Annotated in this window: 78 protein-coding genes and 5 tRNA genes; 60 read left to right on the forward strand and 23 right to left on the reverse strand. The window is 55.9% G+C overall.

From position 1 onward, the window contains the following. The first annotated feature begins 100 nt into the window (after positions 1 to 100). Positions 101 to 176 (forward strand) — tRNA-Trp (locus RTU33_RS16265). Positions 177 to 271: 95 nt separating this feature from the next. Here the strand turns inward: RTU33_RS16265 and hdfR are convergent. Further along, positions 272 to 1,093 carry an HTH-type transcriptional regulator HdfR gene (gene hdfR / locus RTU33_RS16270; protein WP_312628739.1) on the reverse strand — a complete coding sequence of 274 codons (822 nt, stop codon included), beginning with the start codon at positions 1,091 to 1,093 and terminating at the stop codon, positions 272 to 274. Between the two features lie 118 nt (positions 1,094 to 1,211). Here hdfR and RTU33_RS16275 point away from each other — a divergent pair, with 118 nt between their 5' ends. Beyond that, a complete protein-coding gene (locus RTU33_RS16275) occupies positions 1,212 to 1,550 on the forward strand; it encodes a DUF413 domain-containing protein (RefSeq protein WP_097164579.1) in 339 nt (112 codons plus the stop codon). 23 nt (positions 1,551 to 1,573) lie between these two features. Here the strand turns inward: RTU33_RS16275 and RTU33_RS16280 are convergent, their stop codons facing one another. Further along, positions 1,574 to 3,094: a YifB family Mg chelatase-like AAA ATPase gene (locus RTU33_RS16280; RefSeq protein WP_312628742.1), complete on the reverse strand. Its 1,521-nt coding sequence runs from the start codon at positions 3,092 to 3,094 to the stop codon at positions 1,574 to 1,576. A gap of 326 nt (positions 3,095 to 3,420) precedes the next feature. On the opposite strand from RTU33_RS16280, the gene ilvL reads away from it, so the two are divergent. The 6 genes from ilvL to ilvA all read left to right on the forward strand — a co-directional run bounded on the left by ilvL (position 3,421) and on the right by ilvA (position 9,969). Then, a complete protein-coding gene (gene ilvL / locus RTU33_RS16285; RefSeq protein ID WP_001311244.1) occupies positions 3,421 to 3,519 on the forward strand; it encodes an ilv operon leader peptide in 99 nt (32 codons plus the stop codon). Positions 3,520 to 3,657: 138 nt separating this feature from the next. Continuing rightward, positions 3,658 to 5,304 carry an acetolactate synthase 2 catalytic subunit gene (gene ilvG, locus RTU33_RS16290; RefSeq protein WP_312628744.1) on the forward strand — a complete coding sequence of 549 codons (1,647 nt, stop codon included), beginning with the start codon at positions 3,658 to 3,660 and terminating at the stop codon, positions 5,302 to 5,304. Then, complete coding sequence (gene ilvM, locus RTU33_RS16295) at positions 5,301 to 5,564, forward strand: acetolactate synthase 2 small subunit (protein WP_097164576.1); 264 nt, start codon at positions 5,301 to 5,303, stop codon at positions 5,562 to 5,564. The genes ilvG and ilvM overlap by 4 nt, the downstream gene beginning before the upstream one ends. A 17-nt stretch (positions 5,565 to 5,581) precedes the next feature. Next, the gene (locus tag RTU33_RS16300; protein WP_312628745.1) at positions 5,582 to 6,511 is read left to right on the forward strand and encodes a branched-chain amino acid transaminase; all 930 of its coding nucleotides are present in this window, start codon (positions 5,582 to 5,584) and stop codon (positions 6,509 to 6,511) included. 60 nt (positions 6,512 to 6,571) lie between these two features. Then, positions 6,572 to 8,422 (forward strand): dihydroxy-acid dehydratase, encoded by a 1,851-nt coding sequence (gene ilvD, locus RTU33_RS16305; protein WP_312628746.1) that lies wholly within the window; start codon positions 6,572 to 6,574, stop codon positions 8,420 to 8,422. A 2-nt stretch (positions 8,423 to 8,424) separates the two neighbouring features. Next, positions 8,425 to 9,969 (forward strand): threonine ammonia-lyase, biosynthetic, encoded by a 1,545-nt coding sequence (ilvA, locus tag RTU33_RS16310; RefSeq protein WP_312628747.1) that lies wholly within the window; start codon positions 8,425 to 8,427, stop codon positions 9,967 to 9,969. On the opposite strand, the gene ilvY is transcribed toward ilvA, so the two are convergent. Then, entirely contained in the window at positions 9,966 to 10,856 is an 891-nt protein-coding gene (ilvY, locus tag RTU33_RS16315) for an HTH-type transcriptional activator IlvY (RefSeq protein WP_312628748.1), read from the reverse strand. The two genes, ilvA and ilvY, sit on opposite strands and share 4 nt — an antisense overlap. A 151-nt stretch (positions 10,857 to 11,007) precedes the next feature. Here ilvY and ilvC point away from each other — a divergent pair, with 151 nt between their 5' ends. Further along, positions 11,008 to 12,483, forward strand: a complete 1,476-nt coding sequence (gene ilvC, locus RTU33_RS16320; RefSeq protein WP_312628749.1) for a ketol-acid reductoisomerase — start codon at positions 11,008 to 11,010, stop codon at positions 12,481 to 12,483. An 85-nt stretch (positions 12,484 to 12,568) separates the two neighbouring features. Here ilvC and ppiC read toward each other — a convergent pair whose 3' ends face one another. After that, a complete protein-coding gene (gene ppiC / locus RTU33_RS16325) occupies positions 12,569 to 12,850 on the reverse strand; it encodes a peptidylprolyl isomerase PpiC (RefSeq protein WP_013099282.1) in 282 nt (93 codons plus the stop codon). 83 nt (positions 12,851 to 12,933) lie between these two features. On the opposite strand from ppiC, the gene rep reads away from it, so the two are divergent. Further along, positions 12,934 to 14,958, forward strand: a complete 2,025-nt coding sequence (rep, locus tag RTU33_RS16330; protein WP_312628750.1) for a DNA helicase Rep — start codon at positions 12,934 to 12,936, stop codon at positions 14,956 to 14,958. A gap of 36 nt (positions 14,959 to 14,994) precedes the next feature. On the opposite strand, the gene gppA is transcribed toward rep, so the two are convergent. Further along, the gene (gene gppA, locus RTU33_RS16335; RefSeq protein ID WP_312628840.1) at positions 14,995 to 16,482 is read right to left on the reverse strand and encodes a guanosine-5'-triphosphate,3'-diphosphate diphosphatase; all 1,488 of its coding nucleotides are present in this window, start codon (positions 16,480 to 16,482) and stop codon (positions 14,995 to 14,997) included. A 7-nt stretch (positions 16,483 to 16,489) separates the two neighbouring features. After that, complete coding sequence (gene rhlB, locus RTU33_RS16340) at positions 16,490 to 17,761, reverse strand: ATP-dependent RNA helicase RhlB (protein WP_312628752.1); 1,272 nt, start codon at positions 17,759 to 17,761, stop codon at positions 16,490 to 16,492. 152 nt (positions 17,762 to 17,913) lie between these two features. On the opposite strand from rhlB, the gene trxA reads away from it, so the two are divergent. The 19 genes from trxA (at position 17,914) to RTU33_RS16435 (ending at position 34,975) form a co-directional block, all read left to right on the forward strand. After that, entirely contained in the window at positions 17,914 to 18,243 is a 330-nt protein-coding gene (gene trxA / locus RTU33_RS16345) for a thioredoxin TrxA (RefSeq protein ID WP_097164566.1), read from the forward strand. A 337-nt stretch (positions 18,244 to 18,580) separates the two neighbouring features. After that, positions 18,581 to 19,840 (forward strand): transcription termination factor Rho, encoded by a 1,260-nt coding sequence (rho, locus tag RTU33_RS16350; protein WP_097164565.1) that lies wholly within the window; start codon positions 18,581 to 18,583, stop codon positions 19,838 to 19,840. A gap of 224 nt (positions 19,841 to 20,064) precedes the next feature. After that, the gene (wecA, locus tag RTU33_RS16355; protein WP_312628753.1) at positions 20,065 to 21,156 is read left to right on the forward strand and encodes a UDP-N-acetylglucosamine--undecaprenyl-phosphate N-acetylglucosaminephosphotransferase; all 1,092 of its coding nucleotides are present in this window, start codon (positions 20,065 to 20,067) and stop codon (positions 21,154 to 21,156) included. A gap of 20 nt (positions 21,157 to 21,176) precedes the next feature. Then, entirely contained in the window at positions 21,177 to 22,223 is a 1,047-nt protein-coding gene (gene wzzE, locus RTU33_RS16360; RefSeq protein WP_312628755.1) for an ECA polysaccharide chain length modulation protein, read from the forward strand. 58 nt (positions 22,224 to 22,281) lie between these two features. Beyond that, on the forward strand, positions 22,282 to 23,412 hold the full coding sequence (wecB, locus tag RTU33_RS16365; RefSeq protein ID WP_312628756.1) for a non-hydrolyzing UDP-N-acetylglucosamine 2-epimerase: 1,131 nt from the start codon (positions 22,282 to 22,284) through the stop codon (positions 23,410 to 23,412). After that, positions 23,409 to 24,671 carry a UDP-N-acetyl-D-mannosamine dehydrogenase gene (wecC, locus tag RTU33_RS16370; protein ID WP_312628758.1) on the forward strand — a complete coding sequence of 421 codons (1,263 nt, stop codon included), beginning with the start codon at positions 23,409 to 23,411 and terminating at the stop codon, positions 24,669 to 24,671. The genes wecB and wecC overlap by 4 nt, the downstream gene beginning before the upstream one ends. Next, positions 24,668 to 25,735, forward strand: coding sequence for a dTDP-glucose 4,6-dehydratase (rffG, locus tag RTU33_RS16375; RefSeq protein WP_312628760.1), 1,068 nt, complete (start codon positions 24,668 to 24,670; stop codon positions 25,733 to 25,735). The genes wecC and rffG overlap by 4 nt, the downstream gene beginning before the upstream one ends. 19 nt (positions 25,736 to 25,754) lie before the next feature. After that, positions 25,755 to 26,636 carry a glucose-1-phosphate thymidylyltransferase RfbA gene (gene rfbA / locus RTU33_RS16380; RefSeq protein WP_312628761.1) on the forward strand — a complete coding sequence of 294 codons (882 nt, stop codon included), beginning with the start codon at positions 25,755 to 25,757 and terminating at the stop codon, positions 26,634 to 26,636. Beyond that, positions 26,614 to 27,288: a dTDP-4-amino-4,6-dideoxy-D-galactose acyltransferase gene (gene rffC / locus RTU33_RS16385; protein ID WP_312628762.1), complete on the forward strand. Its 675-nt coding sequence runs from the start codon at positions 26,614 to 26,616 to the stop codon at positions 27,286 to 27,288. The genes rfbA and rffC overlap by 23 nt, the downstream gene beginning before the upstream one ends. A 4-nt stretch (positions 27,289 to 27,292) precedes the next feature. Beyond that, positions 27,293 to 28,423 (forward strand): dTDP-4-amino-4,6-dideoxygalactose transaminase, encoded by a 1,131-nt coding sequence (rffA, locus tag RTU33_RS16390; protein WP_312628763.1) that lies wholly within the window; start codon positions 27,293 to 27,295, stop codon positions 28,421 to 28,423. A 1-nt stretch (position 28,424) separates the two neighbouring features. Continuing rightward, positions 28,425 to 29,675: a lipid III flippase WzxE gene (wzxE, locus tag RTU33_RS16395; protein WP_312628764.1), complete on the forward strand. Its 1,251-nt coding sequence runs from the start codon at positions 28,425 to 28,427 to the stop codon at positions 29,673 to 29,675. Continuing rightward, the gene (locus RTU33_RS16400) at positions 29,672 to 30,751 is read left to right on the forward strand and encodes a TDP-N-acetylfucosamine:lipid II N-acetylfucosaminyltransferase (protein ID WP_312628766.1); all 1,080 of its coding nucleotides are present in this window, start codon (positions 29,672 to 29,674) and stop codon (positions 30,749 to 30,751) included. Before wzxE ends, RTU33_RS16400 begins: the two co-directional genes overlap by 4 nt. Then, the gene (gene wzyE, locus RTU33_RS16405; protein WP_312628768.1) at positions 30,748 to 32,094 is read left to right on the forward strand and encodes an ECA oligosaccharide polymerase; all 1,347 of its coding nucleotides are present in this window, start codon (positions 30,748 to 30,750) and stop codon (positions 32,092 to 32,094) included. The genes RTU33_RS16400 and wzyE overlap by 4 nt, the downstream gene beginning before the upstream one ends. 11 nt (positions 32,095 to 32,105) lie before the next feature. Next, on the forward strand, positions 32,106 to 32,846 hold the full coding sequence (gene wecG, locus RTU33_RS16410) for a lipopolysaccharide N-acetylmannosaminouronosyltransferase (RefSeq protein WP_312628769.1): 741 nt from the start codon (positions 32,106 to 32,108) through the stop codon (positions 32,844 to 32,846). 203 nt (positions 32,847 to 33,049) lie between these two features. Further along, positions 33,050 to 34,435 carry a bifunctional threonine/serine APC transporter ThrP gene (gene thrP / locus RTU33_RS16415; RefSeq protein WP_312628771.1) on the forward strand — a complete coding sequence of 462 codons (1,386 nt, stop codon included), beginning with the start codon at positions 33,050 to 33,052 and terminating at the stop codon, positions 34,433 to 34,435. A gap of 102 nt (positions 34,436 to 34,537) precedes the next feature. Further along, a tRNA-Arg gene (locus RTU33_RS16420) sits at positions 34,538 to 34,614 on the forward strand. A 56-nt stretch (positions 34,615 to 34,670) separates the two neighbouring features. Continuing rightward, a tRNA-His gene (locus tag RTU33_RS16425) sits at positions 34,671 to 34,746 on the forward strand. 22 nt (positions 34,747 to 34,768) lie between these two features. Beyond that, positions 34,769 to 34,854, forward strand: a tRNA-Leu gene (locus RTU33_RS16430). 44 nt (positions 34,855 to 34,898) lie between these two features. Next, positions 34,899 to 34,975 (forward strand) — tRNA-Pro (locus tag RTU33_RS16435). 469 nt (positions 34,976 to 35,444) lie between these two features. On the opposite strand, the gene RTU33_RS16440 is transcribed toward RTU33_RS16435, so the two are convergent. From RTU33_RS16440 to hemC, 5 genes are all read right to left on the reverse strand, one after another. Next, on the reverse strand, positions 35,445 to 36,650 hold the full coding sequence (locus RTU33_RS16440) for an MFS transporter (RefSeq protein WP_312628773.1): 1,206 nt from the start codon (positions 36,648 to 36,650) through the stop codon (positions 35,445 to 35,447). Between the two features lie 175 nt (positions 36,651 to 36,825). Continuing rightward, positions 36,826 to 38,022 (reverse strand): protoheme IX biogenesis protein HemY, encoded by a 1,197-nt coding sequence (gene hemY / locus RTU33_RS16445; RefSeq protein ID WP_312628774.1) that lies wholly within the window; start codon positions 38,020 to 38,022, stop codon positions 36,826 to 36,828. A gap of 2 nt (positions 38,023 to 38,024) precedes the next feature. Continuing rightward, entirely contained in the window at positions 38,025 to 39,215 is a 1,191-nt protein-coding gene (hemX, locus tag RTU33_RS16450; protein ID WP_312628775.1) for a uroporphyrinogen-III C-methyltransferase, read from the reverse strand. Between the two features lie 21 nt (positions 39,216 to 39,236). Next, positions 39,237 to 39,977, reverse strand: coding sequence for a uroporphyrinogen-III synthase (gene hemD / locus RTU33_RS16455; protein ID WP_312628776.1), 741 nt, complete (start codon positions 39,975 to 39,977; stop codon positions 39,237 to 39,239). Then, on the reverse strand, positions 39,974 to 40,915 hold the full coding sequence (hemC, locus tag RTU33_RS16460; RefSeq protein ID WP_312628778.1) for a hydroxymethylbilane synthase: 942 nt from the start codon (positions 40,913 to 40,915) through the stop codon (positions 39,974 to 39,976). Before hemC ends, hemD begins: the two co-directional genes overlap by 4 nt. Before the next feature lie 336 nt (positions 40,916 to 41,251). On the opposite strand from hemC, the gene cyaA reads away from it, so the two are divergent. Next, positions 41,252 to 43,798: a class I adenylate cyclase gene (cyaA, locus tag RTU33_RS16465; protein WP_312628779.1), complete on the forward strand. Its 2,547-nt coding sequence runs from the start codon at positions 41,252 to 41,254 to the stop codon at positions 43,796 to 43,798. Positions 43,799 to 43,884: 86 nt separating this feature from the next. Here the strand turns inward: cyaA and cyaY are convergent, their stop codons facing one another. Then, a complete protein-coding gene (gene cyaY / locus RTU33_RS16470) occupies positions 43,885 to 44,205 on the reverse strand; it encodes an iron donor protein CyaY (protein ID WP_312628780.1) in 321 nt (106 codons plus the stop codon). Positions 44,206 to 44,343: 138 nt separating this feature from the next. Here cyaY and lptM point away from each other — a divergent pair, with 138 nt between their 5' ends. The 8 genes from lptM to corA all read left to right on the forward strand — a co-directional run bounded on the left by lptM (position 44,344) and on the right by corA (position 51,320). Continuing rightward, positions 44,344 to 44,547: an LPS translocon maturation chaperone LptM gene (gene lptM / locus RTU33_RS16475; protein WP_312628782.1), complete on the forward strand. Its 204-nt coding sequence runs from the start codon at positions 44,344 to 44,346 to the stop codon at positions 44,545 to 44,547. 36 nt (positions 44,548 to 44,583) lie between these two features. After that, positions 44,584 to 45,408, forward strand: a complete 825-nt coding sequence (dapF, locus tag RTU33_RS16480) for a diaminopimelate epimerase (protein WP_312628842.1) — start codon at positions 44,584 to 44,586, stop codon at positions 45,406 to 45,408. Next, the gene (locus RTU33_RS16485) at positions 45,405 to 46,112 is read left to right on the forward strand and encodes a DUF484 domain-containing protein (protein ID WP_312628783.1); all 708 of its coding nucleotides are present in this window, start codon (positions 45,405 to 45,407) and stop codon (positions 46,110 to 46,112) included. The genes dapF and RTU33_RS16485 overlap by 4 nt, the downstream gene beginning before the upstream one ends. Continuing rightward, a complete protein-coding gene (gene xerC / locus RTU33_RS16490) occupies positions 46,109 to 47,011 on the forward strand; it encodes a tyrosine recombinase XerC (RefSeq protein ID WP_312628784.1) in 903 nt (300 codons plus the stop codon). Before RTU33_RS16485 ends, xerC begins: the two co-directional genes overlap by 4 nt. Then, a complete protein-coding gene (gene yigB, locus RTU33_RS16495) occupies positions 47,011 to 47,727 on the forward strand; it encodes a 5-amino-6-(5-phospho-D-ribitylamino)uracil phosphatase YigB (protein WP_312628786.1) in 717 nt (238 codons plus the stop codon). The genes xerC and yigB overlap by 1 nt, the downstream gene beginning before the upstream one ends. Positions 47,728 to 47,864: 137 nt before the next feature. After that, positions 47,865 to 50,015 carry a DNA helicase II gene (uvrD, locus tag RTU33_RS16500; protein WP_312628788.1) on the forward strand — a complete coding sequence of 717 codons (2,151 nt, stop codon included), beginning with the start codon at positions 47,865 to 47,867 and terminating at the stop codon, positions 50,013 to 50,015. A 148-nt stretch (positions 50,016 to 50,163) separates the two neighbouring features. Next, the gene (gene ysgD, locus RTU33_RS21885) at positions 50,164 to 50,220 is read left to right on the forward strand and encodes a YsgD/CorL family protein (protein WP_366509402.1); all 57 of its coding nucleotides are present in this window, start codon (positions 50,164 to 50,166) and stop codon (positions 50,218 to 50,220) included. A 149-nt stretch (positions 50,221 to 50,369) separates the two neighbouring features. Further along, positions 50,370 to 51,320 carry a magnesium/cobalt transporter CorA gene (corA, locus tag RTU33_RS16505; RefSeq protein ID WP_312628790.1) on the forward strand — a complete coding sequence of 317 codons (951 nt, stop codon included), beginning with the start codon at positions 50,370 to 50,372 and terminating at the stop codon, positions 51,318 to 51,320. On the opposite strand, the gene RTU33_RS16510 is transcribed toward corA, so the two are convergent. The 4 genes from RTU33_RS16510 to yigI form a co-directional block, all read right to left on the reverse strand. After that, complete coding sequence (locus RTU33_RS16510; protein ID WP_312628792.1) at positions 51,298 to 52,032, reverse strand: PhnD/SsuA/transferrin family substrate-binding protein; 735 nt, start codon at positions 52,030 to 52,032, stop codon at positions 51,298 to 51,300. The genes corA and RTU33_RS16510 overlap by 23 nt on opposite strands. Continuing rightward, the gene (locus RTU33_RS16515) at positions 52,022 to 53,008 is read right to left on the reverse strand and encodes a fatty acid desaturase (RefSeq protein ID WP_312628794.1); all 987 of its coding nucleotides are present in this window, start codon (positions 53,006 to 53,008) and stop codon (positions 52,022 to 52,024) included. Before RTU33_RS16515 ends, RTU33_RS16510 begins: the two co-directional genes overlap by 11 nt. 110 nt (positions 53,009 to 53,118) lie before the next feature. Continuing rightward, on the reverse strand, positions 53,119 to 54,012 hold the full coding sequence (gene rarD, locus RTU33_RS16520) for an EamA family transporter RarD (RefSeq protein ID WP_312628795.1): 894 nt from the start codon (positions 54,010 to 54,012) through the stop codon (positions 53,119 to 53,121). A 50-nt stretch (positions 54,013 to 54,062) separates the two neighbouring features. Beyond that, complete coding sequence (gene yigI, locus RTU33_RS16525) at positions 54,063 to 54,530, reverse strand: acyl-CoA thioesterase YigI (protein ID WP_312628796.1); 468 nt, start codon at positions 54,528 to 54,530, stop codon at positions 54,063 to 54,065. Positions 54,531 to 54,685: 155 nt separating this feature from the next. Between yigI and pldA the strand changes: the two genes are divergently transcribed. The 3 genes from pldA (at position 54,686) to rhtC (ending at position 58,134) form a co-directional block, all read left to right on the forward strand. After that, positions 54,686 to 55,555, forward strand: coding sequence for a phospholipase A (pldA, locus tag RTU33_RS16530; protein ID WP_312628843.1), 870 nt, complete (start codon positions 54,686 to 54,688; stop codon positions 55,553 to 55,555). A gap of 65 nt (positions 55,556 to 55,620) precedes the next feature. Beyond that, positions 55,621 to 57,450, forward strand: coding sequence for an ATP-dependent DNA helicase RecQ (gene recQ, locus RTU33_RS16535; protein WP_312628844.1), 1,830 nt, complete (start codon positions 55,621 to 55,623; stop codon positions 57,448 to 57,450). Positions 57,451 to 57,513: 63 nt separating this feature from the next. Continuing rightward, on the forward strand, positions 57,514 to 58,134 hold the full coding sequence (gene rhtC / locus RTU33_RS16540; RefSeq protein ID WP_312628797.1) for a threonine export protein RhtC: 621 nt from the start codon (positions 57,514 to 57,516) through the stop codon (positions 58,132 to 58,134). On the opposite strand, the gene rhtB is transcribed toward rhtC, so the two are convergent. Then, complete coding sequence (rhtB, locus tag RTU33_RS16545) at positions 58,135 to 58,755, reverse strand: homoserine/homoserine lactone efflux protein (protein ID WP_312628799.1); 621 nt, start codon at positions 58,753 to 58,755, stop codon at positions 58,135 to 58,137. Positions 58,756 to 58,865: 110 nt separating this feature from the next. Here rhtB and pldB point away from each other — a divergent pair, with 110 nt between their 5' ends. Further along, positions 58,866 to 59,858, forward strand: a complete 993-nt coding sequence (pldB, locus tag RTU33_RS16550; protein WP_312628801.1) for a lysophospholipase L2 — start codon at positions 58,866 to 58,868, stop codon at positions 59,856 to 59,858. Positions 59,859 to 59,888: 30 nt separating this feature from the next. Next, entirely contained in the window at positions 59,889 to 60,695 is an 807-nt protein-coding gene (gene yigL / locus RTU33_RS16555; protein WP_312628803.1) for a sugar/pyridoxal phosphate phosphatase YigL, read from the forward strand. Here yigL and RTU33_RS16560 read toward each other — a convergent pair. Continuing rightward, a complete protein-coding gene (locus RTU33_RS16560; RefSeq protein ID WP_312628805.1) occupies positions 60,682 to 61,491 on the reverse strand; it encodes an EAL domain-containing protein in 810 nt (269 codons plus the stop codon). The two genes, yigL and RTU33_RS16560, sit on opposite strands and share 14 nt — an antisense overlap. Before the next feature lie 183 nt (positions 61,492 to 61,674). Here RTU33_RS16560 and RTU33_RS16565 point away from each other — a divergent pair, with 183 nt between their 5' ends. Beyond that, positions 61,675 to 62,574 (forward strand): carboxylate/amino acid/amine transporter, encoded by a 900-nt coding sequence (locus RTU33_RS16565; RefSeq protein WP_312628807.1) that lies wholly within the window; start codon positions 61,675 to 61,677, stop codon positions 62,572 to 62,574. Here RTU33_RS16565 and metR read toward each other — a convergent pair. After that, positions 62,462 to 63,415: an HTH-type transcriptional regulator MetR gene (metR, locus tag RTU33_RS16570; RefSeq protein ID WP_312628809.1), complete on the reverse strand. Its 954-nt coding sequence runs from the start codon at positions 63,413 to 63,415 to the stop codon at positions 62,462 to 62,464. The genes RTU33_RS16565 and metR overlap by 113 nt on opposite strands. 117 nt (positions 63,416 to 63,532) lie before the next feature. On the opposite strand from metR, the gene metE reads away from it, so the two are divergent. Beyond that, positions 63,533 to 65,794, forward strand: a complete 2,262-nt coding sequence (gene metE / locus RTU33_RS16575) for a 5-methyltetrahydropteroyltriglutamate--homocysteine S-methyltransferase (RefSeq protein WP_312628810.1) — start codon at positions 63,533 to 63,535, stop codon at positions 65,792 to 65,794. 100 nt (positions 65,795 to 65,894) lie between these two features. On the opposite strand, the gene RTU33_RS16580 is transcribed toward metE, so the two are convergent. Next, positions 65,895 to 66,701 carry a dienelactone hydrolase family protein gene (locus RTU33_RS16580; protein WP_312628812.1) on the reverse strand — a complete coding sequence of 269 codons (807 nt, stop codon included), beginning with the start codon at positions 66,699 to 66,701 and terminating at the stop codon, positions 65,895 to 65,897. A 254-nt stretch (positions 66,702 to 66,955) separates the two neighbouring features. Here RTU33_RS16580 and udp point away from each other — a divergent pair, with 254 nt between their 5' ends. From udp to tatD, 9 genes are all read left to right on the forward strand, one after another. Next, the gene (gene udp, locus RTU33_RS16585) at positions 66,956 to 67,717 is read left to right on the forward strand and encodes a uridine phosphorylase (RefSeq protein ID WP_312628813.1); all 762 of its coding nucleotides are present in this window, start codon (positions 66,956 to 66,958) and stop codon (positions 67,715 to 67,717) included. Between the two features lie 138 nt (positions 67,718 to 67,855). Next, positions 67,856 to 69,307, forward strand: a complete 1,452-nt coding sequence (gene rmuC, locus RTU33_RS16590; protein WP_312628814.1) for a DNA recombination protein RmuC — start codon at positions 67,856 to 67,858, stop codon at positions 69,305 to 69,307. 67 nt (positions 69,308 to 69,374) lie between these two features. Beyond that, a complete protein-coding gene (gene ubiE / locus RTU33_RS16595) occupies positions 69,375 to 70,130 on the forward strand; it encodes a bifunctional demethylmenaquinone methyltransferase/2-methoxy-6-polyprenyl-1,4-benzoquinol methylase UbiE (RefSeq protein ID WP_312628816.1) in 756 nt (251 codons plus the stop codon). 12 nt (positions 70,131 to 70,142) lie between these two features. Continuing rightward, the gene (locus RTU33_RS16600) at positions 70,143 to 70,748 is read left to right on the forward strand and encodes an SCP2 domain-containing protein (RefSeq protein WP_312628817.1); all 606 of its coding nucleotides are present in this window, start codon (positions 70,143 to 70,145) and stop codon (positions 70,746 to 70,748) included. Continuing rightward, positions 70,745 to 72,385 carry a ubiquinone biosynthesis regulatory protein kinase UbiB gene (gene ubiB, locus RTU33_RS16605; RefSeq protein WP_312628818.1) on the forward strand — a complete coding sequence of 547 codons (1,641 nt, stop codon included), beginning with the start codon at positions 70,745 to 70,747 and terminating at the stop codon, positions 72,383 to 72,385. The genes RTU33_RS16600 and ubiB overlap by 4 nt, the downstream gene beginning before the upstream one ends. A gap of 75 nt (positions 72,386 to 72,460) precedes the next feature. Further along, the gene (tatA, locus tag RTU33_RS16610; RefSeq protein WP_312628819.1) at positions 72,461 to 72,724 is read left to right on the forward strand and encodes a Sec-independent protein translocase subunit TatA; all 264 of its coding nucleotides are present in this window, start codon (positions 72,461 to 72,463) and stop codon (positions 72,722 to 72,724) included. Positions 72,725 to 72,727: 3 nt separating this feature from the next. Then, the gene (gene tatB / locus RTU33_RS16615) at positions 72,728 to 73,264 is read left to right on the forward strand and encodes a Sec-independent protein translocase protein TatB (RefSeq protein ID WP_312628820.1); all 537 of its coding nucleotides are present in this window, start codon (positions 72,728 to 72,730) and stop codon (positions 73,262 to 73,264) included. A 2-nt stretch (positions 73,265 to 73,266) separates the two neighbouring features. Beyond that, the gene (tatC, locus tag RTU33_RS16620; protein WP_312628821.1) at positions 73,267 to 74,043 is read left to right on the forward strand and encodes a Sec-independent protein translocase subunit TatC; all 777 of its coding nucleotides are present in this window, start codon (positions 73,267 to 73,269) and stop codon (positions 74,041 to 74,043) included. Positions 74,044 to 74,082: 39 nt separating this feature from the next. Further along, positions 74,083 to 74,865 carry a 3'-5' ssDNA/RNA exonuclease TatD gene (gene tatD, locus RTU33_RS16625; protein ID WP_312628822.1) on the forward strand — a complete coding sequence of 261 codons (783 nt, stop codon included), beginning with the start codon at positions 74,083 to 74,085 and terminating at the stop codon, positions 74,863 to 74,865. A gap of 2 nt (positions 74,866 to 74,867) precedes the next feature. Here tatD and rfaH read toward each other — a convergent pair whose 3' ends face one another. Further along, a complete protein-coding gene (gene rfaH / locus RTU33_RS16630; RefSeq protein ID WP_312628824.1) occupies positions 74,868 to 75,356 on the reverse strand; it encodes a transcription/translation regulatory transformer protein RfaH in 489 nt (162 codons plus the stop codon). Positions 75,357 to 75,529: 173 nt separating this feature from the next. Between rfaH and ubiD the strand changes: the two genes are divergently transcribed. Beyond that, positions 75,530 to 77,014, forward strand: coding sequence for a 4-hydroxy-3-polyprenylbenzoate decarboxylase (ubiD, locus tag RTU33_RS16635; RefSeq protein ID WP_312628825.1), 1,485 nt, complete (start codon positions 75,530 to 75,532; stop codon positions 77,012 to 77,014). Positions 77,015 to 77,054: 40 nt separating this feature from the next. Beyond that, positions 77,055 to 77,756, forward strand: coding sequence for an NAD(P)H-flavin reductase (gene fre / locus RTU33_RS16640; protein ID WP_312628827.1), 702 nt, complete (start codon positions 77,055 to 77,057; stop codon positions 77,754 to 77,756). A 119-nt stretch (positions 77,757 to 77,875) separates the two neighbouring features. Here fre and fadA read toward each other — a convergent pair whose 3' ends face one another. Both fadA and fadB read right to left on the reverse strand, forming a co-directional pair. After that, on the reverse strand, positions 77,876 to 79,039 hold the full coding sequence (gene fadA / locus RTU33_RS16645) for an acetyl-CoA C-acyltransferase FadA (protein ID WP_312628829.1): 1,164 nt from the start codon (positions 79,037 to 79,039) through the stop codon (positions 77,876 to 77,878). A gap of 9 nt (positions 79,040 to 79,048) precedes the next feature. Then, complete coding sequence (gene fadB / locus RTU33_RS16650; RefSeq protein WP_312628831.1) at positions 79,049 to 81,238, reverse strand: fatty acid oxidation complex subunit alpha FadB; 2,190 nt, start codon at positions 81,236 to 81,238, stop codon at positions 79,049 to 79,051. A 188-nt stretch (positions 81,239 to 81,426) separates the two neighbouring features. Here fadB and pepQ point away from each other — a divergent pair, with 188 nt between their 5' ends. Genes pepQ through hemG form a run of 4 tightly spaced genes read left to right on the forward strand, consistent with a single transcriptional unit; the run spans position 81,427 to position 85,427 of the window. Further along, on the forward strand, positions 81,427 to 82,758 hold the full coding sequence (pepQ, locus tag RTU33_RS16655; protein WP_312628833.1) for a Xaa-Pro dipeptidase: 1,332 nt from the start codon (positions 81,427 to 81,429) through the stop codon (positions 82,756 to 82,758). Continuing rightward, positions 82,758 to 83,372, forward strand: a complete 615-nt coding sequence (locus RTU33_RS16660) for an IMPACT family protein (protein WP_312628835.1) — start codon at positions 82,758 to 82,760, stop codon at positions 83,370 to 83,372. The genes pepQ and RTU33_RS16660 overlap by 1 nt, the downstream gene beginning before the upstream one ends. Positions 83,373 to 83,412: 40 nt before the next feature. After that, entirely contained in the window at positions 83,413 to 84,864 is a 1,452-nt protein-coding gene (gene trkH / locus RTU33_RS16665; protein ID WP_312628837.1) for a Trk system potassium transporter TrkH, read from the forward strand. 11 nt (positions 84,865 to 84,875) lie between these two features. Next, complete coding sequence (gene hemG / locus RTU33_RS16670; protein WP_312628839.1) at positions 84,876 to 85,427, forward strand: menaquinone-dependent protoporphyrinogen IX dehydrogenase; 552 nt, start codon at positions 84,876 to 84,878, stop codon at positions 85,425 to 85,427. The last annotated feature ends 76 nt before the right edge of the window (positions 85,428 to 85,503 follow it).

Genomic DNA, 85,503 nt, shown 5'->3' on the forward strand with positions numbered 1-85,503 from the left:
GCCTGTCACGCAGGGGGTCGCGGGTTCGAGTCCCGTCCGTTCCGCCACTTATTAAAATATTAAGCCTGCTTTATTGCGGGCTTAATAGTAAGAAAAATTTAGGGGCGTAGCTCAGTTGGTAGAGCACCGGTCTCCAAAACCGGGTGTCGCGAGTTCGAGTCTCTCCGCCCCTGCCATCTATAATCCTTTGTTTCGGCAAAGGATTTTTTTTTGCTTTGAATTCAGCAAATCTCTCTTTCTGCTTCCGATCAAATATGAAAGTGCCAGAATATCATTCCAGCACAGCAACCTTCAGGATCTCACGAATCTGTGACTGCTTATCACTGTTTTGCAGCCAAATTGCATACAGTGGTCGTGAAAGCGTCGCGCTATCAGAAACCGTGTGTAATCCCCCCTTCATTTTTGCCCAGTTCATTGGTAACCAGGCGCAACCTTCGAGTGGCATAAGCTGTTGGCGTGCAAGTTCCGCGGAACTGGTTGTCAGCAGTGGAACATCATCATGAGCGAGCAGGCCTGCTTCATGCTGTTGAAAATCAGGACCCCATTCCAGACGAAGATAATTCAGATTGGCTTTTACCTGCGAAGGCGTTGCGCAATAGAGCGCCAACGTGAAATGCCCCAACAGCTGGCTGCTGAACTCATCCATTTTGGGGGCTTCAGTGGTGATCAAAAGATCCAGCTGGCGTTCATGGAGCTGTTTGACCAGTGATTGCCGCTGAGCAATACGCGCCTCAAACTGCAGCGTATTATGGACCGGGTAAAGCTGCCCCAGCCACTCATTGAGCATACATTCCCAGAGAGAAGCGCTGGCACCGATGGAGAATTCATTGTGTCGGGAGGTGTTTGCCACTTCCTTTCTGGCGGATTGCCACGTGCTCATTAACGTTTCGGCATAGGGGAGAAGCTTTTCTCCAGCTGCCGTCAGGCGAATGTTATTGCGGTGACGGGTAAAAAGGTTCACGCCCAGTTGGTTCTCAAGCTGACGAATACGAAAGCTGACGGCTGATTGCGTCAGGTACAACGCTTCGGCCGCACGCCCGAAGTGACGCGTTCGGCTCACTTCCAGGAAAGTTTTGAGCAATTCCGTATCCACACTCTTCTCCACAAAAATATTTGTCGTGTTGATTTAAATGTTTTGTTTGACGCTCTGTCAAGCGTAACTAATACTCCGCGCCATAAATAGCTCAGCCAAAGAATCAGGAGCGTGTAGGATGGCGGAAAGCTTTACGACGACTAATCGTTTTTTCGACAATAAAAATTATCCGCGTGGGTTCTCCCGTCATGGTGACTTCACCATCAAAGAGGCTCAGCTGCTGGAACGCCACGGTTATGCGTTTAATGAGCTGGAGTTGGGGAACCGTGAGCCAGTAACCGAAGATGAAAAGCAGTTTGTTGCCGTTTGCCGTGGTGAACGCGAGCCCGCGACAGAGATTGAACGCGTATGGATCAAATACATGGCGCGTATCAAACGGCCAAAACGCTTTCATACGCTGTCAGGCGGTAAACCGCAGGCAGAAGGTGCAGAGGACTACACCGAAAGCGACGATTGATAAAAGGGGCCCAGGCCCCTTTTTTATGCCATCATTTTTTGCAAATGGATAAGTAACCTTTCAACTGCGCGGTATCCCAGCGCTTCCTGCAAATGCGACCGTGTTATCTGTTCTGTTCCGGCGAGATCGGCAATGGTTCGAGACACTTTGATAAGCCTCTGCCAGGTGCGAATGGATAACCCAAGATGGGTTAGAGCCTGCTCCAGCCACACCGCATCTTCTGGTATGAGCGCACACTGAATTTTAATTTCATGATTTTCCAGCCACGCATTGAGTTTACCTTGGCGGACTAACTGCATTTGCTGTGCAGCAACGACTCTGCTTTTTATCGTCTGGCTACTTTCTCCTTTTTCAGGAGGTTGGCTCAACAGGCCAGGCGGCGGCAGCGGAACTTCCAGTGACAAATCAAACCTGTCCAGAAAGGGTCCGGACAGGCGTGCCAGATAGCGTAAAACCTGCTCCGGAGAGCTGCGATTGTGGTTTCCCTGATAATGGCCGGTCGGGCTTGGATTCATGGCCGCGATGAGTTGAAAGCGTGCCGGATAGGAAATCTTTGCTCGCGTGCGTGAGATATGAATTTGCCCCGATTCAATAGGTTCACGCAGGGCATCCAGAACCCGACGTTCAAACTCGGGAAGCTCATCAAGAAATAAGATCCCATTATGGGCCAGTGAAATTTCGCCCGGGGCGGGTATTGCACCCCCACCGACCATGGCCGTTAGCGAGGCGCTATGGTGAGGCGCTCGGAATGGGCGTTTACGCCATTGTTTATGCACTTGCCCTGTCCCAACCAGACTCAAAATAGCAGCGCTCTCCAGCGCCTCCTGATTACTCAGAGAGGGAAGAATGCCGGGTAGCCGGCTGGCAAGCATTGTTTTTCCTGTTCCGGGTGGCCCTATCAGAAGCAAGTTATGCCCGCCTGCCGCGGTGATCTCCAGAGCCCGTTTACCCTGCTGCTGCCCGATGACGTCGCTCAGATCGGCTTCCGCTACTGTATCCACTTCTGGCATAGGCTCAGGGTGTGGTAGTTCAACCCGTCCCTCCAGAAAGGCACAAACTTCCTGTAAGTGATTGGTGATAAAACAGTCTGCTCCACCAATCAATCCGACCTCAGGGGCATTTTCTGCTGGCAAAACGATCTGTCTCCCGCACCTTAGTGCTTCCATTGCCCCAGAAATGGCACCGGTAACGCCGCGTATCGCTCCGGTAAGTGCGAGTTCGCCGACCAGCTCAAACTGACCAAGCCTGGTCGTGTTGAGCTGCTCAGAGGCCGCCAGAAGCGCAATGGCAATGGGTAAATCGTAACGTCCACCTTCCTTGGGTAAATCGGCAGGGGCCAGGTTGATGGTGATTTTCTTGGCCGGAAATTCATAACCGCTATTAATAATTGCGCTTCTGACCCGATCGCGAGCCTCTTTCACGGCTGTTTCCGGCAGACCAACCATGGTTAACCCCGGTAATCCGCTACTGATATGCACTTCAACGGTGATGAGTGGCGCGTTTACGCCGAGGGCTGCGCGGGTGTAAATAATCGACAATGACATAATGCCTCCGTGTATATGCAGTATGTCCGTCTGATGAATGTCAGCAATTAATTAGGTGGGATTTTACGAGCATAATTCATGCTTTTTTCATTGTTTTCATGCTTGTTGCAGACAATTGGGAGCCTGATCGATAAATGTTGTATGAGCCTCTGCTGTATTGATCCTGTGAAGAATTTTCATCATTGGAGTTTCTTATAAAAAACAATACTTTTTGTCATTTTCGTTAATCCGATCGGCAATCTCATTATAAAAAAACATTGCTATCTCATCAGCCCCTGTGATAACTCTTTAGGTATTCCTTCGACACGAAGCCAAAAGTAAAGAAAATGACAGCCCTTCTACGAGTGATTAGCCTGGTCGTGATTAGCGTGGTGGTGATTATTATCCCACCGTGCGGGGCTGCACTTGGACGAGGAAAGGCTTAGTAATCAAGCCTTAACGAACTAAGACCCCCGCACCGAAAGGTCCGGGGGTTTTTTTATGGCCGTATAAAACTAAGAGGAGCAGAAGATGACAGTCAGCATAAAATTCTGTTTCTCACGAACAGCAACGGGGAAGTAACTATGAATGGGGCTCAGTGGGTGGTACATGCGTTGCGGGCGCAGGGAGTCGAAACTGTTTTCGGCTATCCTGGTGGTGCAATTATGCCGATATACGATGCATTGTATGACGGCGGCGTGGAACATCTGCTGTGTCGACACGAACAGGGCGCTGCGATGGCAGCCATTGGCTTTGCTCGTGCCACAGGTAAAACCGGCGTATGTATGGCTACATCCGGCCCCGGGGCAACCAACCTGATCACCGGTCTTGCTGATGCGTTGCTGGATTCCGTACCCGTTGTGGCGATCACCGGCCAGGTTGCCTCGCCGTTTATTGGCACGGATGCGTTCCAGGAAGTGGACGTCCTCGGTTTATCACTTGCCTGCACCAAGCACAGCTTCCTGGTGCAATCGTTGGAAGAGTTGCCGCGCGTGATGGCTGAAGCTTTCGAGGTGGCAAACTCAGGCCGTCCTGGCCCTGTTCTGGTTGATATCCCGAAAGATATCCAGGTGGCCAGTGCAAATCTTGAACCGCATTTTTCTACTGTTGAAGACAAAAACGATTTTCCGCATGAAGAGGTCGCCCTGGCGCGCGAGATGATCGCCCAGGCCCGCCAGCCAATGCTCTATGTCGGCGGTGGGGTTGGCATGGCGCAGGCAGTACCAGCGTTGCGTGAGTTTATTTCTGTTACGCAGATGCCTGTTACCTGCACGCTGAAAGGGTTGGGAGCCGTTAAGGCTGACTACCCGTATTACCTGGCGATGCTGGGTATGCACGGCACCAAAGCGGCGAACCTCGCCGTACAGCAGTGTGATTTGCTGATCGCCGTTGGGGCACGCTTTGATGACAGAGTTACCGGCAAGCTGAATACGTTCGCGCCGAATGCCAAAGTTATCCATATGGATATCGATCCTGCGGAGCTGAACAAGCTTCGCCAGGCACATGTTGGTTTGCAGGGTGATTTGAACGCACTGCTGCCCGCCTTACAGCAGTCACTGAACATCGACGCATGGCGCAAGCAGACTGCTGAGCTTAAAACTGAACATGCCTGGCGCTACGATCATCCCGGTGAGGCTATCTACGCGCCGCTGCTGCTCAAACAGCTTTCCGATCGCAAGCCTGCCGACAGCGTAGTGACCACCGACGTGGGCCAGCATCAGATGTGGTCGGCGCAGCACATGACTTACACCCGCCCGGAAAACTTTATCACCTCCAGCGGGCTTGGCACGATGGGCTTTGGCCTGCCTGCTGCGGTAGGGGCGCAGGTAGCACGCCCGGAAGATACGGTGATCTGTATCTCCGGTGACGGCTCTTTCATGATGAACGTGCAGGAGCTCGGCACCGTCAAACGCAAACAGCTGCCGCTGAAAATCGTTTTGCTCGATAACCAACGTTTAGGCATGGTGCGCCAGTGGCAGCAACTGTTCTTCCAGGAGCGTTACAGTGAGACGACGCTCAACGATAACCCCGATTTCCTCACGCTTGCCAGTGCCTTCGGCATTCCTGGCCAGCATATTACCCGTAAGGATCAGGTTGAAGCGGCTCTCGACGTGATGCTGAACAGCAAAGGGCCTTACCTGCTTCATGTCTCAATCGACGAACTCGAAAACGTCTGGCCGCTGGTTCCGCCGGGTGCCAGTAATGCAGAAATGCTGGAGAAATTATCATGATGCACCATCAGGTAGCCGTCCAGGCTCGCTTCAACCCCGAAACCTTAGAACGCGTTTTGCGCGTTGTCCGTCACCGTGGCTTTCAGATTTGTGCCATGAATATGGAAACCGCCACCGACGCGCAGAACATAAATATCGAATTGACCGTTGCCAGTCTTCGCCCAGTCGAATTACTGTTTAGTCAGTTAAGCAAACTGGTGGACGTCGCTCGCGTCGAGATCCAGCAACGAACAACATCATCACAACAAATCCGCGCCTGAGCGCAAAAGGAAGAACAATGACGACGAAAAAAGCTGATTACATCTGGTTCAACGGTGAGATGACTCCATGGGGCGAGGCGAAAGTCCACGTGATGTCCCATGCCCTGCACTACGGAACGTCCGTGTTCGAAGGCATCCGTTGCTACGACTCTCACAAAGGCCCGGTGGTGTTCCGTCATCGTGAACACATGCAGCGTCTGCATGATTCAGCCAAGATTTATCGTTTCCCGGTTTCCCAGAGCGTGGATGAGCTGATGGAAGCCTGTCGTGAAGTGATCCGTAAAAACAACCTGACCAGCGCCTATATTCGTCCACTGGTGTTCGTGGGTGATGTGGGCATGGGCGTTAATCCGCCAGCTGGTTACAGCACCGATGTGATCATTGCTGCTTTCCCTTGGGGAGCTTATCTCGGCGCAGAAGCGCTGGATCAGGGGATCGACGCAATGGTTTCATCCTGGAATCGCGTAGCGCCAAACACCATTCCAACCGCGGCGAAAGCGGGCGGGAACTACCTTTCTTCCCTGCTGGTTGGCAGCGAAGCGCGCCGTCATGGTTATCAGGAAGGGATCGCGCTGGACGTAAACGGCTATATCTCTGAAGGCGCAGGCGAAAACCTGTTTGAAGTGAAAGACGGGATTCTGTTTACGCCACCATTCACCTCTTCAGCGCTGCCGGGCATCACCCGTGATGCCATCATCAAGCTGGCGAAAGACCTGAATATCGAAGTCCGCGAGCAGGTGCTTTCCCGCGAATCGCTGTACCTGGCGGATGAGGTGTTCATGTCCGGTACCGCGGCAGAAATCACGCCGGTACGCAGCGTCGACGGTATCCAGGTGGGCGAAGGCCGCTGCGGCCCGGTCACTAAACGCATCCAGCAAGCCTTTTTTGGCCTCTTCACCGGCGAAACAGAAGATAAATACGGCTGGCTGGATCAGGTTAATCCATAAGTATAAATTTGGGACGGCACGCACCGTCCCGCTAAATTGTCAGACGGGAGTAAACAGAGCATGCCTAAGTACCGTTCCGCCACTACCACCCATGGCCGTAATATGGCGGGTGCCCGCGCGCTGTGGCGCGCCACCGGAATGACCGATGCCGATTTTGGCAAGCCGATCATTGCCGTCGTGAACTCGTTTACCCAGTTCGTGCCGGGCCACGTCCATCTGCGCGACCTCGGTAAACTGGTTGCTGAGCAAATCGAAGCGTCCGGCGGCGTAGCGAAAGAGTTCAATACTATCGCCGTGGATGACGGGATCGCCATGGGCCACGGCGGCATGCTGTATTCCCTGCCGTCACGTGAGCTGATCGCCGACTCCGTGGAGTACATGGTGAATGCCCACTGCGCCGATGCGATGGTCTGTATCTCCAACTGCGACAAAATCACCCCCGGGATGCTGATGGCTTCTCTGCGCCTCAACATTCCGGTGATCTTCGTTTCCGGCGGTCCGATGGAGGCCGGAAAAACCAAGCTGTCCGATCGGATCATCAAGCTGGATCTGGTCGATGCAATGATTCAGGGCGCAGATCCGAAGGTTTCTGACGAACAGAGCGAACAGATTGAACGTTCCGCCTGCCCGACCTGCGGCTCCTGTTCCGGGATGTTTACCGCTAACTCGATGAACTGCCTGACCGAAGCGCTGGGCCTCTCTCAGCCGGGCAACGGTTCGCTGCTGGCAACTCACGCTGACCGTAAAGAACTTTTCCTCAACGCCGGCAAGCGTATCGTCGAGCTGACTAAACGTTATTACGAGCAGGACGACACCAATGCGCTCCCGCGCAGCATTGCCAGCAAAGCGGCATTCGAAAACGCCATGACGCTGGATATCGCCATGGGCGGTTCCACCAATACCGTACTGCACCTGCTGGCAGCCGCGCAGGAGGCCGAAATCGACTTCACCATGAGTGATATCGACAAGCTTTCCCGCAAAGTCCCGCAGCTGTGCAAAGTGGCGCCAAGCACCCAGAAATACCACATGGAAGACGTTCACCGTGCGGGCGGCGTGCTCGGTATTCTCGGCGAGCTGGACCGTGCCGGACTGATGAACCGTGACGTGAAAAATATACTCGGACTTTCACTGCCGCAGACGCTCGATCAATACGATGTCATGCTGACCAAAGACGACGCGGTGAAAACGATGTTCCGTGCAGGTCCGGCGGGTATCCGCACCACACAGGCCTTCTCTCAGAACTGCCGTTGGGACACGCTGGATGACGATCGCGCTGAGGGCTGTATCCGTTCACTGGAAAATGCCTACAGCAAAGACGGTGGCCTGGCTGTGCTGTATGGCAACTTTGCGGAAAACGGCTGCATCGTGAAAACGGCAGGCGTGGACGACAGTATTCTGAAATTTACCGGCCCGGCCAAAGTCTACGAAAGCCAGGACGACGCAGTTGACGCGATCCTCGGTGGGAAAGTGGTGGCGGGCGATGTGGTCGTTATCCGCTACGAAGGGCCGAAAGGCGGACCGGGAATGCAGGAAATGCTCTACCCGACCACATTCCTCAAATCCATGGGCCTCGGCAAGGCCTGTGCGCTGGTCACAGACGGGCGCTTCTCCGGTGGCACATCCGGTTTGTCCATCGGCCACGTTTCTCCGGAAGCGGCCAGCGGTGGCAATATTGCCATTATCGAAGATGGTGACCTGATCGAAATTGACATCCCGAACCGTGGCATCCAACTGAAGCTGAGCGATCAGGAAATTGCCGCACGCCGTGAAGCGCAGGAAGCCCGTGGTGATCAGGCCTGGACACCGCGCAGCCGTGAGCGTCAGGTGTCGTTCGCCCTGCGTGCTTATGCAAGCCTGGCGACCAGTGCGGACAAAGGCGCAGTGCGCGATAAATCCAAACTTGGGGGCTAATCATGGCCGAATCCCAACCGCTATCCGCCGCCCCTGAGGGGGCGGAATATCTCAGAGCGGTGCTCCGCGCGCCGGTCTACGAAGCTGTGCAGGTTACGCCGCTTCAGAAAATGGAAAAAATCTCCTCGCGCCTCGACAATGTGGTGCTGGTGAAGCGCGAAGACCGTCAGCCGGTGCATAGCTTCAAGCTACGCGGGGCATACGCAATGATGGCTGGCCTGACCGAAGAGCAGAAATCACGTGGAGTGATTACCGCATCGGCAGGTAACCACGCGCAGGGCGTGGCGTTTTCCTCCGCTCGCCTCGGCCTCAAAGCGCTAATCGTCATGCCGGTGGCGACAGCCGATATCAAAGTTGATGCCGTGCGCGGCTTCGGCGGCGAAGTGTTACTGCACGGCGCTAACTTCGATGAGGCGAAAGCCAAAGCTATCGAACTGTCGCAGCAGCAGGGCTTTACCTGGGTGCCCCCGTTCGATCATCCGATGGTGATCGCCGGGCAGGGCACGCTGGCGCTCGAGCTGTTACAGCAGGATGCGCATCTCGATCGCGTTTTCGTGCCGGTGGGCGGCGGCGGTCTGGCGGCGGGCGTGGCGGTGCTAATCAAACAGCTGATGCCGCAGATCAAAGTCATTGCGGTGGAAGCTGAAGATTCAGCGTGCCTAAAGGCGGCGCTGGACGCCGGGCATCCGGTCGATTTGCCGCGCGTTGGGCTTTTTGCCGAAGGTGTGGCGGTTAAGCGCATCGGGGATGAAACCTTCCGTCTGTGCCAGGAATACCTGGACGACATCGTCACCGTAGACAGCGATGCTATCTGCGCGGCGATGAAAGATTTGTTCGAAGACGTGCGTGCAGTGGCGGAACCGTCCGGCGCGTTGGCGCTTGCGGGAATGAAAAAGTACATCGCGCAGCACAACATCCGCGGCGAGCGTCTGGCGCACGTGCTTTCTGGCGCCAACGTCAACTTCCACGGCTTACGGTATGTCTCCGAGCGCTGCGAACTGGGCGAACAACGTGAAGCCCTGCTGGCAGTGACCATTCCTGAAGAAAAGGGCAGCTTCCTCAAGTTTTGCCAGCTGCTTGGCGGGCGTTCAGTGACGGAGTTTAACTACCGCTTCGCCGATGCCAAAGACGCCTGTATTTTCGTGGGTGTGCGGCTAAGCCGCGGGCTTGAAGAGCGGAAAGAGATCCTTAACCTGCTTCGCGATGGCGGATACAGCGTGGTGGATTTGTCAGACGATGAAATGGCGAAGCTGCACGTTCGCTACATGGTTGGTGGGCGTCCGTCGAAGCCGTTGCAGGAGCGTCTCTACAGCTTCGAGTTCCCGGAGTCGCCGGGGGCGTTGCTGAAGTTTCTCTACACGCTCGGTACGCACTGGAACATTTCGCTGTTCCACTACCGCAGCCACGGCACCGACTATGGCCGCGTGCTGGCGGCGTTTGAGTTAGGTGAACACGAGCCGGATTTTGAAACCCGCCTCAACGAGCTGGGTTACGACTGCCACGACGAAACCAACAACCCGGCGTTCAGGTTCTTCCTCGCGGGTTAGTGATTCGGTAGAATCGACCAGAACGCATCAATCAGCGGCTCATGCAGCCGCTTTTTTTGTCCGCAAACGCCAAGCTCGAACGGCGTTTTCTCATCGCTGCGCTCCAGAATCATCACACGGTTACGCACCGGCTCCGGGCTGTTCTCCAGTACGATCTCAGGAATTAACGCTACGCCGCACCCCAGCGCCACCATTGATACCATCGCTTCATGCCCGCCCACCGTGGCGTAAATCGACGGATTGCTGATTTTGTGGCGGCGGAACCACAGCTCAATACGGCGACGCACCGGCCCCTGATCGGCCATGATAAATGGAACGGTTGACCAGTCCGGTGCATCAACGGATACCTGATTACGTACCGGGCAGGGCAACGCCGGGGCGATCAGCACGACGGCCAGATTCTCCAGCATCGAAAATGCCACCGCGCCCGGCAGCGTTTCCGGCTTACCGGCTATCGCCAGATCGGCTTCGCCGGTGACGACTTTGTCCATAGCGTCGGCGGCATCGCCCGTCGTCAGTTTAATTTCCACCGAGGGATGCTCGGCGCGGAAACGATCGAGAATCGGCGGCAGATGGCTGTAGGCCGCAGTCACCGAACAGAAAATGTGGAGTTCTCCCGAGAGCGACGGGCCTTGCTGATCGAGCGTGTGGCGCAGCTGCTGATACTGCAGCAGCGTCTGCTGGGCAAATACCCGTAGCTCCTCGCCCGCTTCGGTCAGGGTTACTGTACGGTTGTCGCGCACAAACAGCGGCTGGCCGAGATCCTCTTCGAGACGCTGGATCTGGCGCGAAAGCGTGGAGGGGCTGACGTGCATCGCCCGCGCGCTGCGGCCAAAATGGCGGCTTTCGGCCAGATGCAGGAAAGTTTTCAGATCGCGTAAATCCATAAGCGGGCCACCCTTTTTTACGTTGCAGTTATTGCAATGTGACGTTGTGAATATATCAATTTCCGCAATAAATTTCCTGTTGTAATGTGGGTTCATTCTCGCTGAAAGGCGACCCGAACAATAAGACAGTACAACATCACGAGGAATCATCATGGCTAACTACTTCAACACACTGAATCTGCGCCAGCAGCTGGCTCAGCTGGGCAAATGTCGCTTCATGGCGCGCGACGAATTCGCCGATGGCGCGAGCTACCTTCAGGGCAAAAAAGTGGTTATCGTCGGCTGTGGTGCGCAGGGTCTGAACCAGGGCCTGAACATGCGTGATTCCGGTCTGGATATTTCCTACGCGCTGCGTAAAGAAGCGATTGCTGAGAAGCGTGCTTCCTGGCGTAAAGCGACTGAGAACGGTTTTAAAGTCGGCACTTACGAAGAGCTGATCCCCCAGGCGGATCTGGTTGTTAACCTGACGCCGGACAAGCAGCACTCTGACGTAGTGCGTTCCGTTCAGCCGCTGATGAAGGACGGTGCGGCGCTGGGCTACTCCCACGGCTTCAACATCGTGGAAGTGGGCGAGCAGATCCGTAAAGACATCACCGTCGTGATGGTGGCACCGAAGTGCCCGGGTACGGAAGTGCGCGAAGAGTACAAGCGTGGTTTCGGCGTGCCGACCCTGATTGCGGTTCACCCGGAAAACGATCCGAAAGGCGAAGGCATGGCAATCGCTAAAGCCTGGGCTGCGGCCACCGGTGGCCACCGTGCGGGCGTGCTGGAATCTTCCTTCGTTGCGGAAGTGAAATCCGATCTGATGGGCGAGCAGACTATTCTGTGCGGTATGCTGCAGGCCGGTTCTCTGCTGTGCTTCGATAAACTGGTGCAGGATGGTACAGACCCGGCCTACGCAGAAAAACTGATTCAGTTCGGCTGGGAAACCATCACCGAAGCGCTGAAGCAGGGCGGCATTACGCTGATGATGGATCGTCTCTCCAATCCGGCGAAAGTGCGTGCGTATGCGCTGTCCGAGCAGCTTAAAGAGATCATGGCGCCGCTGTTCCAGAAGCACATGGATGACATCATCTCTGGTGAGTTCTCCTCCGGCATGATGGCGGACTGGGCGAACGACGACAAGAAACTGCTGGGCTGGCGTGAAGAGACCGGGCAAACCGCGTTTGAAAATGCCGCGCAGTTTGACGGTAAAATCGGCGAGCAGGAATACTTCGATAAAGGCGTACTGATGATCGCGATGGTGAAAGCGGGCGTTGAGCTGGCGTTCGAAACCATGGTCGATTCCGGCATCATTGAAGAGTCGGCTTACTACGAATCCCTGCATGAGCTGCCGCTGATTGCGAACACCATCGCCCGTAAGCGCCTGTACGAAATGAACGTGGTTATCTCTGATACAGCAGAATACGGTAACTACCTGTTCTCTTACGCCTGTGTGCCGCTGTTGAAGGAGTTCATGACCACGCTGCAAACCGGCGATCTGGGCAAAGCGATTGCTGAAGGCGCGGTAGACAACGCCCAGCTGCGCGACGTGAACGAAGCGATTCGCAGCCATGAGATCGAGAAAGTGGGTAAAAAACTGCGCGGCTATATGACTGATATGAAGCGTATTGCTGTAGCGGGTTAACCCTATTGGTCGGGTGGCGCTTCGCTTACCCGACCTACAAAAACGTAAATGTAGGCCGGGTAAGGCGGAGCCGTCACCCGGCTTTTTATTTCCGATAAAGAACTTTAATGACGTGATAACCGAACTGGGTGTGCAGCGGGCCGGTAGGTTCCAGCACCGGGCAGGAGAAGACGACTTTATCGAACGCCGGCACCATCTGGCCCTGGCGGAATTCGCCTAAGTCGCCGCCTCTTTTGCCTGACGGGCAGATAGAGTGTTTCTTCGCCAGCTTGCCGAAGTCGGCGCCGTTTTTAAGCTGCTCCAGAAGATCGAGTGCCAGTTTCTCTTCCTTTACAAGGATATGCAGTGCTGCTGCTGTTTTTGCCATGATCGTGCCTTGAGTGGTGTGGTTCAGGCTCGCTATACTAGCATGCTCTATTTCTGCCCTCCCGTTTTTCATTGAGTGACCCTATGCGTTTAAATCCCGGACAACAACAAGCCGTCGAATTCGTCACCGGACCCTGCCTGGTGCTGGCGGGAGCGGGATCCGGCAAAACTCGCGTGATCACCAACAAAATTGCGCATCTGATCCACCAGTGTGGCTATCAGGCGAAGCACATCGCGGCGGTGACGTTCACCAATAAAGCGGCACGCGAGATGAAAGAGCGTGTTGCGCAGACGATGGGCCGTAAGGAAGCGCGCGGTCTGATGATCTCGACGTTCCATACTCTGGGGCTGGAGATCATCAAGCGTGAGTTTGCGGCGCTGGGGATGAAATCGAACTTTTCGCTGTTTGATGACACCGACCAGGTCGCGTTGCTCAAAGAGTTAACGGAAGGGTTAATCGAAGACGATAAGGTTCTGCTACAGCAGCTGATCTCGACGATCTCAAACTGGAAAAACGATCTGATGACGCCTGCGCAAGCGGCAGCGCAGGCGAAAGGCGAACGCGATCGTATTTTTGCCCATTGCTACGGGCTTTACGATGCGCACATGAAAGCCTGCAACGTCCTTGATTTTGACGATCTGATCCTGCTGCCGACGCTGCTGTTGCAGCGCAATGAAGAGGTGCGCGAACGCTGGCAGAACAAGATTCGCTATCTGCTGGTGGATGAATACCAGGATACCAACACCAGCCAGTATGAGCTGGTGAAGCTGCTGGTGGGCAGCCGGGCACGTTTTACCGTGGTGGGCGACGACGATCAGTCCATCTACTCCTGGCGTGGCGCGCGGCCGCAAAACCTGGTGCTGCTGAGCCAGGATTTCCCGAAACTTCAGGTGATTAAGCTCGAGCAAAACTACCGTTCTTCAGGCCGAATTTTGAAAGCCGCCAACATTCTGATCGCCAACAACCCGCACGTATTTGAGAAAAAACTCTTCTCCGAACTGGGGTATGGCACAGAGCTGAAAGTGCTTAGCGCCAACCATGAAGAGCATGAAGCTGAGCGGGTGGCCGGGGAGCTTATCGCCCATCACTTTATCAACAAAACGGAATATAAGGATTATGCGATCCTGTATCGGGGTAACCACCAGTCGCGCGTATTTGAAAAGCTGCTGATGCAAAACCGCATTCCGTACCGGATTTCTGGTGGCACCTCGTTCTTCTCACGGCCTGAAATCAAAGATCTGCTGGCTTATCTGCGCGTGCTGACCAATCCGGATGACGACAGTGCATTCCTGCGTATCGTTAACACACCGAAGCGCGAGATTGGTCCGGCAACGCTGCAAAAGCTCGGTGAATGGGCGACCACGCGCAGCAAAAGTATGTTTGCCGCAAGCTTTGATATGGGGCTGACGCAAACTCTGACCGGGCGCGGATATGAATCCCTGACTCGTTTTACCCACTGGCTGGGCGAGGTGCAGCGCCTGGCAGAGCGTGAACCCATTGCTGCCGTGCGCGATCTGATTCATGGTATCGACTACGAATCCTGGCTATTTGAAACCTCGCCAAGCCCGAAAGCGGCTGAAATGCGCATGAAAAACGTCAACACGCTGTTTGGCTGGATGACGGAGATGCTCGAAGGTTCCGATCTTGAAGAGCCGATGACCCTGACGCAGGTGGTCACACGTTTCACCCTGCGTGACATGATGGAGCGTGGTGAAAGTGATGAAGATCTCGATCAGGTTCAGTTGATGACCCTGCATGCCTCCAAAGGGCTGGAGTTCCCGTACGTTTATCTGGTTGGCATGGAAGAGGGACTGCTGCCGCACCAGAGCAGCATCGACGAAGACAATGTCGATGAGGAACGCCGCCTGGCTTATGTGGGCATCACCCGGGCGCAGAAAGAGCTAACGTTTACGCTGTGCAAAGAGCGTCGCCAGTACGGTGAGCTGGTGCGCCCGGAGCCGAGTCGTTTCCTGCTGGAATTACCGCAGGATGATATCGTCTGGGAGCAGGAGCGAAAGGTCGTATCGGCAGAAGAGCGGATGCACAAAGGACAAGCGAACGTGGCGAATATCAAAGAGATGCTGGCAAAAGCTAAGGCGAAACAGTAGGCCCGGTAAGCGTAGCGTTACCAGGCTATTCCGATCTTATTCGACCGTCAAAGGCCAGTGCACGTAACTCTGCCACTGGCTTTCCTGCAACACCAGTTCTGCTCCGAGTGGGTGTGCCGCCAGCCAGCCTGTTGGTAGCATCAGCGTTAACGTTTCCCCTTCGGCCTTCAGCGTAATTTCAGGTAACAGGTCATCCCGACGGCGGCCTGCAAACAGGATCGCCAGACGTAGCAGGCGGCAAAGTCTGTCTGCAACGCGCGGTGGGACGGCATTCTGCTGATGAAGCGAAGGAAGATCTACCGGGTTGGTCTGATTGAGCACCAGCGTCGCCAGCAGTTTTTTTTGCGCAGGCGTAAAGCCCGGCAAATCAAGGTTTCGGACCAGATAGGCGGCGTGCTGCGGTGCTTGTTTAAAATCGACGCTCAGGCCAATTTCATGCAGATAGCAGGCACTTAGCAGCAAATCACGGCTTAGTGGCTCAATTTCCCAGCTGTTTCCGACCTGATCGACGAAGTGCGACGCTAATTGCGCTACGCGCTGAGCCTGTTCGGTGTCGACCATAAAGCGGCGCTGAATGTTGCGCAGCGTCCGGTTGCGGATATCCTGATCGACGGCCAGATGCAGCATGCCATAGACCAGTCCTTCGCGCAGCGCGCCGCCCGCGAGCGTCATGCAGGTGATACCGAGCTCATTGAAGATGGCCAGTAAAATGGCGAGCCCGCTCGGGAATACCAGCGCACGTTCGAGCGTCAGCCCTTCAATTTCCAGCTCTTCAAGACGGCCACACTGGATAGCGCGCTGTTTAAGCTGCTCGAGCTTGGCAAGCGTAATGCGCTCATCCATGCCCTGCGCCATCATGATTTCCTGCAGCGCCTGTACGGTGCCTGACGCGCCAACGCATACTTTCCAGCCGTGGTGTTTTAGCTCATCGGCTACAGGACGAAGAACTTCACGCGCGGCCTGTTCGGCGGCATCAAAATGCGCTTGTTCGAGATTGCGATCGGTAAAAAACCGTTCGAGCCAGGTGACGCAGCCCATTGATAAACTGAACAGAGAAGTGGTTTGTGCGCCTTTGCCGGTCACCAGTTCGGTACTGGCTCCGCCGATATCCACCACCAGACGGCGATCGTCCCCGCCCGTGGTGTGCGCCACGCCCTGGTAAATCAGACGCGCCTCTTCTTCACCAGTAATAACCTGAACCGCGCAGCCGAGGATCTCCTGCGCTCTGGCAATAAACTCATCGGCGTTGACGGCGAGACGAAGCGTGGCTGTGGCCACTACGCGAATTTGTGCGTGGGGAATATCCTGCAGGCGCTCCGCAAACAAGCGCAGGCATTGCCAGCCCCGTTCCATGGCCTCCGACGACAGCGTGTTATCGCTGTTTAGCCCGGCGGCCAGCCTGACTTTGCGCTTAATGCGCGTCAGGGTTTGAATGCTCCCCGCCACTTCGCGCACAACCAGCATATGAAAACTATTGGAACCGAGATCGATAGCTGCATAAAGCGAAGAGGCGGCACTGAGCATAGGGCGTTTAACCTGAACGTCGACGGTTACGTGGAGCGCCGCCGCCTGAACGGCGTGGACCATTGCCTGGGCGTGAACGCGTCAGACGCAGGGCTCTAGGCAGATCGGTCATTAGCGCGTCCGGGTTGTACTTGCTCTGCGGAATCGAGTGACCGATGTAGGTTTCGATAGCGGGCAGATTCAGCGCGTACTCTTCGCAGGCAAGGCTGATGGAGTGGCCGCTGGCACCTGCACGACCCGTACGGCCGATGCGGTGAACATAGTCTTCGCAGTCGTCTGGCAGATCATAGTTGAAGACGTGCGTGACGGCTGGAATGTGCAGACCACGGGCAGCGACGTCTGTGGCGACCAGAATGTCGAGATCGCCGCGGGTGAACTCTTCCAGAATACGCAGGCGCTTTTTCTGCGCTACGTCGCCGGTCAGCAGGCCTACGCGATGACCGTCGGCAGCCAGGTGGCCCCAGATGTCTTCGCAGCGGTGCTTGGTGTTGGCGAAGATGATGGCGCGATCCGGCCACTCTTCTTCTACCAGCGTTTGCAGCAGACGCATTTTCTCTTCGTTAGACGGATAGAAAAGTTCTTCTTTGATGCGGTGGCCGGTTTTCTGTTCCGGTTCGACTTCCACATACTCGGCGTTGTTCATTTGCTCGAACGCCAGTTCGCGTACGCGGTAAGAAAGGGTCGCGGAGAACAGCATGTTCAGACGCTGTGTGGCTGGCGGCATGCGACGGAACAGCCAGCGGATGTCTTTGATAAAGCCCAGATCGTACATGCGATCCGCTTCATCAAGCACCACGACCTGGATAGCGCCCAGATTGATATGATTCTGCTTCGCGTAGTCAATCAGACGGCCGGTGGTGCCGATCAGAATATCGACGCCGCTTTCCAGCACCTTCAGCTGTTTGTCATAGCCGTCGCCGCCGTATGCGAGACCAAGCTTGAGACCGGTGGCGTTAGCCAGCGGCTCTGCATCTGCATGAATCTGCACAGCCAGCTCGCGCGTAGGCGCCATGATCAGCGCGCGTGGCTGGTTGACCTGGCGGTTCTCTGCGGCCGGGTGAGAGAGAAGATAATGGAACGTTGACGTCAGGAACGCCATCGTTTTGCCGGTTCCGGTTTGCGCCTGACCTGCAACGTCACGACCTGCAAGCGTCAGCGGAAGCGCCAGAGCCTGAATAGGTGTGCAGTTATGAAACCCTTTTTTTTCAAGGGCTTCGACGACTTTAGGGTGCAGGGCGAAGTCGGAAAACTTCTGTTCTGTTAAATGTGTTTTGCTCATAGTGTGGTAGAATATCAGCTTACTATTGCATTAAGAAAGCGTATCCGGTGAAATAACGTCAACCTTTTAGTTGGCTAAAGCAACATCAACATGACGTTGATTGTTGATTAATGCTACACCAACACACCAGGCTTTTTCCTGTGGAGTTATATATGAGCGATAAAATTATTCACCTGACTGACGATAGTTTTGACACGGACGTACTCAAAGCTGACGGGGTTACCCTCGTTGATTTCTGGGCAGAGTGGTGCGGTCCGTGCAAAATGATTGCTCCGATTCTGGATGAAATCGCTGAAGAGTTCGAAGGGAAGCTGACCGTTGCGAAACTGAACATCGATCAGAACCCGGGCACTGCACCGAAGTACGGCATCCGCGGTATCCCGACGCTGCTGCTGTTCAAAAACGGCGAAGTGGCCGCGACCAAAGTTGGCGCGCTGTCTAAAGGCCAGCTGAAAGAGTTCCTCGAAGCAAACCTCGCCTAATTCCGTACTGGGCTAATATGGCGTCCGCTGTTCCGAAAATGTCGGGACTGCTGGACGCCCGCCCTGAGTCGTGCTAAGTTAACGTTGACTTCGTTTTAAACATACCTTATGTAGTTTGAATCTGATTTAGCCAAACACTTCCCGTAGCACCTCGTAATACATACGCGTGAAGTTGATAGATTCCAGGCTCATCACTTTTTCCGTCTCGTCGTTTCAGTTCTGCGCTCTTTCCTTTGACCAGGCAGCGAACAGACATAAGTTGATGGCCGTAAACAGGCATGGATGATCCTGCCATACCATTCACAACAACCGTTCGAGATTTACCCCTCACACCACTATGAATCTTACCGAATTAAAGAATACGCCGGTTTCTGAGCTGATCACTCTCGGCGAAAATATGGGGCTGGAAAACCAGGCCCGCATGCGCAAACAGGACATCATCTTTTCTATCCTGAAGCAGCACGCAAAGAGTGGCGAAGATATCTTTGGCGACGGTGTGCTGGAGATTCTGCAGGATGGATTTGGTTTCCTCCGCTCCGCAGACAGCTCCTACCTCGCCGGTCCCGACGACATCTACGTATCCCCCAGCCAAATCCGCCGTTTCAACCTCCGCACAGGTGACACCATTTCCGGTAAGATTCGTCCTCCAAAAGAGGGTGAACGTTACTTCGCACTGTTGAAAGTTAACGAAGTTAACTACGACAAGCCGGAAAACTCGCGTAACAAAATTCTGTTCGAGAACTTAACGCCGCTGCACGCGAATTCTCGTCTGCGCATGGAGCGTGGTAACGGTTCTACCGAAGACTTAACCGCACGCGTTCTGGATTTGGCATCGCCAATCGGCCGCGGTCAGCGTGGTCTGATTGTGGCACCGCCGAAAGCCGGTAAAACCATGCTGCTGCAGAACATCGCGCAGAGCATTGCGTATAACCATCCTGACTGTGTACTGATGGTGCTGCTGATTGACGAACGTCCGGAAGAAGTAACCGAAATGCAGCGCCTTGTGAAAGGCGAAGTGGTTGCCTCGACCTTCGACGAACCGGCGTCTCGCCATGTGCAGGTTGCTGAGATGGTTATCGAGAAGGCTAAGCGCCTTGTTGAGCACAAGAAAGACGTTATCATTCTGCTCGACTCCATTACCCGTCTGGCACGTGCTTACAACACCGTGGTACCTGCTTCCGGTAAAGTACTGACCGGTGGTGTGGATGCTAACGCCCTGCATCGTCCTAAGCGCTTCTTCGGTGCGGCACGTAACGTGGAAGAGGGTGGCAGCCTGACTATCATCGCGACTGCGCTGATCGATACCGGCTCCAAAATGGATGAAGTAATCTACGAAGAGTTTAAAGGCACCGGTAACATGGAGCTGCATCTCTCCCGTAAGATCGCTGAAAAACGCGTCTTCCCGGCTATCGATTACAACCGTTCTGGTACCCGTAAAGAAGAGCTGCTCACCACTCAGGAAGAGCTGCAGAAAATGTGGATCCTGCGCAAAATCATCCATCCAATGGGCGAAATTGACGCGATGGAGTTCCTCATCAATAAGCTGGCGATGACCAAAACCAACGACGACTTCTTCGACATGATGAAACGTTCGTAAAGTCACGCCCTGCACAAAACGCCACGCGACTGCGTGGCGTTTTTGTTTTTAACGCATACTTTCTGAAATCACCCAAAACCACCAGGAAAGGGTGTTTTTGTTGAGCACCTCTGCTATTCGGTCAAAAAAGCAACTAATTCCTTTAAACTCAGTCGTATTCCCCTTCAGGAGAGCGGCTATCGTGAGTATACTTTCGCTAATAATTTTTCCAGAGAGCACCAATTGTGAATTTACTGACCGCCAGTACTGATCTGATCAGTATTTTTTTGTTCACAACCCTGTTTCTGTTCTTTGCCCGCAAAGTGGCGAAGAAAGTGGGACTGGTGGATAAGCCCAATTTTCGTAAACGTCATCAAGGATTGATCCCTCTCGTCGGTGGCATCTCAGTTTACGCAGGGATTTGCTTCACGTTCGCGATCGTTAATGCCTACATTCCACATGCCGCGCTGTACCTGGCCTGTGCTGGCGTCCTTGTTTTTGTGGGAGCGCTGGATGACCGGTTTGATATCAGCGTGAAATTCAGGGCCACCGTGCAGGCGCTTATTGGCGTGGTGATGATGTATTCCGGCGGCCTGTATCTGAGAAGCCTGGGCTACATTTTCGGCTCCTGGGAACTGGTGTTAGGCCCGTTTGGTTATTTCCTGACCCTGTTTGCGGTATGGGCAGCTATCAACGCGTTTAACATGGTCGATGGTATTGATGGCTTACTCGGCGGTTTGTCCTGCGTCTCCTTCGCTGCAATGGGACTGATCCTGTGGTTTGACGGGCAAACGAGCCTGGCCGTGTGGTGCTTTGCGATGATTGCTGCGATTGTGCCTTACATCATGCTCAATTTGGGCATTCTGGGGCGGCGCTATAAGGTCTTTATGGGGGATGCCGGGAGTACGTTGATTGGTTTCACCGTTATCTGGATCCTGCTGGAAACCACACAAGGTAAAACGCACCCGATTAGTCCGGTCACCGCGCTGTGGATTATCGCCATTCCGCTGATGGATATGGTGGCGATCATGTATCGTCGCCTGCGTAAAGGCATGAGCCCATTCTCTCCCGATCGGCAGCACATACACCACCTCATCATGCGCGCGGGTTTTACTTCACGTCAGGCCTTTGTTCTCATTACGCTTTCAGCCGCTATTCTGGCCGGTATTGGTGTGCTGGGAGAGTACACGCACGTCGTGCCTGAGTGGGGAATGCTGCTGCTGTTCCTGGTCGCTTTCTTCCTCTATGGCTATTGTATTAAACGCGCGTGGAAAGTTGCTCGCTTCATTAAACGTGTGAAAAGAAGAATGCGCCGCAAGAGCGCCCGTCCAATTTAACTCAACAATCTGGAAGAGAGATGATACAACCACTACCGGGAGCAAACTCAGTGAGCGCTGAAAATGAACTGGATATTCGCGGTCTGTTTTGTACGTTATGGGCGGGAAAACGCTGGATTGTCGGGATAGCGGTCCTGTTTGCTCTGATTGTGCTTGTCTACACCTTCTTTGCCCGGCAGGAGTGGAGCGCGACGGCGATCACCGATAAGCCGACGGTCAATATGCTGGGAGGGTATTACTCTCAGCAGCAATTTTTGCGCAACCTGGATATCAAGGCCAATCTGGCCAGCGCCGATCAGCCTTCGGTGATGGATGAGTCCTATAAAGAGTTCATCATGCAGCTGGCATCCTGGGATACCCGCCGTGATTTCTGGCTGCAGACTGACTACTTCAAACAGCGTAAATCCGGCAACGCGCGCGCGGATGCCGCGTTACTCGACGATCTGATTAACGATATTCAGTTTACGCCGGGCGATGCGCTAAAAAACCTGAATGACAGCATCAAGCTGGTGGCGGAAACCGCCCCGGATGCCAACAACCTGCTGCGCCAGTATGTTGCCTTCGCAAGCCAGCGTGCCGCAAGCCATCTTAATGATGAACTGAAAGGCGCATGGGCCGCCCGTACGATTCAGATGAAAGCGCAGGTGAAGCGTCAGGAAGAGGTCGCGAAGACCATTTACGATCGCAAAATTCACAGCGTTGAGCAGGCCCTGAAAGTGGCACAGCAGAACAATATTTCCCGCAGCGAAACGGACGTCCCGGCCGAGCAGCTTCCTGACTCCGAACTGTTCCTGCTTGGGCGCCCAATGCTGCAGGCGAGACTGGAAAACCTGCAGTCCGTTGGCCCGGATTTCGACCTGGATTACGATCAGAACCGCGCCATGCTGACCACGCTCAATGTGGGTCCAAGTATGGACACTCGTTTTCAGACCTACAGGTATTTGCGAACGCCTGAAGAACCGGTAAAACGCGATAGCCCTCGCCGTGTATTTCTGATGGTGATGTGGGGTATCGTGGGGGCGCTGATTGGCGCAGGCGTTGCGTTAGCACGCCGCCGTCAGCAGTAGCCGCACTTTATTTGATGGAGGCTACAATGCCCCCGCGGTCAAGCCATAGAGAATCGATGTGAAAGTATTAACTGTATTTGGCACACGGCCAGAAGCCATCAAAATGGCGCCTCTGGTTCATGCACTGGCAAAGGATCCTCATTTTGAGGCGAAAGTTTGCGTCACGGCACAGCATCGGGAAATGCTGGATCAAGTGTTAAAACTGTTTTCCATCGTTCCGGATTACGATCTCAATGTCATGAGCCCGGGGCAGGGGCTGACGGAAATTACCTGCCGTATTTTGCAGGGGTTAAAACCCGTTCTGGAATCTTTCAAACCGGATGTGGTGCTCGTGCATGGCGACACGACCACAACGATGGCGGCAAGCCTTGCCGCCTTCTACCAGCGCATTCCGGTTGGGCATGTGGAAGCCGGTTTGAGAACTGGCGATCTTTACTCGCCGTGGCCGGAAGAGGCCAACCGCACCATGACGGGGCATCTGGCGATGTACCATTTTGCCCCAACGGAGAATTCACGCCAGAACCTGCTGCGGGAAAATATCCCGGGCGCCGGCATCGTCGTGACCGGGAACACCGTGATTGATACGCTTTTCTGGGTACGCGATCGCGTACTGGCTGATGCCTCTTTGCGCTCAGAACTGGCCAGCCGTTATCCTTTCCTGGATGACGATAAAAAACTTATCCTCGTCACCGGCCATCGCCGTGAAAGCTTCGGGCAGGGCTTTGAGAAAATCTGCCAGGCGTTGGCAGAGATTGCCACCGAGAATCCGGATGTGCAGGTGGTTTACCCGGTGCATCTTAACCCTAACGTCAGCGAGCCGGTCAACCGTATCCTCGGCAATGTGGATAACGTCTACCTCATTGAACCGCAGGATTATCTGCCGTTCGTCTGGCTGATGAATCGTGCCTGGCTGATTCTGACCGACTCCGGCGGTATCCAGGAAGAGGCACCTTCCCTTGGCAAACCCGTTCTCGTGATGCGTGACACCACTGAACGTCCGGAAGCCGTTGATGCCGGAACGGTGCATCTTGTCGGCACCGATCGCCAGCACATCGTCAATGAAGTCACGCGCTTGCTGCGAAGCGAGCAGGATTATCAGGCTATGAGCCGTGCCCACAACCCGTATGGTGACGGTCAGGCCTGTGAAAGAATTTTATCAGCCCTCAAAAACAATCAGGTAACGCTATGAGTTTTTCGACCATCTCTGTGATTGGCCTTGGCTACATCGGACTGCCAACGGCAGCAGCATTTGCCTCCCGTCAGAAACAGGTGGTGGGGGTGGACATTAACCAGCATGCGGTAGATACCATCAACCGCGGCGAGATCCACATTGTTGAGCCCGATCTCGATAAAGTGGTCAAAACAGCGGTTGTGGGCGGCTATCTGAAAGCCAGCACTATGCCGGTTAAAGCGGACGCGTATCTGATTGCTGTTCCAACGCCGTTTAAAGGCGAGCACGAACCGGATATGGCGTTCGTTGAGGCGGCGGCCAAATCCATCGCGCCGGTATTAGCGAAGGGGGCCCTGGTTATCCTTGAATCCACCTCGCCGGTGGGCGCGACGGAACAGGTTGCGCAGTGGCTGGCGGAAATGCGCCCGGATCTGACCTTCCCGCAGCAGGCGGGCGAGCAGGCGGATGTGAACGTTGCCTACTGCCCGGAGCGCGTATTGCCAGGGCAGGTGATGGTCGAGCTCATTAAAAACGATCGTGTGATCGGCGGCATGACGCCGGTATGCTCGGCACGCGCCAGTGAACTCTACACTATTTTCCTCGAAGGTGAATGCGTGGTAACTAACGCCCGCACCGCCGAGCTGTGCAAGCTTACTGAAAACAGCTTCCGCGATGTTAACATCGCCTTTGCCAACGAACTGTCGCTTATTTGCGCCGATCAGGGCATCAACGTCTGGGAGCTGATCCGCCTGGCGAACCGCCACCCTCGCGTTAATATTCTTCAGCCAGGCCCCGGCGTGGGCGGGCACTGTATCGCGGTAGACCCCTGGTTTATCGTCGCGCAAAACCCTGAGCAGGCGAGACTGATTCGCACCGCCCGCGAAGTGAACGATCACAAACCCCACTGGGTCATAAATCAGGTGAAAGCCAAAGTGGCTGACTGCCTGGCTGCCAACGGTAAGCGCGCCAGCGACATCACCATCGCGTGTTTCGGCCTGGCCTTCAAGCCCAACATTGACGATCTGCGCGAAAGCCCGGCGATGGAAATTGCCGCGCTGATTGCCGACTGGCACAGTGGCGAAACGCTGGTCGTTGAACCTAACGTGCACCAGCTGCCGAAAAAGCTGGCAGGTAAAGCCACGCTGGCCACGCTCGACGACGCTCTGGCTCAGGCCGATGTGCTGGTGATGCTCGTCGATCATAAGCAGTTCAAAGCCGTCAGCAGTGAAAGCATTTCACAGCCGTTCGTCGTCGATACCAAAGGAGTCTGGCGTTGAAAAAGATTCTGGTGACCGGCGGAGCGGGATTTATTGGCTCAGCCGTTGTGCGACATATCATCAACGAAACGTCGGATAGCGTGGTCGTCGTTGATAAGCTGACCTACGCCGGAAATCTCGCCTCGCTGGCTTCTGTGGCAAAGAGCGACCGTTTTGCCTTTGAACACGTTGATATTTGCGACAGGGCTGCCCTGGACGCGGTTTTTGCGCAATATCAGCCAGATTGCGTCATGCATCTTGCGGCAGAAAGCCATGTCGATCGCTCTATCGATGGGCCTGCGGCGTTTATCGAAACCAATATCGTCGGCACTTATACGCTGCTGGAAGCGGTGCGAAGCTGGTGGCAGCCTCTGGCTGCGGCGAAAAAAGAGGCGTTCCGTTTCCACCATATCTCCACCGATGAAGTGTATGGCGACCTGCATGGCAGCGATGATTTCTTTACTGAAACCACGCCTTATGCGCCAAGCAGCCCATATTCTGCCTCGAAAGCCGGCAGCGATCATTTGGTGCGGGCCTGGCTGCGAACCTATGGTCTGCCGACGCTGGTCACCAACTGTTCCAATAATTACGGCCCCTGTCATTTCCCTGAAAAGCTTATCCCGCTGACGATCCTCAATGCGCTGGCGGGCAAGCCATTGCCGGTTTATGGCAATGGGCTTCAGGTCCGCGATTGGCTCTATGTTGAAGATCACGCCAGAGCTTTATATCGCGTAGCAACGACAGGCGTTGTGGGCGAGACTTACAACATCGGCGGACATAACGAGCGCAAGAATATTGATGTGGTACGCACCGTTTGTGCGCTGCTCGAAGAGCTGGTACCGAACAAGCCGGAAGGCGTGAAGCGCTACGAGGATCTGATTACCTTTGTCACAGACAGACCGGGGCACGATGTTCGCTATGCGATTGACGCCAGCAAAATTGAGCGTGAATTAGGCTGGACGCCGGAAGAGACATTCGAAACCGGCATGCGTAAAACGGTGCAATGGTATCTCGCGAATGAGCTCTGGTGGCAGCAGGTGCTTGATGGCAGCTATCAGGGCGAGCGTCTGGGGCTGAAAAGCTAACGCACCCGGGAGAGAACATATGAAAGGCATTATTCTGGCTGGGGGTTCTGGCACCCGACTGCATCCGATTACCCGCGGCGTGTCAAAACAGCTGTTGCCGATTTATGACAAACCCATGATCTACTACCCGCTGTCGGTGTTAATGCTGGCGGGGATACGCGACATTCTCATCATCACCACGCCGGAAGATAAAAGCTATTTCCAGCGCCTGCTGGGAGATGGCTCGGAGTTTGGGATTGCGCTGACCTATGCTGAACAGCCAAGCCCGGACGGCCTCGCGCAGGCGTTTATCATCGGCGAAACCTTCCTTGCCGGTGAACCTTCGTGCCTGGTGCTGGGCGACAATATTTTCTTCGGTCAGGGCTTCAGCCCGAAATTACGCAGCGTGGCGGCGCGCACCGAAGGGGCAACCGTGTTTGGCTACCAGGTCATGGATCCAGAAAGGTTTGGCGTCGTTGAATTTGACGATAATTTTCGGGCGATCTCGCTGGAAGAAAAACCAAAGGAGCCGAAGTCTAACTGGGCAGTCACTGGCCTTTATTTCTACGACCATAACGTGGTGGAGTATGCGAAGCGCGTGAAGCCTTCCGAGCGTGGCGAGCTCGAAATTACCTCAATTAATCAGATGTATCTCGACGACGGAAAGCTGACCGTAGAGCTTCTTGGCCGTGGTTTCGCCTGGCTTGATACCGGCACCCATGACAGCCTCATTGAGGCCAGCACCTTCGTGCAAACGGTTGAAAAGCGTCAGGGATTCAAAATTGCCTGCCTGGAAGAGATCGCCTGGCGCAACGGCTGGCTGGATGATGATGGCGTAAAACGCGCGGCCGGTCAGTTGGCGAAAACCGGCTACGGCCAGTACCTTCTGGAGCTGCTCCGTGCCCGTCCGCGCCAGTATTAATCCCCTGAAATGGGAAACAGAATTTTTCGGCATCAATAGCGCTTTGCTGCAAATGGATGACGATGCGCCAGAACTGCACGCTGATGCTCTGACGAGCTGGTCACGGGTGCAAGCGAAAATTCCTGCCCAGCGAACTGACTGGCTGGATGCGCTGCAGCAGCTCGGTTTTCAGCTGGTGGAAGGCGAAGTCGATTTTAAGCTCAACGTAACAGACAGCGTTAATCCACAGGCAGAAACGGCGACCGAACGTGATATTCCTCGCCTGCGTGAACTCTCTGCTCAGGCGTTTGCTCAAAGCCGCTTTCGCGCGCCGTGGTATGACGCAGATGCCAGCGGTCGTTTCTATGCACAATGGATTGAAAATGCCGTTCGCGGCACGTTTGACCATCAGTGTCTGGTTTTTCGTGACGATAGCGCCAATATTCGTGCATTTGTCTCTTTACGTCAGCTCAACGACAGTGAAGCCCGCATCGGGCTGCTTGCCGGGCGCGGCGCAGGCGAGCAATTGATGCTGGCGGCCATGCGCTGGGCATTTGAGCGGCAGCTAACCGCGCTGCGGGTGGGCACCCAGATGGGCAACACCGCGGCGCTTAACCGTTATATTCACAGTGGTGCTTCACTGGAAAGCACCGCTTACTGGCTCTACAGGTGACACGATGATTCCTTTTAACGCTCCGCCGGTTGTCGGTACTGAGCTTGAATACATGCAATCTGCCATGGGCAGCGGCAAGCTCTGCGGCGACGGTGGCTTTACCCGCCGCTGCCAGCAGTGGATGGAGCAGCGTTTCGGCAGCGCCAAAGTTCTGCTCACGCCATCCTGTACCGCTTCGCTGGAAATGGCGGCGCTGCTGTTGGATATCCAGCCCGGCGACGAAGTGATCATGCCGAGCTACACCTTTGTCTCCACCGCCAACGCCTTCGTGCTGCGCGGGGCAAAAATCGTTTTTGTCGACGTACGTCGCGACACCATGAACATCGATGAAACGCTGATTGAAGCGGCGATCACCGACAAAACCCGGGCCATCGTGCCGGTACATTACGCGGGTGTGGCCTGTGAAATGGACACCATTATGGCGATCGCGAAAAAGCATAATCTGTTTGTGGTGGAAGATGCAGCGCAGGGCGTGATGTCGACCTACAAGGGGCGTGCGCTGGGCACCATCGGTCATATCGGCTGCTTCAGCTTTCATGAAACCAAAAACTACACCGCGGGTGGCGAAGGTGGCGCGACGCTGATTAACGATCGCAAGCTGGTGGAACGCGCCGAAGTGATTCGTGAGAAAGGCACCAACCGCAGCCAGTTCTTCCGCGGGCAGGTCGATAAATACACCTGGCGTGATATCGGCTCAAGCTACCTGATGGCTGATTTGCAGGCCGCTTATCTCTGGGCTCAACTCGAAGCGGCTGACCGCATCAACCAGCAGCGCCTCAGCCTGTGGCAAACCTATTACGATGCGCTGAAGCCGCTGGCGGATGCCGGGCGCATTGAGCTGCCAACGATCCCGGCGGACTGCGTCCACAATGCCCACATGTTTTACATCAAACTGCGTGACGAAGCCGATCGCGGCAAGCTCATCGCCTGGCTGAAAGAAGCCGAGATCATGGCGGTGTTCCACTACATTCCGCTGCACTCTTCACCCGCTGGTGAAGCGTTTGGCGTATTCCATGGCGAAGACCGCTTCACCACGCATGAAAGTGAGCGTTTGCTCCGCCTACCGCTGTTCTACAATCTGGCGGCGGTGAATCAGCGTACGGTCATCAACTCCCTGTTAAGCTATTTCGCCTGAGATGTCTCTGGCAAAAGCTTCACTCTGGACTGCGGCCAGCACGCTGGTCAAAATCGGTGCCGGGCTGCTGGTCGTTAAGCTGCTGGCCGTAGCGTATGGTCCATCCGGCGTCGGGCAGGCGGGCAACTTTCGCCAGCTTGTAACGGTATTGGGCGTGCTTGCTGGCGGAGGAATTTTCAACGGCGTCACCAGGTTTGTGGCGCAGTACCACGACGATCCTGAGCATCTGCGCAACGTTGTGGGCACCTCGTCGGCGATGGTGCTGGGTTTCTCTACGCTGCTGGCGGTTATCTTCGTTCTGGCAGCAGCGCCTATCAGCCAGGGATTGTTTGGTCATACCCATTATCAGGGGCTGGTGCAACTGGTCGCGCTGGTACAGATGGGCATCGCCTGGGCAAACCTGCTGCTGGCGCTGCTGAAAGGTTTTCGTGATGCCTCCGGAAACGCACTCTCATTAATTGCCGGGAGCCTGACTGGCGTCGGGGCCTGGTTCCTGAGCTGGCATCTCGGTGGCTATGAAGGGGCATTACTCGGCCTGGCGCTGGTGCCTGCGCTGGTCGTGCTTCCGGCGGGTATTATGCTGGCAAAGCGAAAAGCCATCCCCTTTGCGTACCTGAAACCGCGCTGGGATGCGTTTTACGCCGGGCAACTGGGTAAATTTACCCTGATGGCGCTGATCACCTCGGTAACGCTGCCCGTTGCCTACGTGATGATGCGAAACCTGCTGGCCGCGCACTACAGCTGGGATGACGTGGGGATCTGGCAGGGCGTCAGCAGCATTTCCGATGCCTATCTGCAGTTTATTACCGCCTCGTTCAGCGTCTATCTTCTGCCAACGTTGTCGCGTCTGACGGCAAAAACGGATATCACCCGTGAGATCGGTAAGGCGCTGAAGTTTGTGCTGCCGGCCGTGGCGGCAGCGAGCCTGACGGTCTGGCTACTGCGGGATTTCGCCATCTGGCTGCTGTTTTCCGCTAAATTCACCGCGATGCGCGATTTGTTTGCATGGCAGCTGGTGGGCGACGTGCTGAAAGTAGGCGCTTACGTCTACGGCTATCTGGTGATCGCCAAAGCCTCACTGAGGTTCTATATTCTGACGGAAATCTGCCAGTTCACGCTGCTGACGGCGTTTTCGCACTGGCTGATCCCGATGCATGGTGCGCTGGGCGCGGCACAGGCCTATATGGCAACCTATATCGTTTATTTTGCGCTGTGCAGCAGCGTATTTTTAATCTGGCGTAAACGGGCATGACTGCACTGATACACGTACTGGGATCGGATATCCCGCACCACAACCAGACCGTGTTGCGGTTTTTTAGCGAAGAGCTGGCCGCAGGCAGCGAGCATGCACGCGAGTTTATGGTCGTGGGCGATGAGAGTGGGCTGCGTGCCGCAGGTCCGAACCTGTCTCTGCATTTTTACAGAGACAAAAAATCCCTCGCGACCGCCGTTGTGGCGAAAGCTAAAGCGGATCGCGGGCAGCGTTTCTTCTTTCACGGCCAGTTTAATACCGGCCTGTGGCTGGCGCTGCTGAGTGGCGGGATCAAGCCTGCACAGTTTAACTGGCATATCTGGGGGGCCGATCTGTATGAAGTCTCCCGCGGCCTGAAATTCCGCTTGTTTTACCCGCTTCGTCGCCTGGCTCAGGGGCATGTTGGCTGCGTGTTTGCCACCCGTGGGGATTTAAACACCTTCGGGAAAGCGCATCCTCATGTGCAGCAGGAGCTGCTTTATTTCCCGACCAGAATGGATCCTGCGCTGAATGAGTTGGGGCCAGAAAAGCGTGATACCGACACCCTGACCATCCTGGTGGGGAATTCCGGGGATCGCAGCAATGACCACATTGCGGCGCTGAAAGCGATTCACCAGCAGTTTGGCGATACGGTAAATGTCGTGCTGCCGATGGGCTATCCGGCTAACAATGATGACTATATTCGTGAAGTGCGTACATCGGGCGAAGCGCTGTTTAGCGGCGAGCATCTGAAAATCCTCAGCGAGAAGCTGGAGTTTGATGACTATCTTGCCCTGCTGCGCCGCTGCGATCTGGGCTATTTCCTGTTCCCACGCCAGCAGGGCATCGGCACGCTCTGCCTGCTGATTCAGGCGGGAATTCCGTGCGTGCTCAACCGGGAAAATCCTTTCTGGCAGGACATGACGGAACAGCACATTCCGGTGCTGTTTACCACCGATAAGCTGGACGTCGCCGTCGTGCGCGAAGCGCAGCGGCAGCTGCTGAATGTGGATAAAACACAGATTGCGTTTTTCCGTCCGGCCTATCTTCAACCGTGGCACCGCGCGCTGCAAATTGCAGCAGGAGAGGCGCAATGAGCCTGATGCAGTTTACCGGCCTGCTTGTGGTGTGGCTGTTTTCATCGCTGTTTATCGCGACGCTGACGTACTTCGAGTTTCGCCGCGTGCGCTTCAACTTTAACGTCTTCTTCTCATTGCTGTTTTTACTGACCTTTTTCTTCGGTTTTCCGCTATCGATGACGCTGGTCTTTCGCTTTGACGTCGGCATTGCGCCACCGGAAATCCTGCTGCAGGCACAGCTTTCCGCGGTGTGTTTCTATGCGATCTATTACGTAGCGTATAAAACGCGACTGCGTGCCGCACGCGTTGAGGCTGAGCGACGTCCGCTTTTTACTATGAACCGGGTAGAAACCCATCTTATGTGGGGCCTGCTGGCGCTGATTGCGCTGGTAAGCGTTGGTATCTTCTTTGCGCACAACGGGTTCCTGCTGTTCAGGCTGCACTCCTACAGCCAGATTTTCTCAAGCGAAGTGTCCGGCGTGGCCCTCAAGCGCTTCTTCTACTTCTTCATTCCGGCGATGCTGGTGGTCTATTTCCTGCGTCAGGACAGCAAAGCGTGGCTGTTCTTCCTCGTCAGCACCGTGGCGTTTGGCCTGCTGACTTACGTGATCGTTGGTGGGACGCGTGCCAATATCATCATCGCGTTCGCTATCTTTCTTTTCATTGGCATTATTCGCGGCTGGATCTCCCTGTGGATGCTGGCGGCGGCCGGCGTGCTGGGAATTGTCGGCATGTTCTGGCTGGCGCTGAAACGCTATGGCCTGAACGTCAGCGGCGATGAGGCTTTTTATACGTTCCTCTATCTGACACGCGATACTTTCTCGCCGTGGGAAAACCTCGCGCTGCTGCTGCAGAACTACGACAAAATTGATTTTCAGGGCCTGGCGCCAATCGTGCGGGATTTCTACGTATTTATCCCGACCTGGCTGTGGCCGACTCGCCCGGGAGTGGTGCTCAACACCGCCAACTACTTTACCTGGGAAGTGCTGAACAACCATTCGGGGCTGGCGATTTCACCGACGCTTATCGGCTCGCTGCTGGTGATGGGCGGCGCAGGGTTTATTCCGCTTGGCGCAGTGGTCGTGGGGCTGATTATTAAGTGGTTTGACTGGCTGTATCAGCTTGGCAACCGTGAAACGAACCGCTACAAGGCGGCGATTCTGCACAGTTTCTGTTTTGGCGCTATCTTCAACATGATTGTGCTGGCCCGCGAGGGGCTCGATTCGTTTGTCTCACGCGTGGTCTTTTTCCTGGTGATTTTCGGGCTGTGCCTGCTGGTTGCCAAGTTGCTTTACTGGCTGCTGGACAGCGCCGGGCTTATCCATAAGCGCGCAAGGCCGCTGCCACAACCTCTGGTTTGATAAGGGAACACATGATGGATCCAATTGCTGCACCGCTTTATACCGTCCGCGGCCTGCAGCTCATCGGATGGCGCGATATGCAGCACGCGCTGGATTATCTCTATGCTGATGGCACAATGCGGCAAGGCACGCTAGTGGCGATCAACGCGGAGAAAGTCCTGACGGCGGAGGATAACGCCGAAGTGCGCACGCTGATCGACGCCGCCGAGTTTAAATATGCCGATGGCATCAGCGTGGTGCGATCCATTCGTAAAAAATACCCTGAAGCCAACGTTTCGCGCGTGGCCGGGGCGGATCTCTGGGAAGCGCTCATGGCGCGTGCCGGTGCGGAAGGAACGCCAGTGTTTCTGATTGGCGGAAAACCCGAAGTGTTGGCGCAAACCGAAGCAAAGCTGCGCCAGCAGTGGAACGTCAATATCGTGGGCAGCCAAAACGGCTACTTCAAACCCGCAGATCGGCAGGCTCTGTTTGCGCGAATCCAGGCCAGCGGTGCAAAAATCGTGACCGTAGCGATGGGATCGCCGAAGCAGGAAATCTTTATGCGCGACTGCCGGATGGTACATCCGGATGCTTTGTATATGGGCGTTGGCGGCACTTATGACGTCTTCACCGGACATGTGAAGCGCGCGCCAAAAGTATGGCAGCGGCTTGGTCTGGAATGGCTTTATCGTCTGCTGTCACAGCCTGGTCGTCTCACCCGACAGCTACGCCTTCTGCGCTACCTTCGCTGGCACTATACCGGCCAGCTCTGATCCTTCCCCTCAAAAATGTATTGCGCATTAATTGTGCAATACATTCGTATATTTAATACTTTGTTTGCCATTTCACCCATTTTATTCAACCATTCCCGCCCCTGGAGTCTGCGCGAGCGTGCGTTCCGGAGGTTAAATGGCAGGTAAAACTGCTGATAACAATAACCGGCATTGACCGGAGAATGGCAAACACATGAGGATCTATGGCTGAGAAGCAACCGACGCTACAGCGAGGGCTGGAAGCGCGACACATCGAATTAATCGCCCTCGGGGGTACCATCGGCGTAGGCCTGTTTATGGGCTCGGCGAGCACGCTGAAATGGGCCGGTCCGTCGGTATTACTGGCCTATATTATTGCCGGACTGTTTGTGTTCTTCATTATGCGCTCGATGGGCGAAATGCTGTTCCTCGAACCGGTCACCGGGTCATTTGCCGTTTACGCGCATAAATACATGAGCCCGTTCTTTGGCTATCTCACGGCCTGGTCATACTGGTTTATGTGGCTGGCGGTGGGGATTTCCGAGATTACCGCCATCGGCGTGTATACGCAGTTCTGGTTCCCCGGGTTGGCGCAATGGATACCTGCGCTGATTGCGGTCGCGCTGGTCGGGCTTGCGAACCTCGCCGCCGTGCGTCTGTATGGTGAGCTGGAGTTCTGGTTTGCGATGATCAAAGTCACCACCATTATCGTTATGATCGTGGTGGGCGTTGGGGTGATCTTCTTTGGCCTTGGCAACGGCGGGCATGCGATTGGTTTTGGCAACCTGACAGAACACGGCGGCTTTTTTGCCGGCGGCTGGAAAGGCTTCCTGACCGCGCTTTGTATTGTTGTCGCGTCTTATCAGGGCGTTGAGCTTATCGGCATCACCGCCGGAGAAGCGAAAAACCCGCAGGTCACGCTGCGCAGTGCGGTAGGTAAGGTGCTGTGGCGCATCCTGATTTTCTACGTCGGCGCAATTTTCGTTATCGTCACCATTTTCCCGTGGAATGAGATTGGCAGCAACGGCAGCCCGTTTGTGCTCACCTTTGCCAAAATCGGCATCACGGCGGCGGCAGGTATCATTAACTTTGTGGTGCTGACGGCGGCGCTCTCCGGTTGTAACAGCGGCATGTACAGCTGTGGTCGTATGCTGTATGCCCTGGCGAAAAACCGTCAGCTGCCAGCCGCAATGGCAAAAGTCTCGCGTAACGGTGTACCGGTGATGGGCGTGGCGGTGTCAATTGCCATTCTGCTGCTGGGATCGTGTCTGAACTATATTATTCCCAATCCGCAGCGGGTGTTTGTTTATGTCTACAGCGCCAGCGTGCTGCCGGGCATGGTGCCGTGGTTCGTGATCCTGATTAGCCAGCTGCGTTTTCGTGCAACGCATAAACAGGCTCTGGTGAATCATCCGTTCCGCTCGGTGCTGTTCCCCTGGGCGAATTACCTGACGATGGCGTTTCTGGTCTGCGTGCTGATCGGCATGGGCTTCAACGACGATACGCGCATGTCGCTGTTTGTCGGGATTATCTTCCTTGCACTGGTGACGGTGCTGTATCAGGTTTTACGCCTCGGCCAGGCTGGGGAAGCCCGTAAATTGCAGGATTAAGCGGCAAAACGTGCAAAGCATAACCAAACGGAAAATTTCTTTAAAAAGAGACTGGACAGCTTTGCACGAAGTCCGTATTATCCGACCCCGCAACGGCGCTAAGCGCCCGTAGCTCAGCTGGATAGAGCGCTGCCCTCCGGAGGCAGAGGTCTCAGGTTCGAATCCTGTCGGGCGCACCATTTACCCGGTGCTGGAGCTGCGGTGGTTTCTGACCGCGTAGAAAAGATTTGCAGTGGTGGCTATAGCTCAGTTGGTAGAGCCCTGGATTGTGATTCCAGTTGTCGTGGGTTCGAATCCCATTAGCCACCCCATTATTTAAGAGTTTGTGGCAATGCGAAGGTGGCGGAATTGGTAGACGCGCTAGCTTCAGGTGTTAGTGTCCTTAGGATGTGGGGGTTCGAGTCCCCCCCCTCGCACCACGACTTTTAATGAATTGAACTAAAAATTCAAAAAAGCAGTATTTCGGCGAGTAGCGCAGCTTGGTAGCGCAACTGGTTTGGGACCAGTGGGTCGGAGGTTCGAATCCTCTCTCGCCGACCAATTTTGAACCCCGCTTCGGCGGGGTTTTTTCTATTCTGAATTCAGCGATTCATTGCAGAAGAATAATTTTCCCCGCCCATCATTCTGTTCAGAAAAATATGTCTCCGGACGACGACATTTAATTCCCTGATTTTGAATTGAATCGTATTTTCTGTATTCTGGCGTCGCCATTCTGCGACATCTCCAATTGTCCTAAATAGCTTAACCCCCTGATATTCAGAGGTGCAAGAGTGGCACGACCTGTGCAATAATATGCGTGTAGATGCTCATTCCATCTCTTATGTTCGCGTTTACGCCTCATAAACCCAGGAATGACGCAGAGCCGTTTACGGTGCTTATCGTCCACCGACAGATGTCGCTTCGGCCTCATCAGACACCATGGACATAACGTTGAGTGAAGCACCTATTGTTGTCAATCAGACCTGTTTTAACGCCTGCCCTGATTTCAGAGCAGGCGTTTTTTTATGGGTTAATTTCGGTAGCGGAATAATATGCCGCTAACCAGAATTAGCGAGCAGAATGACACACACCAGAGCGTGTAAATCGCACCAATTTTTCCTGTTAGCAGAACGGTGACAGACGTTGCGCAAGTGGCGCTAATAGTCTGCCACCGCCAGGCTTTCGCACTGGCTCCCGAAACCTCCTGTTCATCAAATTGATACAGCACGTCGAATGTTCCCAGGGCAAAAACCACATTCGATGCCAGATGAGCGATAAAGATCGCCGCCAGCGCCGCGCCGGTGTAAGCGGACAGCGCAGGCATCAGCATGTAAGCCAGTAAAAACAGCGCCAGACACCCCAGCAGCAGGTAATTGCGCCGGGTGTACTCCGGCATCTTCCGACTGTTAAGCATCATTGGTCCGCAAAGCTGTCCGAGGCTACGGCTGAAAAGCAGCGGCAGTGCGAGCCCGGTGGTCTCTTCAGGCCGCATTTGCTGGGCCAGGGCGGGCAACAGCGCCATCGCAGGCGCGCCGACAGCCGCAAGTGAAGGTAACAGCAGCAGGCTCCGCTTTTGTATTGAGTTTAACCTGGCCCAGCGCAACGATGGCATGGTGGTGGGCTGCTGTACATCAGGCCTGATGACAATTCGCTGTGAGGCTAACCCCAGCAGCCACGCAGCAATGACAAAGCTCAGGGCATCGACCAGCAGCAATACCTGCGGGCTGACGCGGCCAAACAGTAATACGCCCATGCCAGTACCCAACAAAACCTGGGAAGCGAAAATCATATTTTCCATCGCCGTCGCCGCCGGAAGTTCTGCCTCACTTAACCCCCGCTTAAAGGTCACGGCGAGGGCAGGCCACGCCATTCCTCCTAACAGCGATTCCACGGACTGAACCGCCAGCAACAAAGGAATGTTGTGCAGATGGAGCCCCAGCCACGGCAGAATGAGCGCCAGCAAACCCAACAGCTCATAAATAAGGAGCAGGTGCAGCGGTGAAATAGTCCGGCAAAGCCTTTCGCCAGACAGGCTGCCAAGAAAGCCAGGTAGAGTGGCAAAAAGCCAGGCGAGGGTCAGCGTTGTGGGGGAGGCCTGCCAGCGTAGCAACTGGCCAAACACCACGACCTGAGTCAGGCCATTTCCCAGTGACGATAAAACAAAAGCATAAGCCAACAGGCGAAGCCAGGAATGGTTCCGCAATGCGCGCAGCAGCGCAAACAGCAGAGAATTCATGTGAGACGATCTCCAGCAAAACGTTATCCACGCGACAAAGCGCGAGAGTGAAAAACGGTCGGTGCTGAGAAATCGTTACATTGGGAAGCTCATTGAGAGAAAGCTGAGCGGAAACTCTGGCATGAGATCCGGAAAAAAGAAAGGGGCCAGAATGGCCCCTTGTCACAAAACTGATTCAGGAAGGTGGGTTGTTCTGTAGCGTCAGCAACAGTCCGTCGCGGCGCATGGTCGCGGCTTCTTCCGGCTGATGCAGGCGGTCGAGCGCATCGGCAAGCCAGGCGTAGTCAAATGCATCCGGGCGCTGTTTTAAGGCCGCGCGGAAGGCGATGGTCGCCTCCTGCCATTCGCCATGCTTCATCAGCGACTGGCCAAGCGTGCTCCACAGCAGCGGTCGATCGCCGACGCTTTTGATCTGCTGGCGCAGCACTTTTTCCAGCTGTTCCGGATTGTTGGTTTTCAGGCGCGGCACCGGCAGCAGCAGGCGATCGTCGTACTGGCGCTTCAGGCCGTCGATGATGATCTGTTGTGCGGTGTCATGATCGTCACACTCGATAAGGTGATCGGCCATGGCAACCTGCAACGCAACGTGCTGACGGGTTTTGCGGCTCTGGTTTTTCCACCATTCGCGCAGACCGTCGCTGCCCTGATCGGCGCGGGCCTGATCCATCAGGCCAATCCAGGCCTGCTGTTCCAGGGCATCACGATGCGCTTCATCGCCGACGTTGGCTTTTGCCATGGACGGAATAATGTCGAGCAACGAACTCCAGGCGCCGGTACGGATATAAGCCTGTTCGGCCAGGCGCAGCACTTCCGGATGGCGAGGAGAGAGCTCCAGAAGCCTGTCCACGCCGTGACGTGCCGCGTGATCCTCGTTGCGGGCCAGCTGGATGCGAACGCGGGTGATTTCGACCGGAATCAGATCGTTACCGGCGCTTTCCGCCGCACGCTCCAGATGCTGATTGGCACGCATTTCATCCCCGCGCTGCTGGGCGGCTTCTGCCGCAAGCAGGTAGTTCACCACCGGTTGTTCCGCGTGATCGGCATTTTTCGCCATCAGCTTCTCAACCTGCTGGTAGTCACCTTCTGCCAGCTTCAGCAGCGCCTGCTCGGTCTGTTTGCGGGCGCGACGACGCTTGCGGCCGACAAACCAGCCACGGGTGTGTGCCCCGGTGCGGAAAATACGGCGCAGCAGCCATTCGATGGCGAACAGCACCACCATGGTCAGGATCATAACGATCACCAGACCGGTGACGCTGGTTTCGATGTTGTAGTTGTCGGTCTGGATCAGGACATAGCCCTGATGTCCGGCGATGATTGGGCCAACCACGATCCCGGCGATCAACAGCGCAAAGAGTAAGAGTACTTTTAACATGCTTATTCTCCCTGCGGTGCGGCGGCGGCAGGCGCGGCTTCAGCCTGAGGCGTTGTGCCTGGTGCGACCGAAGGCTGAGCCAGCAAATTACGCACGCGAGTCTGCATCAGCTTTTCCAGAATCGCCTGACTTTGCAGCGTTTCCGGCACGTCCATATTGATGCTCTGCTGACTTAGCGCATCCAGCTCATCGAGGAAGGCTTTAGTGGTGGCGTCATCGGTATCGTAGTACGCGCGAACCCAGGTGGAGACGTTATCCAGCGCCTGTTTGTAGGTCTGCTCCTGATGACGTGGTACCGCCTGCGCGGCGACCAGCAGGCGTGAGCGAATGTTTTCGCGCAGATAAACGTCCTGATTCGGGGCTAACAGCGGAACCGCCGTTTCGTCACGACGACGAATGGTGATAAAGCTGTCCATAAAGTTCTGCCAGCTTTTTTGCAGGTTGACGCGCCACTCGCCGAGCGAGCTGGAAAGCTCACCGCTGTCAGAATCCATTGGGGAATCGTCGTCGGTGTTGTCCGCCAGACGCAGGTTATCAATCTGATTCGACAGCTGATTGACCTTTAAAATGATGCCATCGTAATCGACCTGCGCCACGCCGGAGAGGCTGGCGATGTCTTCGGTGATCGCGCGGCGGGCGTTAATCAGGCTCGGGTCGTTCATGTCCGCAAGGCTTGCGTCGGCGCTTTTCAGCAACGCAGCGGCGGTGGTGACGTCCTGATCGCTCCACAGCTTACGACCTGCCAGCTTAACGAGGAAATCAGCCTGTGCCAGCTGCCAGGTTTTAGCGTCGCTGCCGGAAATAGTGGCAACTTTCTGCTGTAGCTCATCAAGCTGTTTTGCCGTCGCGTCCTGCTGCTGTTTTGCGGCCGTCAGCTGGTCTGCCTGCTGCTTGATCACGTCTTCCAGCTCGGCTTTCTGGGACTCCTGCGCTTTCTGCAGGGCGGTGACCTGAGTCACCAGCGTGTCGTTGGTGGACGTCTGGCTGGTGTTTTGCTTTTTGACCAGGTTATACAGACCCGTGCCTGCAGTCAGGGCAATGGCGATAGCCACCACGCTTAGCACCAGCGGGGCTTTACTGCTGCCGTTTTTCTTTCCGGCGGTCTTCTTTTCAGCATTTTCTGGCTGTGGCGTCGTTTCCACGGCCTCCCTGGTCTCTTCAACCACGGCGGCGTTCTCTTTCTGTTCCGTCATTATGGCTTCCAATGTTGAGAGTTATTGTAAAGCACGCAGCAGCGCGTCGTTGTCGGCGCTATCGGCCACCCTGATATTCCGCCAGCCCAACTCCTGGGCCTGTTGTGCCAGACGCTCGCTCACCACAAGCACCTCGCAGAGTAACAACCAGCGCTCCCGATACCATTGGGGAATCAGCGACCAGAGCTGTTGCAGCATTTCCCCGCTGGTGACCACCAGTCGGTTTACACCGCGTGATTGCCAGCGCATGGCTTCTTCTGCCCCGTCATAGTGACGTGGGTTGCGTTGGTAACATTCACAAAACGTTACGGAGGCGCCTCGTTTTTGCAGCGTCTCGCCAAGCAGTTCTCGCCCGCCGTTGCCGCGCATAATCAGCGCTTTCTTGTCGGCAACGTTTTGTAATTCCGGTAATTGTAGCAAGACTTCGCTGATTTCCCGATCGCGCGGATAGCGAACGTCGATGCCACTGACTTTATGCAGCGCGAGGGCGGTGGTTCGCCCAATAGCAAAATAACCCGGCGCAGGCGGCCAGCCTTTCCCCTGTTGTTGCAGATGTGCATGGGCGAATTCGACCGCATGCTGCGAAAGGGCAAACAGCAAATCGCCATCGCCTAAAGCCGCAAGATGCCCGGAAAGCTTTGCCAGCTCGCGGCCGGGGGTAAATTCTATTAACGGGAAACTCCAGGCCTCTCGCCCCAGCGCGCGCAGGCGGCTGACCAGTTCTTCCCCCTGGGGAGACGGGCGAGTGACCAGAATGCTCATTCAGGGGCTTCTCCGTTATACACGTCGGCGAGGATCTCGCGGGCGCCGTTGTTCAGCAGCTCTTCCGCGAGCGAAATGCCAAGGGCTTCTGCCCGATCGGCAGGGCCGCGGCGCTCACCGCGAACCATCCGCGAGCCATCGGGCGCACCGACCAGCGCACGCAGCCAGATTTCACCGTGGCTTAATTCAGCATAGCTGCCAATCGGTACCTGACAGCCTCCTTCCAGGCGAGTATTCATCGCGCGTTCGGCACTAACGCGCACCGCGGTTTCCGCATGGTTCAGTGGGACAAGCAGTGTACGGGTGTTTTCGTCATCGAGACGGCATTCAATACCCACCGCGCCCTGACCGACGGCTGGAAGAGAGTGTTCCGGCGACAATGCCTGGCGAATTCTGTCTTCCAGGCCCAGTCGTTTCAGTCCGGCCACTGCCAGAATAATCGCATCATAATCGCCATTATCGAGCTTGCTTAACCGCGTGCCGACGTTGCCTCGCAATGAGCGGATAACCAGATCCGGACGTTGGGCGGCCAACTGACACTGTCGGCGTAAACTTGACGTGCCAACCACGCTGCCTGCCGGCAAGGCGTCGACAGAATCAAAGCGGTTTGAGACAAACGCATCGCGTGGATCTTCGCGTTCGCAGATCGTGGTCAGGCCCAGTCCCTGCGGGAATTCGACCGGGACATCCTTCATGGAGTGGACGGCAATATCGGCGCGGTTTTCAAGCAACGCAAGTTCCAGTTCTTTGACAAACAGCCCTTTACCGCCCACCTTCGCGAGGGGCGTATCAAGGATCACGTCACCGCGCGTCACCATCGGCACCAGTTCAACCGTGAGCCCTGGATGGCACGCCATCAGCCTGTCTTTCACATAATGTGCCTGCCAAAGTGCAAGAGGACTTTGGCGTGTGGCAATTCTTAAAACTTTGTCTAACATGCTTGTTACCGTCGTTATCGTCCGCCAGCCATCCTAACATTGTTGCTATAAGGATGTTAGTTTTCGAGTTTTTCTGAAAAAGCGAAATGAGGGCGTCGCTTGACGTGTCAAAGAATTTACAGCTGTTAATCAGTGCTAAACTGATGAGTAGCGCAACTTTCTTTACGGTCAAACGGCAAGGTGTTAAATTGATCACGTTTTAAACCGTTTGTTAGCCCGCACCAACACCATCATGGCGACAGACGGTAGCGGTTCTTGTTGAAATTCTAAAAGCCTTCGTATTCCAGGCCATGCACCGCCTTCGCAATACTCAGGTTTAACATCAGGCGATACGTCTTGTACCTCTATATTGAGACACTGAAACAGAGACTGGATGCCATCAATCAACTGCGCGTGGATCGCGCGCTTGCTGCCATGGGGCCGGCTTTCCAGCAGGTCTATAGTCTTCTGCCGACATTGCTTCATTACCATCATCCGCTGATGCCGGGTTACCTCGACGGTAACGTACCCAAAGGCATTTGCCTCTACACGCCTGATGAAACCCAACGCCACTACCTTGATGAGCTGGAGCTGCACCGCGGCATGCCGCGTCAGGACACCGCCAAAGGCGAGCTGCCGATTACCGGCGTTTACTCCATGGGCAGTACTTCTTCGGTCGGCCAGAGCTGTTCTTCCGATCTCGATATCTGGGTCTGTCATCAGGCCTGGCTGGATAACGAAGAGCGTCAGCTGCTACAGCGCAAATGCAGTCTGCTGGAGAGCTGGGCCGCCTCGCTCGGCGTAGAAGTCAGTTTCTTCCTGATAGACGAAAACCGCTTCCGCCATAACGAAAGCGGCAGCCTCGGCGGTGAAGACTGCGGTTCAACGCAGCACATTTTACTCCTCGATGAATTTTACCGTACCGCCGTGCGCCTCGCGGGCAAACGTATTCTGTGGAATATGGTGCCGTGCGAAGAAGAGGAGCATTACGACGAGTACGTGATGAAGCTTTACGCCCAGGGCGTACTGACGCCGAATGAATGGCTCGACCTTGGCGGATTGAGCACGCTCTCCGCGGAAGAGTACTTCGGCGCGAGCCTGTGGCAGCTGTATAAGAGCATCGACTCACCGTACAAAGCGGTGCTGAAAACTCTGCTGCTCGAAGCCTATTCCTGGGAGTACCCGAACAGCCGCCTGCTGGCGAAAGACATCAAGCAGCGTCTGCACGACGGCGAGATCGTCTCATTCGGTCTTGACCCGTACTGCATGATGCTGGAACGCGTCACGACTTATCTGCAGGCGATTGATGACACCACGCGTCTGGATCTGGTGCGCCGCTGTTTCTACCTGAAAGTGTGCGAAAAATTGAGCCGCGAGCGCGCCTGCGTGGGCTGGCGTCGTGAAGTTATCGGTCAACTGGTGAAAGAGTGGGGCTGGAGCGAAGAGCGATTGTCGATGCTCGACAACCGCGCCAACTGGAAGATTGACGAAGTGCGCGATGCGCACAACGAACTGCTCGACGCGATGATGCAGAGCTATCGCAATCTGATCCGCTTCGCGCGTCGCAACAACCTTAGCGTCTCCGCCAGCCCGCAGGATATCGGCGTGCTGACCCGTAAGCTGTACGCTGCATTCGAAGCGCTGCCGGGCAAAGTCACGCTGGTGAACCCGCAGATTTCTCCGGATCTCTCCGAGCCGAACCTGACCTTTATCCATGTGCCGCCGGGCCGTGCCAACCGCACAGGCTGGTACCTTTACAACCGTGCACCAAACATGGAATCGATCGTCAGCCATCAGCCGCTCGAATATAACCGTTATCTTAATAAGCTGGTGGCGTGGGCCTGGTTCAACGGCCTGCTGACTTCCCGCACCCGCCTGTTTATTAAGGGCAACGGCGTGGCCGACCTGGCTAAGCTTCAGGAAATGGTGGCCGACGTGTCGCATCACTTCCCGCTGCGATTGCCGGCACCGACGCCAAAAGCGCTCTACAGCCCGTGCGAAATCCGCCATCTGGCGATCATCGTTAATCTTGAATATGACCCGACGGCGGCGTTCCGCAATCAGGTCGTGCATTTTGATTTCCGTAAGCTTGACGTCTTCAGCTTCGGTGAAGAGCAAAACTGCCTCGTGGGCAGCGTCGATCTGCTGTACCGCAACTCGTGGAATGAGGTACGTACGCTGCACTTCAACGGCGAGCAGGCCATGATTGAGGCGCTGAAAACGATACTCGGCAAAATGCATCAGGATGCCGCACCGCCGGACAGCGTTGACGTATTCTGCTATAGCCAGCACCTGCGTGGGCTGATTCGTACCCGCGTGCAGCAGCTGGTTTCAGAATGTATTGAGCTGCGTCTTTCCAGCACGCGTCAGGAAACCGGGCGCTTCAAAGCGCTGCGCGTGGCAGGACAAACCTGGGGACTGTTCTTCGAGCGTCTCAACGTTTCAGTGCAGAAGCTGGAAAATGCCATCGAGTTTTACGGCGCGATTTCCCATAACAAACTGCACGGCTTGTCGGTACAGGTGGAAACCAATCAAGTGCAGCTGCCGCCGGTGGTGGATGGTTTTGCCAGCGAAGGGATCATTCAGTTCTTCTTTGAAGACACCAGCGATGACAACGGCTTTAACATCTATATTCTGGATGAGAGCAACCGGGCGGAGATTTACCATCACTGCGAAGGCAGTAAAGAAGAGCTGGTGCGCGATGTGAGTCGTTTCTACTCCTCGTCGCACGACCGCTTTACCTACGGCTCAAGCTTTATCAACTTCAACCTGCCGCAGTTCTATCAGATTGTGAAAGTGGACAACCGCGCTCAGGTCATTCCGTTCCGTACGCAGGCCATTGCTGCCGTTGCGCCAGCCAACCAGGATGCCGCGGCCCCGCTATTGCAGCAGTATTTCTCTTAAAAATTATGCCCGGTGGCGCTGCGCTTACCGGGTCTGGCATCATGGCCGTAGGCCGGGCTAACAACGTGCCGCCCGGCAATTCCGATTTAATTGAAACTCACGTCTTCACCGGCCTGCGCCGTTGCCGCCTGCTCCAGCAAATCCCAGAATGTCTCCCCGCTGCGATCGCAAATCCATTCGTCATCTTTCAGATCAAAGTGATAGCCACCTTGCCGGGTGGCAAGCCACACCTGATGCAGCGGTTCCTGACGGTTAATAATGATTTTGCTGCCGTTTTCAAAGCTTAGCGTCAGCACGCCGCCGTTGATCTCACAATCGATATCGCTGTCGCCGTCCCAGCTATCGAGGCTTTCTTCGATGGTCATCCACAGCTGGTCTGCAAGGCGATGAAATTCACTGTCGTTCATTGTTCTTTTCCGTTATCAGGTGATGGCGGCAGTATAACGCGAAACAATTCCCGTTGCAGTCCGGTGCTAAACGCTTGCTTTTACGTCTTCTCCTGCGATGATAGAAAGCAGAAAGCATCAACCACAGGCACTCTAAGCATGAACAACCTCTTTCGACCGCTGATCCTTTTGGCTGCGTTAACGACCCTTTCAGGGTGTGGCCTGAAGGGGCCGCTCTATTTCCCGCCGGCCGATAAAACGGCCGCGCCGCCGACGCAACCGGTCAATCCTGGTACCCAGAGCACCGAACCGACCCGTAACGATCGGGGTGATAACGGTGGCCCGACTCAGGTGAACTACTGATCCCTGAGCCCTATTTCTGCGTGGGTGGAATCAATGATGCAGTTCTCTAAAATGCACGGCCTGGGCAACGATTTCATGGTCGTCGATGCGGTAACGCAGAATGTATTCTTTTCTCCGGATCTGATCCGCCGTCTGGCCGATCGGCATCTGGGCGTGGGTTTTGATCAACTGCTGGTGGTTGAGCCGCCGTACGATCCCGACCTCGATTTTCATTACCGCATCTTCAATGCCGACGGCAGCGAAGTGTCCCAGTGCGGCAACGGTGCACGCTGCTTCGCACGCTTTGTGCGTATCAAAGGCCTGACCAATAAACGTGATATTCGCGTCAGTACCGCCAACGGGCGCATGGTATTAAGCGTAACGGATGACGACCTGGTGCGGGTGAATATGGGCGAGCCCAACTTTGAGCCTTCACAGGTGCCGTTCCGCGCCAACAAAGCGGAAAAGACCTATATTATGCGTGCTGCCGAGCAGACAGTATTGTGCGGCGTAGTCTCTATGGGCAACCCGCACTGCGTCATTCAGGTCGATAATGTCGATACCGCTGCGGTAGAAACATTAGGACCGGTTCTGGAAAGCCATGAGCGTTTTCCGGAGCGTGCCAATATCGGGTTTATGCAGGTGGTGAACCGCAATCACATCCGCTTGCGCGTTTATGAACGAGGCGCAGGGGAAACCCAGGCTTGCGGCAGCGGCGCATGTGCGGCGGTGGCGGTCGGGATTCTGCAAGACTTGCTGGCCGAAGAGGTACGCGTGGAATTGCCAGGCGGGCGTCTTGATATCGCCTGGAAAGGACCGGGTCAACCGTTGTATATGACTGGTCCGGCGGCACACGTCTACGACGGATTTATACATTTATGAAACAGCCAGGGGAAGAGCAACTGACGGAGCTGAACGCGCTGGATGACCGCGCGGTCGTCGACTATCTGCTGCAACATCCTGAATTTTTCATTCGTAACGCCCCGGTAGTGGAGCACATGCGTGTTCCACACCCGGTGCGCGGCACGGTATCACTGGTTGAATGGCACATGGCGCGCGCGCGAAATCACATTAACGCGCTGGAAGAAAACATGACGCTGTTGGTGGAGCAGGCGACGGCCAACGAAAGCCTGTTCTACCGTCTGCTGGAGCTGCAAACGCGTCTGGCGGCGGCCGAAAGCCTCGATGATATGCTCAACCGTTTTCACCGCTGGGCACGTGAGCTTGGCCTTGCGGGCGCCACCGTGCGGTTGTTCGCCGATCGCTGGCGCATTGGCGCTCCGTCAAAATTTACTCAGCTGGCGCTATCCCGCCAGGCGTTCGAACCGATTCGCATCCAGCGCCTCGGGCATGAGCGGCATTTCCTTGGCTCGCTGAACGGCCCGGAACTGCTGGTGATGATGCCGGAAGCGAAGGCGATTGGCTCCGTTGCCATGTCGATGCTCGGCAGCGACGGCGATCTTGGCGTGGTGCTGTTCAGCAGCCGCGACGCGCACCACTATCAGGCGGGCCAGGGCACGCATCTCTTGCAGGAAATCTCTCTGCTACTGCCCGGTTTGCTGGAACGCTGGGTCGAGCGCGTATGACGCCCGCAGCGCTGACGGAACCGACCACGCGCTTCCTGCGCTATCTCGGCGTCGAACGCCAGCTCAGCCCGATCACCTTACTCAACTATCAGCGCCAGCTTGATGCCATCATTGCACTGGCCGAAGAGATGCGGGTTACGAGCTGGCAGCAATGCGACGTGGCTATCGTTCGCAGTTTCGCTGTACGCAGCCGCCGTAAAGGCCTGAGCCCGGCCAGCCTCTCATTGCGTCTTTCTGCCCTGCGTAGCTTCTTTGACTGGCTGGTCAGCCAGGGCGAACTCCCGGCAAACCCGGCCAAAGCCGTTTCTGCACCGAAGGCCGCGCGCCATCTGCCGAAAAATATCGACGTCGACGACGTGAACCGTCTGCTGGATATTGATCTCAACGACCCACTGGCGGTACGCGACCGCGCGATGCTGGAAGTGATGTACGGCGCGGGCCTGCGTTTATCGGAGCTGGTTGGGCTGGATCTGAAGCATCTCGATCTGGAGTCCGGTGAAGTGTGGGTGATGGGCAAGGGCAGCAAAGAGCGCCGCCTGCCAATTGGCCGCAATGCGGTGCACTGGATCGAGCACTGGCTGGATTTACGCGGGCTGTTTGGCGCGGAAGAAGAGGCGCTGTTTTTGTCTAAGCTCGGCAAGCGCATCTCGGCGCGGAACGTGCAGAAGCGCTTCGCGGAGTGGGGCATCAAGCAAGGGCTGAACAGCCACGTGAATCCGCACAAATTGCGCCACTCCTTTGCCACGCACATGCTGGAATCCAGCGGCGATCTGCGCGGCGTGCAGGAGCTGCTCGGTCACGCTAATCTGTCGACCACCCAAATCTATACCCATCTTGATTTTCAACACCTTGCCTCGGTGTACGACAAAGCGCATCCACGCGCAAAACGGGGGAAATAATGCGTTTTTACCGTCCATTGGGCCAGATAGCTGCCCTGACGTTCGATCTTGACGACACGCTCTACGATAACCGCCAGGTGATTCGCCGCACGGAGAAAGAGTCGCTGGCATTCGTGCGTAGCTACCATCCCGCCCTTAGCGAGATTGAGAACAGCGATTTTCAGCAACTGCGCAATGCGCTGCGCCAGGCGGAGCCAGAAATTTACCACGACGTGACCGAATGGCGTCGCCGGGCGGTGGAGCAGGCGATGCTCAACGCCGGGCTTTCGGCCAGCGAAGCTGACGTGGGCGCCAACGCGGCGATGGCGAACTTCGCCAAATGGCGCAGCGCCATTGACGTGCCGCAGGAAACCCACGACGCGCTGGCGAAGCTCGCGGAAAAATGGCCGCTTGTAGCGATCACCAACGGCAACGCGCAGCCTGAACTGTTTGGCCTGAACGACTATTTTAAGTTTGTTCTGCGCGCGGGCCCGGATGGACGCTCAAAGCCGTTCAGCGATATGTACCATCTGGCGGCAGAGCGGCTGGATGTGCCGCTGTCGCAGATCTTACACGTCGGTGATGACCTGACAACGGACGTCGCCGGTGCTGTTCGCTGCGGGATGCAGGCCTGCTGGATCAATTTGCTCGACGGCGATCTGATGCAAATCCGCGACAGCCGCCTTCTGCCGCACATCGAAATTTCACGGTTGGCATCCCTCACCACGCTGATATAATCACCAGCAGTTCTGTATAAAATTCCAGGGTTTTGGCGGAGGCGCACAAGCTTATCCGCCCTACAATCGCGTAGGCCCGGTAAGCGAAGCGCCACCGGGCGTTCCGCTGTTTACCCTATTTCAACCCGGCGGTGCCAATGGACGTTTCTTACCTGCTCGACAGCCTTAATGACAAACAGCGCGAAGCCGTGGCGGCTAAACGCACTAACCTGCTGGTGCTGGCAGGGGCGGGCAGTGGTAAGACGCGCGTGCTGGTTCACCGTATCGCCTGGCTACAGAGCGTGGAGAACTGCTCGCCGTATTCGATCATGGCGGTGACGTTTACCAACAAAGCAGCGGCGGAAATGCGTCACCGTATCGCGCAGCTGATGGGCTCGTCACAGGGCGGCATGTGGGTGGGCACCTTCCACGGGCTGGCGCACCGCCTGCTGCGTGCGCACCATCTGGATGCCAGCCTGCCGCAGGATTTCCAGATCCTCGACAGCGAAGATCAGCTGCGTTTGCTGAAGCGCCTGATGAAGGCGATGAACCTTGATGAGAAGCAGTGGCCCGCACGGCAGGCAATGTGGTACATCAACGGCCAGAAAGATGAAGGCCTGCGTCCGCATCATATTCAGAGCTTCGGCAATCCGGTCGAACAGACCTGGCAGAGTATTTATAAGGCTTACCAGGAGGCGTGCGATCGCGCAGGGCTGGTAGATTTCGCCGAGCTGTTGCTGCGCGCGCACGAGCTGTGGCTCAATAAGCCGCATATCCTTCAGCACTACCGCGAACGCTTCACCAATATTCTCGTCGACGAATTCCAGGATACCAACAACATTCAGTACGCCTGGATCCGCATGCTGGCGGGCGACACCGGCAAGGTGATGATCGTCGGCGATGACGATCAGTCCATTTACGGCTGGCGCGGCGCGCAGGTGGAAAACATCCAGCGCTTCCTCAATGATTTCCCCGGTGCGGAAACTATTCGTCTTGAGCAGAACTACCGCTCAACCAGCAACATCCTTAGCGCTGCTAACGCCCTGATTGAAAACAACAACGGGCGACTGGGCAAAAAGCTGTGGACTGACGGCGTTGACGGTGAGCCCATTTCACTCTACTGCGCTTTCAACGAACTCGACGAAGCCCGCTTCGTGGTCAACCGCATCAAAACCTGGCAGGACAACGGCGGCGCGCTGGAACAGTGCGCCATTCTCTACCGCAGCAACGCCCAGTCGCGCGTGCTGGAAGAGGCACTGCTGCAGGTCAGCATGCCGTATCGCATCTACGGCGGTATGCGCTTCTTCGAACGTCAGGAAATCAAGGATGCGCTCGCCTACCTGCGCCTGATTGCCAACCGCAACGACGACGCCGCGTTTGAGCGCGTGGTCAACACGCCAACGCGCGGTATTGGCGATCGTACGCTCGACGTGGTGCGCCAGACTTCGCGCGATCGCCAGCTGACGCTGTGGCAGGCCTGCCGTGAGCTGCTGAAAGACAAGGCGCTTGCCGGGCGTGCAGCCAGCGCGTTACAGCGCTTTATGGAGCTTATCGAAGCGCTTTCCCAGGAAACGGCGGATATGCCGCTGCACGTGCAGACTGACCGCGTAATCAAAGATTCCGGCCTGTTCATGATGTACGAGCAGGAGAAGGGTGAAAAAGGCCAGACCCGTATTGAAAACTTAGAGGAACTGGTGACGGCGACGCGCCAGTTCAGCTACAACGATGAAGAAGAAGACCTGATGCCTCTGCAGGCGTTCCTGTCCCACGCGGCGCTGGAAGCGGGCGAAGGGCAGGCGGACACCTGGCAGGACGCGGTTCAGCTGATGACGCTGCACTCGGCGAAAGGGCTGGAGTTCCCGCAGGTGTTTATCGTTGGCATGGAAGAAGGCATGTTCCCGAGCCAGATGTCGCTGGATGAGGGCGGGCGCCTGGAAGAAGAGCGCCGTCTGGCCTACGTCGGCGTGACGCGCGCGATGCAGAAGCTGACGCTGACCTACGCAGAAACCCGCCGCCTTTACGGCAAAGAAGTGTATCACCGTCCGTCACGCTTTATCGGCGAGCTGCCGGAAGCCTGCGTCGAGGAAGTCCGCCTTCGCGCTACGGTGAGCCATCAGCGAATGGGCACACCGATGGCGGAAAACGACACCGGCTACAAGCTGGGCCAGCGCGTACGGCACCCGAAATTTGGCGAAGGCACTATCGTCAATCTGGAAGGCAGCGGTGAGCACAGCCGTTTGCAGGTGGCGTTTCAGGGGCAGGGGATCAAATGGCTGGTTGCCGCCTACGCCCGTCTCGAAAACGCGTAACTTTCAGAAATTCATCATAAATTTTCAACGTTCTGCTAATCTTACTGGCCAGAGGGGAGGAAAAACTCTCTGGCGTTTCGTTGCGTGTTGACGCTTCATTTAGGCTGGCGTAACATGCGCCCACGATTACGCTAAGAGGACTGATACCTTGGACACACCCAGTAGATGCTGGCTCAACTTCCTGCAATCCAGGAACAACTCCTAAGGCTATCACCCAACGCTGATGGCCTTAGAGGTTGTCAGCGACACGCGTTTTTCCCGTCGCACTGAGTCAGGCTTAATGGTCTGAAACCCCCATTGTTTCTGTGTGCCCAACGTACCGTCCGATCATTTTTTGCATTGGGAGTCCCGGTCATGCTGAGCGCATTTCAACTGGAAAACAATCGCTTAACGCGTCTTGAGTCCGATGACATCAAGCACCTCGCCACCTCGGTGTGGGTCGATTTGGTGGAGCCGGACGATGAAGAACGTAACCGCGTACAGACAGAGCTCGGTCAGAACCTGGCAACACGCCCTGAACTGGAAGACATCGAAGCGTCCGCTCGTTTCTTTGAAGACGAAGACGGTTTGCATATTCACTCCTTCTTCTTCTTTGAAGATGCGGACGATCACGCGGGGAACTCTACCGTGGCGTTCACCATTCGCGAAGGCCGTCTGTTCACCCTGCGCGAGCGCGAACTGCCCGCGTTTCGCCTGTATCGCATGCGTTCCCGCAACCAGGAGATGGTGGACGGCAACGCGTTTGAGCTGCTGCTCGATTTGTTCGAAACCAAAATCGAACAGCTGGCGGATGAAATCGAAAACATCTACAGCGATCTGGAAAAGCTGAGTCGGGTGATCATGGAAGGCCATCAGGGCGATGAGTACGATGAAGCGCTCTCCACCCTGGCGGAGCTGGAAGATATCGGCTGGAAGGTGCGTTTATGTCTGATGGATACCCAGCGAGCGCTGAACTTCCTGGTGCGCAAAGCGCGTTTACCGGCCGTTCAGCTGGAGCAGGCGCGTGAAATCCTGCGAGATATCGAATCTCTGCTGCCGCACAACGAATCCCTGTTCCAGAAGGTGAACTTCCTGATGCAGGCGGCGATGGGCTTTATCAACATTGAGCAGAACCGCATCATCAAGATCTTCTCGGTGGTCTCGGTGGTGTTCCTGCCGCCGACGCTTGTGGCTTCAAGCTACGGGATGAACTTTGAGTTTATGCCCGAGCTGCACTTCAGCTTCGGCTACCCGGCGGCGATTGTGGTGATGATCCTCGCGGGCCTCGCCCCGTACCTCTACTTCAAGCGTAAGAACTGGCTTTAAGTATTATATCGTAATCACGGCGGCTTGCAGCGCTGAAGCCGCCGATAAGCAACGGTTCCGCGATCGCCTTCTCTCCTGCCAGCTTGCCTAAAACTTCTCGCAGCGCTGCCAGCGTTTCTGCCGAGGTGTGCTTTGAGGTTATCAGCGGCAGGCCCGGCGTTAACGCCGTTTCACCGATCGCCTTCAGGCCAGTAAGCGCCTGCGGTATGTAATGTTCAAAAAGCGCCAGGCTGACGCAGTCGATAGCGGCAAGATCCGCAGTGCCGTTTTGCAGCAAAGCCAGCGAGTGGCGATGGCTGCCGCTCCAGACAATTGAGCGAAAATGCGCGTCGTCGTGACCGGTGCTGTTGCGCAGCGCATGATAGCCCGACTGTGAATCAGGTGAGTTTGCAGCAGCAATTCGCCCGCGAAAATCGGCCAGAGATTGCCCGGCATCTTCCCGCCTCGCCATCAGCGTGCTGCGGTAGTTTCCCGCTTCACAGCCCGGAGCCGTGTAGTGAAACTGCCCAACGACCTGAACGTCCGGCAGCAGCGTGACCAGCGGATAGCCGCAGGTCTGACTCAGCAGTAAATCGTCATCACGCCAGTGTGAAAGCAGATCGGCCGGACGCTGAAAGCGTGCGCCGGGAAAATAGCGCTGAACGGCTTTCGCCAGCGCATCGGTGGCGGCAGGCTGAATGTCGTACATCGGAAAGGCAATATTAGCGCTCATGCTGTTCTCCCCCGCCGCTTGCCGGATGAACGGTGACGTCCACTGGCCGGAACCGATAATTGCGCCACCATTCGCGATAGCCTTTTACCACGAAACCCTGATTGCGCGTGGCGTAGCGTGCTTTATCGCGCAGCCACACTTTACGCAGGCCGTACCACGGCACGCCGGGCAAATCGTGATGTACCGAATGATAGTTCAGATTGAGAAACAGCAGACGCCAGAGCAGCGAGGTTTCGGTGATGGCCGATCGGGCCAGCGGATCTTCCGCTGCACGGTGTTCCAGAAACGAGCGCACTTTGGTCACAGCCAGCGCCGGGTAGCTGACCGCCAGCAGATACCAGAGAACGGAAAACTCCTTTTGTGCCAGCCAGGCGCACATCAGCCCCAGCAGTGAGAAATGCACCAGCCACATCGCTATCGCGCGTCGCTCCCCTTGCCGGAAGGAGGTTGCCATGCCCGCCAGCACGCCAAAAATATCCAGCAGCGGGGCCAACAGCAGGCGGCCCGGAAAAGTGTTCCGCAGGTGAATAACACGCTGCTGCCACTCGCTGAACCGCTGCCAGCGTTCGGCAGAAAAGTAATAAGTTTCAGGATCTTCGCCCGGAACGGTTAACAGCTGATTGCGATGGTGGGCAAGATGAGAATCGCGATAGAGGCCAAAGGGATACCACACTGCCAGCGGCAAAAGGCCAAACAGCTGATTGACGCGCGGCCAGCGCGTTGGGTGCCCGTGAATCAGCTCGTGCTGGAAAGACATATACCAGGTGGTGAAGAAGATAAGCAGCGTGGTCGAGGCAAAAAGCCCCAGCGTGGCGTGATACGTAACCGTCGTAAACCAGCCGCCGTAAATCACGCCCATCAGCAGCCAGGTAGGCAGTTCGCTGCGCCACAGCCAGCCTCTGGCGAGGAGTCGCACGGTCTGCCGCTGTTCGTCATCAAGCCAGGCGGCGCGTTTATCAGTATTGGGGAGCTGCATCCGGCTTTCATATCGTTAAGAGCACATGCCCTGAAGATGTGAGAAGCCGGTTGAAATCACAAAGAATTTTACCGGAAGAGCTTTGCCGGAAACCGGCAAAGCCTGAGATGTCAGCCTTTTGGCGTGCGGCGCAGGGTATAAATTGCATCCATCACAAATACGGCCAGAGCGACCCAGATGAAGGCGAAAGTGATCATTTTATCCGCGCCCGGGGTTTCTCCGTAGAACACGATCGCCAGCAGGAACATCAGCGTTGGGCCGATGTACTGGAAGAAGCCCAGCGTGGAAAGCCGCAGGCGAGTTGCCGCACCGGTAAAGCACAGCAGCGGGATGGTGGTGACCACGCCTGCCGCCATCAGCAGCAGATTCAGCGACCACGGGTTTTGCCCCATATGGCTGGTGGCGCTGTCGGCAATGCCGAACAGGTAAATCGCTGCCACCGGCAGCAGCCACAGCGTTTCGACCAGCATCCCGGTCTGCGCATCGACGGCGATTTTTTTACGCGCCAGGCCGTAGAATGCGAAGCTGAAGGCCAGGCCCAGCGCGATGACCGGCAGTGAGCCGAACGTCCAGAGTTGCACCAGCACGCCGCAGGCTGCCAGGATCACTGCCAGCCACTGCATACGGCGGAAGCGCTCGCCGAGGAAAATCATCCCCAGCACGACGTTGACCAGCGGGTTAATAAAGTAGCCCAGGCTCGCTTCCAGCATATGCTGATTGTTTACCGCCCAGATAAACAGCAGCCAGTTGCCGCCAATCAGCACCGCGGAAACGGCCAGCATCAGGATTTTTTTGGGCGTCTGGCAGAGGCGTTTGATCCCGCTCCACTGACGGCTGATGGAGATCAGCGCAATCATAAAGAAAAATGACCAGATGATACGGTGGGTCAGGATCTCATCGGCAGGCACGTAGTGGATCACCTTGAAGTACGCTGGTGCCACGCCCCAAATAAAATAAGCGGCCAGGGCGAGAAGCACGCCCTGCCGCGTCTGTTTAGCATCCATGGGAAAATCCGTTACAAAAAAGTAAACCGATGTTACCCGATTTTCTGCCCTCAACCCACCATATAAGTGGCGGTTGCGCTGGCAATATAGAGCTGCTCTTCGTTATGTAACTCGACTCGCGCTACCGCAACTTTGTTACCCGCGCGTAGCAGGCTGGCGGTGGCCGTAAAGCGGTTTCCCCGACCGGGGCGAAGGTAGTCGACGCGTAGATCGATGGTGCCCATCCGCGACAGGCGCTGGCGCAGTTCATCTTCATTGATCGTCTCGTGGCGGGTGAGCGTGCTGCCCACGCAGACCAGGCCTGCGGCTACGTCCAGCGCGGAGGCGATCACGCCACCGTGCAGAATACTCTGGGCCCAGTTGCCAACCATCATCGGCTGATTGTTAAAGCTGAGCTGGGCGAAGGCTTTTTCGTAGCGCTCCAGTTCGAGCCCCAGCGCGCGGTTGAAGGGCATATGGTACACAAAAATATCGCCGACCAGTTTTAGCGCTTCTTCGGCGGTCAATTCTTTCGACATAGCAACCTGTCCATTGGTTAATGAAATGTTGATTTTATGCCTATGAAATGTTGATTGCTACTTTCAGAAACGATTACCGCTCAAGATGCCGATAAGTATGTAGAATGACGCCCAGCATAAATCTTAATAAAAAAATTTCTCAGGAGAACATCGTGATGCGAACCAGGCTGGGTTGGTTACTGGCGGTGGCAGGGCTGCCGCTTAGCGTTTACGCGAAGGAAGCAACAATCAAGGACGTGCATGATACGCCCGCCGTGCGCGGCAGCATCATCGCCAACCTGTTACAGGAGCACGACAACCCGTTCACGCTCTATCCATATGACACCAACTACCTGCTCTATACCTGGAGCAGCGACATCAACAAAGAAGCGATCCAGACCTATAACTGGGCGGACAACGCGCGTAAGGATGAGGTGAAATATCAGCTCAGCCTGGCGTTCCCCATCTGGCGTGGGATCTTTGGTGATAACTCCGTCTTTGGTGCGTCCTACACGCAAAAATCCTGGTGGCAGCTTTCCAACACCGGGGAATCTTCCCCCTTCCGCGAAACCAACTACGAGCCGCAGGTGTTCGTCGGGTTTGCGACCGACTACCGTCTTGGCGACTGGACGTTACGCGATGTGGAGGTCGGCTATAACCACGACTCCAACGGACGCTCAGACCCGACTTCACGCAGCTGGAACCGCATGTACACTCGCCTGATGGCGCAAAATGGCAACATGATGGTCGAAGTGAAGCCGTGGTTTGTGATTGGCGACACCGACGACAACCCGGATATCACCAAATACATGGGCTACTACCAGCTGAAAATTGGCTACCAGCTGGGCGATGCGGTGCTGAGCGCCAAAGGGCAGTATAACTGGAATACCGGCTACGGCGGCGCTGAGCTTGGCATCAGCTATCCGGTGACCAAACATATGCGTCTTTATACTCAGGTCTACAGCGGCTACGGCGAATCTCTGATTGATTACAACTTCAACCAGACCCGCGTTGGCGTCGGCGTAATGCTTAACGATCTGTTTTAATCGTTGCACTCTGACTCTCAGGCGCTGAAAATAGCGCCTGTTTTTATTTCAGGGTAGGGGTGAGCGTGACGCAGGCGGAAGTGATCAATCAGGTAACGCTGGCAAAGCAGGTTTTGCAGGAAACCTTCGGCTACCAGCAGTTCCGCCCGGGTCAGGAAACCATCATCGAGACGGTGCTCGAAGGACGCGATTGTCTGGTGGTGATGCCGACCGGCGGCGGGAAATCCCTGTGCTATCAGATCCCCGCGCTGGTGCTTGATGGCCTCACGGTGGTCGTCTCACCGCTGATTTCTCTGATGAAAGACCAGGTCGACCAGCTGCTTGCGAACGGCGTGGCGGCGGCCTGTCTTAACTCGACTCAGACTCGCGAACAGCAGCAGGAGGTGATGGCGGGCTGTCGCACCGGCAAAATCCGCCTGCTGTATATCGCCCCTGAGCGCCTGATGCTCGATAACTTCCTCGACAACCTCAGCCACTGGAACCCGGTGATGCTGGCGGTCGATGAGGCGCACTGTATCTCCCAGTGGGGCCACGATTTCCGCCCTGAATATGCCGCCCTTGGCCAGCTGCGCCAGCGCTTCCCGACGCTGCCGTTTATGGCGCTCACCGCTACCGCCGACGACACCACCCGCAGTGACATCGTCCGTCTGCTCGGCCTCAACGATCCGCTGATTCAGATAAGCAGCTTTGACCGCCCGAACATCCGCTACATGCTGATGGAGAAATTTAAGCCTCTCGACCAGCTGATGCGTTACGTTCAGGAGCAGCGCGGCAAGTCCGGCATTATTTACTGCAACAGCCGCGCGAAGGTGGAAGACACCGCTGCGCGTTTGCAAAGCCGTGGAATCAGCGCGGGCGCGTACCACGCCGGGCTGGAGAGCAACCTTCGCGCGGACGTGCAGGAGCGCTTCCAGCGCGACGATCTGCAAATCGTGGTCGCAACCGTGGCCTTCGGCATGGGCATCAACAAACCAAACGTGCGCTTCGTGGTGCACTTCGACATTCCGCGCAACATCGAATCCTACTACCAGGAAACGGGTCGCGCCGGGCGTGATGGCCTGCCCGCTGAAGCGATGCTGTTTTACGATCCGGCCGATATGGCGTGGCTGCGCCGCTGTCTCGAAGAAAAGCCTGCCGGCCAGTTGCAGGACATTGAGCGACATAAGCTCAATGCGATGGGCGCGTTTGCTGAAGCGCAAACCTGCCGCCGTCTGGTGCTGCTGAACTACTTCGGTGAAGGGCGTCATGAGCCTTGCGGCAACTGCGATATCTGCCTTGACCCGCCGAAGCAGTATGACGGCGTGAACGACGCGCAAATAGCACTTTCAACGATTGGCCGCGTCAACCAGCGTTTTGGGATGGGCTACGTGGTGGAAGTGTTGCGCGGGGCGAATAACCAGCGTATCCGTGAAATGGGCCACGACAAACTCAAGGTCTACGGAATGGGGCGCGATAAAACTCACGAACACTGGGTGAGCGTGATCCGCCAACTGATTCACCTTGGCTTTGCGACGCAGAACATTGCGATGCATTCGGCGCTGCAGCTCACCGAAGCCGCGCGTCCTGTTTTACGCGCTGAAACACCTTTACAGCTGGCCGTGCCGCGCGTGCTGGCGCTCAAGCCTCGCGTGGCGCAGAAATCCTACGGCGGCAACTATGACCGTAAGCTGTTTGCCAAACTGCGCAAGCTGCGAAAAGTCATCGCCGACGAAGAAAACATTCCGCCTTACGTGGTGTTTAACGACGCCACGCTCATCGAGATGGCCGAACAGATGCCGACCAGCCCGGGCGAAATGCTCAGCGTCAACGGCGTAGGCGTGCGTAAACTGGAGCGCTTCGGGCAGGAGTTTCTCGCGCTGATTCGCTCGCATGTCGACGGGGATGATGAAGAGTAGTCAAGCGAACAAAAAGGTGTCAGGATAATCACTCACTGAATCATTCTCCCGCGAGTTATTCCTATGCTGATGCTTTTTCTCACCGTGGCGATGGTGCATCTGATTGCGCTGATGAGCCCGGGCCCGGACTTTTTCTTTGTGTCGCAAACCGCCGTCAGCCGCTCCCGTAAAGAGGCGATGATGGGCGTGCTTGGCATTACCGCAGGCGTCATGGTCTGGGCAGGCGTGGCGCTGCTTGGTTTACACCTTATCCTCGAAAAAATGGCCTGGCTGCATAACATCATTATGGTTGGCGGTGGCCTGTACCTGTGCTGGATGGGCTATCAGATGCTGCGCGGTGCGCTGAAGAAAAGCGAAGCGCCTGCGGAAGCCCCGGAAGTGGAGCTGGCGCAGGGCGGCAAGAGTTTCCTGAAAGGGCTGCTGACCAACCTCGCCAACCCAAAAGCGATTATCTATTTCGGCTCGGTATTTTCCCTGTTCGTCGGAGACGACATCGGCGGCGCGGAGCGCTGGGGTATTTTCCTGCTGATTATCGTGGAAACCTTTGCGTGGTTTACCGTGGTGGCGAGCCTGTTTGCAATGCCAGCCATGCGCCGCGGCTATCAGCGCATGGCTAAATGGATTGACGGCGTGGCCGGTACCCTGTTTGCCGGGTTCGGTATCCATCTTATTATCTCTCGCTAATCAGGCATGGCGCGCCGAAGCTAACAGCGCGCCAACCAGCATAAACAACGAACCGAACACTTTATTCAGGGCCTTCATCTGACGAGGCCCTTTGATCCAGCCTGCAATCCTCGTCGCCAGCGTCGCGTAGCCAATCATTACGATGATATCAACCACGATAGTCGTCACGCCAAGCACCGCATACTGCATCACCTGGGGCTGATGCGGCACGATAAACTGTGGGAAAAGGGCGGCCAGAAACACGATGCTTTTCGGGTTGGTCAGATTCACAAACACTGCACGTTTAAACAGATGCCCGCGCGTCTGAGTCTTCGCGACGGCATTGAGATCGATTGCGCCTGCCGCGCGCCACTGCTGAATGCCGAGCCAAATCAGATACGCCGCACCGGCCCATTTCAGCACCTCAAACGCCATCACGGAGCGGGAGAACAGCGTACCCAGCCCGACGCCGACCAGCACGATGTGAATACCGAGCCCGGTTTGCAGCCCGGCAATGGATGCCGCCGCGCCGCGATAGCCGTGGTTGATAGCGGTGGTCATGGTATTAATGGCCCCGGAACCGGGGGAAAGGCTTAAGATTATGGACGTCAGCAAATAAGCGAACCACCACTCAAAGGTCATGCGAAACTCCCGAATAGTCTGTTTTTATGCCACAATACGCTATTGTGCAGGCGCTGTAAGTGAAGCCAATTAAAATACGATCTTCCGCGGTAAGCAGGGGTGGATAGCCGATGTTTCGGCAGAAAATGGACTGGAAAACAAGAGAAAACGCGTATGCCGCGTTCACTATGGGGCCTCTGAATACCTTCTGGCGCCAGCGTGAAGAGGCACAATTTACAGGCGTGGATAGTGTTCCGGTACGCTATGTCCGCTTTCGTGCTGAAAACCACGACCGGGTGATTGTGGTTTGTCCCGGGCGGATCGAAAGCTACGTAAAGTACGCGGAGCTGGCATACGATCTGTTCCACAGCGGCTTTGATGTGCTCATTATCGATCACCGTGGTCAGGGGCTCTCAGGCCGTATGCTCGACGACAGCCACCGCGGGCACGTCGTGAATTTCAGTGATTACGTTGATGACCTCACCGCCTTCTGGCAGCAGGAAGTCGAGCCCGGCCCGTGGCGTAAACGCTATATTCTGGGCCACTCGATGGGCGGGGCTATTGCCACACTCTTCTCACAGCGCAATCCTCACCAGTGCGATGCGCTCGCGCTTTGTGCGCCAATGTTCGGTATCATCATGCGCCTGCCGGACTGGATGGTGCGGCACATTCTTGATTTTGCTGAGGGCCATCAGCGGATAAGAGAAAGCTACGCCATGGGCACGGGTCGCTGGCATGCGCTGCCGTTCGGCCTGAATGTCCTGACCCACAGCCGGGAACGCTATCGGCGCAACCTGGGTTTTTATGCGGATAACCCGTATATCCGCGTCGGCGGGCCCACGTATCACTGGGTGCGTGAAGGGGTGCTTGCCGGGGAACAGATCCTGGCCGGGGCTGCGGATGATGACACGCCCACGCTGCTGATTCAGGCGGAAGAAGAACGGGTTGTGGATAACCGCATGCACAATCGCTATTGCGAGCTTCGCGCCGCCGCAGGTCACCCTTGCGAAGACGACAGCCCGCTTGTCATACAAGGTGCTTATCATGAGATCCTTTTTGAAAAGGACGATATGCGCTCAGTCGCGCTGCAGACCATCGTCGAGTTTTTTGATCGACATAATTAATGTTGCTCTTACCCAGAGGTTAAATTTTCTATGTACCAGGTTGTTGCGTCTGATTTAGATGGCACGCTGCTTAATCCCGACCATCGTTTGTCCCCCTACACCAAAGAAACGCTGAAGCTGCTGACCGCCAAAGGCGTGAACTTCGTGTTCGCCACTGGCCGCCACCATATTGACGTTGGGCAGATCCGCGACGGCCTTGGCATCAAGGCGTTTATGATCACCTCCAACGGTGCCCGCGTGCACGACACCGATGGCAATCTGGTGTTTGCCCATAACCTCGATTCCGATATCGCTACCGATCTCTTCGGCGTGGTGCATAACAGTCCGGATATCGTGACCAACGTTTATCGCAACGACGAATGGTTTATGAACCGCCATCGTCCGGAAGAGATGCGTTTCTTCAAGGAAGCGGTGTTCAACTACGAGCTGTACGAGCCAGGCCTGCTGGAAGCCGAGGGCGTCAGCAAAGTTTTCTTCACTTCGCCAGACCATGAGGTGCTTCTGCCGCTTGAGCAGGCCATCAATGCACGCTGGGGCGACAGGGTGAACGTGAGCTTCTCAACGTTGACCTGCCTGGAGGTGATGGCGGGCGGCGTGTCAAAAGGGCACGCGCTGGAAGCCGTGGCGAAGATGATGGGTTACGGTTTGCAGGACTGTATCGCCTTTGGCGACGGTATGAATGATGCCGAGATGCTCTCAATGGCGGGCAAGGGCTGCATCATGGAAAACGCGCATCAGCGCCTGAAAGATTCCCACCCGGAGCTGGAAGTGATTGGCAGCAATGCCGATGACGCCGTGCCGCATTACCTGCGTCGTCTCTATCTCAATCAGCCGTAACGCAGCGCATTTCACACCAGCGCATAAAAGCCCTGCTCGTCAGGGCTTTGCTGTATAACCAGCCCTGGGCGTATTTCACGCCGTGGGTTTTCAGCCATGCAGCCTGGGCCTGCGTTTCCACCCCTTCCGCCAGCGGTTCCATCGACAGCGAACGCGCAAGATCAATCACCTGCGGCAGCAAATTTTTGCCCGGGAGAGGGTCTACAAGCGTCTTATCAATCTTCAGCACGTCAAAGGTTATCGTCTGGAGATAATTCAGATTGGCGTAGCCGCTGCCAAAATCATCCAGATAGACAGCATGCCCGGCCTGGCGATAGCGTTCCACCATGGGCGCAATAACCTGTGGGTTAATCGTGCTGCTTTCGGTGATCTCCAGCGCAATTTGCTGCGGACGCACGCCGTAACCGTGGCACAGCGGCGTCAGGTGCGAGAGCAGTTCGGGAGATTGCAGATCTTCAGGTTCGACGTTAATCGAAACAGCGTGCTGCGGATGCTGGCGCAGCCAGGCACCAAGATCGCTGAACACCTGCCCGATAACCCATTGCGTCAGGGGGCTCAGCAGCTGCGTTTCACGAGCGAAGGGAATGAAGCTGTCCGGAGACAGCAGCCTGCCGTCAGGCTGGGGCCAGCGGATGAGCGCCTCTGCACCGATGACGTGTCCGGTTTGCAGCACGACGATCGGCTGATACCACATCTCCAGTTGGCGAGTATGAATTGCTTTTTTCAGCCGGGCACGCGAGGCATTTAGCTGAGTCAGAAGGGGGGAAATACAACTGGCTTCGGATACAGAGTCCATCCTGAATCACTCCTGATGGGGGAAGAGAAACAGTATTCCCCTGATTTCTCTGATGAACTATCAGTAATAGCCTAATTCATCCCGGGAAAAGGCCAGGAATAAACGTGATTGCGTGTAATTTGTTCAGTTGTCAACCGGGGACTCCGCTACAATGAGCGCTCACTCACCTCAGAGAGTTTCATCGTGGCATTATTGATTATCACCACCGTGCTGTGGGCATTCTCCTTCAGCCTGATTGGCGAATACCTGGCGGGCAGCGTCGACAGCGTTTTCTCCGTGCTGGCCCGCGTGGCCCTGGCGGCGCTGGTGTTTTTACCGTTCCTGCGCGCCCGTGGTCAGTCGCTGCGGGTGCTGGTGCTGTACATGCTCGTGGGCGCGATGCAGCTTGGCATCATGTATCTGCTGGCGTTCCGCGCCTATCTCTACCTGACCGTTTCTGAATTCCTGCTGTTTACCGTGCTGACGCCGCTCTATATCACGCTGATTTATGACTTAATCAGCAAGCGTCGACTGCGCTGGGGCTACCTGCTGAGTGCGGGTCTCGCGGTGATTGGCGCAGCCATCATTCGTTATGATCACATCAGCCCGCATTTCTGGACGGGCCTGCTGCTGGTGCAGCTCTCCAATATCAGCTTTGCTATCGGCATGGTAGGTTACAAACGCCTGATGGAGATTCACCCGATGCCGCAGCATAACGCTTTCGCGTGGTTCTACATGGGGGCATTTCTTGTGGCGCTGGTGGCGTGGTTTACGCTGGGGAATCCGCAAAAGCTGCCGACGACGGGGCTACAGTGGGGCATTCTGGTGTGGCTCGGCGTGGTGGCTTCCGGGATTGGCTACTTTATGTGGAACTACGGCGCCACGCAGGTGGACGCCGGGACGCTTGGCATCATGAACAATATGCACGTGCCTGCCGGGCTGCTGGTGAATTTCGCCATCTGGCAACAGCAGCCGCACTGGCCGAGCTTTATCACAGGGGCGCTGGTGATTGTGGCTTCACTGTGGGTCCATCGCCATTGGGTCGCTCCGCGTTCCGCACAAACGGCAGATGATCGCAGGCGTGGTTCCGCGCTGAGCGAATAAACGCTTCCGTTACCGGCTGACGCTGCTCGCCGTCGCGCACGGCGGCGTACAGTCGGCTCCACAGACCTTCGCCCAGGGTTTTGGTCACCACCAGACCCTGGCGCTCAAAACTTTCCACCACCCAGTGCGGCAGAGCCGCAATGCCCATCCGCGCAGCTACCATCTGAATCAGCAACAGCGTGTTGTCGACGCTCTTCAGCGACGGGCTGACGCCTGCTGGTTGCAGAAAGTGCCGCCAGATATCAAGCCGTTGGCGCTGCACCGGGTAGATCAGCAGCGTTTCGCTGGCGATATCTTCCGGCGTAATACGGGTTCGTGACGCCAGCGGGTGCTCCGGGGCCAGCACAAGACGCACTTCATAATCGAACATCGACGAATAGTGCAGGCCACTGCGCGGCAGGATGTCGGAGGTCAGCACAATATCCAGCTCGCCCTGTTGAAGGGCTGGCTGTGGGTCGAACGTCACGCCGGATTTGAAATCCATCTCTACCTGCGGCCAGACTGCGCGGAAGTTCTCCAGCGCGGGCGTCAGCCACTGAATGCAGCTGTGGCACTCAATGGCGATACGCAGAGTCGTTTGCTGCGGTTCATTGCAGGCCTGTAAAGCACGGCCGATTTGCGGCAATACCTGATTCGCCAACTGCAAAAGGATCTCGCCCTGCGGCGTAAAGCGCAGCGGCTGGCTTTTACGTACGAACAGCCGGAAGCCAAGGCGCTGTTCCAGATCGCTGAACTGGTGTGAAAGCGCCGACTGCGTCTGGTGCAGCATTGCCGCTGCTGCCGCAAGCGAGCCGCTGTTCCGCAACGCCTGCAGCGTTTTCAGGTGTTTAATCTCGATCATGAAAGTCCTTCACTTCGGCATGAAAATGTTGCGCTTGAGGAATATACAGTAACCGCCAATTATGGATGTGTAAACATCTGGACGTCCAAATAACAAATTTCCTCAAGGGGCAACGACATGACTATCAAAAACCATACCCTCGGATTTCCTCGCGTTGGTCTGCGCCGCGAGCTGAAAAAAGCTCAGGAAAGCTACTGGGCAGGCAACATTTCCCGTGAAGAGCTGCTGAACACCGGGCGTGAGCTGCGCACCCGTCACTGGCGACAGCAGAAAGACGCCGGTGTGGATTTACTGCCGGTGGGCGATTTCGCCTGGTACGACCATGTTCTGACCACCAGCCTGCTACTGGGCAACGTGCCGGCTCGTCATCAGAACAAAGACGGCTCAGTGGATATCGACACTCTGTTCCGCATCGGTCGCGGTCGTGCGCCAACCGGCGAACCAGCCGCAGCCGCTGAAATGACTAAGTGGTTTAACACCAACTATCACTATATGGTGCCGGAATTCACCAAAGGTCAGGAATTCAAACTGACGTGGACACAGCTGCTGGATGAAGTGGACGAAGCGTTGGCGCTCGGCCACAAGGTGAAGCCCGTGCTGCTTGGCCCGATCACCTATCTGTGGCTGGGGAAAGTGAAAGGTGAACAGTTTGACCGCCTGAGCCTCCTGAAAGATATTCTCCCGGTTTACCAGCAGGTGCTGGCGGAGCTGGCAAAACGCGGCGTGGAATGGGTGCAAATCGACGAGCCAATCCTGGTGCTGGAACTCCCGCGCCCATGGCTCGACGCCTTCCAGCCCGCGTATGAAGCATTGCAGGGCAAAATAAAACTGCTGCTGACGACCTATTTCGAAGGCGTGACGCCAAATCTGGACACCATTACCGCGCTGCCAGTGCAGGGTCTGCATGTCGATCTGGTGCATGGTAAAGATGACGTGTCTGAGCTGCACAAGCGTCTGCCTGCTGACTGGCTGCTTTCGGCGGGCCTGGTGAACGGCCGTAACGTCTGGCGTGCCGATCTGACGGAGAAATATGCGCAAATTAAAGGGATCGTCGGCAAACGCGATCTGTGGGTGGCTTCTTCTTGTTCTTTGCTGCATAGCCCGATCGATCTCAGCGTGGAAACCCGCCTGGATGCAGAAGTGAAGAGCTGGTTTGCCTTTGCCCTGCAAAAATGCGAAGAGCTGGCCCTGCTGCGAGATGCGCTGAACAGTGGTGATACTAAAGCCATCACAGAATGGAGCGTGCCGATTCAGGCTCGCCGTCACTCCACCCGCGTGCATAATGCGGCGGTAGAGCAGCGTCTGGCGGCGATCACCGCAAAAGACAGCCAGCGAGAAAATGCGTACGAAGTCCGTGCTGAAGCGCAGCGCGCACGTTTCAGGCTGCCAGCCTGGCCGACAACGACTATCGGCTCTTTCCCGCAGACTACTGAGATTCGCGGCCTGCGCCTGGACTTCAAAAAAGGCGTACTGGATGCCAATAACTATCGCACCGGGATCGCTGAACATATCAAACAGGCGATTGCCGAGCAGGAACGCTTAGGTCTGGACGTGCTGGTGCACGGTGAAGCAGAACGTAACGACATGGTGGAATACTTTGGCGAACACCTCGACGGCTTCGTCTTTACCCAGAACGGCTGGGTGCAGAGCTACGGCTCCCGCTGCGTGAAGCCGCCGGTTGTGATTGGTGATATCAGTCGTCCGGAAGCGATCACCGTTGAATGGGCGAAGTATGCGCAGTCTCTGACTGACAAACCGGTTAAAGGCATGCTGACGGGCCCGGTAACCATTCTCTGCTGGTCCTTCCCGCGCGAAGACGTGAGCCGTGAAACTATCGCTAAGCAGATCGCGCTGGCGCTGCGTGACGAAGTGGCGGATCTGGAAGCCGCAGGTATCGGCATTATTCAGATTGACGAACCGGCCCTGCGCGAAGGCCTGCCGCTTAAGCGCAGCGACTGGGCGGCGTATCTGCAATGGGGCGTGGAAGCTTTCCGCATCAACGCCGCCGTGGCGAAAGACGAAACGCAAATCCATACACACATGTGCTACTGCGAATTCAACGACATTATGGATTCTATCGCGGCGCTGGATGCGGACGTGATCACTATTGAAACCTCACGCTCTGATATGGAACTGCTTGAATCGTTTGAAGAGTTTGACTACCCGAACGAAATTGGGCCGGGCGTGTACGACATTCACTCCCCGAACGTGCCAAGCGTGGAATGGATTGAAGCGTTGCTGAAGAAAGCCGCTCAGCGTATTCCGGCCGAACGCCTGTGGGTGAACCCGGACTGCGGTCTGAAAACGCGCGGCTGGCCTGAAACCCGCGCTGCACTGGCGAACATGGTGCAGGCGGCGCAGAATTTGCGTCACGCGTAGTGGAGATGAATTGCCGGGCGACGCCATTGCTTGCCCGGCCTACAGGGACGTTGAAATCATCCCAGGCCCGGTAAGGCGTAACCGCCACACCGGGCTTTTTTTACGCTTTTTTATCGCCGTACTGGCTGAACCACGCCAGCATACGCTGCCAGCCATCTTTGGCAGATTCTTCATGGTAGCTCGGGCGATAATCTGCATTAAACGCGTGCCCGGCATCCGGGTAGACGACGATCTCGGCTTTCGCATTGGCGGCCCGCAGCGCCTGGCGCATGGTCTCCACGCTCTCAAGTGAAATACCCGTGTCCTGCCCGCCATACAGGCCAAGCACCGGGGCGGTGAGGTCAGTGGCGACATCAACCGGATGCTTGGGGGAATTCAGGGACTTTTCGCCCACCAGTTTGCCGTACCAGGCCACCGCAGCCTTCAGTTGCGGGTTGTGGGCGGCATAGAGCCAGGCAATTCGCCCGCCCCAGCAGAAGCCGGTGATCAGCAGGCGATTGGCGTCACCGCCGTTGCGTGAAGCCCAACTGGCGACGTGATCTAAATCGGACAGCACCTGCGCATCCGGCACCTTCGTTACCAGCTCGCTGAACAGGGTAGGGATATCGGCGTAATCGTTCGGGTCGCCCTGACGGAAGTAGAGCTCAGGTGCAATCGCCAGATAGCCTTCGTTCGCCAGTCGGCGGCAGACGTCGCGAATGTGTTCATGCACGCCAAAAATCTCCTGCACCACAATGACCACCGGCAGCGGGCCGCCGGTATTTTTGGGGCGGGCGTGATAAGCAGGCATGTTCTCGCCGCGGGAAGGAATAGAGGTTTCTCCCGCGACGATAGCATCGTCAGGCGTGTGAACGATGGTCGAGGCGTGAGGGGCCGCAGCAGGTGCAAAGCCAGTTTTTTCAGTCATGGCATTCTCCGTACCAATAATTAGCGCAGTGGTAAATATAGTCCGCAGGTTGACGATTCACAGTGCCAGAAAACGGCTATCTTATGTGCAGTGCTCATCGTTATCGCTTGTTAATGTGATGTAAATCACTTTTATAAAGAAAATCAATGCAAACATTTTCATCCATAGTGATGGGTGTCACTAAAATGTGCCTGAAGCTTCGGTAAAGTGCGTTTTTGCTTCTGCTGATAAACCGATCCAGAGAGGAGTTTTTTATGTCTAAGTCTGATGTTTTTCATCTCGGCCTCACCAAGAACGATTTACAAGGGGCAACGCTCGCGATCGTCCCGGGCGATCCGGAGCGTGTGGAAAAGATCGCCGCGCTGATGGATAAGCCGGTTAAGCTGGCATCGCACCGTGAATTCACCTCCTGGCGTGCAGAACTCGATGGTAAACCCGTTATCGTCTGCTCAACCGGTATCGGCGGCCCGTCCACCTCTATCGCGGTAGAAGAACTGGCTCAGCTTGGTATCCGCACGTTCCTGCGCGTGGGTACCACTGGCGCCATTCAGCCAAACATCAACGTTGGTGATGTGCTGGTGACGACCGCATCCGTTCGCCTTGATGGCGCAAGCCTGCATTTTGCGCCGATGGAATACCCGGCGGTGGCTGACTTTGCCTGTACTACCGCGCTGGTCGAAGCGGCGAAATCCGTTGGCGCAACCACCCATATCGGCGTGACCGCTTCTTCCGACACCTTCTATCCGGGTCAGGAGCGTTACGACACCTTCTCTGGTCGCGTAGTCAGCCGTTACAAAGGCTCCATGGAAGAGTGGCAGTCGATGGGCGTGATGAACTACGAGATGGAGTCCGCCACTCTGCTGACCATGTGCTCCAGCCAGGGCCTGCGCGCCGGGATGGTTGCGGGCGTTATCGTCAACCGCACCCAGCAAGAAATCCCTAATGCGGAAACGATGAAGAAAACGGAAAGCCACGCGGTCAAAATCGTGGTCGAAGCGGCCCGTCGTCTGCTGTAGTTTTCCTCTCTTCGATAAAAGGCCGACGCGTTCGGCCTTTCTTTTTGCGTATTGCCTCGCAGGAAAGACCTTTCCAACTGGACGTTTATACAGCACAATTCTATGTTGTGCCGGTAAGTCGTTGACGCAGGGGGAGCGGTGGACATTTCAATCATCATTAGCGCAGTGGTAGCACTGCTTGTCGGGGGCGTGTTTGGCTGGTTAGCCACAAAATCCCATGCGGACAGGCAGCGGGCCGATTTCCTTGAAGATCGCCACGAGCTGGAAATGGAGCTCAGCGCGGCCAGACAACAGCTGGCTCAGCATGCCCACTGGCGCGACGAGTGTGAATTGCTGAACAACGAGCTGCGCAGCCTGCGGGATATCAATGCCTCGCTGGAAGCCGATCTGCGTGAGGTGACTACCCGTCTTGAATCCACTCAGCTGCATGCTGAAGACAAAATCCGCCAGATGGTCAACAGCGAACAGCGCCTGAGCGAGCAGTTTGAAAACCTCGCTAACCGTATTTTTGAGCACAGCAATCGCCGAGTGGATGAGCAAAATCGCCAAAGTTTGCACGGTTTGCTGACGCCGCTGCGTGAACAGCTTGATGGCTTCCGCCGTCAGGTCCAGGACAGCTTCGGAAAAGAGGCGCAGGAGCGCCACACGCTTGCCCATGAAATTCGTAATCTTCAGCAGCTGAATGCGCAGATGGCGCAGGAGGCGGTTAACCTCACCAAAGCGCTGAAAGGCGATAACAAAACCCAGGGGAATTGGGGCGAAGTCGTGCTGACTCGCGTGCTTGAAGCGTCCGGGCTGAGGGAAGGGTACGAATACCAGACTCAGGTCAGCATCGAAACCGAAGCTCGTGCGCGTATGCAGCCCGACGTCATTGTGCGTCTGCCGCAGGGTAAAGACGTGGTGATCGACGCCAAGATGACCCTGGTCGCCTACGAACGCTATTTTAACGCCGAAGATGAATACTCCCGTGAGTCGGCGCTTCAGGAGCATATCGCGTCTCTTCGTAACCATATTCGCCTGCTGGGGCGTAAAGACTATCAGCAGCTGCCGGGGCTGCGTTCGCTCGACTACGTGCTGATGTTTATTCCGGTTGAGCCCGCTTTCCTGCTGGCAATTGACAGGCAGCCGGAGCTCATTACTGAAGCGCTGAAGAACAACATCATGCTGGTCAGCCCCACCACGCTGCTGGTGGCGCTGCGCACCATAGCTAACCTTTGGCGCTACGAGCATCAGAGTCGTAACGCGCAGCAAATTGCAGATCGTGCGAGTCGCCTGTACGACAAAATGCGCCTGTTCGTGGACGACATGTCCGCCATCGGCCAGGGGCTCGATAAAGCGCAGGATAACTATCGTCAGGCGATGAAAAAGCTCGCTTCAGGGCGTGGAAATCTGCTGGCGCAGGCCGAATCGTTCCGCGATTTGGGCGTGGAGGTGAAGCGTGAGATTAATCCGGAACTGGTTGAACAAGCTACTGCTGAAGAGGCTGCTTTTGACGCTGAGCGTAAGGCGCTAAATGATAGCGAAGAGAATTTATTCGCGCCGGACGCGCCGCCTGATGATGCGTCTGTACGGGTGTCGCGGCACGGTTGAGGCGTAGGGGAAATGCGCTCAATCTGTTACACTCCGGGGAATCTTTTCTTCAAAGGCAGGCATTGAGATGGTTGAGGATTCACAGGAAACGACGCACTTTGGCTTCCAGACGGTTGCCAAATCGCAGAAAGAGGACATGGTGGCACATGTATTCCATTCTGTTGCCGCTAAATATGATGTCATGAACGACCTGATGTCGTTCGGGATCCATCGCTTGTGGAAGCGCTTCACCATCGACTGCAGCGGCGTGCGCCGTGGGCAAAAAGTGCTGGATCTGGCAGGCGGTACGGGCGACCTGACGGCAAAATTCTCACGCCTCGTCGGTGAAACCGGAAACGTGGTGCTGGCAGACATTAACGCCTCCATGCTCAAGATGGGCCGTGAAAAGCTGCGCAACATTGGCGTGATTGGCAATGTGGAATACGTTCAGGCCAACGCTGAAGCACTGCCGTTCCCCGATAACACCTTTGATTGCATCACCATCTCTTTTGGCCTGCGTAACGTCACTGATAAAGATAAAGCGCTGCGTTCCATGTATCGCGTGCTGAAACCAGGCGGACGCCTGCTGGTGCTGGAATTCTCCAAACCCATTATCGAGCCGCTGAGTAAAGCCTACGATGCCTACTCCTTCCACGTGCTGCCGAAAGTCGGCGAAGTGGTGGCAAAAGATGGCGAAAGCTATCGCTATCTGGCGGAATCTATCCGCATGCATCCGGATCAGGAAACCCTGAAAGCGATGATGCAGGACGCTGGTTTTGACAACGTCGATTACTACAATCTGACGGCCGGTATCGTCGCCCTGCATCGCGGCTATAAGTTCTGACAGGAGTTCGCCATGCCTTTTCAACCGTTGGTCACCGCAGGCATTGAGGGTGCGCTCAACACGTTTCTGTGGCGCGAACGCGCGCTGCAGCCGGCCCGGCAGCGTTTGCTGGGCAAAGTGTTGCGTATTGAGCTTAAAGAGTTCACCTCTCCGCTGGTGTTGGCATTCAGCGCGCAGCAGATTGACGTGTTGAGCGCCTGGGAAGGCGAGGCGGACTGTACCGTCAGTACCCGCCTCGGCGTGCTGCCGCAGTTGCGTAATCGCCAGCAGCTGACAACTCTGATTCGCTCGGGCGATCTTGAAGTCCAGGGCGATCTCCAGGTGGTGCAGAACTTTGTCGCGCTGGCTGATTTAGCCGAGTTTGACCCCGCAGAACTGCTGGCTCCCTATACCGGTGATATTGCGGCCGAAGGCGTCAGTAAAGTGCTTCGCGGCGGGGCGAAATTTTTGCAGCGGGGCCTGCAGCGTCAGCAGCGCTATGTGGCTGAGGCCATCACTGAAGAGTGGCGGATGGCGCCAGGTCAGCTTGAAGTCGCCTGGTTTGCTGAAGAATGCGCCGCCGTGGAGCGTGCGACGGAAGCGTTAAGCAAGAGGCTGGAAAAACTGGAGGGGAAATGACGCCAGGGGAAATGCGGCGCCTGTATTTTATCATCCACACCTTTTTGAGTTACGGGCTTGATGAGCTCATTCCCAAAATGCGTATCACGTTGCCGCTACGAATCTGGCGGCGGATGCTGTTCTGGATGCCTAACCGCCATAAAGATAAGCCATTAGGCGAACGCCTGCGTCTGGCGCTGCAGGAGCTTGGCCCGGTGTGGATCAAATTCGGGCAGATGCTTTCAACCCGCCGCGACCTCTTCCCTCCGCTTATTGCCGATCAGCTGGCGATGCTACAGGATCGCGTCGCACCGTTTGACGGAAGGCTGGCGCAGCAGCAAATCGAAAAATCAATGGGCGATATTCCCGTCGAAAGCTGGTTTGACGATTTTCAGGTTGAACCACTGGCTTCAGCCTCCATCGCCCAGGTGCATACCGCGCGCCTGAAAGAAAACGGCAAAGAGGTGGTCATCAAGGTGATTCGCCCGGATATCCTGCCGGTTATCAAAGCGGATATGAAGCTCATCTACCGCCTGGCACGTTGGGTGCCTCGCCTGCTGCCGGACGGTCGCCGTTTACGCCCTCAGGAAGTGGTCCGCGAATATGAAAAAACGCTGCTGGATGAACTAAACCTGCTGCGTGAAGCGGCTAACGCCATTCAGCTGCGCCGCAACTTTGAAGACAGCCCGATGCTGTACGTGCCGGAAGTCTATTCCGACTACTGTCGTGAAGACATGCTGGTGATGGAAAGGATTTACGGCATTCCGGTGTCGGATATCGAGACGCTGGAAAAACAGAATACCAACATGAAGCTGCTGGCCGAGCGCGGCGTGCAGGTCTTCTTCACTCAGGTGTTCCGCGACAGCTTCTTCCATGCGGACATGCACCCGGGCAATATTTTCGTTAGCTACGAGCACCCGGAAAATCCGAAGTATATCGGCATCGACTGCGGCATCGTCGGCTCACTGAACAAGGACGATAAGCGCTATCTGGCGGAAAACTTTATCGCTTTCTTCAACCGCGATTACCGCAAGGTGGCTGAACTGCATGTGGATTCTGGCTGGGTGCCGCCGGATACTAACGTCGAAGAGTTTGAATTTGCTATCCGCACCGTCTGCGAGCCTATCTTTGAGAAGCCGCTGGCAGAAATCTCGTTCGGTCACGTTCTGCTCAATCTGTTTAACACCGCGCGCCGTTTCAATATGGAAGTGCAGCCGCAGCTGGTTTTACTTCAGAAAACACTACTTTACGTTGAGGGGGTAGGACGCCAGCTCTATCCTCAGTTAGACTTGTGGAAGACGGCGAAACCTTTCCTCGAATCATGGCTCAAAGATCAGGTTGGGATCCCGGCGCTGGTGCGTGCGTTTAAAGAGAAAGCGCCGTTCTGGATTGAAAAAATGCCGGAAATGCCTGAACTGATCTATGACAGCTTGCGCCAGGGCAAAAGTCTTCAGCGAAGCATTGATAAAATCGCGTACGAATTGGGTGCGAACCGGGTCCGGCAGGGGCAATCCCGCTATCTGTTTGGCGTAGGGGCTGTCTTCATGCTGAGCGGTACGCTGTTAATGATTACCCGTCCTGACCTGGGGCTTCAGCCCACCGGGCTCATGGGCGCGGGGATCGTTGTCTGGCTTCTCGGCTGGTTTAAAAGCCGCTGATTTTTGCATCATTCGGACGTCGGTGTGTAAGCTGCACGCCGGTTTTTCACTATCATCTGACACGGAGGAAGAGGTATGGGTGGTATCAGTATTTGGCAGTTGTTAATTATCGTCGTGATTGTGGTTCTGCTTTTCGGGACGAAAAAGCTGAGTTCACTGGGTTCCGATTTGGGCGCGTCTATCAAAGGCTTCAAAAAAGCCATGGGTGATGATGACGACAAGCAGGATAAAAAAGAGTCATCTGCACAGGATGCTGATTTCCCGGCGAAATCGCTTTCCGAAAAGCAGGATGACGCCAGCAAAGACGATGCAAAACGCCACGATAAAGAGCAGGTGTAATTCGTGTTCGATATTGGTTTCAGTGAACTGCTGCTGGTCTTCGTTATTGGCCTGATTGTCCTTGGGCCGAAGCGTTTACCTGTGGCTGTGAAAACCGTTGCAGGCTGGATCCGGGCGATTCGCTCGCTGGCGACGACGGTGCAAAATGAACTGGCTCAGGAACTGAAGCTCCAGGAGTTTCAGGACAGCCTGAAGAAGGTGGAGAAGGCGAGCATCGGTAACCTTTCTCCTGAGCTGAAAGAGTCGATGGACGAACTGCGCGAAGCGGCGGAGTCCATGAAGCGTTCTTACACTCAGCATGATGCGGAGCGTGCAGGCGATGAAGCCAACACCATTCTGAATCCACTGGTGAAGGGTAGCGAAGCCCAGCGCGAAGGCGTGACGCCGGTGACGGCGGAACATCAGGCCAGCGCTGAGCCTCAGGCACCGGCTGAAACCGTCGAAAAAGCGCCGGATTCCGCTGTGACCGAGGCCAAAATGAAATCGCCAGCGGCCGCACCGGCTTCCGATTCCTCCCCTGCAAACAGCGATAAACCGTAACCATGGGCGTAGAAGAGACTCAACCGCTGATTGCACATCTGATTGAGCTGCGTAAGCGCCTCATCAACTGCATCATCGCGGTATTCGTGATTTTCCTGGCGTTGGTTTACTTCGCTAACGACATTTATCAGCTGGTCTCTGCACCGCTGATCAACCAGATGCCGGCCGGGGCAACGATGATTGCCACCGACGTGGCGTCGCCGTTCTTTACGCCGATTAAGCTGACGTTCATGGTGTCGGTGATCCTTTCGGCTCCCGTGATTCTGTATCAGGTGTGGGCGTTTGTTGCCCCGGCGCTGTACAAGCATGAACGCCGTCTGGTGGTGCCGCTGCTGGTGTCCAGCACGCTGCTGTTCTATATCGGTATGGCGTTCGCCTACTTTGTTGTCTTCCCGCTGGCGTTTGGCTTCCTGACGCACACCGCGCCCGTTGGCGTACAGGTGTCGACGGATATCCGCAGCTATCTCGATTTCGTCATGGGGCTGTTTATGGCCTTCGGCGTGGCGTTTGAGGTGCCTGTGGCCATCGTGCTGCTGTGCTGGGTTGGCGTTACCACGCCGGACGATCTGCGTAAGAAGCGCCCCTACGTGCTGGTTGGCGCGTTCGTTGTCGGAATGCTGTTAACGCCGCCGGATGTGTTCTCGCAAACGCTGCTGGCCATCCCGATGTACTGTCTGTTTGAAGTCGGGGTGTTCTTTGCCCGCTTCTACACCGGCAAACGACTGTCGCGTGATGAAGACGCAGCGGCGGAAAACGAAGCCGCCGAAAAAGAAGAGTAATCCAGCCGCCCGAAAGGGCGGTTGTTGTATGGAGTCACCATGTTTGATATTGGCGTTAACCTTACCAGTGCCCAGTTTTCCCATGATTGTGATGAAGTGGTAGCCCGTGCATTTTCAGCAGGCCTTAGTGGGATGCTGATAACCGGCACGAATCCTGAAGAAAGCGAAGCCGCGCAGCAACTGGCGCAGCGCTATGCCCGATGCTGGTCAACGGCGGGCGTTCATCCGCATGACAGCAGCAGCTGGTCATTGGCTGTGGAAGAGAAAATTCGTCGCCTGGCTCAGATGCCCGGCGTGGTAGCAGTGGGGGAATGTGGGCTCGATTTTAACCGTAACTTCTCCACTCCTGATGAGCAGGAAACGGCGTTCAGCGCTCAGCTGGCGCTGGCAGCTGAGCTGAATATGCCCGTCTTTATGCATTGCCGTGAAGCGCATGAGCGGTTCATGACGTTATTAAAACCCTGGCTTGATAAGCTGCCCGGTGCCGTTCTCCACTGCTTTACCGGAACGCGAGAAGAGCTTGTGGATTGCCTTAACCACGGCCTCTGTATTGGGATTACGGGGTGGGTGTGTGATGAGCGGCGGGGGCTCGGGCTGCGGGACATGCTGCCGCTCATTCCTGCCGACCGGCTGATGGTGGAAACTGATGCACCATGGCTGCTACCGCGAGATTTGTCGCCTAAACCTGCTTCCCGTCGTAATGAACCCGCGCATCTGCCGCATATTATACAACGCGTTGCGCAATGGCGCGGAGAAGATGCACAGGCGCTTTCTGCCCGCACCGATGAAAATGTGAAGCGCTTGTTTGGGATAGATTTTTAACGTCAGACTTTGCGGAAATCGGTGTTTTTCACGCTCTGTAATACCTGTTTATTCAGCAGATTAAGCAGCAGCATGGAGCGTGCTTCGCCGTCAGGCTCGGTGAAAATAGCCTGTAGCCCTTCGAAGGCGCCTTCAGTGATCACCACGTCATCGCCCGCATAGGGCGTTTGCGGATCGGTGATTCCTTCTGGCTTATGAATGGAGAGCTGATGAATGACATCCGAAGGCACCGTTGCAGGCTGCATGCCAAAACGAACAAAATGGCTGACGCCGCGGGTGGCGTTGATGGTGGTGGTGTGAATGACTTCCGGGTCAAACTCCACAAACAGATAGTTGGGAAACAGCGGCTCATCCACGGTAGTACGCTTACCCCGGACGATTTTTTCCAGAGCAATAGTCGGCATCAGGCAATTCACCGCCTGGCGCTCAAGGTGTTCCTGGGCACGCTGAAGTTGCCCGCGTTTGCAGTACAGTAAATACCAGGCTTGCATAATGGCTCTTTTCCGTGAATCTGTGGGGAAGCATAACAAAAGCCAGGCCCGATAGCGAAAGGGATTGTCGCCGTTTCAGGTGCCAGGAATTCACGCGAATTTAACAAAATTACAGCATCCCGCGCCCGAAGGCCGTATAATGAGGCGCTTACAAAGAGGCCATGACTGACCCCATGAAATACCATGATTTACGCGACTTTCTGACACAGCTGGAACAGCAGGGCGAGCTGAAACGTATCTCTCTGCCGGTTGATCCTCATCTGGAAATCACCGAAATTGCCGATCGCACATTGCGTGCGGGCGGGCCGGCGCTGCTGTTCGAGAATCCGAAGGGCTATGACATGCCAGTGCTGTGCAACCTGTTCGGCACACCGCGCCGGGTGGCGCTGGGGATGGGGCAGGAAGAGGTCAGTGCGCTGCGTGAAGTGGGAAAACTGCTGGCGTTTCTGAAGGAGCCGGAGCCGCCGAAGGGCTTCCGGGATCTGTTCGACAAGCTGCCGCAGTTTAAGCAAGTCCTGAACATGCCGACCAAACGCCTGCGTAGCGCGCCCTGCCAGCAAAAAGTAATGCAGGGCGATGACGTCGATTTAACCCGCATTCCCATCATGACCTGCTGGCCGGAAGACGCCGCGCCGCTGATCACCTGGGGTTTAACGGTGACCCGCGGTCCGCACAAAGATCGCCAGAATCTGGGTATTTATCGCCAGCAGCTGATTGGCAAGAACAAACTTATCATGCGCTGGCTTTCCCATCGTGGCGGCGCGCTGGATTTCCAGGAGTGGTGCGCGGCTCACCCGGGTGAGCGGTTCCCGGTATCCGTGGCGCTCGGCGCCGATCCGGCGACAATTCTCGGCGCGGTCACGCCAGTGCCGGATACGCTGTCAGAATATGCTTTCGCAGGTCTGCTTCGCGGCACCAAAACGGAAGTAGTGAAATGCCTGTCGAACGATCTGGAAGTGCCTGCCAGCGCTGAAATTGTGCTGGAAGGCTACATTGAGCCGGGCGAAATGGCGCCGGAAGGGCCCTATGGCGACCACACGGGTTATTACAATGAAGTCGATAGCTTCCCGGTATTTACCGTTACCCATGTGACCCAGCGCGAAGATGCTATTTACCACTCAACCTATACTGGCCGTCCGCCGGATGAGCCTGCGGTGTTGGGCGTTGCGCTGAACGAAGTCTTCGTGCCAATTCTGCAAAAGCAGTTCCCGGAAATCGTTGATTTTTATCTGCCACCGGAAGGGTGTTCCTACCGCCTCGCGGTGGTAACGATGAAAAAACAGTACGCCGGGCATGCCAAACGCGTGATGATGGGCGTCTGGTCGTTCCTGCGCCAGTTTATGTACACCAAATTTGTGATTGTCTGCGATGATGACGTGAACGCCCGTGACTGGAACGACGTTATCTGGGCCATCACCACGCGTATGGATCCGGCCCGTGATACGGTGCTGGTAGAAAACACGCCGATTGATTATCTGGACTTTGCCTCGCCGGTTTCCGGCCTGGGCTCGAAAATGGGGCTGGATGCCACCAATAAGTGGCCTGGTGAAACCCAACGCGAGTGGGGACGTCCGATCAAGAAAGATCCCGAAGTGACGGCACGCATCGACGCCATTTGGGATGAGCTGGCCATCTTTAACGACGGCAAGAGCGCCTGAGCGCCGCCGTGTTTGCTTATAGACCCGACAGAGGGAGCGCATGACAACCTTAAGCTGTAAAGTCACTTCGGTAGATGCCATTACCGACACGGTATACCGCGTTCGTTTAGAACCGGAAGCGGCCTTTTCCTTCCGCGCGGGACAGTATCTGATGGTGGTGATGGATGAGCGCGACAAGCGCCCGTTCTCCATGGCCTCTACGCCTGCTGAGCAGAACAGCATCGAGCTGCACATTGGCGCCTCCGAGCTGAATCTGTACGCGATGGCGGTGATGGACAGGATCCTCAAAGAGCGTGAAATTGTCGTCGATATGCCTCACGGTGAAGCCTGGCTGCGCGACGATGAAGAGCGCCCGCTGGTGCTGATTGCCGGCGGGACTGGCTTCTCCTATGTACGCTCAATTCTGCTGGCCGCGCTGGCGCAGAACCCAAACCGCGAGATTGCCATTTACTGGGGCGGTCGCGAAGAGAAGCATCTGTATGACCTGTCCGAACTGGAATCGCTGAGCGTGACTCATCCAAACCTGCGCGTTGAGCCGGTGGTTGAACAGCCGGAAGAGGGCTGGCGCGGGCGTTCCGGAACCGTGTTGACCGCAGTGCTGCAGGATTACGGTACGCTGGCAGAGCACGATATCTATATCGCCGGTCGTTTTGAGATGGCAAAAATTGCCCGTGACCTGTTCTGCAATGAGCGCGGCGCGCGTGAAGATCGTCTGTTTGGTGATGCATTCGCGTTTATTTAACAGCGAAAAAGCAGAAATAAAAAACCCGCCCCTGACAGGCGGGAAAAACGGCAACTAAACAGTATTACTCTTACGCATTACCCTTTCATAGCCGGGGCATCGCCCCGGCTTTTGCTGTCTCAGACGCGCTCTATCACCGTCGCAATCCCCTGACCGAGTCCGATACACATTGTTGCCAGACCAAACTGGGCATCTTTGCGTTCCATCAGGTTCAGGAGCGTGGTGGTGATGCGGGCACCGGAGCAGCCTAACGGGTGGCCGAGAGCAATCGCGCCGCCGTTGAGGTTGATCTTCTCGTCGATCTGCTCCATCAGCCCCAGATCTTTAATGCACGGCAGGATCTGCGCGGCGAACGCTTCATTCATTTCAAACAGGTCGATATCGCTGGTCGACAATCCGGCTTTCTTCAGCGCCAGCTTCGACGCCGGAACCGGACCGTAGCCCATAATGGACGGGTCGCAGCCCACGACTGCCATGGAACGAATACGTGCACGCGCTTTCAGTCCCAGTTCGCGGGCGCGGCTTTCGCTCATGACCAGCATTGCGGCAGCGCCATCGGAAAGCGCTGATGAGGTGCCTGCGGTAACCGTTCCTGTGACCGGATCGAAGGCCGGGCGTAAAGCCGAGAGCGCTTCGACCGTGGTTTCCGGACGGATCACTTCGTCGTAGTTAAATTGCTTCAGCACGCCGTCGGCATCGTGCCCGCCGGTCGGGATGATTTCATTTTTAAACGCGCCCGACTGCGTGGCTGCCCATGCGCGGGCGTGAGAGCGGGCGGCAAACCGATCCTGCATTTCACGGCTGATGCCGTGCAGGCGCGACAGCATTTCCGCCGTCAGACCCATCATCCCGGCCGCCTTTGCCACATTGCGGCTCATGCCGGGATGGAAATCCACGCCGTGACTCATCGGTACGTGACCCATGTGTTCGACGCCGCCGACCAGGCAGGCCTGCGCATCACCGGTCATGATCATGCGGGCTGCGTCATGCAGTGCCTGCATGGACGATCCGCACAGGCGGTTGACGGTTACCGCCGGGACAGAATGCGGGATTTCGGCTAACAGTGAAGCGTTACGGGCGATGTTGAAGCCCTGTTCCAGGGTCTGCTGCACGCAGCCCCAGTAAATATCATCGAGCGCCGCCGGATCCAGAGAAGGATTACGGGAAAGCAGGCTACGCATCAGATGTGCGGAGAGGTCTTCTGCACGCACGTTACGGAATGCGCCGCCTTTTGAACGGCCCATCGGGGTACGAATTGCATCGACAATGACAACCTGTTCCATTGTGACTCCTTAAGCCGTTTTCAGCTCACCCACCGGACGGGCAGGTTCAACCGGTGGATAATATGCTTCGTTGTGGCGTGCTTTGCTACGCAGGCCTTCCGGTACTTCGTACAGCGGGCCGAGATGCTGATATTGCTGCGCCATATCGAGGTATTTCGCACTGCCAAGCGTATCCAGCCAGCGGAAGGCACCGCCGTGGAACGGAGGGAAGCCGAGGCCGTAAACCAGCGCCATATCGGCTTCTGCCGGCGTGGCGATAATACCTTCTTCCAGACAGCGCACCACTTCGTTGACCATTGGGATCATCATGCGGGCGATGATCTCTTCGTCGCTGAAGTCACGCTTCGGCTGGCTGACTTCTGCCAGCAGCGCTTCAACGGCGGCGTCTTCTTCTTTCTTCGGTTTACCCTTACTGTCTTCTTTGTAGCGCCAGAAGCCGAGTCCGTTTTTCTGACCGTAGCGGCTGGCTTCAAACAGCGCGTCGATGGCATCGCGATAATCTTTCTGCATGCGCTGCGGGAATCCGGTGGCCATCACGGCTTGTGCATGATGCGCTGTATCAATACCTACCACGTCCAGCAGATACGCCGGGCCCATCGGCCAGCCGAAGACTTTCTCCATCACTTTGTCGACTTTGTGGAAGTCGGCACCGTCTCGCAGCAGCTGGCTGAAACCGGCAAAGTAAGGGAACAGTACGCGGTTGACGAAGAAGCCCGGGCAGTCGTTGACCACAATTGGCGTTTTGCCCATTTTGCTGGCCCAGGCGACCACTTTGGCGATGGTTTCGTCAGAGGTTTTCTCGCCGCGAATCACTTCGACCAGCGGCATACGATGCACCGGGTTGAAGAAGTGCATGCCGCAGAAGTTTTCCGGGCGTTGCAGCACGCTTGCCAGTTCACCGATAGGAATGGTGGAGGTATTGGAGGCCAGGACGGTGTCCGGACGAACCTTCTCTTCCGTTTCAGCCAGTACCGCTTTTTTGACTTTTGGATTTTCCACAACGGCTTCAACCACGACATCCACGCGATCAAATCCGGCGTAGTCGAGCGTCGGGTGAATAGTGGAGATTACACCCGCGAGCTTCAGTCCATTGATTTTACCGCGCTCCAGCTGTTTGTTCAGCAGCTTGGCAGCCTCGTTCATCCCGAGGGTCAGCGATTTATCGTTGATGTCCTTCATGATCACCGGCACGCCCTTCCAGGCCGACTGGTAAGCAATGCCGCCGCCCATGATCCCGGCACCAAGCACGGCGGCCTGTTTCGGGGTGTCGACGTTTTTGGTCAGCTTCTTCGCCTGTCCTTTGACGAACTGGTCGTTAAGGAAAATGCCAACCAGTGCACGAGCCTCTTTTGAATGCGCCAGCGGCACAAAGCTCTGGTTTTCAAGTACCAGCGCCTGGTCACGGCCTAATTGGGCTGCGGCTTCAATGGTTTTTACGGCAGTGATGGGTGCCGGGTAATGCTTGCCTGCCGTCTGCATCACCATGCCCTTGGCGATGGTGAAGCTCATGGTGGCTTCAATTTTGCTGAGCTTCAGCGGCTCGAGCTTTGGCTGACGTTTGGCTTTCCAGTCCAGATCGCCGCTGATGGCCTGACGCAGAATAGCAATGGCGCCTTCGCGCAATTTTTCTGGCTTCACTACGCCATCAACCAGGCCGAGTTTGAGTGCTTCGTCTGCACCCACATCCTTCCCGGCGGCGATGATTTCCAGTGCGCTATCGGCACCGAGCAGACGTGGCAAACGCACAGAGCCGCCGAAGCCAGGCATGATGCCAAGCTTCGTTTCCGGCAGGCCAATGCGCAGATCTGGGGTTGCCAGGCGATAGTCGGTTGCCAGTACGCATTCACAGCCGCCGCCCAGCGCGTAGCCGTTGATGGCGGAAATAGTCGGGACGGGAAGATCTTCCAGCCGGCAAAATACGCTGTTGGCAAAATGCAGCCACTGACTCAGCTGTTCTTGTGGCACCAGGAACAGGCCGAGGAATTCGGTAATGTCCGCACCGACGATAAACGCGGCTTTTTCGGAGCGCAGCAGTAAGCCCTTCAGATCCTGCTGTTTTTCGAGGACGTCCAGCGCCTGGCCAAGGCTGGCTACGGTTGCGGTATCGAGCTTGTTAACCGAGCCGGGGGCATCGAACACCAGTTCGGCAATGCCATCTTCCAGCCAGGTGAGGTACAGGGTGTCGCCTTTGTAGAGCATGTCAGTCTCCTGAATCCAGTAGAGTTACTGGTCTTACCAGATGAGACGGAGTGTGGATTTTATGTTAATAAAATGCAAATTAGTCATTAAAAAAATGACGTCTGGATCACGCTCGGCAGAAATCACGCACGGCGAAACCGATGTGCTAAGATGCGGGAATTCGCCTCAAAAAAAGAGAAGGGTAAAACATGGATTCACTGGCCACACTCTATAAGAATCATATTGCTACGTTGCAGGAGCGCACGCGTAACGTACTGGAAAAATTTAAGCTCGACGCCTTACTGATTCATTCCGGCGAGCTGTTCAACGTCTTTCTTGACGATCACGCCTATCCGTTCAAAGTGAACCCACAGTTCAAGGCCTGGGTGCCGGTCACGCAGGTGCCAAACTGCTGGCTGCTGGTGGACGGCGTGAACAAGCCGAAGCTGTGGTTCTACCTGCCGGTGGATTACTGGCACAACGTGGAACCGCTGCCGACTTCGTTCTGGACTGAAGAGGTTGAGGTTATCGCCCTGCCTAAAGCGGACGGCATCGGCAGCCAGCTGCCTGCGGCGCGCGGCAACGTTGCTTATATTGGGCCTGTGGCGGAACGTGCGCTGGGTCTGGATATTGCGGCAGCGAACATTAATCCGAAAGGGGTGATTGATTACCTGCACTACTACCGCTCTTATAAAACCGACTACGAACTTTCCTGCATGCGCGAAGCGCAGAAAACGGCGGTAAACGGGCACAAAGCGGCCCATGAAGCGTTCCTGTCCGGAATGAGCGAATTCGACATCAATCAGGCGTACCTGACGGCAACGGGCCACCGTGACACCGACGTGCCTTACGGCAATATCGTCGCGTTGAACGAGCACGCTGCGGTTCTGCACTACACCAAACTTGATCATCGCGCGCCGTCTGAGATGCGCAGTTTCCTGCTGGACGCCGGTGCCGAATACAACGGCTATGCAGCCGACCTGACCCGTACGTGGGCGGGTAACAGCGATACCGAGTTTGCTCAACTGATTAAAGATGTGAATGCTGAACAGCTGGCGCTTATCGACACCCTGAAAGCGGGTGTGAGCTATGTTGACTACCACGTTCAGTTCCATCAACGCATCGCTAAGCTGCTGCGTAAGCATCAGATTGTGACCGATATGAGCGAAGAAGCTATGGTCGAAAACGATCTGACAGGGCCATTTATGCCGCACGGCATCGGCCATCCGCTGGGCCTGCAGGTACACGACGTAGCCGGGTTTATGCAGGATGATACCGGCACGCATCTGGCAGCGCCGTCGAAATACCCGTATCTGCGCTGCACCCGCATTCTGCAACCGCGCATGGTGCTGACTATCGAGCCGGGCATCTACTTTATTGAATCCCTGTTGGCGCCGTGGCGTGAAGGGCAATTCAGCAAGCACTTCAACTGGCAGAAAATTGAAGCAATGAAGCCATTCGGCGGTATTCGTATCGAAGATAATGTCGTGATCCACGAGAACAGTATTGAAAACATGACCCGGGATCTGAAGCTGGCCTGATGGACAGCTGGCTCATCCCGGCCGCGCCGGTGACCGTGGTCGAAGAGATCAAAAAAAGCCGCTTCATTACGCTGCTTGCCCATACTGAGGGAGTGGACGCGGCGAAAGCGTTTGTCGAGTCCGTCAGGGCTGAGCATCCGGATGCGCGCCACCACTGCGTGGCGTGGGTCGCCGGGCCGCCCGACGATTCGCAACAGCTTGGGTTCTCAGATGACGGGGAACCGGCCGGAACGGCAGGCAAGCCGATGCTGGCACAGCTGATGGGCAGCGGCATCGGGGAAATTACCGCTGTAGTGGTTCGTTACTACGGCGGAATTTTACTGGGGACAGGCGGGCTGGTGAAAGCCTACGGCGGCGGCGTGCATCAGGCGCTGGCGGAGCTCACCACGCAGCGCAAGACGCCGTTAACCGAATATACTTTGCAGTGCGATTACGGACAGCTGTCCGGTATCGAGGCGCTTCTGGCGCAATTTTCCGGGAAAATCGTCAGCAGCGATTATCAGGCCGATGTGCATCTTAAGGTGGCACTTCCGCAGGCCGAACTGACGGCTTTTTCCGCAAAGCTGGCGGATTTTAGTCGCGGTTCATTGCAATTATGCAGGATTGACGAATAATCCCCGGTCTACTTTTTGCTTATCAAAGGAAGCGGCAGAGATGCATTTTCGTGCCATAACCCGAATCGTCGGCCTGCTGGTCATTCTGTTTTCAGGCACCATGATTGTGCCTGGGCTGGTTGCGTTGATCTATAAAGACGGGGCCGGGCGGGCATTTACCCAGACCTTTTTCGTCGCGCTGGCGATTGGCGCGATGCTGTGGTGGCCGAACCGTAAGCAAAAAGGGGAGCTGAAATCCCGCGAAGGGTTTCTGATTGTTGTGCTGTTCTGGACCGTGCTGGGCAGCGTCGGTGCGCTGCCGTTTATCTTTGCCGAACAGCCTAATCTGACCATCACTGATGCCTTCTTTGAATCTTTCTCTGGCCTGACAACGACCGGCGCAACCACGCTGGTGGGCCTGGATTCTTTACCCCACGCGATTCTTTTCTACCGGCAGATGCTGCAATGGTTTGGCGGGATGGGGATCATCGTGCTGGCGGTGGCCATCCTGCCTATTCTTGGCGTTGGGGGGATGCAGCTCTATCGTGCAGAAATGCCGGGGCCGCTAAAAGACAATAAGATGCGTCCGCGCATTGCCGAAACGGCGAAAACGCTGTGGCTGATTTATGTTCTGCTGACCGTCGCTTGTGCGCTGGCTCTGTGGTTTGCCGGGATGCCTGCGTTCGACGCCATTGGTCACAGCTTTGCCACCATCGCTATCGGCGGCTTTTCTACGCACGATGCCAGCGTGGGTTATTTCAACAGTCCTACCATCAACAGCATTATTGCTATCTTCTTGCTGATCTCGGGCTGTAACTATGGTCTGCACTTCTCTTTATTAAGCGGTCGCAATTTGAAGGTGTACTGGCGCGACCCGGAATTTCGCATGTTTATTGGCGTGCAGCTAACGCTGGTTATCATCTGTACGCTGGTGTTGTGGTTCCACGATGTCTATAACTCGGCGCTCACAACGCTCAACCAGGCGTTCTTCCAGGTGGTGTCGATGGCGACAACCGCAGGATTTACCACGGACAGCATTGCGCGCTGGCCGCTGTTCCTGCCGGTACTGCTTTTATGTTCAGCATTTATCGGTGGCTGTGCGGGCTCGACGGGCGGTGGCCTGAAGGTTATTCGTATCCTGCTTCTCTTTAAGCAAGGAAACCGTGAATTAAAACGCCTGGTGCACCCGAATGCCGTCTACAGCATCAAGCTTGGCAACCGTGCGCTGCCGGAACGCATACTCGAAGCGGTATGGGGATTCTTCTCTGCTTACGCGCTGGTGTTTATCGTCAGTATGCTGGCTATCATTGCGACGGGCGTTGACGATTTCTCAGCATTTGCTTCCGTTGTTGCAACGCTGAATAACCTCGGTCCCGGGTTGGGCGTAGTGGCGGATAACTTCGCCAGCATGAATCCCGTGGCTAAATGGATCCTGATTGCCAATATGCTGTTTGGTCGTCTGGAAGTCTTTACGCTGTTGGTGCTGTTTACACCGACTTTCTGGCGCGAATAACAGGAGCGTTTGTGAAAATATTGATTCTCTTTTCTACCCGGGACGGGCAAACGCGTGAGATTGCAGCCTCACTTGCGTCAGAATTAAAAGAGCAGGCTTTCGATGTCGACATGGTGAACCTGCATCGTGCGCAGAGCATTGACTGGCAGGAATACAACGGCGTCGTGATTGGCGCATCTATTCGTTACGGTCATTTCCATTCCGCTCTGGAGAGCTTTGTCAAAAAGAATCAGCAGGCATTGCAGCAGTTGCCGAGCGCGTTTTATTCCGTGAACCTGGTTGCACGCAAACCTGAAAAGCGCACGCCACAGACTAACAACTATACTCGCAAGTTTTTGCTGGGCTCACCGTGGGAACCCGATCGCTGCGCCGTCTTTGCTGGTGCACTGCGTTACCCGCGCTATAGCTGGTATGACCGCATGATGATCCGCCTGATAATGAAAATGACGGGCGGCGAAACGGATACCAGTAAAGAGGTGGTGTATACCGACTGGCAGCAGGTTACCCATTTCGCCCACGAAATCGCGCAACTTGTGCGCAATTTGGGCGTAAAACCAGCGTAAAGCCTGGAATTTGAGCGGTCGGAAAGTTTTTTTGAATTTATACTTGCCGTCTCAGAATTACCCCCTATAATGCGCC

The organism is Scandinavium sp., assembly GCF_032012665.1.
Classification (GTDB): Bacteria; Pseudomonadota; Gammaproteobacteria; order Enterobacterales; family Enterobacteriaceae; genus Scandinavium.

Coding starts and splice junctions, on each gene's coding strand:
- RTU33_RS16275 (WP_097164579.1), top strand. CDS start 1,212: ATGGCGGAAAGCTTTACGACGACTAATCGTTTTTTCGACAATAAAAAT.
- RTU33_RS16280 (WP_312628742.1), bottom strand. CDS start 3,094: ATGTCATTGTCGATTATTTACACCCGCGCAGCCCTCGGCGTAAACGCG.
- ilvL (WP_001311244.1), top strand. CDS start 3,421: ATGACAGCCCTTCTACGAGTGATTAGCCTGGTCGTGATTAGCGTGGTG.
- ilvG (WP_312628744.1), top strand. CDS start 3,658: ATGAATGGGGCTCAGTGGGTGGTACATGCGTTGCGGGCGCAGGGAGTC.
- ilvM (WP_097164576.1), top strand. CDS start 5,301: ATGATGCACCATCAGGTAGCCGTCCAGGCTCGCTTCAACCCCGAAACC.
- RTU33_RS16300 (WP_312628745.1), top strand. CDS start 5,582: ATGACGACGAAAAAAGCTGATTACATCTGGTTCAACGGTGAGATGACT.
- ilvD (WP_312628746.1), top strand. CDS start 6,572: ATGCCTAAGTACCGTTCCGCCACTACCACCCATGGCCGTAATATGGCG.
- ilvA (WP_312628747.1), top strand. CDS start 8,425: ATGGCCGAATCCCAACCGCTATCCGCCGCCCCTGAGGGGGCGGAATAT.
- ilvY (WP_312628748.1), bottom strand. CDS start 10,856: ATGGATTTACGCGATCTGAAAACTTTCCTGCATCTGGCCGAAAGCCGC.
- ilvC (WP_312628749.1), top strand. CDS start 11,008: ATGGCTAACTACTTCAACACACTGAATCTGCGCCAGCAGCTGGCTCAG.
- ppiC (WP_013099282.1), bottom strand. CDS start 12,850: ATGGCAAAAACAGCAGCAGCACTGCATATCCTTGTAAAGGAAGAGAAA.
- rep (WP_312628750.1), top strand. CDS start 12,934: ATGCGTTTAAATCCCGGACAACAACAAGCCGTCGAATTCGTCACCGGA.
- gppA (WP_312628840.1), bottom strand. CDS start 16,482: ATGCTCAGTGCCGCCTCTTCGCTTTATGCAGCTATCGATCTCGGTTCC.
- rhlB (WP_312628752.1), bottom strand. CDS start 17,761: ATGAGCAAAACACATTTAACAGAACAGAAGTTTTCCGACTTCGCCCTG.
- trxA (WP_097164566.1), top strand. CDS start 17,914: ATGAGCGATAAAATTATTCACCTGACTGACGATAGTTTTGACACGGAC.
- rho (WP_097164565.1), top strand. CDS start 18,581: ATGAATCTTACCGAATTAAAGAATACGCCGGTTTCTGAGCTGATCACT.
- wzzE (WP_312628755.1), top strand. CDS start 21,177: ATGATACAACCACTACCGGGAGCAAACTCAGTGAGCGCTGAAAATGAA.
- wecC (WP_312628758.1), top strand. CDS start 23,409: ATGAGTTTTTCGACCATCTCTGTGATTGGCCTTGGCTACATCGGACTG.
- rfbA (WP_312628761.1), top strand. CDS start 25,755: ATGAAAGGCATTATTCTGGCTGGGGGTTCTGGCACCCGACTGCATCCG.
- rffA (WP_312628763.1), top strand. CDS start 27,293: ATGATTCCTTTTAACGCTCCGCCGGTTGTCGGTACTGAGCTTGAATAC.
- wzxE (WP_312628764.1), top strand. CDS start 28,425: ATGTCTCTGGCAAAAGCTTCACTCTGGACTGCGGCCAGCACGCTGGTC.
- RTU33_RS16400 (WP_312628766.1), top strand. CDS start 29,672: ATGACTGCACTGATACACGTACTGGGATCGGATATCCCGCACCACAAC.
- wzyE (WP_312628768.1), top strand. CDS start 30,748: ATGAGCCTGATGCAGTTTACCGGCCTGCTTGTGGTGTGGCTGTTTTCA.
- wecG (WP_312628769.1), top strand. CDS start 32,106: ATGATGGATCCAATTGCTGCACCGCTTTATACCGTCCGCGGCCTGCAG.
- thrP (WP_312628771.1), top strand. CDS start 33,050: ATGGCTGAGAAGCAACCGACGCTACAGCGAGGGCTGGAAGCGCGACAC.
- RTU33_RS16440 (WP_312628773.1), bottom strand. CDS start 36,650: ATGAATTCTCTGCTGTTTGCGCTGCTGCGCGCATTGCGGAACCATTCC.
- hemY (WP_312628774.1), bottom strand. CDS start 38,022: ATGTTAAAAGTACTCTTACTCTTTGCGCTGTTGATCGCCGGGATCGTG.
- hemX (WP_312628775.1), bottom strand. CDS start 39,215: ATGACGGAACAGAAAGAGAACGCCGCCGTGGTTGAAGAGACCAGGGAG.
- hemD (WP_312628776.1), bottom strand. CDS start 39,977: ATGAGCATTCTGGTCACTCGCCCGTCTCCCCAGGGGGAAGAACTGGTC.
- hemC (WP_312628778.1), bottom strand. CDS start 40,915: ATGTTAGACAAAGTTTTAAGAATTGCCACACGCCAAAGTCCTCTTGCA.
- cyaY (WP_312628780.1), bottom strand. CDS start 44,205: ATGAACGACAGTGAATTTCATCGCCTTGCAGACCAGCTGTGGATGACC.
- lptM (WP_312628782.1), top strand. CDS start 44,344: ATGAACAACCTCTTTCGACCGCTGATCCTTTTGGCTGCGTTAACGACC.
- dapF (WP_312628842.1), top strand. CDS start 44,584: ATGCAGTTCTCTAAAATGCACGGCCTGGGCAACGATTTCATGGTCGTC.
- RTU33_RS16485 (WP_312628783.1), top strand. CDS start 45,405: ATGAAACAGCCAGGGGAAGAGCAACTGACGGAGCTGAACGCGCTGGAT.
- xerC (WP_312628784.1), top strand. CDS start 46,109: ATGACGCCCGCAGCGCTGACGGAACCGACCACGCGCTTCCTGCGCTAT.
- yigB (WP_312628786.1), top strand. CDS start 47,011: ATGCGTTTTTACCGTCCATTGGGCCAGATAGCTGCCCTGACGTTCGAT.
- uvrD (WP_312628788.1), top strand. CDS start 47,865: ATGGACGTTTCTTACCTGCTCGACAGCCTTAATGACAAACAGCGCGAA.
- corA (WP_312628790.1), top strand. CDS start 50,370: ATGCTGAGCGCATTTCAACTGGAAAACAATCGCTTAACGCGTCTTGAG.
- RTU33_RS16510 (WP_312628792.1), bottom strand. CDS start 52,032: ATGAGCGCTAATATTGCCTTTCCGATGTACGACATTCAGCCTGCCGCC.
- RTU33_RS16515 (WP_312628794.1), bottom strand. CDS start 53,008: ATGCAGCTCCCCAATACTGATAAACGCGCCGCCTGGCTTGATGACGAA.
- rarD (WP_312628795.1), bottom strand. CDS start 54,012: ATGGATGCTAAACAGACGCGGCAGGGCGTGCTTCTCGCCCTGGCCGCT.
- yigI (WP_312628796.1), bottom strand. CDS start 54,530: ATGTCGAAAGAATTGACCGCCGAAGAAGCGCTAAAACTGGTCGGCGAT.
- pldA (WP_312628843.1), top strand. CDS start 54,686: ATGCGAACCAGGCTGGGTTGGTTACTGGCGGTGGCAGGGCTGCCGCTT.
- rhtC (WP_312628797.1), top strand. CDS start 57,514: ATGCTGATGCTTTTTCTCACCGTGGCGATGGTGCATCTGATTGCGCTG.
- rhtB (WP_312628799.1), bottom strand. CDS start 58,755: ATGACCTTTGAGTGGTGGTTCGCTTATTTGCTGACGTCCATAATCTTA.
- pldB (WP_312628801.1), top strand. CDS start 58,866: ATGTTTCGGCAGAAAATGGACTGGAAAACAAGAGAAAACGCGTATGCC.
- yigL (WP_312628803.1), top strand. CDS start 59,889: ATGTACCAGGTTGTTGCGTCTGATTTAGATGGCACGCTGCTTAATCCC.
- RTU33_RS16560 (WP_312628805.1), bottom strand. CDS start 61,491: ATGGACTCTGTATCCGAAGCCAGTTGTATTTCCCCCCTTCTGACTCAG.
- metR (WP_312628809.1), bottom strand. CDS start 63,415: ATGATCGAGATTAAACACCTGAAAACGCTGCAGGCGTTGCGGAACAGC.
- metE (WP_312628810.1), top strand. CDS start 63,533: ATGACTATCAAAAACCATACCCTCGGATTTCCTCGCGTTGGTCTGCGC.
- RTU33_RS16580 (WP_312628812.1), bottom strand. CDS start 66,701: ATGACTGAAAAAACTGGCTTTGCACCTGCTGCGGCCCCTCACGCCTCG.
- udp (WP_312628813.1), top strand. CDS start 66,956: ATGTCTAAGTCTGATGTTTTTCATCTCGGCCTCACCAAGAACGATTTA.
- ubiE (WP_312628816.1), top strand. CDS start 69,375: ATGGTTGAGGATTCACAGGAAACGACGCACTTTGGCTTCCAGACGGTT.
- RTU33_RS16600 (WP_312628817.1), top strand. CDS start 70,143: ATGCCTTTTCAACCGTTGGTCACCGCAGGCATTGAGGGTGCGCTCAAC.
- ubiB (WP_312628818.1), top strand. CDS start 70,745: ATGACGCCAGGGGAAATGCGGCGCCTGTATTTTATCATCCACACCTTT.
- tatA (WP_312628819.1), top strand. CDS start 72,461: ATGGGTGGTATCAGTATTTGGCAGTTGTTAATTATCGTCGTGATTGTG.
- tatC (WP_312628821.1), top strand. CDS start 73,267: ATGGGCGTAGAAGAGACTCAACCGCTGATTGCACATCTGATTGAGCTG.
- tatD (WP_312628822.1), top strand. CDS start 74,083: ATGTTTGATATTGGCGTTAACCTTACCAGTGCCCAGTTTTCCCATGAT.
- rfaH (WP_312628824.1), bottom strand. CDS start 75,356: ATGCAAGCCTGGTATTTACTGTACTGCAAACGCGGGCAACTTCAGCGT.
- ubiD (WP_312628825.1), top strand. CDS start 75,530: ATGAAATACCATGATTTACGCGACTTTCTGACACAGCTGGAACAGCAG.
- fre (WP_312628827.1), top strand. CDS start 77,055: ATGACAACCTTAAGCTGTAAAGTCACTTCGGTAGATGCCATTACCGAC.
- fadA (WP_312628829.1), bottom strand. CDS start 79,039: ATGGAACAGGTTGTCATTGTCGATGCAATTCGTACCCCGATGGGCCGT.
- fadB (WP_312628831.1), bottom strand. CDS start 81,238: ATGCTCTACAAAGGCGACACCCTGTACCTCACCTGGCTGGAAGATGGC.
- pepQ (WP_312628833.1), top strand. CDS start 81,427: ATGGATTCACTGGCCACACTCTATAAGAATCATATTGCTACGTTGCAG.
- RTU33_RS16660 (WP_312628835.1), top strand. CDS start 82,758: ATGGACAGCTGGCTCATCCCGGCCGCGCCGGTGACCGTGGTCGAAGAG.
- trkH (WP_312628837.1), top strand. CDS start 83,413: ATGCATTTTCGTGCCATAACCCGAATCGTCGGCCTGCTGGTCATTCTG.